General features: G+C 69.7%; 116 protein-coding genes, 6 tRNA genes and 3 pseudogenes (1 of these 125 only partly in view). 56 read left to right on the top strand and 69 right to left on the bottom strand.

Annotated features, from left to right (window positions below; all coding sequences use genetic code 11):
• The 3 genes in view from F3H10_RS02560 to arcS are tightly spaced (at most 52 nt apart) and all read left to right on the top strand, a layout consistent with a single transcriptional unit that may run on beyond the window.
• A protein-coding gene (locus tag F3H10_RS02560) for a ribonuclease J (protein ID WP_149783284.1) crosses the window boundary here: on the top strand, positions 1 to 224 show its end. It extends 1,129 nt beyond the left edge of the window; the window shows 224 of its 1,353 coding nt (coding positions 1,130-1,353); its start codon lies beyond the left edge, outside the window; it ends in the stop codon at positions 222 to 224.
• The gene (gene idsA3 / locus F3H10_RS02555; RefSeq protein ID WP_149783283.1) at positions 221 to 1,267 is read left to right on the top strand and encodes a geranylfarnesyl diphosphate synthase; all 1,047 of its coding nucleotides are present in this window, start codon (positions 221 to 223) and stop codon (positions 1,265 to 1,267) included. Before F3H10_RS02560 ends, idsA3 begins: the two co-directional genes overlap by 4 nt.
• A 52-nt stretch (positions 1,268 to 1,319) precedes the next feature.
• Positions 1,320 to 3,143 carry an archaeosine synthase subunit alpha gene (arcS, locus tag F3H10_RS02550; protein WP_149783282.1) on the top strand — a complete coding sequence of 608 codons (1,824 nt, stop codon included), beginning with the start codon at positions 1,320 to 1,322 and terminating at the stop codon, positions 3,141 to 3,143.
• Between the two features lie 33 nt (positions 3,144 to 3,176).
• Here the strand turns inward: arcS and F3H10_RS02545 are convergent, their stop codons facing one another.
• The 4 genes from F3H10_RS02545 to mch are packed head-to-tail and all read right to left on the bottom strand — an operon-like array spanning position 3,177 to position 6,282.
• Complete coding sequence (locus tag F3H10_RS02545; protein WP_223174173.1) at positions 3,177 to 3,554, bottom strand: nuclear transport factor 2 family protein; 378 nt, start codon at positions 3,552 to 3,554, stop codon at positions 3,177 to 3,179.
• Entirely contained in the window at positions 3,551 to 4,756 is a 1,206-nt protein-coding gene (locus tag F3H10_RS02540; RefSeq protein ID WP_149783281.1) for a potassium channel family protein, read from the bottom strand. Before F3H10_RS02540 ends, F3H10_RS02545 begins: the two co-directional genes overlap by 4 nt.
• Positions 4,757 to 4,798: 42 nt before the next feature.
• Positions 4,799 to 5,344 (bottom strand): hypothetical protein, encoded by a 546-nt coding sequence (locus F3H10_RS02535; protein ID WP_149783280.1) that lies wholly within the window; start codon positions 5,342 to 5,344, stop codon positions 4,799 to 4,801.
• Positions 5,344 to 6,282: a methenyltetrahydromethanopterin cyclohydrolase gene (mch, locus tag F3H10_RS02530; protein ID WP_149783279.1), complete on the bottom strand. Its 939-nt coding sequence runs from the start codon at positions 6,280 to 6,282 to the stop codon at positions 5,344 to 5,346. The genes F3H10_RS02535 and mch overlap by 1 nt, the downstream gene beginning before the upstream one ends.
• Positions 6,283 to 6,482: 200 nt before the next feature.
• Between mch and F3H10_RS02525 the strand changes: the two genes are divergently transcribed.
• Complete coding sequence (locus F3H10_RS02525) at positions 6,483 to 7,589, top strand: hypothetical protein (protein WP_149783278.1); 1,107 nt, start codon at positions 6,483 to 6,485, stop codon at positions 7,587 to 7,589.
• Between the two features lie 27 nt (positions 7,590 to 7,616).
• Here F3H10_RS02525 and F3H10_RS02520 read toward each other — a convergent pair whose 3' ends face one another.
• Positions 7,617 to 8,015: a hypothetical protein gene (locus F3H10_RS02520; RefSeq protein WP_149783277.1), complete on the bottom strand. Its 399-nt coding sequence runs from the start codon at positions 8,013 to 8,015 to the stop codon at positions 7,617 to 7,619.
• Positions 8,016 to 8,079: 64 nt separating this feature from the next.
• Entirely contained in the window at positions 8,080 to 9,318 is a 1,239-nt protein-coding gene (locus F3H10_RS02515; protein WP_149783276.1) for an aminotransferase-like domain-containing protein, read from the bottom strand.
• Between the two features lie 94 nt (positions 9,319 to 9,412).
• On the opposite strand from F3H10_RS02515, the gene F3H10_RS02510 reads away from it, so the two are divergent.
• Entirely contained in the window at positions 9,413 to 10,255 is an 843-nt protein-coding gene (locus F3H10_RS02510) for a translation initiation factor eIF-2B (protein ID WP_149783275.1), read from the top strand.
• On the opposite strand, the gene F3H10_RS02505 is transcribed toward F3H10_RS02510, so the two are convergent.
• Together F3H10_RS02505 and F3H10_RS02500 are read right to left on the bottom strand one after the other, a co-directional pair.
• The gene (locus F3H10_RS02505; RefSeq protein WP_149783274.1) at positions 10,245 to 10,937 is read right to left on the bottom strand and encodes an alpha/beta hydrolase; all 693 of its coding nucleotides are present in this window, start codon (positions 10,935 to 10,937) and stop codon (positions 10,245 to 10,247) included. The two genes, F3H10_RS02510 and F3H10_RS02505, sit on opposite strands and share 11 nt — an antisense overlap.
• A 16-nt stretch (positions 10,938 to 10,953) precedes the next feature.
• Entirely contained in the window at positions 10,954 to 11,916 is a 963-nt protein-coding gene (locus tag F3H10_RS02500) for a VOC family protein (protein WP_149783273.1), read from the bottom strand.
• Positions 11,917 to 12,106: 190 nt separating this feature from the next.
• Between F3H10_RS02500 and F3H10_RS02495 the strand changes: the two genes are divergently transcribed.
• Complete coding sequence (locus tag F3H10_RS02495) at positions 12,107 to 13,069, top strand: DUF7260 family protein (protein ID WP_149783272.1); 963 nt, start codon at positions 12,107 to 12,109, stop codon at positions 13,067 to 13,069.
• Between the two features lie 43 nt (positions 13,070 to 13,112).
• Here F3H10_RS02495 and F3H10_RS02490 read toward each other — a convergent pair whose 3' ends face one another.
• The 6 genes from F3H10_RS02490 to F3H10_RS02465 all read right to left on the bottom strand — a co-directional run bounded on the left by F3H10_RS02490 (position 13,113) and on the right by F3H10_RS02465 (position 20,405).
• Complete coding sequence (locus F3H10_RS02490) at positions 13,113 to 14,207, bottom strand: putative sulfate/molybdate transporter (RefSeq protein WP_149783271.1); 1,095 nt, start codon at positions 14,205 to 14,207, stop codon at positions 13,113 to 13,115.
• 128 nt (positions 14,208 to 14,335) lie between these two features.
• Entirely contained in the window at positions 14,336 to 14,749 is a 414-nt protein-coding gene (locus tag F3H10_RS02485) for a DUF7124 domain-containing protein (RefSeq protein WP_149783431.1), read from the bottom strand.
• Between the two features lie 106 nt (positions 14,750 to 14,855).
• On the bottom strand, positions 14,856 to 16,733 hold the full coding sequence (locus tag F3H10_RS02480) for a CocE/NonD family hydrolase (RefSeq protein ID WP_149783270.1): 1,878 nt from the start codon (positions 16,731 to 16,733) through the stop codon (positions 14,856 to 14,858).
• 41 nt (positions 16,734 to 16,774) lie between these two features.
• Positions 16,775 to 18,253 carry a CoA-acylating methylmalonate-semialdehyde dehydrogenase gene (locus F3H10_RS02475; RefSeq protein WP_149783269.1) on the bottom strand — a complete coding sequence of 493 codons (1,479 nt, stop codon included), beginning with the start codon at positions 18,251 to 18,253 and terminating at the stop codon, positions 16,775 to 16,777.
• 130 nt (positions 18,254 to 18,383) lie between these two features.
• Positions 18,384 to 19,019 carry a hypothetical protein gene (locus F3H10_RS02470; protein ID WP_149783268.1) on the bottom strand — a complete coding sequence of 212 codons (636 nt, stop codon included), beginning with the start codon at positions 19,017 to 19,019 and terminating at the stop codon, positions 18,384 to 18,386.
• A gap of 72 nt (positions 19,020 to 19,091) precedes the next feature.
• Complete coding sequence (locus F3H10_RS02465) at positions 19,092 to 20,405, bottom strand: cbb3-type cytochrome c oxidase subunit I (protein WP_223174172.1); 1,314 nt, start codon at positions 20,403 to 20,405, stop codon at positions 19,092 to 19,094.
• A 667-nt stretch (positions 20,406 to 21,072) separates the two neighbouring features.
• Here F3H10_RS02465 and F3H10_RS02455 point away from each other — a divergent pair.
• From F3H10_RS02455 to F3H10_RS02415, 9 genes and pseudogenes are all read left to right on the top strand, one after another.
• Positions 21,073 to 21,555: a metal-dependent transcriptional regulator gene (locus F3H10_RS02455; RefSeq protein ID WP_149783266.1), complete on the top strand. Its 483-nt coding sequence runs from the start codon at positions 21,073 to 21,075 to the stop codon at positions 21,553 to 21,555.
• A gap of 170 nt (positions 21,556 to 21,725) precedes the next feature.
• Complete coding sequence (gene nirK / locus F3H10_RS02450; RefSeq protein ID WP_149783265.1) at positions 21,726 to 22,829, top strand: copper-containing nitrite reductase; 1,104 nt, start codon at positions 21,726 to 21,728, stop codon at positions 22,827 to 22,829.
• Between the two features lie 202 nt (positions 22,830 to 23,031).
• The gene (locus F3H10_RS02445; protein WP_149783264.1) at positions 23,032 to 23,412 is read left to right on the top strand and encodes a cupin domain-containing protein; all 381 of its coding nucleotides are present in this window, start codon (positions 23,032 to 23,034) and stop codon (positions 23,410 to 23,412) included.
• On the top strand, positions 23,409 to 23,714 hold the full coding sequence (locus tag F3H10_RS02440) for a cupin domain-containing protein (RefSeq protein ID WP_149783263.1): 306 nt from the start codon (positions 23,409 to 23,411) through the stop codon (positions 23,712 to 23,714). Before F3H10_RS02445 ends, F3H10_RS02440 begins: the two co-directional genes overlap by 4 nt.
• A 227-nt stretch (positions 23,715 to 23,941) precedes the next feature.
• Positions 23,942 to 24,790 carry a bile acid:sodium symporter family protein gene (locus tag F3H10_RS02435; protein ID WP_149783262.1) on the top strand — a complete coding sequence of 283 codons (849 nt, stop codon included), beginning with the start codon at positions 23,942 to 23,944 and terminating at the stop codon, positions 24,788 to 24,790.
• Positions 24,791 to 25,229: 439 nt separating this feature from the next.
• Positions 25,230 to 25,505 (top strand): annotated as a pseudogene (locus tag F3H10_RS02430) (ubiquitin-like small modifier protein 1); the annotation flags it as partial.
• Between the two features lie 39 nt (positions 25,506 to 25,544).
• Positions 25,545 to 25,904, top strand: a pseudogene (locus F3H10_RS02425) (hypothetical protein); the annotation flags it as partial.
• Between the two features lie 5 nt (positions 25,905 to 25,909).
• Positions 25,910 to 26,302 (top strand): hypothetical protein, encoded by a 393-nt coding sequence (locus tag F3H10_RS02420; protein ID WP_394349701.1) that lies wholly within the window; start codon positions 25,910 to 25,912, stop codon positions 26,300 to 26,302.
• Positions 26,303 to 26,406: 104 nt separating this feature from the next.
• Positions 26,407 to 27,135, top strand: coding sequence for a fumarylacetoacetate hydrolase family protein (locus F3H10_RS02415; RefSeq protein ID WP_149783260.1), 729 nt, complete (start codon positions 26,407 to 26,409; stop codon positions 27,133 to 27,135).
• Positions 27,136 to 27,156: 21 nt separating this feature from the next.
• Here the strand turns inward: F3H10_RS02415 and F3H10_RS02410 are convergent, their stop codons facing one another.
• From F3H10_RS02410 to F3H10_RS02380, 7 genes are all read right to left on the bottom strand, one after another.
• Positions 27,157 to 28,347 (bottom strand): DUF418 domain-containing protein, encoded by a 1,191-nt coding sequence (locus F3H10_RS02410; protein ID WP_149783259.1) that lies wholly within the window; start codon positions 28,345 to 28,347, stop codon positions 27,157 to 27,159.
• A 73-nt stretch (positions 28,348 to 28,420) separates the two neighbouring features.
• Entirely contained in the window at positions 28,421 to 29,485 is a 1,065-nt protein-coding gene (locus tag F3H10_RS02405; RefSeq protein WP_149783258.1) for a Gfo/Idh/MocA family protein, read from the bottom strand.
• 104 nt (positions 29,486 to 29,589) lie between these two features.
• Entirely contained in the window at positions 29,590 to 31,293 is a 1,704-nt protein-coding gene (locus F3H10_RS02400) for a thiamine pyrophosphate-binding protein (protein WP_149783257.1), read from the bottom strand.
• A gap of 95 nt (positions 31,294 to 31,388) precedes the next feature.
• The gene (locus F3H10_RS02395; RefSeq protein WP_149783256.1) at positions 31,389 to 33,254 is read right to left on the bottom strand and encodes a DEAD/DEAH box helicase; all 1,866 of its coding nucleotides are present in this window, start codon (positions 33,252 to 33,254) and stop codon (positions 31,389 to 31,391) included.
• Between the two features lie 91 nt (positions 33,255 to 33,345).
• Positions 33,346 to 34,014 (bottom strand): TVP38/TMEM64 family protein, encoded by a 669-nt coding sequence (locus F3H10_RS02390; RefSeq protein WP_149783255.1) that lies wholly within the window; start codon positions 34,012 to 34,014, stop codon positions 33,346 to 33,348.
• Between the two features lie 81 nt (positions 34,015 to 34,095).
• The gene (locus F3H10_RS02385) at positions 34,096 to 34,638 is read right to left on the bottom strand and encodes a hypothetical protein (RefSeq protein WP_149783254.1); all 543 of its coding nucleotides are present in this window, start codon (positions 34,636 to 34,638) and stop codon (positions 34,096 to 34,098) included.
• Positions 34,639 to 34,694: 56 nt separating this feature from the next.
• The gene (locus F3H10_RS02380) at positions 34,695 to 35,516 is read right to left on the bottom strand and encodes an NAD(+)/NADH kinase (RefSeq protein WP_149783253.1); all 822 of its coding nucleotides are present in this window, start codon (positions 35,514 to 35,516) and stop codon (positions 34,695 to 34,697) included.
• 120 nt (positions 35,517 to 35,636) lie between these two features.
• Here F3H10_RS02380 and F3H10_RS02375 point away from each other — a divergent pair, with 120 nt between their 5' ends.
• Positions 35,637 to 37,043, top strand: a complete 1,407-nt coding sequence (locus F3H10_RS02375; RefSeq protein ID WP_149783252.1) for a KaiC domain-containing protein — start codon at positions 35,637 to 35,639, stop codon at positions 37,041 to 37,043.
• A 56-nt stretch (positions 37,044 to 37,099) separates the two neighbouring features.
• Here the strand turns inward: F3H10_RS02375 and F3H10_RS02370 are convergent.
• Positions 37,100 to 37,170 (bottom strand) — tRNA-Gly (locus F3H10_RS02370).
• Positions 37,171 to 37,292: 122 nt separating this feature from the next.
• Between F3H10_RS02370 and F3H10_RS02365 the strand changes: the two genes are divergently transcribed.
• On the top strand, positions 37,293 to 38,696 hold the full coding sequence (locus F3H10_RS02365) for a M28 family metallopeptidase (protein WP_149783251.1): 1,404 nt from the start codon (positions 37,293 to 37,295) through the stop codon (positions 38,694 to 38,696).
• Positions 38,697 to 38,739: 43 nt separating this feature from the next.
• Here the strand turns inward: F3H10_RS02365 and F3H10_RS02360 are convergent, their stop codons facing one another.
• Positions 38,740 to 39,732, bottom strand: coding sequence for an NAD+ synthase (locus F3H10_RS02360; RefSeq protein WP_149783250.1), 993 nt, complete (start codon positions 39,730 to 39,732; stop codon positions 38,740 to 38,742).
• Between the two features lie 302 nt (positions 39,733 to 40,034).
• On the opposite strand from F3H10_RS02360, the gene F3H10_RS02355 reads away from it, so the two are divergent.
• Entirely contained in the window at positions 40,035 to 40,604 is a 570-nt protein-coding gene (locus F3H10_RS02355) for an Rrf2 family transcriptional regulator (RefSeq protein WP_149783249.1), read from the top strand.
• Here F3H10_RS02355 and truA read toward each other — a convergent pair.
• Positions 40,601 to 41,476, bottom strand: coding sequence for a tRNA pseudouridine(38-40) synthase TruA (truA, locus tag F3H10_RS02350; RefSeq protein WP_149783430.1), 876 nt, complete (start codon positions 41,474 to 41,476; stop codon positions 40,601 to 40,603). The two genes, F3H10_RS02355 and truA, sit on opposite strands and share 4 nt — an antisense overlap.
• Entirely contained in the window at positions 41,476 to 41,913 is a 438-nt protein-coding gene (locus tag F3H10_RS02345) for a universal stress protein (RefSeq protein WP_149783248.1), read from the bottom strand. Before F3H10_RS02345 ends, truA begins: the two co-directional genes overlap by 1 nt.
• Positions 41,914 to 41,993: 80 nt before the next feature.
• Here F3H10_RS02345 and F3H10_RS02340 point away from each other — a divergent pair, with 80 nt between their 5' ends.
• Positions 41,994 to 42,560, top strand: a complete 567-nt coding sequence (locus tag F3H10_RS02340) for a peptidylprolyl isomerase (protein WP_149783247.1) — start codon at positions 41,994 to 41,996, stop codon at positions 42,558 to 42,560.
• Positions 42,561 to 43,040: 480 nt separating this feature from the next.
• On the opposite strand, the gene F3H10_RS02335 is transcribed toward F3H10_RS02340, so the two are convergent.
• Positions 43,041 to 43,490, bottom strand: coding sequence for a universal stress protein (locus tag F3H10_RS02335; RefSeq protein ID WP_149783246.1), 450 nt, complete (start codon positions 43,488 to 43,490; stop codon positions 43,041 to 43,043).
• Positions 43,491 to 43,615: 125 nt separating this feature from the next.
• On the opposite strand from F3H10_RS02335, the gene F3H10_RS02330 reads away from it, so the two are divergent.
• The gene (locus F3H10_RS02330) at positions 43,616 to 45,232 is read left to right on the top strand and encodes an amidohydrolase (protein ID WP_149783245.1); all 1,617 of its coding nucleotides are present in this window, start codon (positions 43,616 to 43,618) and stop codon (positions 45,230 to 45,232) included.
• A gap of 17 nt (positions 45,233 to 45,249) precedes the next feature.
• Here the strand turns inward: F3H10_RS02330 and trpG are convergent, their stop codons facing one another.
• The 6 genes from trpG to F3H10_RS02300 form a co-directional block, all read right to left on the bottom strand.
• Complete coding sequence (gene trpG / locus F3H10_RS02325) at positions 45,250 to 45,885, bottom strand: anthranilate synthase component II (RefSeq protein ID WP_149783244.1); 636 nt, start codon at positions 45,883 to 45,885, stop codon at positions 45,250 to 45,252.
• Complete coding sequence (trpE, locus tag F3H10_RS02320; RefSeq protein WP_149783243.1) at positions 45,882 to 47,582, bottom strand: anthranilate synthase component I; 1,701 nt, start codon at positions 47,580 to 47,582, stop codon at positions 45,882 to 45,884. The genes trpG and trpE overlap by 4 nt, the downstream gene beginning before the upstream one ends.
• Complete coding sequence (locus tag F3H10_RS02315; RefSeq protein ID WP_149783242.1) at positions 47,579 to 48,223, bottom strand: phosphoribosylanthranilate isomerase; 645 nt, start codon at positions 48,221 to 48,223, stop codon at positions 47,579 to 47,581. The genes trpE and F3H10_RS02315 overlap by 4 nt, the downstream gene beginning before the upstream one ends.
• A complete protein-coding gene (gene trpD, locus F3H10_RS02310; protein WP_149783241.1) occupies positions 48,223 to 49,305 on the bottom strand; it encodes an anthranilate phosphoribosyltransferase in 1,083 nt (360 codons plus the stop codon). The genes F3H10_RS02315 and trpD overlap by 1 nt, the downstream gene beginning before the upstream one ends.
• A gap of 156 nt (positions 49,306 to 49,461) precedes the next feature.
• The gene (locus F3H10_RS02305) at positions 49,462 to 50,112 is read right to left on the bottom strand and encodes a universal stress protein (RefSeq protein WP_149783240.1); all 651 of its coding nucleotides are present in this window, start codon (positions 50,110 to 50,112) and stop codon (positions 49,462 to 49,464) included.
• A gap of 96 nt (positions 50,113 to 50,208) precedes the next feature.
• A complete protein-coding gene (locus F3H10_RS02300) occupies positions 50,209 to 51,492 on the bottom strand; it encodes a tRNA pseudouridine(54/55) synthase Pus10 (protein WP_149783239.1) in 1,284 nt (427 codons plus the stop codon).
• Between the two features lie 124 nt (positions 51,493 to 51,616).
• On the opposite strand from F3H10_RS02300, the gene F3H10_RS02295 reads away from it, so the two are divergent.
• Complete coding sequence (locus tag F3H10_RS02295; protein WP_149783238.1) at positions 51,617 to 51,997, top strand: DUF5830 family protein; 381 nt, start codon at positions 51,617 to 51,619, stop codon at positions 51,995 to 51,997.
• 37 nt (positions 51,998 to 52,034) lie between these two features.
• Here the strand turns inward: F3H10_RS02295 and F3H10_RS02290 are convergent, their stop codons facing one another.
• Positions 52,035 to 53,303, bottom strand: coding sequence for a DUF7115 domain-containing protein (locus F3H10_RS02290; RefSeq protein WP_149783237.1), 1,269 nt, complete (start codon positions 53,301 to 53,303; stop codon positions 52,035 to 52,037).
• A gap of 157 nt (positions 53,304 to 53,460) precedes the next feature.
• Here F3H10_RS02290 and F3H10_RS02285 point away from each other — a divergent pair.
• Positions 53,461 to 53,614 (top strand) — tRNA-Met (locus F3H10_RS02285).
• Between the two features lie 94 nt (positions 53,615 to 53,708).
• A complete protein-coding gene (locus F3H10_RS02280; RefSeq protein ID WP_188127847.1) occupies positions 53,709 to 54,689 on the top strand; it encodes an NAD-dependent epimerase/dehydratase family protein in 981 nt (326 codons plus the stop codon).
• A gap of 60 nt (positions 54,690 to 54,749) precedes the next feature.
• Here the strand turns inward: F3H10_RS02280 and F3H10_RS02275 are convergent, their stop codons facing one another.
• From F3H10_RS02275 to F3H10_RS02255, 5 genes are all read right to left on the bottom strand, one after another.
• Positions 54,750 to 55,244, bottom strand: a complete 495-nt coding sequence (locus tag F3H10_RS02275) for a metal-dependent hydrolase (RefSeq protein ID WP_149783236.1) — start codon at positions 55,242 to 55,244, stop codon at positions 54,750 to 54,752.
• A gap of 21 nt (positions 55,245 to 55,265) precedes the next feature.
• On the bottom strand, positions 55,266 to 56,450 hold the full coding sequence (gene glmU / locus F3H10_RS02270; protein WP_149783235.1) for a bifunctional sugar-1-phosphate nucleotidylyltransferase/acetyltransferase: 1,185 nt from the start codon (positions 56,448 to 56,450) through the stop codon (positions 55,266 to 55,268).
• 174 nt (positions 56,451 to 56,624) lie between these two features.
• On the bottom strand, positions 56,625 to 57,989 hold the full coding sequence (gene glmM, locus F3H10_RS02265; RefSeq protein WP_149783234.1) for a phosphoglucosamine mutase: 1,365 nt from the start codon (positions 57,987 to 57,989) through the stop codon (positions 56,625 to 56,627).
• A gap of 82 nt (positions 57,990 to 58,071) precedes the next feature.
• Positions 58,072 to 58,401 carry a 4Fe-4S dicluster domain-containing protein gene (locus F3H10_RS02260; protein WP_149783233.1) on the bottom strand — a complete coding sequence of 110 codons (330 nt, stop codon included), beginning with the start codon at positions 58,399 to 58,401 and terminating at the stop codon, positions 58,072 to 58,074.
• Between the two features lie 81 nt (positions 58,402 to 58,482).
• On the bottom strand, positions 58,483 to 60,255 hold the full coding sequence (locus F3H10_RS02255) for a glutamate--tRNA ligase (protein ID WP_149783232.1): 1,773 nt from the start codon (positions 60,253 to 60,255) through the stop codon (positions 58,483 to 58,485).
• 386 nt (positions 60,256 to 60,641) lie between these two features.
• Between F3H10_RS02255 and F3H10_RS02250 the strand changes: the two genes are divergently transcribed.
• Entirely contained in the window at positions 60,642 to 60,872 is a 231-nt protein-coding gene (locus F3H10_RS02250) for a hypothetical protein (RefSeq protein WP_149783231.1), read from the top strand.
• 2 nt (positions 60,873 to 60,874) lie between these two features.
• Here F3H10_RS02250 and surE read toward each other — a convergent pair whose 3' ends face one another.
• A complete protein-coding gene (gene surE / locus F3H10_RS02245; RefSeq protein ID WP_149783230.1) occupies positions 60,875 to 61,846 on the bottom strand; it encodes a 5'/3'-nucleotidase SurE in 972 nt (323 codons plus the stop codon).
• Between the two features lie 186 nt (positions 61,847 to 62,032).
• Positions 62,033 to 63,094, bottom strand: coding sequence for a glutamine-hydrolyzing carbamoyl-phosphate synthase small subunit (carA, locus tag F3H10_RS02240; protein ID WP_149783229.1), 1,062 nt, complete (start codon positions 63,092 to 63,094; stop codon positions 62,033 to 62,035).
• A gap of 158 nt (positions 63,095 to 63,252) precedes the next feature.
• Here carA and F3H10_RS02235 point away from each other — a divergent pair, with 158 nt between their 5' ends.
• Both F3H10_RS02235 and F3H10_RS02230 read left to right on the top strand, forming a co-directional pair.
• On the top strand, positions 63,253 to 63,684 hold the full coding sequence (locus F3H10_RS02235) for a pyridoxamine 5'-phosphate oxidase family protein (RefSeq protein WP_149783228.1): 432 nt from the start codon (positions 63,253 to 63,255) through the stop codon (positions 63,682 to 63,684).
• Between the two features lie 201 nt (positions 63,685 to 63,885).
• Positions 63,886 to 64,299, top strand: coding sequence for an Lrp/AsnC family transcriptional regulator (locus tag F3H10_RS02230; RefSeq protein ID WP_142986383.1), 414 nt, complete (start codon positions 63,886 to 63,888; stop codon positions 64,297 to 64,299).
• Positions 64,300 to 64,345: 46 nt separating this feature from the next.
• On the opposite strand, the gene udk is transcribed toward F3H10_RS02230, so the two are convergent.
• On the bottom strand, positions 64,346 to 65,044 hold the full coding sequence (gene udk, locus F3H10_RS02225) for a uridine kinase (protein WP_142986384.1): 699 nt from the start codon (positions 65,042 to 65,044) through the stop codon (positions 64,346 to 64,348).
• A 155-nt stretch (positions 65,045 to 65,199) separates the two neighbouring features.
• Between udk and F3H10_RS02220 the strand changes: the two genes are divergently transcribed.
• The 3 genes from F3H10_RS02220 to F3H10_RS02210 all read left to right on the top strand — a co-directional run bounded on the left by F3H10_RS02220 (position 65,200) and on the right by F3H10_RS02210 (position 66,588).
• Positions 65,200 to 65,817: a CBS domain-containing protein gene (locus F3H10_RS02220; RefSeq protein ID WP_149783227.1), complete on the top strand. Its 618-nt coding sequence runs from the start codon at positions 65,200 to 65,202 to the stop codon at positions 65,815 to 65,817.
• A gap of 86 nt (positions 65,818 to 65,903) precedes the next feature.
• Positions 65,904 to 66,440, top strand: coding sequence for a GNAT family N-acetyltransferase (locus F3H10_RS02215; protein ID WP_149783226.1), 537 nt, complete (start codon positions 65,904 to 65,906; stop codon positions 66,438 to 66,440).
• Between the two features lie 74 nt (positions 66,441 to 66,514).
• Positions 66,515 to 66,588: transfer RNA gene (locus F3H10_RS02210), tRNA-Thr, on the top strand.
• A 24-nt stretch (positions 66,589 to 66,612) separates the two neighbouring features.
• On the opposite strand, the gene F3H10_RS02205 is transcribed toward F3H10_RS02210, so the two are convergent.
• Complete coding sequence (locus F3H10_RS02205) at positions 66,613 to 66,969, bottom strand: hypothetical protein (protein WP_149783225.1); 357 nt, start codon at positions 66,967 to 66,969, stop codon at positions 66,613 to 66,615.
• The gene (locus tag F3H10_RS02200) at positions 66,966 to 68,009 is read right to left on the bottom strand and encodes an Mrp/NBP35 family ATP-binding protein (protein ID WP_149783224.1); all 1,044 of its coding nucleotides are present in this window, start codon (positions 68,007 to 68,009) and stop codon (positions 66,966 to 66,968) included. The genes F3H10_RS02205 and F3H10_RS02200 overlap by 4 nt, the downstream gene beginning before the upstream one ends.
• Before the next feature lie 94 nt (positions 68,010 to 68,103).
• Between F3H10_RS02200 and F3H10_RS02195 the strand changes: the two genes are divergently transcribed.
• The gene (locus F3H10_RS02195; RefSeq protein WP_188127846.1) at positions 68,104 to 68,871 is read left to right on the top strand and encodes a response regulator; all 768 of its coding nucleotides are present in this window, start codon (positions 68,104 to 68,106) and stop codon (positions 68,869 to 68,871) included.
• A 42-nt stretch (positions 68,872 to 68,913) separates the two neighbouring features.
• Here the strand turns inward: F3H10_RS02195 and F3H10_RS02190 are convergent, their stop codons facing one another.
• Positions 68,914 to 69,723, bottom strand: coding sequence for an isopentenyl phosphate kinase (locus F3H10_RS02190; protein ID WP_149783222.1), 810 nt, complete (start codon positions 69,721 to 69,723; stop codon positions 68,914 to 68,916).
• Positions 69,720 to 70,736 carry a mevalonate kinase gene (mvk, locus tag F3H10_RS02185; RefSeq protein WP_149783221.1) on the bottom strand — a complete coding sequence of 339 codons (1,017 nt, stop codon included), beginning with the start codon at positions 70,734 to 70,736 and terminating at the stop codon, positions 69,720 to 69,722. Before mvk ends, F3H10_RS02190 begins: the two co-directional genes overlap by 4 nt.
• Before the next feature lie 128 nt (positions 70,737 to 70,864).
• On the opposite strand from mvk, the gene F3H10_RS02180 reads away from it, so the two are divergent.
• Positions 70,865 to 71,428: a mechanosensitive ion channel domain-containing protein gene (locus F3H10_RS02180; RefSeq protein WP_149783220.1), complete on the top strand. Its 564-nt coding sequence runs from the start codon at positions 70,865 to 70,867 to the stop codon at positions 71,426 to 71,428.
• A gap of 73 nt (positions 71,429 to 71,501) precedes the next feature.
• Here the strand turns inward: F3H10_RS02180 and rpsB are convergent, their stop codons facing one another.
• From rpsB to F3H10_RS02115, 13 genes are all read right to left on the bottom strand, one after another.
• Complete coding sequence (rpsB, locus tag F3H10_RS02175) at positions 71,502 to 72,350, bottom strand: 30S ribosomal protein S2 (protein WP_149783219.1); 849 nt, start codon at positions 72,348 to 72,350, stop codon at positions 71,502 to 71,504.
• Between the two features lie 15 nt (positions 72,351 to 72,365).
• Positions 72,366 to 73,568 carry a phosphopyruvate hydratase gene (gene eno / locus F3H10_RS02170; RefSeq protein ID WP_149783218.1) on the bottom strand — a complete coding sequence of 401 codons (1,203 nt, stop codon included), beginning with the start codon at positions 73,566 to 73,568 and terminating at the stop codon, positions 72,366 to 72,368.
• Positions 73,565 to 73,747, bottom strand: coding sequence for a DNA-directed RNA polymerase subunit K (locus F3H10_RS02165; RefSeq protein WP_066417411.1), 183 nt, complete (start codon positions 73,745 to 73,747; stop codon positions 73,565 to 73,567). The genes eno and F3H10_RS02165 overlap by 4 nt, the downstream gene beginning before the upstream one ends.
• A gap of 3 nt (positions 73,748 to 73,750) precedes the next feature.
• Positions 73,751 to 73,945, bottom strand: coding sequence for a DNA-directed RNA polymerase subunit N (locus F3H10_RS02160; protein WP_149783217.1), 195 nt, complete (start codon positions 73,943 to 73,945; stop codon positions 73,751 to 73,753).
• Positions 73,946 to 73,957: 12 nt separating this feature from the next.
• A complete protein-coding gene (locus tag F3H10_RS02155) occupies positions 73,958 to 74,356 on the bottom strand; it encodes a 30S ribosomal protein S9 (protein WP_149783216.1) in 399 nt (132 codons plus the stop codon).
• Positions 74,350 to 74,799 carry a 50S ribosomal protein L13 gene (locus F3H10_RS02150; protein ID WP_142986396.1) on the bottom strand — a complete coding sequence of 150 codons (450 nt, stop codon included), beginning with the start codon at positions 74,797 to 74,799 and terminating at the stop codon, positions 74,350 to 74,352. Before F3H10_RS02150 ends, F3H10_RS02155 begins: the two co-directional genes overlap by 7 nt.
• Positions 74,796 to 75,149 carry a 50S ribosomal protein L18e gene (locus F3H10_RS02145; RefSeq protein ID WP_149783215.1) on the bottom strand — a complete coding sequence of 118 codons (354 nt, stop codon included), beginning with the start codon at positions 75,147 to 75,149 and terminating at the stop codon, positions 74,796 to 74,798. The genes F3H10_RS02150 and F3H10_RS02145 overlap by 4 nt, the downstream gene beginning before the upstream one ends.
• A 38-nt stretch (positions 75,150 to 75,187) precedes the next feature.
• Positions 75,188 to 75,272 (bottom strand) — tRNA-Leu (locus F3H10_RS02140).
• A 136-nt stretch (positions 75,273 to 75,408) separates the two neighbouring features.
• Positions 75,409 to 76,161, bottom strand: a complete 753-nt coding sequence (locus F3H10_RS02135; RefSeq protein ID WP_149783214.1) for a DNA-directed RNA polymerase subunit D — start codon at positions 76,159 to 76,161, stop codon at positions 75,409 to 75,411.
• Position 76,162: 1 nt separating this feature from the next.
• On the bottom strand, positions 76,163 to 76,552 hold the full coding sequence (locus tag F3H10_RS02130) for a 30S ribosomal protein S11 (RefSeq protein ID WP_142986399.1): 390 nt from the start codon (positions 76,550 to 76,552) through the stop codon (positions 76,163 to 76,165).
• 4 nt (positions 76,553 to 76,556) lie between these two features.
• Positions 76,557 to 77,084 (bottom strand): 30S ribosomal protein S4, encoded by a 528-nt coding sequence (locus F3H10_RS02125; RefSeq protein ID WP_149783213.1) that lies wholly within the window; start codon positions 77,082 to 77,084, stop codon positions 76,557 to 76,559.
• Positions 77,081 to 77,602, bottom strand: a complete 522-nt coding sequence (locus tag F3H10_RS02120) for a 30S ribosomal protein S13 (RefSeq protein ID WP_149783212.1) — start codon at positions 77,600 to 77,602, stop codon at positions 77,081 to 77,083. Before F3H10_RS02120 ends, F3H10_RS02125 begins: the two co-directional genes overlap by 4 nt.
• Positions 77,603 to 77,659: 57 nt before the next feature.
• Positions 77,660 to 77,745 (bottom strand) — tRNA-Ser (locus F3H10_RS02115).
• Positions 77,746 to 77,945: 200 nt separating this feature from the next.
• Here F3H10_RS02115 and F3H10_RS02110 point away from each other — a divergent pair.
• From F3H10_RS02110 to F3H10_RS16520, 10 genes and pseudogenes are all read left to right on the top strand, one after another.
• Positions 77,946 to 78,986 (top strand): zinc-binding dehydrogenase, encoded by a 1,041-nt coding sequence (locus tag F3H10_RS02110; RefSeq protein ID WP_149783211.1) that lies wholly within the window; start codon positions 77,946 to 77,948, stop codon positions 78,984 to 78,986.
• Positions 78,976 to 79,305, top strand: a complete 330-nt coding sequence (locus F3H10_RS02105) for a hypothetical protein (RefSeq protein WP_149783210.1) — start codon at positions 78,976 to 78,978, stop codon at positions 79,303 to 79,305. The genes F3H10_RS02110 and F3H10_RS02105 overlap by 11 nt, the downstream gene beginning before the upstream one ends.
• An 80-nt stretch (positions 79,306 to 79,385) precedes the next feature.
• The gene (cmk, locus tag F3H10_RS02100; protein WP_149783209.1) at positions 79,386 to 79,964 is read left to right on the top strand and encodes a (d)CMP kinase; all 579 of its coding nucleotides are present in this window, start codon (positions 79,386 to 79,388) and stop codon (positions 79,962 to 79,964) included.
• 40 nt (positions 79,965 to 80,004) lie between these two features.
• Positions 80,005 to 81,036 carry an RNA-guided pseudouridylation complex pseudouridine synthase subunit Cbf5 gene (locus F3H10_RS02095; RefSeq protein WP_149783208.1) on the top strand — a complete coding sequence of 344 codons (1,032 nt, stop codon included), beginning with the start codon at positions 80,005 to 80,007 and terminating at the stop codon, positions 81,034 to 81,036.
• A 22-nt stretch (positions 81,037 to 81,058) separates the two neighbouring features.
• Complete coding sequence (locus tag F3H10_RS02090; protein WP_149783207.1) at positions 81,059 to 82,210, top strand: succinylglutamate desuccinylase/aspartoacylase family protein; 1,152 nt, start codon at positions 81,059 to 81,061, stop codon at positions 82,208 to 82,210.
• 46 nt (positions 82,211 to 82,256) lie between these two features.
• A tRNA-Pro gene (locus F3H10_RS02085) sits at positions 82,257 to 82,327 on the top strand.
• A 303-nt stretch (positions 82,328 to 82,630) separates the two neighbouring features.
• Positions 82,631 to 82,678: a hypothetical protein gene (locus F3H10_RS16595; protein WP_425545173.1), complete on the top strand. Its 48-nt coding sequence runs from the start codon at positions 82,631 to 82,633 to the stop codon at positions 82,676 to 82,678.
• Between the two features lie 88 nt (positions 82,679 to 82,766).
• Positions 82,767 to 82,916 (top strand): hypothetical protein, encoded by a 150-nt coding sequence (locus F3H10_RS15910; protein WP_188127845.1) that lies wholly within the window; start codon positions 82,767 to 82,769, stop codon positions 82,914 to 82,916.
• On the top strand, positions 82,913 to 83,305 hold the full coding sequence (locus tag F3H10_RS02075) for a type II toxin-antitoxin system VapC family toxin (RefSeq protein WP_149783206.1): 393 nt from the start codon (positions 82,913 to 82,915) through the stop codon (positions 83,303 to 83,305). The genes F3H10_RS15910 and F3H10_RS02075 overlap by 4 nt, the downstream gene beginning before the upstream one ends.
• 56 nt (positions 83,306 to 83,361) lie before the next feature.
• Positions 83,362 to 83,559 (top strand): annotated as a pseudogene (locus F3H10_RS16520) (DUF7386 family protein); the annotation flags it as partial.
• Positions 83,560 to 83,565: 6 nt separating this feature from the next.
• Here the strand turns inward: F3H10_RS16520 and F3H10_RS02065 are convergent.
• Positions 83,566 to 84,057: a type IV pilin gene (locus tag F3H10_RS02065; protein WP_149783205.1), complete on the bottom strand. Its 492-nt coding sequence runs from the start codon at positions 84,055 to 84,057 to the stop codon at positions 83,566 to 83,568.
• A 306-nt stretch (positions 84,058 to 84,363) separates the two neighbouring features.
• On the opposite strand from F3H10_RS02065, the gene F3H10_RS02060 reads away from it, so the two are divergent.
• Positions 84,364 to 85,410, top strand: coding sequence for an AI-2E family transporter (locus F3H10_RS02060; RefSeq protein ID WP_149783204.1), 1,047 nt, complete (start codon positions 84,364 to 84,366; stop codon positions 85,408 to 85,410).
• 42 nt (positions 85,411 to 85,452) lie between these two features.
• On the opposite strand, the gene F3H10_RS02055 is transcribed toward F3H10_RS02060, so the two are convergent.
• Complete coding sequence (locus F3H10_RS02055; protein ID WP_149783203.1) at positions 85,453 to 86,862, bottom strand: NAD(P)/FAD-dependent oxidoreductase; 1,410 nt, start codon at positions 86,860 to 86,862, stop codon at positions 85,453 to 85,455.
• Positions 86,863 to 87,060: 198 nt separating this feature from the next.
• On the opposite strand from F3H10_RS02055, the gene F3H10_RS02050 reads away from it, so the two are divergent.
• Together F3H10_RS02050 and radB are read left to right on the top strand one after the other, a co-directional pair.
• Positions 87,061 to 88,416, top strand: coding sequence for a sodium-dependent transporter (locus tag F3H10_RS02050; RefSeq protein ID WP_149783202.1), 1,356 nt, complete (start codon positions 87,061 to 87,063; stop codon positions 88,414 to 88,416).
• A gap of 80 nt (positions 88,417 to 88,496) precedes the next feature.
• Positions 88,497 to 89,207, top strand: coding sequence for a DNA repair and recombination protein RadB (gene radB, locus F3H10_RS02045; RefSeq protein ID WP_149783201.1), 711 nt, complete (start codon positions 88,497 to 88,499; stop codon positions 89,205 to 89,207).
• Positions 89,208 to 89,291: 84 nt separating this feature from the next.
• On the opposite strand, the gene F3H10_RS02040 is transcribed toward radB, so the two are convergent.
• Positions 89,292 to 90,431, bottom strand: a complete 1,140-nt coding sequence (locus F3H10_RS02040; RefSeq protein WP_149783200.1) for a CBS domain-containing protein — start codon at positions 90,429 to 90,431, stop codon at positions 89,292 to 89,294.
• Positions 90,432 to 90,574: 143 nt separating this feature from the next.
• Here F3H10_RS02040 and F3H10_RS02035 point away from each other — a divergent pair, with 143 nt between their 5' ends.
• Positions 90,575 to 91,249: an HAD family hydrolase gene (locus F3H10_RS02035; RefSeq protein ID WP_149783199.1), complete on the top strand. Its 675-nt coding sequence runs from the start codon at positions 90,575 to 90,577 to the stop codon at positions 91,247 to 91,249.
• A gap of 76 nt (positions 91,250 to 91,325) precedes the next feature.
• Positions 91,326 to 92,096, top strand: a complete 771-nt coding sequence (locus tag F3H10_RS02030) for an aldo/keto reductase (protein ID WP_149783198.1) — start codon at positions 91,326 to 91,328, stop codon at positions 92,094 to 92,096.
• An 87-nt stretch (positions 92,097 to 92,183) separates the two neighbouring features.
• Here the strand turns inward: F3H10_RS02030 and F3H10_RS02025 are convergent, their stop codons facing one another.
• Complete coding sequence (locus F3H10_RS02025; protein ID WP_149783197.1) at positions 92,184 to 92,519, bottom strand: AN1-type zinc finger domain-containing protein; 336 nt, start codon at positions 92,517 to 92,519, stop codon at positions 92,184 to 92,186.
• 235 nt (positions 92,520 to 92,754) lie between these two features.
• Between F3H10_RS02025 and F3H10_RS02020 the strand changes: the two genes are divergently transcribed.
• A complete protein-coding gene (locus F3H10_RS02020; RefSeq protein ID WP_149783196.1) occupies positions 92,755 to 93,648 on the top strand; it encodes a tetrahydrofolate dehydrogenase/cyclohydrolase catalytic domain-containing protein in 894 nt (297 codons plus the stop codon).
• Between the two features lie 233 nt (positions 93,649 to 93,881).
• Here F3H10_RS02020 and F3H10_RS02015 read toward each other — a convergent pair whose 3' ends face one another.
• Positions 93,882 to 95,288: a bifunctional metallophosphatase/5'-nucleotidase gene (locus tag F3H10_RS02015; RefSeq protein WP_149783195.1), complete on the bottom strand. Its 1,407-nt coding sequence runs from the start codon at positions 95,286 to 95,288 to the stop codon at positions 93,882 to 93,884.
• Between the two features lie 303 nt (positions 95,289 to 95,591).
• Between F3H10_RS02015 and rpl7ae the strand changes: the two genes are divergently transcribed.
• From rpl7ae to ndk, 4 genes are read left to right on the top strand one after another with little or no spacing between them, the layout of a single operon-like run.
• On the top strand, positions 95,592 to 95,954 hold the full coding sequence (gene rpl7ae, locus F3H10_RS02010) for a 50S ribosomal protein L7Ae (protein WP_149783194.1): 363 nt from the start codon (positions 95,592 to 95,594) through the stop codon (positions 95,952 to 95,954).
• Positions 95,955 to 95,960: 6 nt separating this feature from the next.
• Complete coding sequence (locus F3H10_RS02005; protein WP_112077388.1) at positions 95,961 to 96,185, top strand: 30S ribosomal protein S28e; 225 nt, start codon at positions 95,961 to 95,963, stop codon at positions 96,183 to 96,185.
• Between the two features lie 3 nt (positions 96,186 to 96,188).
• Complete coding sequence (locus F3H10_RS02000; protein WP_066417355.1) at positions 96,189 to 96,377, top strand: 50S ribosomal protein L24e; 189 nt, start codon at positions 96,189 to 96,191, stop codon at positions 96,375 to 96,377.
• Positions 96,378 to 96,857 carry a nucleoside-diphosphate kinase gene (gene ndk, locus F3H10_RS01995; RefSeq protein ID WP_149783193.1) on the top strand — a complete coding sequence of 160 codons (480 nt, stop codon included), beginning with the start codon at positions 96,378 to 96,380 and terminating at the stop codon, positions 96,855 to 96,857.
• A gap of 316 nt (positions 96,858 to 97,173) precedes the next feature.
• Here the strand turns inward: ndk and F3H10_RS01990 are convergent, their stop codons facing one another.
• The 5 genes from F3H10_RS01990 to F3H10_RS16425 all read right to left on the bottom strand — a co-directional run bounded on the left by F3H10_RS01990 (position 97,174) and on the right by F3H10_RS16425 (position 103,327).
• Positions 97,174 to 98,391, bottom strand: a complete 1,218-nt coding sequence (locus tag F3H10_RS01990) for an outer membrane protein assembly factor BamB family protein (RefSeq protein ID WP_149783192.1) — start codon at positions 98,389 to 98,391, stop codon at positions 97,174 to 97,176.
• 123 nt (positions 98,392 to 98,514) lie between these two features.
• Entirely contained in the window at positions 98,515 to 101,001 is a 2,487-nt protein-coding gene (locus F3H10_RS01985) for a DUF2309 domain-containing protein (protein ID WP_149783191.1), read from the bottom strand.
• Positions 100,991 to 102,475, bottom strand: a complete 1,485-nt coding sequence (locus F3H10_RS01980) for a proton-conducting transporter transmembrane domain-containing protein (RefSeq protein WP_149783190.1) — start codon at positions 102,473 to 102,475, stop codon at positions 100,991 to 100,993. The genes F3H10_RS01985 and F3H10_RS01980 overlap by 11 nt, the downstream gene beginning before the upstream one ends.
• A gap of 190 nt (positions 102,476 to 102,665) precedes the next feature.
• Positions 102,666 to 103,151, bottom strand: coding sequence for an Lrp/AsnC family transcriptional regulator (locus tag F3H10_RS01975; RefSeq protein ID WP_149783189.1), 486 nt, complete (start codon positions 103,149 to 103,151; stop codon positions 102,666 to 102,668).
• Positions 103,152 to 103,201: 50 nt separating this feature from the next.
• On the bottom strand, positions 103,202 to 103,327 hold the full coding sequence (locus F3H10_RS16425) for a hypothetical protein (protein WP_262488548.1): 126 nt from the start codon (positions 103,325 to 103,327) through the stop codon (positions 103,202 to 103,204).
• Between F3H10_RS16425 and F3H10_RS01970 the strand changes: the two genes are divergently transcribed.
• From F3H10_RS01970 to F3H10_RS01960, 3 genes are all read left to right on the top strand, one after another.
• Positions 103,326 to 103,988, top strand: coding sequence for an AAA family ATPase (locus tag F3H10_RS01970; RefSeq protein ID WP_394349699.1), 663 nt, complete (start codon positions 103,326 to 103,328; stop codon positions 103,986 to 103,988). The genes F3H10_RS16425 and F3H10_RS01970 overlap by 2 nt on opposite strands.
• Before the next feature lie 160 nt (positions 103,989 to 104,148).
• Complete coding sequence (eif1A, locus tag F3H10_RS01965) at positions 104,149 to 104,433, top strand: translation initiation factor eIF-1A (RefSeq protein WP_066417331.1); 285 nt, start codon at positions 104,149 to 104,151, stop codon at positions 104,431 to 104,433.
• Positions 104,434 to 104,558: 125 nt separating this feature from the next.
• Positions 104,559 to 106,403, top strand: a complete 1,845-nt coding sequence (locus F3H10_RS01960; protein WP_149783187.1) for an SLC13 family permease — start codon at positions 104,559 to 104,561, stop codon at positions 106,401 to 106,403.
• Between the two features lie 23 nt (positions 106,404 to 106,426).
• Here the strand turns inward: F3H10_RS01960 and F3H10_RS01955 are convergent, their stop codons facing one another.
• Positions 106,427 to 107,035, bottom strand: a complete 609-nt coding sequence (locus F3H10_RS01955) for a hypothetical protein (protein WP_149783186.1) — start codon at positions 107,033 to 107,035, stop codon at positions 106,427 to 106,429.
• Positions 107,036 to 107,124: 89 nt separating this feature from the next.
• On the opposite strand from F3H10_RS01955, the gene F3H10_RS01950 reads away from it, so the two are divergent.
• Positions 107,125 to 107,580 (top strand): DUF5814 domain-containing protein, encoded by a 456-nt coding sequence (locus tag F3H10_RS01950; protein ID WP_149783185.1) that lies wholly within the window; start codon positions 107,125 to 107,127, stop codon positions 107,578 to 107,580.
• Positions 107,581 to 107,730: 150 nt separating this feature from the next.
• Positions 107,731 to 108,570, top strand: a complete 840-nt coding sequence (locus F3H10_RS01945; protein WP_223174180.1) for a COX15/CtaA family protein — start codon at positions 107,731 to 107,733, stop codon at positions 108,568 to 108,570.
• Positions 108,571 to 108,960 lie beyond the last annotated feature (390 nt).

The following is a 108,960-nucleotide window of genomic DNA, read 5'->3' as shown; positions in this document are numbered from 1 at the left end:
TGCAGGGCGCTCGCATCTTCGACGACATCCACGTCTCCGGCCACCTCCGCGAGGAGGGCCACTACGAGATGCTCGACACGCTCCAGCCGCAGAACGTCATTCCCGGCCACCAGGACCTCAAGGGTCGCTCGCCGTACGTCGACCTCGCGAAGTCGCAGGGGTACAAGCTCGGTCGTGACCTCCACGTCACGCAGAACGGCAACACCGTCCAGATAGTCGAATGACGACCGAGACGACGGAGGCGCGGGTGCTCGACGCCATCCGCGAGCGGCGCGATCTGGTCAACGCCGCTATCGACGAGGAGTTACCCGTACAGCGCCCGGAACGGCTCTACGAGGCGTCCCGATACATCCTCGAGGCGGGCGGCAAGCGGCTCCGACCGACGGTCACGACGCTGGCGGCGGAAGCCGTCGCCGGGATCGCGCCGATGAGCGCCGACTTCCGGGAGTTCGACGCGCTCTCCGGCGAGCCCGTCGACGTCATGCGCGCGGCCGTCGCGATCGAGGTGATCCAGTCGTTCACGCTGATCCACGACGACATCATGGACGAGGACGACCTCCGGCGCGGCGTGCCGGCCGTCCACGAGAAGTACGACGTGTCGACGGCGATCCTCGCCGGCGACACGCTGTACTCGAAGGCGTTCGAGATCATGAGCGAGACCGGGGCCGACCCGGCCGACGGCCTCGAGGCGATGCGGCTTCTCGCGTCGACCTGTACGGAGATCTGCGAGGGGCAGGCCCTCGACGTCGCCTTCGAGTCCCGCGACGACATCCTTCCCGAGGAGTACCTCGAGATGGTCGAGTTGAAGACCGCCGTGTTGTACGGGGCCGCGGCCTCGACGGCGGCGGTCCTGCTCGGCGCCGACGACGAGATCGCGGACGCCCTGTATCAGTACGGGATCGACTCCGGTCGGGCCTTCCAGATCCAGGACGACGTGCTCGATCTCACCGTCCCCTCCGAGGAACTGGGCAAACAGCGCGGTTCGGACCTCGTCGAGGGCAAGGAGACGCTGATCACGCTTCACGCCCGCCAGGAGGGCGTGGACGTCGACGGGCTCGTCGACGCCGAGACGCCCGCCGAGGTGACGGAGGCGGAGGTCGACGAGGCGGTGGCCGTCCTCGAGGCGGCCGGCTCGATCGAGTACGCGCGCGAGACCGCGGCGGACCTCACCGCCCGCTCGAAGGAACACCTCCAAGTGCTGCCCGAGAGCGACTCGCGGGCGCTCCTCCGTGACCTCGCGGACTACCTCATCACGCGCGGGTACTGACCGGTCGGACGCGGAACACAAGAGAGTTGAGCGTCCCCCGGCGAGGGGACGTATGACCGACCACTTCGAGGTCCACGACCGCGACGGCGCGGCCCGGATCGGGGAGCTCCGGCTCGCCGACCCGGTGACCACGCCGGCGCTCGCGGACCCCTTCCTCGTCGACGCGGGAAGCCTCTGGACCGCCGACCGCGAGGTGCCCGAGGGCGACGAGGCGTCGCTCACCGTGTTGCCGCACCGATCGTTTCCGGCGGGGACCCGCGATGAGGTGCGCGAGTCGTTCCGGGTGGATCACCCCGCGATCGACGCGCCGACCGCCGCGGTCGTCGACGGCGAGGCCCCCCGTGACGTGGGTGCTGACGCCTACGTCCTCGCCGACGCCGCGGGGTTCGTCGGCCACGGCGAGGCGTTCCGCGACGCGGTCCTGTCGGCGAAGTCGGCGCTGCCGGCCGACACCGCGCTCCTCCTCTCCGGCGTCGCCACGCCGCTGAACGTCGCCCTCCTCGCGTACGCCGGCGTCGACCTCGTCGACGCCTCGCTCGCGCGAACGAAGGGGACGCAGGGGAGGTACCTCACCGCCGACGCCGAGCACTTCCTCGAGGACCTCGAGGAGCTCCCCTGTGCCTGTCCGGCCTGTGCGACTCCCCGCGAGGAGTTCACCCGCGCCGACTGCGCCGAGCACAACGTGAACGCGCTGGAGGCCGAACTCCGCCGCGTCCGCGAGCGGATCCGGGCGGGTCGTCTGCGGGACTACATCGAGGGACAGGCGCGTCACGAGCAGTGGCTCACCGCCGCGTTCCGCGAGTTCGACGACCAGTGGGGCTACCTCGAGGAGCGGACCCCGCTGATGCGCGACGCCGAGGTGACGGCCGCGACCGCCGAGACGCTCGACCGCGTCGAGATCCGGCGGTTCGCGGACCGCGTGACGAGCCGCTACCGGAACCGCTTTTCCGACCAGCCGCTGGTGTTGGTGCCCTGTTCGGCGACGAAGCCGTACAGCGACTCCCAGAGCCACCGGCAGTTCCACGACGCGGTGAAGTGGCGCGGCCACACAGTCTCGATGACCTCGCCGATCGGGGTCGTCCCGCAGGAGCTGGAGACGACCTACCCCGCCCAGCACTACGACTCCGTCGTCACCGGCGACTGGAGCGAGGACGAGATCGGCTTCGTCGCCGAGGTGCTCCGCCGGTATCTGACGCGCAACGACTACTCCAGGGTCGTCGCGCACGTCCCGGAACACGGCTACCGCGAGGTCTGCGAGCGCGTCGAGGCCGACCCCGGGATCGACGTCGACTTCGAGTACACCTGCGTCGACCACCCCACGACCGACGAGTCGCTCGGGGAGCTGAACGCCGCGCTCTCCGGCGAGCCCGCCTACAGCAAGCGCGAGCGCGAGCACAACACGGTCCGGGCGATCGCCGACTACCTGATCGGCGACGGCGCGGGCGACGACCTGTTCGGCGGCTCCGGGAGCGGCGCGACCGACGGAGGTGGCGACGCGATCCGGACCACGGGCCGCTATCCCAAGCTCCAGGTGTGGGGCGACGACCCGGACGCCGGCCGCGAGGGCGAGCCGGGCGCACAGCTCGCGACCATGGTCCCACAGTACGGCACGCTCTCGTTCACGCTCGAAGGGGCGCGGCGATGGGTCGAGAGCGACGCTCCCACCAAACGAGTCGAGATCGACGGGTTCGTCCCACACGGCTCCGTGCTCGCGCCGGGCGTCGTCGACGCCGACGACGGGATCCGCGTCGGCGACGAGGTCGTCATCGAGGGACCGAGGGCGTTCGCGGTCGGCCGCGCGGAGATGTCCGGACCGGAGATGGTCGAGTCGACCCGCGGCGTCGCCAGCGAGGTGCGCCACGTCGACGAGAAGTAGGGGACTGCTCCGCGGCCGAGGAGAGGTTCCGCGCTATCCGTCCGTCCGGGCGTACGTCCGCAACTCGGTCAGTCGACCCTCCTCGACGGTGAAGACGTCGACGAACGCGAACAGCTCGTCGCCGTCGGCGTCGAGGAGTCTCCCCTGGACCGCCACGCCGGTGGACCCGGCGGGCTCCGGCGGGTCGTCGCCCGCGCCGGGATCCGACTCGTACACCGCGTCGACGACGTGTTCGGTGTCGGTCATCGGCCGCTCGTCGCGCATGAACGCGACGAACCGCTCGCGTCCCTCGAGGGTTCGGTCCGGACGTTCGTGGACGAACGCCGGATCGAGGAGGTCGGCGAGCCGGCCGTAGTCGCCGGCGTCCATCGCCCCGTAGTAGGCACGGGCGGGCCGGGTCGCCCGGGTCACGACGCGAGTTCCGCGAACTCCGCGGCGGAGGTCCGCGTCCCCTTCGAGATGATCACGTCGCCGGCGCGGACGGTGGTGTCGAGGTCCGGTCCGACGAGCCACCCCTCCTCCGGGCGGCGGATCGCGAGCACGCTCGTGGCGATCTCGGTCGCGGGGACGCCGGAGGCGACCCGCGTTCCCGCGAGGTCGCTTCCCCGGCCGACTCGGGTTCGCGTGATGATCTCGTCGGACTCCTTGACGGCCATCTCGACGACGGGGTGGACGCCGATGTCGCGGATCACGCCCTCGGTGATCTCGAGGGCGGCGTCCGAGATCTCCTCGGTCGCGACCCCGAGGTGGATGAGCCCCCGGAGCGAAACCGGGTCCTCGGCCGCCTTCGCCGCCCGGAGCGTCCACGCCTCGAACCGCGACTGGAGCGCGTCGACCTCGATCTCGAGGTTGCTCACCTCCTCGGCGAGCTCCTCGTTGTCGAAAAGCACGGAGCCGTACGCCAGGTCGACGGCGAGTTCCGAGAGGTTCTTCATCAACACGATCGAGTCGACCGCGCGCTCGAGGTCGTCGATCGCGGGCTCGACGGGCTCGTCCGCCTCGAACGGCTCGCCGGTCAGGATCGGGTACGCCTCCGCGACCCCGGTCTCGGGGCCGCGGAGCAGCGTCACGTCGCCGCCGTTCAGCCGGGTCCTCGGGCCGGGGTTGAGTATCCAGTCGTCGTCCCGGCGGATCGCGATGACCCGAACGCCCGTCTTCGACTCCAGGTCGATGTCCTTCAGCGTGCGGCCGTCGTAGGGGGAGTCACCGGCGACGGTGCCGCGGACGAGCGTCTCGACGCCCTCGGTGAGCGCGCCGCGCATCGCGTCCGGGAGCCCGATCTCCTCGAGCACGATCTTCGCGATGTCGCCGGCGGCATCGGATACCTTGTCGGCGGCGCCGACGACGCCGAGCACGGGGGCGAGCGTCTCCGCCTCGTTGGGGTTTCGCGCCGCGAGCATGAGGCTCATCCGGGCGCGCATCTGGAGGACGTCCATCCGGTGTTCGAGCTCGACGACCTCGCGTGCGACCGAGGGGCTCGCGTGGAGCACCGCGGAGTACGACAGGTCGATGAGGAGCTCCGCCGTGTCCTTCATCTCCACGAGGAGGTCCTTCACGCTCGCGGGCTCGTACGACACCGTCTCCGGTGGCCTCCGCCCGTGGAATCGTCCCATATCGAATTGTCTCCGGCTCCGGGCAAAAGGCTTGTCACGGGGTCACGCGTCCGCGAGGGCGTCGCCCGCGACGTACCCGCGTTCGCCGTCGCCGTCGGCGGACCTCGAACGACCGTCGTCGACCGGAGCGGCCAGATCGACGAGGACGAGCCACCGGAGGAGCCGGTCCGCCCGGTCGCGCCAGGACCGCTCCCAGTCCGCGTCCCGCGCGCGGTCGTGGCGGGGGACGGAGTCGCGGGTGGCGTCGAAGAGCGCGTCCGCGGTCACCGGCTCCGCCGGCGACGCCGCTCGCAACGACGAGAGCGCCTCGGGAACGTGGAGGACGCCCTCGCGGAGCCCCTCGCGGACGCGTTCGGGGGTCGGCTCCGCGTCGGTTCGGACGAACCCCCGATCCGTCTCCCGGACGAGCCCGAGCGTCCGGAGGAACGCGAGCCAGTCGTTCGCGCGCTGGCGGTTCGGGAGGTCACACCGATCCCGCAGGCGGGCACAGCAGTCGTCGGTGCTCCCCGGCACGAGCGGGACCGCCCGCTGGAACTCGGTCAGCGCCGCGAGCTCCGCCGGCGGTTCGGGGACCGGCTTGAGCCGCATCAGCGGTAGCCGAACGACTCCGCGAGCAGCTCCTCGTCGGTCTCGCCGACCGTGTAGACGGGCCCGTCGACCACGTCGACGGTGACCTGTGCGGGCGCGAACACGCTCTCGGGGACCTCGTAGAAGTCCCAGCCGGCGTCCTCGAACACCTCGACGAACGGCGTCCCGTAGTCGTCGCGGACGGTGGAGACGATCTCGTCGAATCGGTCGTCGTCGCGCGCGACCTGGAGGTGGACCTCCCCGCCGTACGCCAACGCGTCGTTCGTCCGGCCCATCGCGAGGTCCTCGTCGCGGGTGACGGGCGCGATCGGCGCGCTCCCGGAGGCGTGGAGCACGTCGGTCGGCTCGTAGCCGATCTCGAGCAGGCGGAAGACCGCGAGCTCTGCCGCGCGCGCGGCGGTCGAGACCGACCCCGCCGTGGACCCGGTGGCGTACGTCGGGAGGAAGACGCCCTCGGGGTCGACCTCGGCGAGGTCGGCGACGTGCTCGGCGACCTCCTCGTCGGGCAGCGACGTGGACTCGATCGCGAGCGTAGCGAACTCCGAGGAGTCGTAGTAGCCGACGCGCTCGAACTCCGTCTCCTGTCCGACGAGCGCGCGCGCGGGCCCGGAGCCGAGCCCCTCGAAGCCGCTCTCGAACGCCAGCTCCCAACCGGCCTTCTGGGAGCACAACAGCGCGACCGCGGGGTGGTCCGTCGACAGCTCGACGTATCCGCGTGGTGCGCCGGCGACCTCGCCCATGCGCGTGTTCACGCTCGCCAGTCCGGCCGTCTGGATCTCGGTCAACAACAGGCCGGCCTCGACCCCGCCGTTGGCCTCGACGCCGAAGTCCACGACGGTCGCCCCGTTCTCCAACTCGTAGCCCGCCACGTCGAGCTCGCCCGCGAAGTCGAGCGCCTCGTCGACGAGCTCGATCGCGGTCCGGTTGATGCTCTCCATACGCCCCCTTTCGCGTCCCCACCTAAGGGGCTTGCCGGTCGCGGCCGCGGGATCGGGGCGGGTCACCCCGGGATCCGCGCCGACGGGTCCACGACGGGAATCGTTCGTATATCCCATACACGTGATGGCATTAATTTATAGTCTATAGAAAATAATAATCCAGTTATTATTTTATTCTCGAAATTAATGACGTGTCCCGTATGTCGGACCGATCCGATCCTGCGCACGACGGGGAGAACGACTCGACTGACGGCCGTCGCTTCACGCCCGACCGGCGGACGCTGCTCGGGTCCGCCGTCGCGGGAAGCGCGCTTCTCGGCGGCATCGGCGTCACCGGGGTGGCGGGACAGGGCAACGGCAAGGGGAGGGGAAAGGGTAACGAGGACGGCAACGACGGTTCGGGCGGGTTCCCGCCCGACGGGATCACCGAATACGGGCGGGCCGTGAACCTCGGGGACGGCCGAGTGCGAACGTTCACCAGCGAGACGCCGTCCGGCGAACCGAAGTATCACGGCGTCGAGTTCGACCGCGACGCGTTCGACGGCCTGCCGAAAGCGGAGGACCTCGCGGACGCCGACAACCGGGCGGAGACGGACAAGTACCGGGAGGACGGCCAGGCGGCGACCGTCCACTTCAAGGAATCGCTCCAGTTCTTCGTGCCGTTCCCGGACGCGGCGGAGACGCCGTTCACCTTCCTCGGACTCAACTGGAACCCGGGCGGCCACTTCGGCGGCAAGGGCGCGTGGTTGAAACCCCACTTCGACGTCCACTTCCACATGCTCGAGCCGGCGACGGTCGACGCCATCGAGGGACCGGGACTCCCGCCGTACGACACCGGCAACGACGAGTACACGTCGGAGGATGGATCGAATTCCGATCCTTGGGATCCGGATCCGGACGGCGAGGTTACCGAGACGAACTTCGATTTCGATCAACTCCCGGAGGGGTACGAACGCCCCCCGGCTCCCGTCGCCGACCAGCGGTACATCCGTGATATGGGCGAACACACCGCGCCGTCTGACGCTCCCGAACTCCCGGACGGCCCCGACGACGTGGGCGATCCCGATCGGTTCAGCAACACGCTCATCCAGGGGTTCGTCGGCGACGAGGAGGGGTCGCGGCTGGCGTTCGTCGAACCGATGGTCACTCTCGAGTTCCTCGAGGGCTTCGACGGAACCGAGAAGTACGACGTCCCGCAGCCGGGAGCGTACCCACACGACCTCCGACATCCACACGGCTACAGCGTTCGGGACCTCCCGTCCAAGGACGCGATCGCCGTCGTCCTCGAGGACTTCGAGGAGGTCTGACGTACCGGAAGGGAGCCCCGGGTTCCGTCACCGGAAGCCGCCGGGGCCGCCCGGCCCCGTCGGTCCCGACGGCCGCGTGCTCGGGTCGATCGTCACGAACTCGCTTTCGGGGCGCGGATCGATCTCTTTCCCCTCCTCGTAACGAACGAACGAGAGGTAGAAGGGTTCTCCGCAGCCGTCGGCGTCCTCGTCGCTATCGTCGTTCTCACCTCCGTTCTCGTGCGGATCCCAGACGACGCTGTCGCTCTCGCCGCAGACGAACCGAACGCCGTCGGCCGCGTCGTCCTCGAACGGCTCGTCGGGGGCGGCGTACGTCCAGCCCTCGAAGGGGTACGGCCGCACCGCCTTGTCCGCGAGGTAGCCCTCGCGTTCGATCTCGACGATCGTCTCACAGCGCGGACAGTGGTAGGTGACGGGGTAGCCCATACGACGGGTACGGCCGGAGGCGATAAACACCCGTCGGCGACGGGGCGGGGCGGAACGGAGCGTGTCAGTCGTCGGACGCCTCGACCGCCGGCAGCTCCGCGCGCGTCGCCCTCGCGAGCGCCGCGACCCCCTCGTCGATCTCCTCGGGGGTGACGTAACTGAAGGAGAGCCGGGCGTGTCGGCTCCCGCGGTGGTCGTGGAAGAAGTAGGACCCGGGGAGGTAGGTCACGCCCTCGTCGGCCGCCGTCTCGAGCAGCTCCTCGGCGTCGATCCCCTCGGGGAACTCGACCCAGACGAAGAAGCCGCCCTCGGGCTCGCTCCAGTCCACCTCGGCGGGCATCCGCTCCTCGAGCGCGTCGAGCATGCGGTCCCGTCGCTCCCGGTAGCCCGCGCGCAGGTCGTCGAGGTCGGCCTCGAAGTCGGTCGCCTCGCAGTAGCGGGCGATGAGCCCGAGCGTGAACACGTTCTCGCCGCCCGCGTTGATCCGGTCGAGTTCCCGGACGATCGCCTCGTCCGCGACGACCCATCCGGTCCGGATCCCGGGCGCGATCGTCTTCGAGAACGTGTCGACGCGAACGACGCGGCCGTCCGTATCGAGCGACTTGATCGGCTCCGGCGTGGTGCCGTCGTATCGGAGCTGCCCGTACGGGTCGTCCTCGACGATCAGGAAGTCGTACGTCTCCGCCAGCTCGAGGAGCCGCTTCCGGCGGTCGACCGACAGCGTCACGCCGGTCGGGTTCTGGAAGTCGGGGACCGTGTACAGGAACTTCGGAAGCGCGTCGCCGGCCTCCTCGCGGGCCGCGAGGTCCGCGGCGAACGCCTCGACGTCGAGGCCGTCCTCGTCCATGGTGTACCCCTCGATGTCGACGCCGTAGTTGCGGAACAGCCGCAGCGCGCCCATGTAGCTCGGCGCCTCGACGGCGATGGTGTCGTCGGGATCGAGGAAGGTCTGTGCGACCGTGTCGAGCGCGTGCGTCGCGCCGTTCGTCACGTGGACCTCCGCCTCGGTACACTCGATCCCGCGGGCGCGGGTCCGTTCGACCACGGTCTCCGTGATCGCGTCGGCGTAGTCGCCGCCGGCGTACTGGAGCGCGTCCTCGTGGTCGGCCTCCAGCAGCGCGTCGACCGCCTCGTTGATCTTCCCGTTCGGTAACGCGTCGGGATACGGGAACCCGAACGCGAGCGACACCGCGTCCGGGGCCGTGATCGCTCGCCACGTTCCGTAGGTGGCACCGTCCATCGTTTCTCGGACGGGGTCGGCGAAGAGTCGCTCGTACCCGTCGGATCCGTCGCTCTCGCTCATCTCGTGTACCACACGTTCGCTCACCGATATAAGCCTGCTGGCGGGGGAACGAAACCCCGCAACCCCTTTTAACGGGGGCGTCGACTCTCCGGACATGATCGACGAGACGGTCGCCGAGATCCGGGCGATGCGGACCCACAGCACCTCCGCGGTGGCCGTGAAGGCGACGGAGTCGCTCGCGGAACTGCTCGACCGCGAGTACGTCACCGTCGACGAGTTCGAGCGCGACCTCGAACACAACGCGGGCGTGTTGCGCCGGTCGAACCCCTCACACGCCGCGCTCCACAACGCGATGCGCGAGGTCGAGCGGTCGATCGTCGGCGAGCCGACTACGGTCGAGGGGGCCAAACAGCTCCTCGAGGACGTGATCGGCCGCGTCGTCGCGGACGTCGAGACCTCGAAGGCGGCCGCCGCGGCCAACGCCGCCGAGCGGATCGTCGACGGCGACACCCTGCTGGTCCACGACTACTCCACGACCGTCCTCGAGTCCATCGAGACCGCCGCCAGCGAGGGAGCCCACCTGACGGTGTACGTGACCGAGGCGCGCCCGCGAACGCTCGGCCGGAAGACCGCGCGCGCGCTCGCCGGGATGGACCGCGTCGACACGCGGATGGTCGTCGACGGCGCGATGGGGTACGCGCTCCGCGACTGCGACCGCGTGCTGCTCGGGATCACGTGCATCACCGGCGGCACCTACTACAACCGCGTCGGTACCTTCCCGCTCGTCGTGACCGCCCGCGAGCTCGGGGTCCCCGTCACCGCGGTCGGCTCCGGCGCGAAGACGATAGAGGAGTTCCGCTTCGAGAACGAGTTCCGCGACGCCGTGGAGGTGATGCGCGAGCCGGTCGAGGGCGTGACGATCGAGAACCCGAGCTACGACGCGACTCCCGTCGGGATGATCGACACCGTGATCACCGACGACGGCGTCAGGGAGTGAGCGCGTCGAGCCGGTCGCCGATCCGCCCGATCGTCCCCGCCGAGAGCCCGTGACCCGACCCGGGATCGATCCGGACCTCGACGGCCGCGCCGCCCGCCTCGAGGACCCGGCCGGTCTCGCGCACCCGCGCGGACGGGACGTACGGGTCCGACTCACTCGACTCGAGCGAGACGGGAGTCCCGGAGAGCGGGGTGGTGGAGTCGCCGTCGCCGTCGACGTCGACGCCCGCGACCCGCCTCCTTTCGAGACGCTCGCCCGGGAGCGCCGCCGAGGCGACGACGGCCCCGCCGAACCGCCGCGGGCGACGACGCAGGAACTCCGCGAGGACGCACCCGCCCTGTGAGACCCCGACGAGGAGCGTTCGCTCCGGGGGGATCCCCACGTCGCCCGCGGCCGCGACCGCGCCGGCGACGCAGTCGACCGCCGAGGACAACGCGGGCTCGTTGGCCGGGAGCGGCGCGTCGTGTCCCGCCGGGAACCAGTTCGACCGCCGCGCCGCGGGCGCGAGGAGCGTGGCGCCCGGGCGGTAGAACTCGTCGGCCAGCCGGACGATCCCCTCCGCGGTGCCACCGCGCCCGTGGAGGAGGACGACCGCGACCTCGGCGGCCGCGGCGGGCGCGCCGCCGACGACGAGTCGAGCGTCGGCGTGTGGTCCCTCGACCCCCGACAGCGTTCGGGTCATTCCGACGGCGTCCGGGTCATGGCCGGTTGGGCGGATCGATCCGCGGTAGCTGACGCTCGATCAGTTCCCGGTCGCCCGCGAACCGGTCCGGGAGATACAGGTCGGTCGCGTGGTCGTCCGCATCGGAGTCGGCCAGTCCCGGCTCCTGCGGACCGTCCGGGGTCGGTTCCTCCGTGGCGAGCTCCACGAGGAGCCCGCCGGGTCCGCGGACGTACAGCGAGTGGAAGAAGTGCCGGTCCTTCACCCGGGAGACCTCGTACCCCCGCTCGCGGAACAGGTCGTGCCAGCCGAGAAGCGCCTCGCGGCCCGGGACCCGCACCGCGACGTGATGGAGCGTTCCGGGACCCTCACGGAGGTAGGGCGCGTCCCGCGTGAGGAGGTCGACGGCGGTCGCCCGATCGCCCGGCGCGCGGTACCGGATCCGGTCCCCGGTCTCGGCCTCGTACTCGAACCCGAGCGTCTCGAGGACGCTCGCGGCACCGTACGGGTCCGTCGGCGTCGCGGTCGCGCCGTACAGTCCCCGGATCGCCGCCGATTCGGGGACCGACCCCCCGGTCCACGGCTCGGAGGGGTCGTCGGTCGCGACGAGTTCGATCGCGGTCCCGGCGGGATCGGATAGGATGAATCCGCGGTCGCCGAACCGCTCGTCGGGGCGGATCCGCTCGACGTCGACTCCGCGGTCGGTCAGCCGATCGTGCCAGTACTCGAGCGAGTCGCGCGGGACGGCAAACGAGACCGACTCGTATCCCGGCTTTCCGGATCGCCCCGGAGCGCCCTCCGGGTCGGGGAAGACTGTGAGGACCGACCCGGGACGGCCGGACCCGGTGCCGAAGTAGAGGTGGTGCTGGAGGAGGTCCTCGTAGTTCACCGTCGTCCGGAGCAGCCGGAGCCCGAGCGTCCCCGCGTAGAAGTCGACGCTCGTCTGAGCGTCACCGACGATCCCGGTGGCGTGATGGATGCCCGGCGTCTGCGTGGTCACGCCCGACGGTTCGGCTCGGAGGATCAAATCGCTGTCGCCCGAGTTCGTATCGGTGGACCGAACCGGCGTCGCCCGAGTTCGGCCCACGAACGGGCCGTACTCGAGCCGTTCGGTTCCCGAACCCCGATCCGATGTTCACGGCGTGACACCTGCCAAAACGGTTTTGAATGTGCGATGTGTTAACGAAATTATGAGCGTGAATCGGGGCGGCGACGTCGCCTTCCGGATCCCGAGCGAGCCCGCCCTGGAACCCGAGTGTACGAGCCTCTCGTGTGAGCTGTCGGCGGCGGCGACCGAACCCGGCGTCGTCACCGCCGTCGCGATCGCGGGGCTGCTCGCGCTCGTCACGTTCGCGTACGTCCGCGACGCAGAGACGGTCTGCCGTCGCGAGCGCCGACGCGTCACGGACGAACACGACGCGTTCGAGGAGTTCGCCGACCGCGTCGCGGCGCTCGATCCGTGCCCGACCGAGACGACTGAGCCGTCCGCGGCCGCCCCGAGCCAGTTGGTCGGCACGCGTCGGAACGGCGGCGGGCGCGCGGTCGGCGACGTCCGCCTCAGGCGCGTCCTCGACACGTACCGCGACACCGTGATGTCGTTACCTCACTACAGCGAGGAGTACGACGAGACCGTCGCGGAGAGCCTCGCGGCGGAGTTGGGACCGGACACGACCGTGTCGCTGGCGTCGAACGGGACGCTCTCGCCGGCGTTACAGTCCGCACTCGTCGACCGGAGTCGGCGGGCGGCGGCCGCGAGACGGTCGCTCGCCGACGCCATCGACGTCGAACTCGACGCGCTCGCCGACGCCGAGGAGAGCCTCTCTGGGATCGATCGCCGACGGAGCCGATTGAACCAGCATCTCGACGGGATCCCACACGGGAGGCGGGCCGACGCCTCGATCGACGTCTGGGAGCGGCTCGACGACCTCGAGTCGGAGTGCGACGCCGTCGCGGCCGACCGCCAGTCGACGCTTCGGGACCCGCCGATGTCCCCGGAGCGGGTCGCCGGCGACTGCGAGACCGGGTTCTACGAGTACCTCTACGCGCCGATGGACGGACCGAACCACCCGGTGTTGGCGTCCGTCGCGACCGTCGTCGACCGGATCCGGGAGGACCGTGACCGCGTCGCACGCCGGATCGCGGACGGCGTCTGAGCGGTCGCCACGGCCGGGCGATCGACTCGCGATCGGGACCGATTCACCGTCCCGTTCGCTCCCACGCGAGGTCGACCGCGACCCCGACGAGGAACGCGAGCCCGAGGTTCGTGGCCAGCGCGAGGACGCCGATTCCCACCGACAGCGGGAGGTTCGAGGACTCCTCGACGGCGCGTCCGAGCGAAACCGCGACCACCGCGAGGACCGCGCCGACCATCGAGAGCGGGAACGCCGCGAGCAGCGCCGGCGTCGCGACGAGCGCGGCCCCGAAGTAACCGACGCCGATCAGGACGTTCGCCCCGCCGGTCCGCGCGCCGAAGGCGTGTTTTCCCGCGACGCCGTCACAGCCGTGACACATCGGGATCCCGCCCATCGGCACGGCGAACAGGTTCGTCACGCCCATGCTCGTCGAGAGATCGTCCGCGGGCACGTCGGCGTCGAACCGGTCGGCGAATAACAGCGAGGTCGCCAGCGCGGCGTTGCCGACCGTCATCGCCAACTGGGCGAACGCGCCCTCCGCGACGTTCCACCCGATCGCGGACGCGAGGTCCGGGACCGGCGGCGTCCCCGGAAGCGTCGGTGTCGGCACCCCCGCCGTCCACGCCGCCACCGCGACGCAGGCCGCCACGACGGCGAGTCCGCCCGCCTCTCGGCGGCCGACGGCGATGGCCGCTCCCGCGATCGCGAGTCCCGCGGCCCCGAAAAGCGGGTCCTCAAGCCCGAGCCGGATCCCCGTCTCGAGGAGGATGAGTCCGACCGCGAACTGGACGCCGCGGACGACCGGGTCGCCGATCCAGCGGCCGACGGCCGCGAGGGTCCCGGAGAGCCCGATCGCGAGCAGGACGACGGCCAACACGATCCCGGCGAGCGCCAGTTCGGCGTAGGTGAGCGCCCCGGCGATGGCCAGGGCCGCGAGCGCCTTCATCGGCTCCACCGAGACGGGGAGCCCGTAGGCGACCCCCCAGACGACCTGGAAGACGCTGAAGGCGACGAGCACGTGCGGGAGCGACACGTCCGTCAACAGCGCCAGCGCAACGACGAGCGGGATCACCGTAATCGAATCCCCTATCGCCCCGGTGAGCTCTCCGCGGTCGAACTCGAGCCGCGATCGATCGGACGTTCCGCCGAAATAGCCCATTCGTCCCGAGGAAATCGGTAGACGGACTTGAGGGTTGTCGGTAACCGTCTCGCGGCACGTTCGAGATCGAAGTAACCGGATCGGATTACTTCGGCGGCCATCGAGGGCCGATCAGTGAAGCCGGCCGATCAGTGAAGTCGGTCGAGCACCGCCCGGCGGAGACGCGTGAGGATCCCCGCGTCGGCCTCGCGGTCGGGCGGGTCGGGGTTGCCGAGTTCCCACCCGGCCCTCTCGGCCGCCTCCCGCGCCGTGCGGAACTCCCAGCCGACGGTGTCCGCCAGCCGGCGGTCCTCCCCGGAGGTGCCGACGAACACGTGCCGCGGGGTGTCCGTCGACTCCCGGACGTCGGCCAACGTCCCCCACTTGTCCCAGTCGCGCAGCGCGTAGTCGTTCTCGAGGTCGTGGCGGTCACAGAACGCGTCGACCGCGCTCGTGTCGTTGGCGACGACCCCCACGTGCGCGCTCCAGCGACGCGCGTCCGCGAACGCGGCCGCCGGGTCGGCGAGCGATCGGGCGGCTCCGAGCGTGAAGACGAGCGTCATCTCCCCGGCCGGGTCGTCGTCGCTCTCGGCGTCGTCCGAGTCGCTCTCGGCGTCGCGGTCGACGTCGCTCTCGCGTCGGTCGTCGCCGCCGTCGGAAGTCATGCGTTCATGTGGGTCGGACCGGCAGTTCCACGTGCGTCGGGTGATCGGCCCCGTGGTGGATCGTGTTCGTCGCGGTCCGGTACTCGCGGTCGCCGTAGAGGTCGCCGCCCGTGTTGTGGTTGACGTCGTACCGCGGGTAGTTCGACGACGAGACGTCGAGGCGGATCCGGTGGCCCGGTTTGAACACGTTCGCCGTCGGATACAGCTCCAGTTCGAACTCGTACACCTCGTCGGACTCGAGGAGGTCCGGCTCGGTCCGGTAGTTCCGGTAGCGACCCCGGCAGATCGAGTCGGTGAGGTTGAGCGCGAACCCGGAGGGGAACTCCTCGCTCGCCGGGTACTCGTCTATCAGCTTCGCGGTGAAGTCGGTGTCCGGGGCGTCGGTCGAGCCGTAGAGGCGGACGCGGATCGGCCCAGCGACCTCGACGGGTTCCTCAAGCGGCGGCGTCCGGAAGACGAGCACGTCGTTCCGCTCCTCCAGCGGGCCGTAGGGCGGATCGGCTCCGAACGTCTCCGGGCGCGTCCGCTGGTCGTAGCCGCCGCGACCCGTGATGCTCACCGTCGGTCTCTCGGAAAGCGGGAGGTCCTCGATCCGCTCCTCGCGGGGCTCGAAGGTGTAGTACGACGAGCAGTTCCCGCCGAGGGTCGGCACCGGGTCCCGCGGGTCGAACTCGTAGGTCGTCGACGCGCCGACGGCCTCGGGCGGATCGGTCGCGAGCGTGCCGTCGCCGTGCGCGTAGTAGGCCGTGAACGACGTGTCGGGCAGCGGCCAGTCGATCCCCGCCTTCCACTCCCCGCCGTGGCGGAGCTTCCCGTCCCCGGTCGCGGAGCCGTCGCCGGACCCCATCCGGAAGTACTGGACTCGCGGCTCGTCCCACGTCTCCCGGTCCTTGAGGTAGTGGTCGAAGAAGCGGAGCTTCGTTTCGAGGTAGTCCCGTTTCATCGCGTCGCCGAACGCGGTCTCCCCGGAGTACGGTTTGGTCCAGGTGGACTGGCCGCCGTGGGTCCACGCGCCCATGAGCAGGAAGTGGTCGCTCGCCTTCCGGTCCGAGAGCGCCTCGAAGTTGTCGCAAGTCGCCTTCGCGTAGGAGTCGTACCACGACCCGGCGTAGACGGTCGGCACGTCGGCGCTCTCGTCGTAGTGCGCCTCGAAGTTGACGCTCGGGTCCGTCCAGAACTCGTCGTCGCCGGGCGTCCGCGCGAAGTCGAAGACGTACTCCTCGTAGTTCGGGAGGTGTGAGAGCGGCGACTGGCCGGGGAGCACTGGCTCGTTCGCGAGCATGTCGCGCGTGTCGACGTCGGCGATCCGTCGACGCAGGTCCTCGTCCTCGAGGACGCGCTTCGCGAACCCGCCGCCGATCGTCAGCGACCACGTGAGCCACCGCAGTTCGAAGGCCCCGTGGTGACGCAGCGTCGCCTTCCACGCGTTCGCCGCCCCCTGGTTGACGAACATCGCCGCCAGCCCCCGCGGCCGCTGCGTCGCCAGCGCGTTCTGGACCCACGCCATGTAGGAGGTGCCCATCGTCCCGACCTGCCCGTCACAGTACGGCCGGTCGGCCAGCCACTCGACCGTGTCCGCGCCGTCCTCCGCCTCGTTGACGAGGAGGTAGAACTCGCCGTCGCTCGCGTACCGGCCGCGGACGTCCTGGAGCGCGACGACGTAGCCGCGCTCGGCGTACCAGTTTCCGGCCTGCTCGACGCGCTCGCGGGCGCGCTTGTCGTAGGGGGTGCGGACGAGCAGCGCCGGCTTCGGCTCGTCGATCGGCTCGCCGGTCTCCGGGTCGGCCGGCCGATACACGTCGGTCGCGAGTGCGACGCCGTCGCGGGTCTCCACCGTCGCGTCGTGGCGCACCGCCACTCCGTATTCGGGCGTTGATACCATACGTCACGCTTTCGGACGAGGGTGTTGAACCTTGCCCCGGCTCAGGCGTCCGGCCACCGCTCGATGTAGACCGTCTCGTCGGTGTAGAATCGGATCATGTCGTCGCCCTGCGCGTGGAGGTCGCCGAAGAAGGAGTCCTTGCGGCCCCCGAAGTGGAAGAAGGCCATCGGCGCGGCGGTCCCGGCGTTCACGCCGAGGTTCCCGACGTCCGCCTCGTGGCGGACCTTCCGCGCGTCGGCCCCGCTCGCGGTGAAGAGGCTCGCCGCGTTGCCGAAGTCGCTCCGGTTCACCACGTCGATCGCCTCCTCGAGGTCCGCGACCGACAGCAGGCCGAGGACGGGACCGAATATCTCCTCGCGAGCGACGGTCATCCCGGGGTCGATCCCGCCGAACACGGTCGGCCCGAGGAAGTTGCCCGCCTCGTGGCCGTCGACCTCGACGTCGCGGCCGTCGAGGAGGAGCTCCGCCCCCTCCTCGATCCCGGTCGCGATCAGCTCGCGGACCCGTTCCTCGTGTTCGGGCGTGATCAGCGCGCCGATGTCGGTTCCCTCGTCGAGGCCGTACCCGACCGTTCGCGACCGCGCCTCCGCGAGGACGCGGTCGACGAACTCGTCGTAGACGCCCTCCTCGACGACGACCACGTCGTTCGCGAGACAGCGCTCGCCGCCGCAGGCGTACGCGGACGACACCGTCTTGCGCGCGGCGAACTCGAGGTCGGCCGACTCGGTGACGATCACGTGGTTCTTCGCGCCGCCCTGCGCCTGGACGCGCTTCCCGTTCTCGGCGGCGCGCGCGTAGACGTGTCTCGCGACGGGGGTGCTGCCGACGAACGACGCGCCCTCGACCCCGTCGTGGTCGAGGATCGCGTTCACCGTGTCGGCGCTCCCGTGGACGAGCTGGACGACGCCGTCGGGGAAGCCGGCCTCGTCGATCAGCTCGAAGAGCCGCTGGGCGACGACGGGGTCCCGCTCGCTGGGTTTGAGGACGAACGCGTTCCCCGTCGCGACCGCGTACGGGAGGAACCACAGGGGGATCATCCCGGGGAAGTTGAACGGCGTGATCGCCGCGAAGACGCCGAGCGGCTTGCGGACCGCGGTCTCGTCGATCTCCGGCGCGGCGTTCGGCAGGTGGCCCGCCTGGGTCATCGAGGGGATCCCGCAGGCGACCTCGACGTTCTCGATGCCGCGTCGGAGCTCGCCCCGCGCCTCCGCGAGCGTCTTGCCGTGTTCGCGGACCAGCACCTCGGCGAGGTCGTCCTGGTGCTCCTCGAGGAGCCGCTTGAGCTCGAAGAGCGGCTGGATGCGCGCTTCGACCGGCGTGCTCGACCAGTCGTCGAACGCCGCCCGTCCGGCCCGGACCGCCGCGTCGACGTCGTCGTCGGAGCTGAAGCCGACGCGCGTGAGCGTCTCGCCGGTCCCCGGGTCGACGACGTCCTGCCCGTCGTCGCCGGTCGGCGTTCGCCAGGTCCCGTCGACGTAGTTCCGTACGTCCTCCCACGGTGGCGTGGTATCGAGTGACATCCGTCGTCCGCGGTTCTCCCTCCAGGGTGATCAACCTTCGCGTGACGGAAGCGATCGGGCACGGGAACGCGATCCCCGTCCGCGAAACGTGACTCCGTCCGCGAACGACGACGCGGGTGACCCGGAGAGTTCAGAACGGGGCGTCGGTCGATCCACGACTCGGGGCCTCGTTCTCCATCGACCGTTCCATGGGGTTCGAGCCGATCTCGCTCCCTCCCTCGGGAACGGCGGTCACGTCTCCGGTCTCGAGATACGTCCGCTCGAGCTCAGCGAGCTGCTCGTTGATCGCCTCGCTCTGATGGTGCATGGACGCCGCACGGACGCGGACGAGGTCGTACTCGTGTCGGTCCGAGAGCCCGTTCCACGCCCGGAACGACCCGATCGTCAGCGTGTGGGTCTGCGGACAGAACGGGGTCGTCGGCGTGAACTCCGCGCGGAGCACGCGGTCGGCGTCCACCGCTTCGACGGCGTCGGTGTCAGCGTCGGCGGCGTCGCCACGTTCGACGGCGTAGCGGTAGCCGGCGCCCGTGTGGCGGGTGTCGAGGTTCAGCCGGGCGAGGTTGTAGTTGAACGTCATGTCGTACACCTTCCGGTCCTCGAAGCAGTCGCGAGTGAGGCGGTGAAACGCGACGTGGTCCTCCCCGGTGAGCAGGTCGTGAGGCTCGAGGAACTCGCCCGGTCTCGGGACGTGGTCCGACACGAACTCGTCGTATCCGTCGAACAGATCGCCGTCGTCGGAGCCGAACGGAGACGGAAAGCTGGGCATACGCGTCCGTTCGAGATCGGGAAGGGTACTCCTGTTCCCGTACATGTTCGATCCCGCGCGTCTCGACTCGTCCTACTCCTCGACCGCCCCATCGGGACCGCGCGCTCGACGCGGCGAGAACGCCCCCAGGACGATCCGGTCGATCGGGTGGGGGCTGTGACGGACCAACACGAGGACCACGTTGGACACGAACGCCACGACGCCGACGCCCACCAGCAGGCCGCCGAGGAGCACCGGGACTCCGGCGACCGACGACAGGTTCGCGCCCACGATCAGCGCGCTTCCGCCCCCGAGGAGCAGCCCGTCGATCGCGGCGATCCGGTCGTCGTAGAGGTCGTCGATCATCGGGACGTCCTCCAATCCCAACAGATCGCTGTACCGGTTGACCCAGACGACGAAGGGGATGACGTGATAGAGCGTCCCTACGACGACGAACCCGATCGCTCCCAACAACATCAGGTGGCCGGCGTTCGCCCCCCCGAGCAGATGCTCACGCGTCAACGGGTCGGACGTCCATGCGGGCGCTGAGACGGCGACCCACAGCGCGAGTGCCCCCACCGCCACGACGTATCGCGTGTGCATCGGAGTCCGTTCGACCCGCATCTCGTACAGTTTGCGTGCCAGAACGAGACAGATCGCCGACGCGGCGAGCAGGACCAACAGGCCGCCGACCCGCGCGGCGGGAGCGTTGGCCGCGAGCCGACCGGCGGCGAGGACGACCACGCCGACGGGATGTGCGACCTCCTCGACGGCCCGAAGCCGGTGGTCGATCCCGTGTAGTTCCGTCTGCGTGAACATCGTTCCGAGCTGATACAGCGCCCCGTACACCGTCGTGAGAACGGCACCGAAGACCGCGAGGGTCGCGTGGGCGCCCACTACCCCGGACCGACCGACGCCGACCCGCGAGAACGTCGGAACCGTGAAGTCGATCGCGAGGAGGACGCCGAGAACGGTCAACGCGAGGAAGAAGCCGAGCGCGCCGAGGAAGTGGCGTTCGGTGACGTCGTACTCATCGACCGTGCCGAGCGTTCGGACGATGTTGTACGCGAAGACCCAGAAGCCGACGAGCATGAGCGCCGCGAACGGGATCAGCCACGTCGTCTCGACCAGGAGAAACGCGACGACGAACCCGGAGAGACCGGCGACGACCAGCCCCAACTGTACGTTCGCGAGACGCCGCGAGTGGAGGGTCACGCCCGACCAGACGGGCACGAACTGCGTCATCGCCCCCATGATCGTGAGACAGATCCACCCGGCCAACAGGAGATGGACGTGAGCGAGCCGTCCCAGCCCCGGCACGACGTTCAGGTGTAAGCCGATCCCGACTCCGATCCCCGCGACCAGAAAGACGAGTCCGACGAGGAAGTGACGTAACGGGACCGTCATGGGGGGCTGTCGGTCCGTCTCGATGGTACCCGGGATGGCTCCCATGGGATCGGGTACGGTCTCCGGACACCTGACGATACCACCGAAGATGTTCCCCTTCTCCCTCCCCTTCCCCCGGCCGTGGCCGTCCTGCCCGGACGGAGACGAACGCCGCGTCGACCCGTGTGGAGACGATGACGGACCCGATCCGACGGGATGTGACGCCCCGTCCCGAACACGTTCGCGGATAGGGACTCCCGGGTCGCCGACCGATCACGGTCGATGAGCGACTGCCGTCTCTGTGGCCTTCCGACTTCGAACCCACCCGTCACGGCGGCCGACGTCGACGGCGAGTTCTGCTGTCGCGGCTGCCTGGAGGTGACCCGTCGCCTCGACGACGCGGACGTCGCGGATGCCGTCGAGACGGGATGTACTGTACGACCTGTGAGTCGTTCCTCGCCCTACACGGCGACGATCGGGCGGGGATCCGCGCCGTGGAAGCGAACTACGGCACGGAGACCGCCCGAGTCGTCTACGACCCGGAGGAGATCGAACGGAAGGAACTCCCGGAAGCCCTCTCCGGCTACGGGTACACCCTCGGGTTTCGAGACGGGACGCCGACCGACGACGACGGGCGAGAACATGTTCGGACGGACGCTCATGCCCGGAGCGTGTCGAACGTACGGCAATGGCCATCGACCACTCGCGGGCGGACGTCTGCGGCTGCGTGCGGCCGACCGCCTGCGTCGATCGGAACGAGGGACTGTATCTCGTCGTCGTCGGACGGGTCGGCTCCGGTCGCGATGAGCGGGTTCGGACCGGAGAGGTGAGCGATCGTCTCGACGTCGCGCCGTCGAGCGTGACGGAGATGTTCGAGCGGCTCGCTGCCGACGGACTCCTCCGATACGAGAAGCGGGAAGGCGTCGTCCTCACCGATCGAGGGCGGGAAGTCGCGTTGGAACTGGAAGCGCGCCAGTGTGCCGTCCGAACGTTCTTTCGCCGTCGAACGGGGTTCGACATGCCCCTCGAGGCGGGCTACCGGATCGGATACGTCCTTCCGGACGAGGCGATCGAGCGCCTGCGAGTGCTCGTAGACGGGACGTCGAACGCGTGCTCCGTGACGCCACCGAACGGGGCCGAACGGTGTCCGTTCGCGGAACTCGAGTGTTGAATCCCGCCGGGGCCGTTCCCGAACGGTTCCGACCGGTTTCCGTCGTATCGGATCGATTTGAGTACTTAACCTCCCTCATATGAGGGTAGAGCGGCGTTTTCGCCCCGATATTAGGGAACAGTATATATCATATATGTCATCAGGGCACCTCGGAGGAGGTAGGGAAGATCATGTCACGAGACCTCAGCAGACGGAAGATGGTTGCGGCACTCGGGATCGGTGCGGTCGGCGCGGTCGCCGGCTGTATCGGCGCACCGGTGAACGCGGAGACCCCGCCGCCGGAGGCCGTTACCGAGCAGGTCGCGGCCGAACCCGAACTGGACCCCGCACGCGACGTCGACGTCGACCGGATAGCGGCCGACCCGACGGATGTCCCCGAACCGGTCGACTGGGACGAACCGCGGGAACACGACGTCACCCTCCGAACGAAGGAGCTCGTCGCGGAGATCGAACCCGGCGTCACGTTCAAATACATGACGTTCGAGGGACAGGTCCCCGGACCGATGATCCGGGTTCGCCGGGGCGACACCGTGAACCTCCGGTTCGAGGTGCCCGCCGAGGACAACAGCGACATCCACAACGTTGACTTCCACGCCGTGTACGGACCCGGCGGCGGGGCCGTCGACACGACGCTCGTCCCCGGCGACGACGCGGCGGAGCTCAGCTTCCGCGCGGAGTACCCCGGCCTGTTCACCTATCACTGCGCGGTGCCCGCGATGGACCACCACGTCAGCGCCGGGATGTTCGGCGCGATCCTCGTCGAGCCCGAGGAGGGACTGCCGGCGGTGGACCGCGAGATCTACCTCGGCCAGCACGAACTGTACACCACGGGCGACCTCGGCGAGAAGGGTCACCACGCCTTCGACCAGGGCGCGATGGTGGACGAGGACCCGACGTACGTCGTCTTCAACGGCGAACACCACGGCTTCACCGACGACCGGCTCGGGCCGATAGGCGCCGAGGTGGGCGAGACCGTCCGCGTGTTCTTCGTCAACGGCGGGCCGAACCAGTCCAGCTCGTGGCACCCGATCGGCAACGTCTGGTCGCGACTGTACCGCGACGGCGACCTCGTCTCGTCACCGGCCCGGTACGTCGAGACCACGCCGGTCGCGCCGGGCACGGCGACGGTCGGCGAGATGGACCTCGTGGTCCCGGGTCCGATCAAGGTCGTGGACCACGCGCTCTCGCGGGCGGGACGCCGGGGTGCGCTCGCGGTGGTCGACGTCGAGGGCGAGCCGAACCCGGACGTGTACGACCCGAGTTCCGGTGAGTGAACGCCGACGGTTCCGGTTCGTCGATCGGGCCGATCCGACGGGAACGTGTTCGGCTCAACCCTATTGTGCCTCCTCGCTACAGATCGAAACACATGGATTTTGGTCAGCCTAAACCAGAGCGAACGATCGAATCGTCAGTCGTCGTCACGCGACTCGCCGTCCGATCGAACTGTCGTGACACCCGTCGAACGGGTGGGTCAATATGACCGCCATCGACCTCGAGGCGGAACGGACGTACGACGACGAGAAGTTCTCGGCGGTCGAGGCGTTCCGGAGCGACCGGATGAAGGTCGTCTGCGGCTACTTCGAACCGGGACAGTTCATCCCGGTTCACGCCCCGTCCAGTGACGTGGTGATCGACGTTCGTTCCGGTACCGGACTCGTCCGCGACGGCGATGAGGAACGCCGCGTCGAACCGGGAGACGTCGTGACCGTCGAGGCGGATACCGATCGCGGTGTCAAGGCCGACGACGATTCGCGGCTCGAGGCGCTGCTCGTCACCGCACCGCCGCCGACCGACGCCGAGCACGAACCGGTCCGCCGGGGACTTCGAACCGACGAGTTCGATCCCACCGATCCATGACGACGATACACGCCCTCGACGAGCTGGACGGACGGCCCCACGCCAACGTCTTCCCCGACGCGGAACCGAAGACGATCAGACTCACACTCGATGCGGGTGACGAAGTGGCATCTCACTCGCATCCCGACCGCGAGATCGTCTTCTATCTCGTCGAGGGAAGGATCGAGTTGGAACTCGGCGACGAGACACACGAGCTGTCGGCGGGTGACGTGGCCCGCTTCGACGGCGACCGGGATATCGCCCCCCGTGCCGTCGAGGAGAGCACCGCCCTGGTCGTCCTGGCGTCCCGGTCCGACGAGTAGCCGGAGGCCGGCGAGCGGACGGCCTTTGTCCCTCTCGGTAGCGCCCTCAAGGCGCTCGACGACGACGGTGATCCGGACGAGCGACTTCGGGATCCGACGATCTTCTGTTCGGAAGATAGGACGTCCCAGCAGCCGTGTGCGAACGCGTAGTTCATCGATGGAAAGGCGGTGACGATCGACAGACGGGCCACTTTTCTCTCCGAATCACGAAGCGATTTCACTGACGAATGGGACCGATAACGCCCACCGCAGTCATCGATCTCGTCACGGTCGTCTTCGTGCTCGCGACGATGTTCTCCATGGGGCTGGCGCTGACGACCGCCGAGGTCCTCGAAGCGATCGGGCGACGTCGGCTGATGGCGAAATCGCTGTTGGTGAACCTCATACTCGTCCCGCTGCTGGCGTTCGCGTTCGTCCTCGCGGTTCCGATGGAGACCGGTCACGTCATCGGTCTCCTGTTGATCGCCATGGCACCGGGAGCGCCCTTCGGGCCGAAACTGGCCGAGATCTCGAAAAGTGACGTCGCGTTCGCGAGCGGTCTGATGGCCGTTCTGGGCGTCGTCTCCGTCGCGACGATACCGATCACGGTGGCCCTTCTCATGCCCGGCGACGTCGCCGCCGACCCGCTCGGGATCGCCCGGATCGTCGTCGTGACGCAGTTGGTCCCCCTGATCGGTGGGCTCGGCGTCAGGGCACGCTATCAGCCCGTTGCGACACGCCTCCATCCACCGATCCAGCGCCTCTCGACGTACCTGCTCGTTCTCCTGGTCGTCCTCTTGACGGTCCTCTATGCCGGCGAAATGCGCCAGTTGGTCGGTACCGGGACGCTATTTATTTCGGTCGTCGTCGTCGTCGGTTCGTTACTACTGGGGTACGCCCTCGGTGGCCCCGAGAAGTCCACGCGGGAAGTCCTCGCGACGACGACCGCCGCGCGAAACGTGGCCATCGCGTTGCTCATCGCCACGACGAGTTTCCGCGATCCGGGCGTTCTCACGATCACCGTCGCGTTCGGACTCGTCAGTCTCGTCGTTTCGGGGCCGGTCGCGAGTCTATGGGGTCGGCCTGACGAAGCGTGACACGCCACGGCGGAGTACTCTCCGTCGAACGGCCTCGCGTGCTCCGAGCGAGGGTGTGAACGGACAAACGGTTTCGTCCGCAGAACGACCGTGATGGTCGCACTCGTCGGTACGGGAAGGCACATCGTCAGTACGGGACGGCCCGTTCCGACGTCCGAGAAGGGACGGACTCACCTTCTACACGACGGGGGCGTGGATCACGGGTTGTTTATAGCCGTCAACGAGTTACCTCGTGTGTGGTGGCCGTGACGACGTGTTACCCCCACTGAGCCCCTTGTGACGACGGGTTTCCACCGAGCCACCACTCCGATCGTCGAGAGCCGCGCGCACGACCGCACCGAGCGAGGCGGCCGCCACACGTCGAGCGACGTCTCGACCGCATCCGACAGTACCACCGGTGACGCCCGTTTTTAAGCCGCCGCGGCCCGACCGGACCGACATGGAACTGGAGTTGCGGTTCTTCGCGACGTTTCGGGAGGCCGCCGGGGGAAAGACCGTCGTCCGCGAGTTCGCGGACGGCTCCGACGTCGGTGACGTGCTTCGCGCCCTGGAGGACGAGTACGACGGGATGGACGGCCGACTGATCGTCGACGGCGGCCTCGCCCCCCAGATCAACGTCCTGAAGAACGGACGAGAGGTGTTACACCTCCAGGGGCTCGACACCGACCTCGCCGACGGCGACCGGCTCTCCGTCTTCCCGCCCGTCGCCGGCGGGACGACCGACGCGGACGCCGCCGGCGACTCGGGGGGCGGTGACGCCGACGGCAACGGTGACGGCGACAACGACGACGCCGCGGACGGCGAGGAACCGCCGACCGAACCGTCCGCCGAGCCGGGGTGGGTCCGCCGGGAGGTCGCGTACCGGGGGATATCCCGGCGGCTCGCGGCCCACTATCTCACGAACCTCGGCGGCGATCTCGTCGGCACCGACGACCCCGCGGCGGCGACGCGCGTCGACGGCGAGGGCTGGCGGGCGACGCTGGCCGCGGCGACGGTGACCGCGGCGGCGTCGATCACGCTCACCGAGGTGACGGTGTCGTTCGCGGGCGAGGAGTCGGTCCTCGAGGAGCTCCTCCCGAAGTTCGAACGGAAGGCGATGCGCGCGGGCGGCTGATGGCTATGGAATCGACGGGAAACGGCGGCGAGGACCATCCGATCGACGGGACCGCGCTCCTGAAGACCGCGGCGCTCGCGAGCGTTCCCGCCGACCGGCTCCCGGCGCTGCTGGCGCGCGTCCAAACCGATCTCGGACCACGGATCGACGAGTACCGGCGCCGATACGAGCGGATCGAGGCCGCGCCCGACCGGGAGACGTTCCTCGTCGAGCCCGACCACTGGGAGGACGTCGGCGCGCGGCTCGACCTCGCCGACCGCGAGCGCGACGCGGTCGCCCGCGCCCACGAGACCGCGGTCGAGCGGTGGGGGGCGACGACCGACCGACGCGCGGAGTTCGAGACCGCCCTCGAGATCCGGTCGGCGGTCGTGATCGGGGTCGACGGGATCGAGGAGTGACGCGGGGGGAGCCGAGTCGGCGACGGCGTCCACGACGCCGACGACCGCCCCGAACCACGGACCGCACCGACGGACCTTTCTCGCCCGACCGAGGACGGATCCGCATGCGACTCGCCCGTCTGTCCACGCCCGAGGGACCGGTCGCCGGTCGGTACGAGGACGGAACCGTTCACGCCGATGACGGCCGGTACGAGGTCGGCCGCGACGGCCGACTCCTCCCGCCGTGTGAGCCCGAAGCGCTCTACTGCGTCGGCCGGAACTACGCGGAGACGCTCGAGCAGATGGAGTACGAGCGGCCCGAGGAGCCCGACTTCTTCATCAAGCCGCCCGCGAGCCTCCTCGGGCACGGCCGGACGGTCCGCCACCCCGAGTGGACCGACGAGCTGACCTACGCCGGCGAGCTCGTCGCCGTGATCGACGAGCGCTGTCCCGACCTCGAACCCGAGGACGTGCCGGACGTGGTCCGCGGGTACACGGTCATGAACGACCTCGACGCGCTCGACCAGCAGGGGCGGACCGCGCGGAAGGCGTTCGACGGCTCCGCGCCGCTCGGCCCCTGGATCGAGACCGACGTCGACCCCACGGGCATGGAGATGTCGACGACGGTCGGCGGGGAGCGCCGCCAAGAGGCGAACACGGACCTCATGCTGTTCGACCCGTACGAGGTCGTCTCGTACCTCTCCAGGCGGTTCACCCTCCGCCCGGGCGACTGCGTCGCGTTCGGGAGCCCCGCGAACCCCGGACTCGTCGAGCCGGGCGAGCGCGTGGAGATAACCTACGAGGGCGTCGGGACGCTCTCGAACCGGGTCGTGGCCGGGTCGAACTCGGAGTAGGGGCGTAGGATCCCGACCGCCTCACATCGGCTGGCGCTCGCCGTAGGTGAGCGTCCGCCAGAGCCACTCGACGGGGCCGAACCGGTACCGGCGGAGCCACAACACGGAGAGGACCACCTGTATCGCCCAGAAGGCGACCACCATCCCCAGCGCCTCGATCCGGCTCACCGACCCGAAGAGCCCGAGCCCGTGCCCGTAGAAGACCGTGGTCGCGACCACGGTCTGGAGGAGGTAGTTGGTGAACGCGGTCCGGCCGACCGCCGCGAACGCCCGGGTCGCGGGCCCGTTCGGCCGCCACCGTACGTAGAGGGTGACGGCCCCGACGTAGCCGCCGGCGACGAGGAGGCTGCCGACGTAGTTGAACTGCCGCCAGAACAGCGCCGCGCCCGCGCCCCAGTCGTTGGCCTCGATGTACCAGACGCCCGCGAGGACGACGGCGACGCCGACGAGTCCGAGGCCGACGAGCCGACGGTAGAACGCCGAGGAGCGCTCGCCGGTCAACACGCCCCACTTGTAGAGCGCCATCCCGAGCAGGACGGTCCCGCCGACCCGCCAGAACGTCCCGCCGAGGAAGCCGAGGGTCTGGCGCTCGAAGGCGGTGGGGACGCGGTGGTCGAGCTGTTCGATCCAGCCGCTCCGATACGTCTCGACCTCGGCGCGGAGGACCGACTCGGCGGGCGCCCACTGGCCCGCTATCGCCTCGCCCCCGACGGTGAGGCCCGCGAACACCTCCAGTAGGGGCGTGACGAGCAGGAAGACGGTCGCCAGCCCGGCGAGCGCCCGCGGCTCCCACTCGTACGCGAAGACGAGCGCCAGCCCGCAGAAGCCGTAGGCGACGAGGACGTCCCCGTACCAGAGCAGGTACGCGTGCGCCAGCCCGATGGCGATCAGCCAGGCGGTCCGGCGGTAGTGAAGCGGCATGGCGGGCTGGTCCTTCCGCTCCTTGCTCTCGATGAAGAGGACGATCCCCGCCCCGAACAGCGCCGAGAAGAGGGTGATGAACTTCTGTTCGGCGAGGACGTGCCCGACGAGCCACGCCCAGTAGTTCGCTCCGGTGAAGTCGCCGAAGACCGTGGGGTTGAGGAGCGTCGTCTCGGGCATCGAGAACACCCGAACGTTGATCACGAGGATGCCGAGGACGGCCACCCCGCGGAGCGCGTCGAGGCTGACGATGCGTTCGGAGGGCGGGGTCGGTTCGGGCGAGTCGCTCACGATACGCGGGTCCACGGACTACAGCGACGAATAGGTTCGTGATCCGGTCGACGGTCGACCTCCGCCCCTCCTCTCAGTCCAACTGGACCGCGCGGCCGGACTCCGAGGACCGGTAGATCGCGTCGATCACGCGCTGGACGGCCAGCCCCTCCTCGACCGTGTTGATCGCGGGCGGTTCGCCCGCCGCGACGGCCTCGAGGAAGACGTCCTGTTCGACCCCGTGGCTGTTGTCGTCGCGGGTCTCCACCTCGGTGTCCGTGAGGTGGTGTCCGCCGCCGACGCTCGCCTCGTGAAGGGTGAGCTCGTCGCGGCCGCGGTCGAACGTCGCGCCCGCCTCGCTGCCCCGGACGATGAACTCGTCGGTCGGCGGCCGGTTCGTCGCCCACGCGACCTCCAGGGAGACGGTGCTGCCGTCGGCCCCGCGGATGAACGCCGAGGCGGAGTCGTCGACGTCGAAGCCCTCGGGCCCCGCGTCCTCCCCCCAGCTGTCGATGTACGCGTAGTCCTCGCGGCCGCCGAACTCCGAGCGTGCCTCGCCGGTGACCTCGACGATCTCGGGGTGATCGAGGAAGTACAGCGCCAGGTCGATCGCGTGAACGCCGATGTCGATGAGCGACCCGCCGCCCGCGACGCCCTTCGAGGTGAACCAGGAGCCGCGGCCCGGGATCCCCCGGCGACGGACGTAGTTCGCCTCGACGTGTTTCGTCTCGCCGAAGCGGCCCTCGTCCTGGTAGTGTTTGATGACCCGGACGGGATGCCGGAAGCGGTTGTTGAACCCGACCATACAGAACCCCTCCGCGTCGGCCGCCGCGTCGGCGATCCGCTCGGCGCTCTCGAGGGTGTGTGCGAGCGGCTTCTCCAGAAGCACGTCGAGACCCGCCTCCAACGCCTCCGTCGCGTACTCCTCGTGGAACCGGTTCGGCGTGGTGATCAGGACGGCCTCGCAGTCGTCGTAGAGGTCCGCCGCCGCCTCGTAGGCGTGGACGTCGAACTCCTCGTGGAAGCGACGGCGGGCATCGGCGTCGATGTCCATGCCGCCGACGAGGTTCGCGTCCCGGTCGAGGAACTGTCTCGCGTGGTGGGTACCGATGCCGCCGAGGCCGACGATCCCGACGGCGACGTCGTTGGCGCTGGTCATGTCTCGAGATTCACAACGGGTGTTGTTAAGATTCACGTTCCGACCGAAACGTGAGGGACGCCGCCGCTCGACGGATCGCCTCGCCGCTCGCGCGTTTCGCGGGCCTATCGCTCCCGAGTCATCCACTCGCTGGCCTGCGGCTCGTCCGGATCGGTGACGACCTCGACGAGCGCCGGCCCGTCGTGTGCGCGCGCGTCGTCGACGGCGTCGCCGACGGCGTCGAGGTCGCTCACGCGCTCGGCCCGCACGCCCATCCCGGCGGCGATGGACACGATGTCGAGCCCGGTGTCGACCCAGCCGTACGCCTGCGCGGGGAAGTCGTAGGTCCGTTCGGCCTCCTCGCTGATGATCGCGTAGTCGTCGTTGTTCAACGCGACCACGGTGACGTCGACGTCCTCGGACGCCAGCGTGTGAAGCTCGTGAACACACATCATGAGCCCGCCGTCGCCGGTCAACGCGACCACGTCGTCGTCGGGGTTCGCGAGCTTCGCGCCGATCGCCGACGGAAGCCCCGTTCCCATCGTCGCCCACGACCCGGGATTGACGTACGATTCCGGGCCGGCCGCCGGGAAAGAGACGAGCGTCCACAGCCGGAATCCGCCCGCGTCGGCGGCCACGACCGTTTCTTCGGGCAGCACGTCGTGGACCGCCCGAAGCACCTCGACGGAGCTAAGCGGGGTGTCCGGGTCGCGTGCGGCCGCGATCGCGTCGAACCGCTCGCGGTCGGCCTCGCGGACCGAGGCCGCGCGAGCAGCGCCGGGGCCGTCGTCGGGGCCGTCAGCTCCGGATCCGCGGGTGTCGTCATCGAGCCGGTCGGCGAGGGCGCCGAGGAACCGGTCCGCGTCGGCGACGACGCCGAGGTCCGCCTCGTAACCGAACCCGATGTCGTCGCCGTCGAGCGTGACGTGGACGAGCGTCTCGGGCATCGACACCGACCACTTGGCGGTCGAGACGGCGTCGAGGTCCGAGCCGACGACCAGTCCGGCGTCCGCCTCGGCGAGCAGCTCGCGGAGCTCCGTGCTCGCGCCGCCACAGAGCACCCCCGACGAGAGCGGATGCGTCTCCGGGAGGACGCCCTTCCCCTTGTAGGTCGTGACGACCGGCGCGTCGAGCGCCTCCGCGACCGCTCGTAGGTGATCGGTCGCCCCGGCGCGGCGAACGCCCCCGCCCGCGATCACGACCGGCGCGTCGGCGTCGCGGAGGCGATCCGCGGCCGCCTCGACCGACGACGCGGACGGCTCCGGCGGTTCCGCGGGGTCGTCCTCCGGCGGCGTCGCCTGCGGCGTCCGGCTCGCGAGGACGTCCTTGGGGATCCCGACCCGGACCGGCCCCTGCGGGGCCTCGCGGGCGACGCGGATCGCGTCGGCGACGGCCGCGACCGCGCCCGCCGGCGACTCGACGAGGACGTTCTCCTTCACCACCGTGTCGTACGTCTCCGGGGGCGTCTCGTGGATCCCGTCGCCGCCGCGCACGTCGCGTTCGGTCTCGACCGCGAGGTGGAGCAGCGGGACGTTGTCGTTGAGCGCGTTCTTCAGCCCGTTCATCGCGTTCATGTCGCCCGGGCCGGGGACGACCACGGTCGCGGCCATCGTCCCGGGCTCGCTCGTCTCCGCGTACCCCCACGCCTGGTGGGTGACCGCGGTCTCGTGTCGCGCCACGACGAACCGCGCGTCCCGGTCGGCGAACGCCCGGTTGAGCGGGAGCGTCTGCTTGCCGGGGATGCCGAAGGCCGTGTCGATCCCGCGGTCGAGCAGGCAGTCCACGACCGCCTCGCCCACCGTCCTCGTCGAACCATCTGTCGAGTCCATACGACGACGTCGACCGACCGGGAATTGAAAGCTTCGCTGTGGGGCGCGTTACGTCATCCCGATCGAGTGGCGCGTCACTCCGCCGTCTCGGTGCGTCATTCCGCCACGTTCGTCTCGCGCACCCGGACGCCCTTGCGCGCGAGGTGGCGCATCTGCCGCTGGGCGAACTCCTCCTCGCTCGTCCCGCGGGTCGCGAGCACGTACACGAGCGCCGATCCCGCCGGACGCATCGTCCGGCCGGCGCGCTGGGAGCCCTGGCGACGGCTCCCGCCGAGGCCGCTCGCGACGATCGCGAGCTCCGCGTTCGGCAGGTCTATCCCCTCGTCGCCGACCCGCGAGACGACGAGCGTGTCGAGGTCGCCGTCCTCATCGCGGAACCGCCGGAACAGCTCCGCGCGCTCGCGGTGTGGCGTCTCCCCGCTGATGAAGGGGACCTCGATCGCGTCGGCGATCGCCTCGCCGTGGTCGAGGTACTCGATGAACACGAGCGCCTTCTTCCCGCGGTGGGCCGCGAGCAGGTAGCGGACCTCATCGACCTTGGCCGGGTTCTCGGCGGCGAGCCGGCGGCGCTCCCGGCCGTCGGCGCTGGCGTACTCGTTTCGCGCCAGCTCCTCGCGCCACGGGACGTACCGGATCTCGACTTCCGGCTCCTGGACGAACCCGGCCTCGAAGAGCGCGTCCCAGTCGGCTCCGATCGGCTGGCCGATCAGGGTGTAGATCTCCTCCTCGCTTCCCGTCTCGCGGACCGGCGTCGCCGAGAGCCCGAGCCGGTGTTTGCTCTGGAGCTCGGCGGTGCGGGAGTACACCGGAGCGCTGACGTGGTGCGCCTCGTCGAAACAGATCAGCCCCCACTCGCGGGAGTCGAACAGGCTTCGGTGCCGGTCCATCCCCGCGATCTGGTAGGTCGCGATCGTGACCGGCCGGATCTCCTTTTCCCCGCCGTGGTACAGCCCCACGTCGGCGGGGTCGACCGTGGAGTGGGCGAGGAGTTCATCGCGCCACTGGCCCGCGAGTTCGCGCGAGGGGACTAAGATCAGCGTCTCGCCGCCGACGGCCGCCATCGTCGCGATGGCGGCGACGGTCTTGCCCGATCCCGGCGGCCCGACGTACACCCCCGAGCGGGACTCGAGGAAGGTCTCGACCCACGTCTCCTGGTAGTCCCGGAGCTCCGTCGTGAGCTCGATGTCCACGGGGTCGCCCGTCTCGAGGTCCCGGTCGTCCTCGACGGGGTAGCCCGCGTCGTACAGCGCGCGTTTGACGCTCGCGACGGCGTCCTCGTTCACCCACGCCTCCGTCTCGGAGATCGGCGCGCGGAGTTGGCCGTCCTCGAGGTGGCTCTCGGCGACGTTGCCCATCAGGCTCTCGTTCGCGGCCGCGAGGACGACGTAGCCGTCCTCGTGGGTGTACAGCCGGAAGCGGTGCGCGCGCCGCCACTGGTCGCGGATCCACTCCTCGAGGTGCTCGGCGCGTCGGGGGAGGACGGACCGCAGGCTCGCTATCAGCCCGTCGGCGTCCTCGAAGGGCGCGGCCCACACGTCCTCCTGGCGGATCCGGTAGAGGTAGCCCCGCGTGCCGGGGTCGGTTCCCGTGGTGTCGACGAGGTACGCGAACTGCGAGAGCCGCGCACGGGTGAACTGCGTCGGTCGGTCGACGACGATCTCCCGGCGACTCGGGAAGACGACCACGCGCTCGCGGGACGCCAACGCGCCCCAGTCGCTCGGGTAGAAGACGACGGGGTCGCTCTCGACGTCGAGCCGGTCCACGTCACCGCGCTCGACGAGGTCGGCGAGCGCGTCGCGGGCGGCGGCCTGCGTCGTCCCCAGCCGACGGGCCACCTCGCTGGCGGTCGCGACGGGACGCTTCTCGGCCTCGAGCGCCTCGTGAAACCGGGCGAGCGGGAGGTCCGTCACGGCGTCGGCCTCCTCGTCGCCGGCGGCGGGGTCGCCGGTGTCGTCGGTCATCGTGGTCGGTTCGGCCGCGACGCGGAAATGGGTAGCGTCCGCGATCGATCGAAGCGAAGACCGGTCACGGACCGCCCTCGACGTCTCGGAGTCACGGACCGCCATCCCGGTCCGCCGATCCGCTTTGGATCGCTCGATACAACGGTCCCGCGAGCAGGAGCGTGCCCGCGAGGCCGAACGCGATGAGCAGGCCGGGGTCGGCGACCCCCGGGCCCTCGCTCGCGAGTCGGTCAGCGGAGACGCCGACCGCGACGCCGGCGACCACCCACGGAAACTCGCCGATCGCGGTCCCGGCGAGGAACGCCCGAGGACCGACGTTCGACACGCCGGCGGCCACCGAAACCGCGTCGGCGGGCACGGGCAGGAACCGGGTCCCGGCGACCGCCCGGAGGGCGCCCGCGTCGTCGACGAGCCGTCCGCCGGCCGACGAGACGCGCTCGACGGCTCGGGAACCGTTCACGAGACGGACGCGGCCGGCCCGAGCGAGCCAGTAGGGCGGGACCGCCGTCGCCGTGAGCAGAACCGCGCCGACCGGGACGCCGGCCCAGCCGTACCCGAACCCGGCGACGACCGCGATCAGGGTCGTGGGCCACGCGAGAAACGGTCGGACCGCCGCCAGCGCGACGAGCGCGACCCCGAACCGGAGCGGGTCGGCCGCGAGCCACCCGAGGGTCGCGAGCGCCGCCGCCGGCGACGCGGTCCACGCGAGGACGACCGCGACCGCGACGACGGCGCCGCCGAGGACGTTCCGACGGTTCACGGCAGGGAGACGGGTGGCGGTGGTAAACGCCTTGTGGGACCGAACGCCGGATGCGGTCACGCGACCGTCCCGGCCGCGCCGTCACCCCTCGAAGTCGGCCTCGTCGACGAAGGCCTCGCGGAACTCCGCGGAGAGGTTCCGCCGCTGCCACGCCCGGACCTCCGTCTCGTCGAGCCGGCTCGCCCACAGCGTGAGCAGGCTCGCACAGAGCGCGATCCCCGGAACGACGAGGGCGGCCGCGTCGGCGAGGAGGTCGGGGCGGAAGAGGAAGAACCCGAGCCGCTCGCGAAGCGCCCCCCACGCCGGTCCGAAGGCGATCCAACGGGCCGCGAACGGGACGGCCGCCACCGTCGCGATCGGGTACGCGAGCACGTCCGTCACCGGGCCGCCCTTCCCGCGCACGAACGCGACGGCGTAGACGGCCCAGCAGGCCATCGACGCGAAGACGGACGCGACCCGCCGAGGGGCCGCCGGCCCGCCGTGGTCGAGCGCGCCGAACCCGAAGAACAGCGCGGCGGAACCGACGTAGCCGACGAGACACGCGAGCACCCCGAACGCGAGGACGAGCGCGTGATCGCGAGGGGACTGATCGACGAACGGTTCGAGCCCGAGCGGGAGGTTCATCGATCGCGGGTCGGGTCGGTAACGGGTTGAACGTTGCGCGTCAGCCGTCACCCCGCTCAGGACAGCTTCTTCAGCGCCTCGAAGAAGTCGGACTCCGGGCCCGCGATCCGCATCGGCGGCGTGGTCCGCTCGACGGTCACCTCGATCGGCCCGGGAAACTCCCGGGCGTTCCGCCCGTCGCTGACGACGACCGCGCCGTCGGGGTCCGACACCGAGACCGCGACCGTCGCGTCGACGTCGACCACGAGCGGCGGCATTCCCTCCTCGGGAGCCATCTCGTTGACGATCAGGCCGTCCACGTCGGGGTGGACGAGCGGCCCCCGCTCGGAGAGGTTGTACGCGGTGGAGCCGGTGGGCGTCGCCACGAGGACGCCGTCGGCGTGGCCGCTCGCGTACCGCGAGCCGTCGACGCGAAGCTCGTAGTCGACGCCGCCGTCGGGACCGCGTCGAGCGCCCTGGACGACCACCTCGTTGGCCGCGGGGACGGACTCCCAGCCGTCGGCTCGAGCGGCGAGTCTCGGGACTTCGCGGACGGCCATCGCGCCGTCGCGGAACCCCTCGACCGCCGTGAGAACCGCCTCCTCGGCGGCCCCGGGCGGGACGGCGTTGAGGAACCCGACCTCCCCGAGGTTGACCCCGAGGATCGGCGCGTCGCCGGCGTTGCGCGCGACGAACAGGAACGTCCCGTCCCCGCCGACCGCGACCGCCAGATCGCAGTCCGCGAGCGCGTCGACGGGCCGTCCCTCGACGTCGAGGTCGATCGCGGTCTCCTCGTCGATCCAGACCGTCGCCCCGGCGTCCCGAACGGCGTCGCGTATCCCGGCGGCGACCGACGCGGCCTCCGGGTTTCCCTTCCGCGCCACGATCCCGACTTCCATGTCCGCGGGTTTCGCCCCGCCGAGTAAAAGCGTGTGGACCTCGTCGCGGCCGCCGGAAAGTTTCAAGCCGGCGGCCCTCCTTCCCCGGTACATGGCGATCCCGAACGGACGCCCCGAACCATGAGCGAGGAGGATGACTGGTTCGAGCGAGCGCTACGGGAGCTCGACGAGGGATCCGAGGAGAGCGACGCCGCCGAGTCGGACGAAACCGACGAACCCGGGGCCGCCGACGAGTCCGATTCCGACGACGGGGACGAGAGCGACGACGAGCGCGACCGCGACGACGGAGGAGAGATCGAGTCCGACGGGTCCGAGCCGACCGTCGACGGCGAGACGCGCGGAGACGACGAAGCCGACCGCGGAGACGACGAAGCCGACCGCGGAGACGACGAAGCCGACCGCGGAAGCGAAGGCGGCGTCGATCCGGGACCTCCGGAGAGCGTCGAGGGGAGCGATGAGGCCGCCGGACGAAAGGAGAGCGCCGACCCGTTCGGCGGCTATCGAAGCGAACGCGACGACGACGGACCTGCCGGGAACGACGGAGACGACGACGCCTTCGGCGGTGGCGGCGGTGGTGGCGGTGGAGGGTCCTTCGGCGACGACGACCCGTTCGGCGGAGGCGGTGGCGGCGGTGGCGGGGGATCCTTTGGCGAGGATGACCCGTTCGGCGGCGGTGGAGGGTCCTTCGGCGAGGATGACCCGTTCGGCGGAGGCGGTGGCGGTGGTGGCTCCTTCGGCGAGGGGGGCCCCTTCGGCGGAGGCGGCGACGGCGACGCCGCGGACGGGCCGACCGGGTTCGACGAGACGGCCGCCGAGGAGTTCGACTCCGACATCGATCGGACGGACATCGGGATCGCTGGGCTCGACGAGATGATCCTCGGAGGCGTGCCGAGTCGGTCGCTCCTGACGGTCATCGGCGGACCGGGGACCGGCAAGACCACGTTCTCCTTACAGTTCCTCAACGAGGCGCTCGAGTCGGACGAGCGGGGAGTGTACATCACGCTCGAGCAGAGCCGGGAGTCGATCCTCTCGACCGCCGAGGAGAAGGGCTGGCCGTTCCACGAGTACGCCGAGGAGGGACGGCTGGCCGTCGTCTCGCTCGATCCCATCGAGATGGCGAACTCGCTGGCGTCGATCCGCAACGACCTCACTCGACTCATCGCGGACTTCGGCGCGGACCGGCTCGTGCTCGACTCCGTCTCGCTGCTCGAGATGATGTACGACCATCCCGCCAAGCGGCGCTCCGAGGTGTTCGGGTTCACCCGCCTGCTGAAGGAGGCCGGCGTGACGACGCTTCTCACCTCGGAGGCGAGCGACGAGACGCCGTACGCCTCGCGGTACGGGCTCGTCGAGTACCTGACCGACGGGGTGTTCGTCCTCCAGTACGTTCGCGGATCGGACTTCCGGGAGACGCGTCTCGCCGTCGAGATCCAGAAGATCCGCGACGCGAACCACTCCCGGGAGACGAAGCCATACGAGATCACGAACGCCGGGATCTCCGTCTACCGACAGGCGAACATCTTCTGAGGCGAACACACCGGACGGTGTATACCCACGGCTCGCAGTATTGCTCGCCGCAAGTATGCACCGTCCGGGAATTGAACCCGGGCTATTAGCTTGGGAAGCTAATGTCCTACCACTGGACCAACGGTGCTCGTGAGCAACTACCTGACCTTCCCACTTGAACGTAGCGTTTCACGGGCCGTCGGTCGAGCGTTCTCGACCGCCCGCCACCGGTTCCCACAGGATTAACCCCGACGCCGGGAACGGGCCCGCATGAACGACGCAGACGGAGCGGACCCGGACGCGATCGAGCGAGTGAGAGAGAGGTACGCCGACCTCGCGCCCGCGCTCGCACGAACGTGGGCGGCCGAGGAGCCGTGGCGATTCGTCACCGATCTCACCGCGATCGGGAGTCGGATGGCCGGCAGCGACGGGGAGCGACGGGCGGCCGAACTCGTCGCCGACGCGTTCGACCGCGCCGGGCTCCGCGAGGTCCGGACGGACCCTTTCGAGCTGACCGCGTGGGAGCGCGGCGGGGCCGACCTCCGGGTCGGCGTCCCCGGCCGGGACGGCACCGAGCGGACCCGCGAGTTCGAGGCGCTAGCGCTGCCGTACTCGCCGTCGGAGACGGTCGAGGGCGAGCTGGTCGACGTGGGGTACGGGACGCCGGAGGAGATCAACGACGCGGACGTGGCGGGACGGGTCGCGGTCGCCTCGACGACGACCCCGTCGGACTCGCGGTTCGTCCACCGAATGGAGACGTTCGGTCACGCGGTCGAGGCCGGCGCGGCCGGGTTCGTCTTCGTCAACCACCTCGAGGGCCAACTCCCCCCGACGGGCTCGCTCACGTTCGGCGAGCCGGCGGCGGCCCCCGCGGCGGGCGTCTCGGCGGAGACCGGCGACTGGCTCCGCGAGTACGCCGCGAACGCGGACGGACCGGTCGCGAGCGTCGAACTCGCCGTCGAGGCGTCGTTCCGCTCCGCGGAGTCGCGAAACGTGATCGGGCGGGTCGGGCCGGACACGGACGAGCGGCTCCTCCTCTTAGCCCACTACGACGGCCACGACATCGCGGAGGCGGCGCTCGACAACGGCTGCGGGATCGCCACGGTCGTGACCGCCGCGGGGATCCTCTCGGAGGCGGAGCTTCCGGTCGGCGTCGACGTCGTCGCGGTCGCCTGTGAGGAGGTCGGACTGCTCGGTGCCGAGCGGCTGGCGGAGACGATCGACCTCGACGCCGTCCGCGGCGTGATCAACGTCGACGGCGCGGGGCGGTTCCGCGACCTCAAGGCGCTGACGCACACCTCCGAGACGGCCCGATCGGTCGCGTCGGCGGTGTCGGCGGCGACCCGCCAGCCGATCGAGATCGACCCCGACCCGCACCCGTTCTCCGACCAGTGGCCGTTCGTCCGTCGGGGGATCCCCGCGCTCCAACTCCACAGCGACTCCGGCGAGCGCGGGCGCGGGTGGGGCCACACCCACGCGGACACGCGCGACAAGGTGGACGACCGGAACGTGCGCGAACACGCGATGCTGACGGCACTGCTCGTCGCCGAGTTCGCGGCGGGAGAGCGCGATCCAGAGCGGATCGACCCGGACGCGCTCGCCGACGCGTTCCGGGAGACGGACTTCGAGACGGGAATGCGTGCGGCCGACCTGTGGCCGACGGAGTGGGAGTAGCGAAACGGGTCGGGGGACGCGGGTCGTGGTGCGACGAAGCGCGTCACGCCGATCGCCGATCGGTCGGCATCGGCGGCGTGTGCCGCTTGTGTTCGGTCGTCCGATGGCGCTCGAGGAGATCGTCGACGACCTCCCGGTCGAGACCGAGCCGCGAGGCGATCGCGTCGGTCGCGATCCCCTCGTCGATCGCGAGCCGGAGCACGGGGTCGACGACGTCGTAGTCGGCTCCGAGGTCGTCTGCGTCGCGCTGTCCGGCGAGCGCTCCGGCGGTCGGCGGCTTCTCGAGGACGAACCTCGGAACGTCGAGTTCCGCGGCGAGCGCCCGGACCTCGGTCTTGTAGAGGTGTCCGATGGGGAGCAGGTCGACCGCTCCGTCGCCGTGTTTCGTCACGTAGCCGAGCAGTCGCTCGCTCCGGTTGGTCGTCCCACAGACGAGTCGGTCGGTCGCGTTGGCGGCGAGGTACGCCAGCGTCATGCGCAGGCGTGCGGTCGCGTTCCCCACGAGCGTGGGCTCGTCGTGGAGGCCGAAGCGGTCGGGCGCGACGCTCCCGAACTGGGCGAGGAGCGGCTGGAGGTGGACCGTGTCGTGTTCGATCCCCAGCGCCTCGGCGAGCCCTTCGGCGTCCCGCGCGTGGTGGGCACCGACCTTGTTACACGGGAGGATCAGTCCGTAGACGCGGTCGGAACCGAGCGCCTCGACCGCTATCGCGGCCGTGACCGTCGAGTCGAGCCCGCCGCTCAGGTTGACCACGACTCCGTCGGCCCCCGCCGACGAGACCGTCTCGCGGACGAACGAGACGGCTCGTTCCAGCTCCGCTCCCGGATCGATGGCATCGACATCGACGTCGTCGGCACCGACGTCATCGGGGTCGGCGATATCGGCGGATCCAGTGGTGCCGGCGTGGTCCGTCGGTGCGTCCCCGTTCCCGGGAGCCGAGTCCGGATCGCGATCGGACTCGACGCGGGTGGACGTGTACGGCCCGCCGCCGTCGTTCGCCGCCCCCGTCCCCGGGTCGGTACGCGTGGAGGTGTCCATGGCGGTTCGCCGTCCCGAACGGAGACGTAAATACGCTCCGTGGGTATCGTTTAAGGTCGTTTCTCCACGGAGCGTGGAAATCCGATCCCCAAACACCCCCGCGATCGGTCGGTCGATCACGCGTCGGGGCGTTCCCGGCGGATGTCGATGGAAATCACCCGACTGAGCGGGGAAAACCACACGTTCGTTCCTTCCGATCACACACGCTGATCGTAAAGAATAATCTCGCATCAGAAAGAGATACAAGTATATTAGGTATTTATAACCGAACGTTTATACAAGAATATCGGTTCCAAGCACATATGTCCGCAATACAGCTGAGCTCGAGTCAGAAACGGATCCTCACGTCGCTCGTGAACCTCGTCGACGACGAGGACGGCGTCGTCTGTGGGCGGAAGATCGCCGAGGACATCGACCGGAACCCCGGAACCGTTCGCAACCGGATGCGGAGCCTCCGCTCGCTCCAGTTGGTCGAGGGCGTCCCCGGCCCGGACGGGGGGTACACGCCGACTCGCGACGCCTACGAGACCCTCGATCTGGACCGGATGGAGGACGCCGAGCCGGTCCCCGTCGTCCACGACGGGTCGCCGGTCGACGGCGTCACCGTCCGCGAGATCGAACTCTCGAGCGTCAACAATCCGGAGCTGTGCCGCGCGGAGGTCGTGTTGTGCGGATCGGCTCGTCCCCTCGAGCGGGGCGATCGCGTGACCGTCGGGCCGACGCCGGCCTCGGGGCTCCGCGTGTCCGGCGTCGTCGACGCCGCCGACGTCGACGGAGACACGCTCATGGTTCGCGTCGAATCGATGGAGACGGTCGCCGACCCGACGGAGGCGACCGTCGGCTCGATGGGGGGACGGTCCGCGAGCGACTAGTCCTCGAACGCCTCGTCGTCGGTTCCCCCGATCCGGTTCCGGATCGCGCCGGTCGCCGCGGCGACGCGGCGGGCGTCTCGGTGGCGCTCGCCGAACGCGACGACCGCGCTCGTCGCGGCCTCCTCGTCGGTTTCGAAGCCGACGCCGTCGTACTCGACGTCCCACAACACGAGCGGCTCCGCCGGCGCGGGACCGACGCCGCACTCGCCGGGAACCGGATCGTCGGCGAGCAGCCGGTCGACGAGGTCCGGACTCGCGGTCCCCCGGCCGACGGCCTCAACCGTCCCGACGAGCCGGCGGACGAGCGCCCGGGGGAACCCGCCGGCGGTCGCCTCGATGACGAGGAAGTCGCCCTCGCGGATCGCGCTCGCACGGAGCTCTCGAACCGTTCCCGCGTCGTCGCTGGTGAGGTTGTGGAAGTCGTGCTCGCCCGAGAGCCGCGCGAGCGTCTCGTGAACCGCGTCGTCGTCCGTCGCGCGTTCGGCCTCGAACCCGCCCGATCCAGTCGGCGGCGCGTACAGGAAGTACCGATACGTCCGGCGGACCGCGTCGTGGGTGGCGTGAAAGTCGGGATCGACGTCGGCGGCCGCCCACACCCGGATCGATCCGGGGAGCCGTCCGTTGAACGCCCGCGGAGTGAGCCACTCGGGAGCCTCGAACGCGACGGTCTGTGCCACCGCGGAGACGCCGGCGTCCGTCCGGCCGGCCGCGGCGTACCCCGGCGGCGTCGCGTGGGTCGGACCGTCGCCGCGCGCGACGAGTCCGTGTCTCGAGAGCGCGGCGAGCAGCGTCCCCTCGACCGTTTCGGCGTGCGGCTGGCGCTGAAACCCGGCATACCCGCGGCCGTCGTACGCGACGCGGAACGCCCGGATCACGCCTCGCCGTCGGCCATCGGGACCGTGACGACCGGCACCGGCGACGTGCGTACGACCTTCTCCGTGACGCTCCCGAGGAGGACGCGCTGGAGCCCCGTCCGCGTGTGGGTCGGCATCACCAGGATGTCGGCGCCGGTGTCCTCGATGGCGTTCTCGATCACTCGGAGGGGGTCGCCGTGGATCACGCTCCCGACGGCGTGGATCCCGGCGGCCGTCAGCTCCTCGGTCACCGTCTCGACGCGCCGCTCGGCGCCGGCCTCGACGCGCTCGGCGAACGCACCGGCACGCGGGCCGGCGAGCGTGTGTTCGAGCGTGTCGACCGCGCTCACGACGTGGACCGTCGCGCCGTAGCGCTCGGCGAGGCTCCGGGCGTGCGGGACCGCGTCGTTCGCGGCGCTCCCCGGCGCGACCGGCAGGAGGATGTCGTCGTACATGATCGGAGATGGACTCGCCGGGCGCAAAACGCTACCGGCGGATGGGTAGCGTTTTCCGGCGGGCGGCCCTCTCGCGAGGCATGGCACGAGACGTCCACGATCCGGACAACCCGCAGGTGACGCTTCACACCAACCACGGCGACGTCGTCGTCGAGCTGTTCGCCGACCGCGCGCCGCGGACGGTCGAGAACTTCCTCGGACTGGCCCGTCACGACCCCGCCGCGGACGCCGACCCCGCCCGCGACACCAACACGTGGAAGGACCCCGAGAGCGGCGAGGTCCGCGGCGACTCCCTGTACGAGGGCAACGTCTTCCACCGCGTCATCGACGACTTCATGATCCAGGGCGGCGACCCGCTCGAATCCGGTCGCGGCGGCCCCGGCTACCAGTTCGACGACGAGTTCCACGACGAGTTGACCCACGACGGCCCCGGAATCCTCTCGATGGCCAACTCCGGGCCGAACACCAACGGCTCGCAGTTCTTCATCACGCTCGACGCCACCCCGCACCTCGACGGCAAACACGCCGTCTTCGGCCAGGTGATCGACGGAATGGACGTCGTCGAGGAGATCGGCTCGGTTCCCACCGGCCGCAACGACGATCCGCGCGACACGGTCTCGATCGACCGCGTCACGGTCGAGGAGTAACGACCGCGAAACGCCGTCGACATCGTCAGTCGATATCTCGTTCCGACTTGGTCGCGGTCATACAGATGAAGTAACGACCAATTGCGGTGGCGTCGCCGGCGGCTCTGCCGCCGGCTTCAAGCGAGAGCTTCGCTCTCGCCCTGCGCCTCCGAGCGCCCGACAGGGCGCGAGGAGCCCGCGAGGGACGCCGCGAACGCTTGAAAAGCGCGAGCGGCAGCGAGGGCGACGGCGGCCGAAGTACGCACCGCAGCGAGTGAGCGAAGCGAACGAGCGAGGAGCACAACGAGGCCTCCGAGTCCTCGCGACTGGGGCTTTGAAAACGGTCACCGCGCCAGCAACGATCCTCTTCTCCTCACCTCGATCATCAATGAAACAACCGTACTAGTAGCACTCTTCATCGGCCAGTCGTTTCGAACGAAAACGTGCCGGAAAATATGATCGTAACGGAGCCGACCACGGCGCCGTGGTCGCGCCCCTCGCTCACTCCGAGACGGTCGTCTTCACGATGCTCACCGGCGCGGACGACTGCCGGGAGACGCGTTCCGTGACCGAGCCGAGCATCCGCCGGTACTCGCCCGATCGCGTCTTCGAGCCCATCACGGTGAGGTCGATGTCCTCCCGGTCGATGTACCGGAGGATCGATTCGTCCGGCTTCCCGTACACGAGTTCGGTCACGACCTCGACGCCCGCGCTCTCCGCGCGCTCGGCGACCGCCTCAAGCGCCTCGCGGCCGTTCTCCTCGAGCGTCTCCTCGGCTCCCTCCGATCCGTCCACGAACTCGTCGCCCGAGTAGGCGTTGACGACGTCGCTGTCGACGACGTAGAGCACGTGGAGGGTCGCGTCGTATCGATCGGCCGCGTCGATGGCGTGGTCGGTCGCGCGGTCGACGCCCTCCGTGCCGTCCGTCGGGAACAGTATCCGGTCGTACATACGCGAGGGTTCGTCCGACGACCGAATAAAACGTGTGCCCGGTTCCCGGATCGGGAGACCGTCGGCCGGAGATCCGATCGAGTCCGCCCCAAACGGTTAATCCCTCCCGCGCGGGAGGAGGTTCCATGAGCGAAGCCGCGGACCGGGTCTTCCTGAACGGGGAGGTCCACACGCTAGCCGAGCCCGACGAGACCCACGAGGCCGTCGCCGTCCGAGACGAGGAGGTCGTGCGGCTCGGCCGGACGTACGACGTCGAGTTCCTCGCCGGCGTCGACACCGACGTCGTCGACCTCGGGGGGCGGGTCCTCCTGCCGGGCTTCATCGACGCGCACACGCACCTGACGACCGTCGGGCGGTCGCTCGTCAACGCTGACCTCTCCGCTGCCGATTCGCCGAAGGAGGCGGTCGGACTGTTGACGGAACGGGCCGAGGAGGTCGAGAGAGCGGACGGAGACGCGGACGAAGTCGACGCTGCCGCCGCCACCGCCGACGCCGACCCCACCTCCGAGTGGGTGATCGGCTACGGCTACGACGAGTCGACGTGGACGGAGGACCGGTACCTGACGCGGGGCGACCTCGACCGCGTCTCGACCGACCGCCCGGTGGTCGCCTTCCGCGAGGACCTCCACGTCGCCGCGGTCAACGCGGTCGTCCTCGATCGGTTCGCCGACGCGCTCGAGGCGGCTCCCGACCGGACGGTCCCGACCGACGACGCGGGCGATCCGACCGGCGTCCTGCTCGAGGCCGCGATCGACCCGATCCGCGAGGCGGTCGAGCCGGGAGTGGCGGGGACCCGTGCGGCCGTCGAGGCGGGCCTCGAGCTGTGTGCCGAGCGGGGGATCACGGGCTTTCACGACATGGTCCGGGACTCACACGCCCCGCGGGTCTACCGCGACCTCGACGCGGCCGGCGAGCTGACCGCGCGCGTCCGGATCAACTACTGGACCGACCATTTGGACGCGCTTCGGGAGGTCGGGCTGGCGACGAACGCCGGCTCCGCGTTCGTCGAGACGGGCGCGATCAAGTCGTTCACCGACGGGAGCTTCGGCGGGCGGACCGCCAAACTCTCCGAGCCGTACGCCGACGATCCCGACGAGACCGGACAGTGGGTGATCGACCCGGACGAGCTACGCGAGTGGGTGCGCGAGGCCACCGAAGCGGGATTCCAGTTCACGGCACACGCCATCGGCGACGAGGCGATCCGGGCGACTCTCGACGCCTACGAGGGGGTAGCAGCGGGCGATCCGGGCGCGGACCGCCACCGGATCGAACACGTCGAACTCGCCGACGACGAGGCGATCGAGCGGCTCGCCGACACCGGCGTCGTCGCGAGCGTCCAGCCGAACTTCCTGAAGTGGGCGGGGGCGGACGGGCTCTACGAGGCGCGTCTCGGCGAGGAGCGCACCGCCGAGACCAACCGCTACCGGGAGATGCTCGATTCGGGCGTTCGGCTCGCGTTCGGCTCCGACGGGATGCCGATGGGGCCGCTCCTCGGCGTCCACCACGCCGTCAACGCCCCCGCGGAGGGCCAGCGGCTCTCCGTGACCGAGGCGCTTCGCGCGTACACCCGTGGAGCGGCGTACGCCGGCTTCGACGAGGACCGGCTGGGAACCGTCGAACGCGGCAAGCGCGCCGACTTCGTCGTTCTGGAGGAGTCGCCGTGGGAGAACCCGGAATCGATCCGCGACGTCGACGTGGCGATGACGGTCGTCGACGGCGAGGTCGTTCACGACGCGCGCTGAAAGCGGACAGAAAACGGTTACGCGACCGACTCGAGGAAGTTCCGGATCACGTCGTGGCCGACCGCGGTGAGGACGCTCTCGGGGTGGAACTGGACCGCCTCGATCGGGTGCTCGCGGTGCCGGATCCCCATCACGATCGGCTCGCCGTCGTGGTCGGTCGTCGCGGTGACCGCGAAGGAGTCGGGCACCTCGGTGGCGACGAGCGAGTGATACCGCCCCGCCCGAAAGCCCTGCTCGAGCCCGGCGAACACGCCCTCGCCGTCGTGGTCGACCGGGAACGCCTTGCCGTGGACCGGCTCCGGCGCGTGTCCGATCGCGCCCCCGTACTCGTGGACGGCCGCCTCCAGCCCGAGACACACCCCGAGGGTGGGAACGTCGGGGGACAGCTCCCGGAGCACCGACGCGGAGACGCCCACGTCCCGCTCGTTCCTCGGGTGCCCCGGCCCGGGGCTTATCAGCACGGCGTCGGGCTCCTCGGCCTCGACCGCCGACAGCGACGCAGTGTTCTTCAACACGGCGATGTCGACGCCGTCGGTCTCACCCTCATTGCCCTCGTCCTCGCCGCCACCGCCGTCACCGATCGACAGCTCCGAGACGTACTCGACGAGGTTGTAGGTGAACGAGTCGAAGTTGTCGACGACGACGACCTTCATCTCCCGATCCCCTCGAGTGCGGGTTCGTCCTCGCGGACCCGGTCGATCGCGGCGAGGACGCCCTCCATCTTGCGCTCGGTCTCCTCGTACTCCGCGGTCGGGTCGGAGTCAGCGACGAGGCCCGCGCCGGCGCGGACCGTGATCTCGTCGATGCCGCCGTCCTCGGCGTCGCCCTCGCCGTCGGTGTCGCCCTCGCCGTCGACTCCGCCGACCCCCTCGCGCAGCGTCGCCGTCCGGATCACGATCGCGAAGTCGGCGTCGCCGGTCCACGAGTAGTAGCCGACGCCGCCGCCGTACGCCTCCCGCGGGGTCGTCTCGAGGTCGTCGATGATCTCCATCGCGCGCACCTTCGGCGCGCCGGTGAGCGTCCCCGCAGGGAACGCCGCCCGCGTCGCGTCGAACGGGTCGCAGCCGGCCGCGAGCGTCCCCGTCACCGTCGACTCGATGTGCTGGACGTGGCTGTACTTCAACACGTTCATGAACTCCTCGACGCGGACGGACCCCGGCTCCGACACCCGGCGAACGTCGTTGCGTGCGAGGTCGACGAGCATCGTGTGTTCGGCGCGCTCCTTCCCGTCAGCGAGCATCTCGCCGGCCAGCCGACGGTCCTCGACCGGACTCGTTCCGCGGGGACAGGTACCGGCGATCGGGTTCGACACCACCCGGTCGTCCTTCACCGAGACGAGCGTCTCCGGGCTCGCGCCGACCACCGTTCGGTCGTCGTGACGGAGGACGTACATGTACGGCGAGGGGTTCACGTCCCGGAGCGCCGCGTACAGCCCGAGCGGGTCGACGTCGCCCCGGAGCCGTCGGCTCCGGGAGATCACGCCCTGATAGATGTCGCCGTCGAGCACGTGTCGCTTGGCGGTTCGAACCGCCTCCTCGTACTCCTCCTGCGGGTCCGCCTCCTCCTCCCGTACGCGGACGCCGCCGGGGTCCGGCGGGTCGGCGTCGGCGAGTTCGGCCGCGACGCGATCGGCCTCCTCGGCGAGCGCGTCGTAGACGTCTCCGGGGTCGTCGTCGACGTCGACGATCGGCGTGAACACCAACTCGACGGTCCCCTCCTTCTCGTCGAAGACGACCGTCCGGGTCGTGAGCAGGAACTCGGCGTCGGGGAACTCGGTCTCGGGCCGTTCGATCCCGACCTCCTCCAACCAGAGGTCGTAGACCGCCTCGTACGCGAGGAAGCCGACGAAGCCGCCCGAGAGGATCTGCCGGTCCGTCTCGGGGAAGCCACGACGGTTCACGTCGGGGAAGGCCGCACGGATCCGGTCGACGACGTCGCCGGCGTCGTCGGCGTCGTCGGCGTCGCCGGCAACGTCGTCGCCGTCGGCGTCGAGGCCGCCGACGAACTTCGCGGCGGACCCGAGCCGCGTCACGCGGGTCTCCTCCGGATGAACGGAGACGACCGCCTCCGGGTCGTAGCCGACGAACGAGTAGCGGGCGTGTCTGTCGGCCTTTCCGCCCGCGGTGAACGCGCCGTCGGGGTCGCTGGAGGCCACCTTCTCGCCGGACTCGAGGAGGAACCCGTAGGGTTCGTCGCCGACGAGCGTGGCGTACGCCGAAAGCGGGGTCGTCTCGGGGTCGAGCGACGCGGCCGCGCGGACGACGACCGGCCGCTCCGCGTCAGCGACCAGCTCGACGAACTCGGCCCTCGAGCGGTCGAGCGCGGTCGTCGGAACGTCGTTTCGGGTCATGCGATCTCCATCTCGCGGCCCGCGTTGGCGACGAAGCGGGCGACCGCGTTGTGGTCCTTCCGTCCCTCGATCCGTTCGACGCCGGAGGCGACGTCGACCGCGAAGGGGTCCGCGACCCGCACCGCCTCGGCGACGTTCTCCGCGGTGAGTCCCCCGGCCAGCACGACCGGGACGGTCAGTCGGTCCGCCAGTTCGCCGGTCGCGGCCCAGTCGTGGGTCTCGCCGGTGCCGCCGGCCCCGGACTCGCGCGTCGAGTCGACGACGAGCGCGTCGGCGACGCCGTCGAACTCCTCGGCTCGGGCCGGGTCCTCGGCGTCGACCGCGAGAAGCACCTTCCGTTCGGTCTCCGCGCGAATGAAGCGGAGCTCGTCGGGCGTCCACTCCCCGTGGAGCTGGAGGGCGTCGGGGCCGATGGTCCGGACGAGCTCGACGGCGCGCTCGGCCGAACTCGGCATCGTGACGAGCGTCGCCGTGACGAACGGCGGCACCTCGGCGAGCAGGTCGGCCGCGCGCGCCGGGTCGACCTCGCGGGGGGTGTCGACGGGCACCTCGCTTATCACGCCGACCGCGTCCGCGCCCGCCTCGACGGCCGCGCGGAGGTCCGCGCCGTCGGTGAACCCGCACACCTTCACCCGCGCCATCACTCGCCCTCCGACCCGGAGCCCGCCGTGGAGCCCGACCCCGCCGCCACGCGCGATCCGGCCGTCGCCGGCTCCTCGGTCGGCTCGTCACAGAGCGCCGCGAGCTTGTCGGCGGCCGCCCCGGAGTCGATCGCCTCCGCGGCGCGCTCGACGCCGTCCGACAGCGAGTCGGCCTCGCCGGCGAGGTAGACGGCCGCGCCCGCGTTCGCGAGGATCAGGTCGCGCTTCGCGCCCGTCACCGAGCCGTCGACGATCCCGCGGAGGTCCGCCGCGTTCTCCTCGGGCGTCCCGCCGGCGACCGCCTCGATCGGCGCTCGCTCCACGCCGAGGTCCTCCGGCGTGATCGTGAACTCGCGGACCGCCTCGCTGTCGACCTCGGCGGCGGTCGTCTCGTCGTGGATCCCGATCTCGTCCATCCCCGCGCCGTGGACGACGAGGGCGCGCTCGACGGGCATGTGCGCGAGCGCGCGGGCGATCGGCCCGACGAGGTCCGGGTCGTAGACGCCGAGCAACTGGGCGTCCGCCCCGGCGGGGTTCGTCAGCGGACCGAGAACGTTGAAGATCGTCCGCATCCCGAGCTCCTTGCGCGGGCCGATGACGGCCTTCATCGCGGGGTGGAAGACGGGCGCGAGCATGAACCCGATCCCGTCGGCCTCGATGGCGGACTCGACTGCGGCGGGCTCGGCCTCGACGTCCGCGCCGGCGACCTCGAGCACGTCCGCGCTGCCGGAGGAGGAGGAGACCGAGTAGTTGCCGTGTTTGGCGATGGGGACGCCCGCGCCCGCGGCGACGATCGCCGAGGTCGTCGAGACGTTGATCGTGTCGTAGTCGTCGCCGCCGGTCCCGCAGGTGTCGACCAGCGGCGCGCGGTCGGGCTCGATCGTCCGGGCCGCGTCGCGCATCCCCTGCGCGAAGCCCGCGATCTCCGCCTCGGTCTCGCCTTTCGCGCGCAACGCGGCGAGGAGCGCCCCGATCTGCGCCTCGGTCATCTCCTCGAAGACGAGCCGCGCGGCCTCTCGCGCCTCCTCGAGCGACAGGTCCTCCCCGTTCGTCACGCGTTCGACCGTGTGTTGAATGTCCATGATGATCACCGATGTATGAGTCCGTGTTGTGATGTACAAGTATGTACACTAAGTTAACGCTGTCGCCCCGGAGGTACGCGGCCGTTCTCGAGAACGTGGCGGGCGCTGTCGGGGCCTGGCGGATCGAAGGAAACCGAAACCGGAAGGACCGCCGAGCTACTCGAGCGGCTCCGCACCCGCCGCCTCGACGACGACGACGGGAACCGCCGCGTCGTCGACGACCGTGTCCGTCGTGGAGCCGAACACGAACCGGCCGACGGTCCCCGTGGTCGGCGCGCCGACGACGACGAGGTCGTAGTAGGGCGACTGCTCGGTTATCGCCCCGGCGGCCGACTCGCCCTCGAGGAGCCACCGATCGACGCGGTCGAACTCGCCCAGACGGTCGCACGCGGCGTCGAGCAGTCGGTCGCCGGTCGCCTCGTACGACCCGCTTCCGCCTTCCGCGTCGGATCCGGTCGTTTCGGGGGAGGTCGCCTCCCCGCCGTTCTCGTCGATCGCCGCGTCCGACGGCGTCACGTGGAACAGTTCGATCCACGCGTCGGTCGCCTCGGCGACGTGTCTCGCGACGTCGACGGTCGCTCCCGAGTGGGGGCCGCCCGCGACCGCGACGAGGATCGAGGAGGTCCGCTCCGGTCCCGCCGCGCGTTCGGCCCCGTTGAGCGTCGCTCGCGCGGCGGAGGCGACCGACGCGGCCGCCTCCTCGACGGCCGCCTCGAGCGACGGGCCGGTCCGGACGGATCGGCCCTCCGTCGGCCGGTCGGCCGGCGTCTCCCCGCCGCCCGCGTCGTCGGCGTCGCTCCCGTACATACCCTATGCGTCAGACGTGCGCATGATAAATCCCGTTGGTCCGACGCGTTTCGTCGGATGCTCGGGGTGGCTCTCGCGGACGGCTACTCCGGAAGACTACTCCCGGAAGAACGCCTCGTCCTCGAACGGCTCCGCTTCGCCCTCGACGGCGACCACGTCGAGCGCGGTGACCTCGGCGTCGACGCCGAGGAGGCCGGCGAGACTCGGCTCCGTCCGCCCCTCGTCGCCGGAGATCAGCTCCTTGATGTAGAGCCCGCCCGCGCCGTGTATCTCGACGGTGGCGTGCCGTGAGTCCTCGAACTCGGCGGTCGTCTCGTACACGTCGCGCTCGCGGGTCAGGCTCGCGCGCCGGTGGTCGACGCGGTTGGGTGTGTACTGCTCGACCGTCGCCCCCTCCAGTTCGTCGACCGCGGCCGCCAGATCGTCGGCGTCGACGTCCGCCCCGAAGGTCACCTCGGCGCGGTAGCGCTTCGAGGCGTCGTGCTCCTTGACCCGCTCGACCATGTCGTAGGTCGCGAGCCGGAGCCCCTCGACCTCGACCGCGCCGTCGGCGAAGGCGTTGATGTCGGCCTCGAGCCGGTCGGTGTCGACCCGGCGGCGGCGCGGCTCCGCGACCTCGATCACGAACGGCCGGCCGGTGCCGAGCATGAGCGCGTCCACGTCCTCGCGGCCCGCGCCGTGGAACGTCGCCTCGGTGCCGTCCATCACGTCCTCGACGATCGGCGCGGTGTACTCCTCGACGCTGTCGTCGTAGAGGTACCCCGACCCGCCGCAGTGGTCACACGGGTCCGCCCCCTGTCGTCCCGACCCCTTACACTCCCGGCAGGGCCACTCGGTCTGGGGGACGTCCCGCTCCAGCTTCCGGTAGCGCCCGTAGACGAACGCGGAGTTCACCTTCGCGTCGATAGCGTCCTCGGCGAGGTCGATCGTGAACTGGACGTCCGGGCGGTCGAAGGAGACCTCGGCCCCCGTGAGTCGGCCGAACCGCTTGCCGACCTCGCGGTTGAACTCGGATTTGAAGGGCTCGCCGGCGTCCGCCTCCAACCCGGCCTCCTCGCGTAGCAGCGCCTCGTTCTCCTCGATCAGCGGCGGCGGCCGCGTTCCGACGTTGTACGTGGAGAACTCGGTTCCCTCGACCGCCTCGGCGGCGCGCTCGGCCCACGCGTCGAACTCGTCACACCGGCCCTCACACACCCAGCAGTCCGCGGTCGCGACCGGCTCGTGGTCGTCGTCCTCGCGCAGCGCGAGCGAGACCCGCAGCGCCGACCCGCGCTCGGCGTTCGACAGCCCGAAGCTCCGGTCGGCGACGGGCCGACCGAGACAGGCGTCACACACCGGCCCCGTCGCGGTCGCGCGCGCGGCGACTTCCAGTACGTCCATACCGGAGGAAGCCGGCCGCGGGGTAACTGTCTTGCCCTTGGGCTCCGCTCTTACCCCCTCTCGAGCGATTCCGGCTCCGCCCGCTCCCGACCGACTTATGTCCGTCACGGCCGTCGCCTCGGGCGTGAGCGAGCCGGCGACGCGCGCTGAGAAGGTGGAGCTCGCCGTCGAGCTCCTCGCGCACCTCGAACGCGAGGAGCTCGCGCTCCCCGAGGCGATGGACCGGATCGAGACGGTGACGACGAACCCCGCTCTCACCCGCGAGATCCTCGACACGGCGGAGAAACGCGGCGTGATCGAGCGCGAGAACGCCCGTCTGCGGATCCGGCGAGGCGGAACCTACGTCGAGTACGACAGCCAGGTGGTCACCCGCGAGGGCGAGTTCGAGTGTAAACGCTGCGGCGCGGGTATCACGACCGGACACTTCGTCCGCTTCGAGGCCGGCGAACTCGGGCCGTTCGGCTCCTCGTGTATTCGGAAGGTCACCGGTCGGGACGCCGAGTGAGACGGGATGACGGGGAAGAGAGACGCCGACCGATCCGTTATCGTCCCTGCCGAAGCTCCTCGATGAGCCGCTCGATGAGCTCGGACTGTCGCTCGATCTTCGCCGACTGCGCCTCGACGGTCCGGCGGAGCGCCGCGACCTCGGCGGCGAGGTCGTCGTCCTCGACGCCGGCGCTCTCGAAGGGCGACCCCTCGAAGCCGTCCGGTCCCGCCGGATCTCCCGAGTCCGCCGGGGTCGACGAGGCCGCCGCGTTCCCCGTCCCGTCGGGACCCGTGCCGTTCGCGTCCGCCGAATCCCCGCCGAACTCGTCGGCGAGGGGGTCGTTCCCGACGGCCGATCCGGCGTCAGTCACGTCGGTCGCGCCGGCGCTTTCGATCGTTCCGTCGGCCTCGTCGTGGCGACCGGCGGAGCCGGTACCGCCGCGGTCGAAGTCGGTCCCCGTCGAGACGCCGGCCTCGGTCGAGCCGTCGGCCTCCGTCTCCGCGGTCGGTTCGGAGACCGCTGCCGGATCGGGGTCCGGGTCGGTCTCGAACGGGGACTCCATCTCGGTCGCCGCCTCAGCGTCGGCCGCGGGCGACGCCGAGAGCGGGTCGGGACCCTCGCCGAAGTCGGTCGTCCCCGTCGTCCCCTCCGGCGCGTCGTCGGCGGCGGCGTCGTCGTCCGCGTCGTTCGCGACGGCCACGCGGAGCTCCTCGAGGCTCTCGACCCCGTGGAACGCACACACCGCGTCGACGAGGCTCTCCTTGACGGCTCGGGCCGACTCGTTGGGGGCCTTGAACCGCTCCGATCGCCCGTCGTGTGCGAGCACGACCGCGGTCGCGACGGTTCCCTCCTCGAAGTCGAGGTCGGTCAGGTCGGCGTAGGGGAACTCCTCGAACTCCTCGTCCCAGACGGCCGAGCCGACGTGTTTCACGAGTCGGCTGTCGGTGACGACGAGGGTGAGCTCGGAGAAGCGGAACGTCCGCGCGACCGACTCGCCGGGGTCGGTCACGCCGCGGGCCGAGAGCACCCCGGCGAGGACGGGGTGGACCACGTCGTCGAGGCGTTTCGACGGAACCGTGAGCGTCTCCTCGCCGTCGAGGCCGTAGCCGAAGACGACCTTCGACTTCCGCCGGCCGGTCGAGACGGCGATCCGCTCGGCGTCGTGCGGGTACTCCTCGACGGTCTCGTCGGAGAGCAGGCCGTCGGCGCGGTACACGAGCGTTCGCGTGGGCGTGACCGCGAGGAGGTCGTCCCCCCCGAGCGGGACCCGCGCGACGACCTCCTCGTCGCCGGCGGCCCCCGACAGTAGTTCCGGAAGGCTCATACGCCGAACGTCCGGGGCGTCGGGCATAAATCCGCGGGGTCCGTTTCTCGGTCGTGGATCCGGTCGACGACGACGCCCGCGCGATCGCGTGCGGACCCCTCACAGACCCCCGACGGATGGGAAGCTTAAAGAGTGTCATCGCGATACGTGAGAGTGAGGCCGGGTGGCTTAGCTGGACATAGCGCCGCACTCATAGGGTTCGGAGATTCGGTGCGGTGACGCCTTGGAAGCGTCCGCGTCCTTCCCGTGGCTCCGCCGAGCCTCGGACCTGGGACATGCGGAGATCGTGGGTTCGGAGCCCACCCCGGCCATACATCCTTTCGTCGACGGGATCCACCGACAGTCCCCGAGTCGCGATTCTGCCGGGACCGGTACATCCAACCGGCGTCGGACGCCGATCAGGCCGTGACTACCTTCGACACCGGCGCGGGAACCGAGACGGTACTGGTGACCGGCGGCACGGGCTTCATCGGGTCACACCTCGCCCGTCGGCTGGTCGACGACGGCCACGAGGTCGTCGCCTTCGACGCCGCGCCCGACGCCACGCTCCTCGAACGGCTCGGCGTCGCGGGGACGGTCGAGATCCGGCGCGGCGACGTGACGGACCTCGCCGCGCTCGCTCGGACGGTCCGCGAGCAGGGAGTCACTCGGGTGGTCCATCTGGCCGCGCTCCTCAGCGAGGACGTCAGAACCGACGAGCTCGCGGCCACGCGGGTGAACGCGCTCGGCGCGAACCACGTGCTCGAGGCCGCTCGGCTCCTCCCGGACCGGATCGATCGCGTCGTGGTGGCGTCGAGCGAGACGGTGTACGGCCCCGGATCGGCGTACGACGGCCCAGTCCCCGAGGACGCGCTGTTGTCCCCCGACTCGCCGTACGCCGCCGCGAAGCGCCACGCCGAGTGTCTCTCACGACGCTACCGGGAGGACCACGGCGTCCCCGCGGTCGCACTCCGACCGACCGGCGTCTTCGGGCCGTTCAGACGGAGCTTCACGGCGTTTTCGGACCTCTTCGAGCGGCCGGCGGTCTGCGAGCCCGTTCGCGTCGAGGGCGGCGGAACCGCCGTGAGCTGGCTCTCGGTGCGGGACGCCGCCGACGCGTTTCGGCGCGCCGCGCTGGCGCCCGCGAGCGACCTCGAACGCGGCGTCTACAACGTCCGCGGCGAGGTCGCGACCGTCGCGGAGGCCGCGGAGACGGTCCGGGGCGTCATCCCGGACGCGGAGGTGGCCGTGACCGACGACGCCGACCACGACTGGTCCGCCCAGCGACTCGCGCTCGAGCGGACCCGATCCGATCTCGGCTACGAGGTCGAGTACGGCCTCGAGGAACTCACGCGCGAGTACGTCGACGCGGTTCGGCGCGACGCCGGGCTGGATCCCGTCGACTGAGCCCGAGGGATCGCGGCCGATCCACTGCCACGTCCGGCCCTCTCACCCGCCTCACCCGTCTCACCCGCCGACGGCCGCCCCGGCCAACACCGAGAGACCCGCGACCGCGCCGCCGAGCACGAGGAGCGCGTAGTTCGCGACCGGGTTCGCCGCCTTCACGACATCGAGGGTGTAGTGGTCGTCCCTGAGGGGCGCGTACGGCCGGATCCCCATCGGCGTGATCGCGTCGGCGAGGAGGTGTGAGACGATCGTCCCCGCGCCGAGTACGAACCCGACCGCGGCGAGTCCGAGCGTCGCGACCGGACCGCCCTCGATCCCCATCGTGCCGCCGACGAGGCCGAACGCGAGCCCGACCGCGAGCGCGAACCAGACGGTGTGGGTGATCCCGCGGTGTTTCACGAACGGGACCTGCGTGTCGAGGTCGGGAACCATCGCCGTCCAGGCGACGACCGCCGCGGCTCCCGCCGCGAGCTCGAGACCGGCGATCGCGGCGAGGCCGAACCCGACCGGCGAGTACGCGGCGAGCGCGGCACCGACGTGGCCCTTCCTGTACACGGCTCCTCCGTCACCTCGCTCTCAGCGGTCCCGAAGGACCGTCTCGCCGGGCGCGACCGTCGCGCCCGCGGAGAGGACGATCCCGACGTTGATCGTACAGTTGATCCCGGTGCGGACCCCGTCGCCACAGACGATCCCGAACTTCCGGCGGCCCGTGCTGACGCGGTCGCCCTTCACCGTTATGTCGACCGGCTCGCCGTCGTGTCTGAGGTTCGCGACGGTCGTGCCCGCGCCGAGGTTGACGTCCTCGCCGAGCACGCTGTCGCCGAGATACGTGAGGTGCGGCACGGCCGAGTCGGCCATCACGACGCTGTTCTTCACCTCGACGCCGTGACCGACCCGGGTATCTGGGCCGAGGTACGTCGCCCCGCGGACGTACGCGTTGGGGCCGACGTGGCTGCCGGCCCCGACGAAGGCCGGCCCCTCGATCACGACGCCGGGCTCGATCGTCGCGCCCGGCTCGACGACGACCTCGCCGCGGATCTCCGCGTCGTCGCTGACGTCGCCGGCGACCTCGCGGTCGAGCTCCGCGAGCTTCCACTCGTTGGCCGCGAGAAGCTCCCACGGCCGACCCACGTCCAGCCAGCGGTCGAAGGGGACGGAGCGCACGTCGCCCGTCTCACACGCGCGCTGGAGCACGTCGGTGAGCTCCAGTTCCCCGCGCTCGCTCTCGTCGACGTCGAGCCACGCGAGCGCCTCGGCCGGAAAGACGTACGCGCCCGTGTTCACGAGGTTCGAGGGCGGGTCCGCGGGCTTCTCGACGACGCCCTCGACCCGGCCGTCCGCGACGCGCAACACCCCGTACGACGAGGGATTCTCGACGCGGTAGGAGCCGACCGCGGCGTCCTCGTCGTACAGTTCCGAGAGCGACTCGCGGTCGTAGAGGGCGTCCCCGTTCAACACGACGAACGGCTCCTCCCGGAGCTCGTCCCGGGCGGTGCGGACGGCGTCCGCGGTCCCGCGCCGTTCGGTCTGTGTGGCGGTCTCGACGGGAACCGGCCAGTCGCGTTCGTCGAGGGCGGTCCGGACCTCGTCGGCCTCGTAGCCGACGACGACGACGATCCGGCTCGCGCCCGCGTCGATCGCGTCCTCGAGACAGCGGACGACGAGCGACTTGCCGGCGACCGGCAGCATCGGTTTCGGCGTGTTCGCCGTCAGCGGGCGCATCCGAGTCCCCTCGCCGGCCGCGAGTACGACGGTTTGCATATACCCGCACGTCGCCGGACTCCGGGAAAGGTATTGCGACGCTACGTCACTCGGGCGGCGTCGTCGGCTCCCGGTTATCCGCCGGCTACTCCGCGTCCGCCCTCCCCTCGTTCAGTCCGTCGTCTCCTCGCTCGGCCGGCATCTCCTCGCTCGGCCCGTATCTCCTCGCTCGGCTCACCCTCCGCCCGCCTCGTCGAGCGCGCGCTCGACGATCCCGCTCGCGCGGTCGAGCAGCCGGTCCGCGGCGTCGGCCTCGCGCGCCTCCGCCGTGATCCGGATCAGCGGCTCCGTCCCGGAGGCCCGCAGGAGGAACCATCCCTCGTCGGTGTCGACGCGAACGCCGTCGAGCGTGGAGGCGTCGGCGAACTCGTCGGTCACGCGCTCCTCGATCAGTTCCATCGCGGCGGCCTTGTGGTCGGTCTCGACCGAGCGCCGCCGGATCGGGTAGCGGTCTATCGCCGAGACACGCTCCGAGAGCGGGGTCGACGCGGCGAGCGCGGCGAGTCTGACCGCCGCGAGCGGCCCGTCCGGACACAGCGTCTCCTCGGGAAAGATCCACGCGCCGGAGGGCTCGCCGCCGAAGGCGACGCCCTCCTCCGCGGCGCGTTCGGCCACGTACACGTCGCCGACGCGCGTGTAGACGAGTTCGGCACCGACCGCGGCGAGCGCGTCGGCGGCCGCGAGGCTCGTGTCCACCGGCGCGGCGACGCGGTCACCCTCGGCGGCCGCCGCCCGGCCGAAGACGGCGAGGAGCAGGTCGCCGGGAACGAACTCGCCCTCGTCCGTGACCGCCATCATGCGGTCGGCGTCGCCGTCGTGGGCGATCCCGAGGTCGACGTCGACCGCCCCGACGGTGGCGGCGAGCGTCGTACAGTTCTCGGCGGTCGGCTCGCTCGGGCGGGCGGGAAACCGGCCGTCGGGCGTCGCGTTGAGCGTCTCGACGGCTGCGCCCAACCTGTGGAGCGCGTCGGCGGTCACCCCGCCCATCCCGTTGCCCACGTCGACGACGACGGAGAGGTCGGCGAGGGGACCGGAACCGGAGACCCCGGCCGTCCCCGTCGCCGCGCGCTCGCCCGCTGCCACCAGCGCGTCGCGGTGGCGGTCCGTCGCGCCGTCCCAGCGCTCGTACTCGCCCTGTCCCTTCCAGTCCGCGAGGTCGAACGCCTCCTCGCGGATCCGCTCCTCGATGACGTCCTGCCGGGACGGCGGATACGCCTGACCCGAGGGAGTCCACAGCTTGAGCCCGTTGTCGGGGGCCGGGTTGTGCGAGGCGGTCACGACCACCCCGGCGTCCGCGTCCCGCGTTCCGATGGCTCGCGCGACCGTCGGGGTCGCCGCGCGGCCGGCGTCGACCACGTCCGCGCCGGTCTCGCGGAGTCCGGCGACCAACGCGTCACGGAGCGTCTCGCCCGTCCGCCTGGCGTCGCGACCCACCACCACTCGGTCCGTTTCGGTGCCGACCGCACGCCCCACGTCGAGCGCGACGGAGGCGGTGACGGCCTCGCCGACCCGCCCGCGGATCCCGCTGGTTCCGAACATACGCACCACTCCCGGCCGGGCGCCTTGTAACCTCCGGGGACGGAGCGGCGTCGCGGGCGGAGAAGCGTGAAACGCGCGGGCCTCAGATCCGGTTCTCGCGGCCGGGATCGACGTCGATGGCGTCGACCGGGCAGACGTCGACACACAGCATACAGTCGATACACTGGTCCTCGTCGGTCGGGTTCGCCTTCCGGTCGGACTCCGGATGGCCGGGCGTGTCGACCCAGTCGAAGACGTCCACGGGACAGTCCTCCAGACACGCGCCGTCGGCCAGACAGATGTCGAAGTCGACGGCGACGTGGGTCCCGCGGATCCCGAGTTTCTCGGGCGGCTCGACCGGCCCCCACACGTCCACGCCGTGCTCCTCGCCGGTCCGCTCCGCGTTCCGCTCGAAGTTCGGATCGATGCCCATCTTGCCGTGGCTTTCGCGCGTCGACAGTTAAACACCGCGACGCGGATCGGCGGACGTCCCGTTCCGGTCGGAGGCGCCCGCTCAGGGATGCGCGTAGTACGCCACGAGGTCCTCCTCGCCGGTCGGCCCGTCCGGCTCGTCGGTCCCCTCGGGATCGAAGGAGTCCAGCCGGGCGAAGCCGATCCGCTCGAACTGGACCACGTCGTCGACGGCGGCGTCCGCGATCTCCGGTTCGGCGTACCCGCGCACGTCGCCGTCGACGGTGCGGAGGAGCGTCTCGAGCGACTCCGCCGCGGGGACCCAGTGGACCACGTCGACGTCGCCGTCCCGGACCACGTCGATGTCGGCGTCGACGTAGAGGAGTTCCTCCTCGGCGCGGCGCACGCAGCCGTACCCCTTGAGCCAGACGCGCTCGCCGGCCGGCGGGAGGTCCGAGGTCTCGAGACGGACCCGGCCGGCCGGGATCGTCCGGTCGCCGCGGTCGGGGTGGTCGGGGTGTCGCGCGGGGCGGCCGGCGGCCGGCGCGGGCGCGTCGCCGTCGACGACCGGTAGCTCGACGGCCGGGTCGTCCGCGCGGTCGCGCACGAGGAAGAACCGGTCGGCCCCGTCGTCGACGAGGTCGCGGTTGTTCGCGTACACCGAGGACATCGCGAGGTCCACGTCGGAGGTCGACATCCCGAGTGCGGTCATCGACTCGACGAGCGCCTCGCCGCGGATCCCGCGTCGGCGGACCGACCGGATCGTCGGCGCGCGCGGGTCGTCCCACCCCGTCAGATCGCCCGCCTCGATGAGCTCCTTGATCGTCGACGTCGAGAGGCTCACGTCGTACTCGTCGAGCTGGACGTGTCCCCAGTGGAGGACTTCGGGGTACTCCCAGTCGAAGTAGTCGTAGACGAACCGCTGGCGCTTCGCGGAGTCCTGGAGGTCGATGCCGCGGATGATGTGGGTGACCCCGGTGAGGTGGTCGTCGACGCCCGACTGGAAGTCGAGCATGGGCCAACAGCGGTACTCTGCCGCCGCCTCGCGGGGGTGTGGCGTGTCGATCATCCGGAACGCGACCCAGTCGCGCAGCGCCGGGTTCTTGTGGTCGATGTCGGTCCGCACGCGGAGGACCATCTCGCCGGAGTCGTACTCACCGTCGACCATCGCCTCGAACTCCTCGCGGACGGTCTCCGCGTCCTTCCCGCGGTGTGGACAGGGCTCGCCGTCGTTCTTCAGCTCCGAGAACGCCTCGCCGGAACACGAGCAGGTGTAGGCCCCGCCGCGGTCGATCAGCTCGCGGGCGTGCTCGTAGTAGGTCTCGAGGCGGTCGGACGCCCGCAGGACGCGATCGGCCTCGAAGCCGAGGTACTCGATGTCCTCGAGGATCGCGTCGTAGGCGTCGAGGTCTGGCCGTTTCGTCTCGGGGTCGGTGTCGTCGAACCGGCAGATGAACTCGCCGTCGTAGCGCTCCTTGTACGTCCCGATCACCGCGGGCATCCGGGCGTGCCCGATGTGCCAGGGGCCGTTGGGGTTCGGCGCGGCGCGCATCACGACCGCGCCCGCCTCGGCGTTCGGCAGGTCGGGGAGGACGCGGTCGTCCTCCTCGTCGTCGGCCTCGAGCTCCGCGAGCCGTTCGGGCGCGAGCGTCTCGAGCCGGTCGCGCCGCTCCGTCTCGTCCATCCGGCCGACCTCGGCCACGATCGGCGCGATCACGCCCGGGATCTCGTCGCCGTGGGGGCGGAACTCGGGGTTCTCGCCCATCAGCGGGCCCATGATCGCGCCCACGTCGGGGTCGCTGCCGTGTTTGAGCGCGTTGAAGAGCGCGGCCGCCTCGCCGGCCGCCTCGACCCGCTCGCGGAGTTCGTCGTCCATACCGTCGGGTTGTGGGGGTCGACTCAAAAACGCCGCGAAACCGTCGGCGTCACGGCGGGAGACGCGGATCGCGTCGGCGAGAGGCCGGCGACCCGCCCGCTCCCGTCCCGCCGTCGGGGCCGCGGGTAGGGGCGTCGACACGTCGGAGACGCGCGGGGATAAACCGTCGAGACCGTTCACGCCGTCGAGACGGGCTGACGGGCGTGAACGGTCGCGAGATTTATATATTAACCATCGACTACCGGCCGGATCCGCCAGGGTCGTCGACCGTCGATCGACCGGCGGCCGACCGCGTTCGGTCAGCGGGATTATATCGGCCCGGGACGTGGAACGGGTATGGAGACGCGAGGGTTCGGATCGGGGCGCACACGCCCCGGGGGGACGGGATGGTAGAGCCGATGTCGCGGGAGGAACGCGACGCCGGCAATCGGAAGGTGAAGATCGGGTTCCTGTTGCTGGTGGCCGTCTCGCCGCCGCTCATCGCCATGATCGGGGACCCGACGCCGACCCAGCTCGCGATCGCCGCGGTCGGCGGGCTCCTCCTCGGGCTGCTCGTCGTCTGGTATCTGAGCCGGCTGGCCGCGGAGTTCACCGACAGCTCCCGACGGCTCCGGTAGGCCTACTCGCCGGCGGCCTCGAGCGTTCCGTCGTCGATCTCGAGCGTTTCGCCCGCGACGTCGAACGTCTCGCCGACCCGGTCGCCCGCGACCGACCGCGACGAGGACAGCGGCGAGACGCTCACCTCGCCCTCGACCGTCGCGCGCCGGTCGGAGCCCGGGTCGTCGGCCACGTCGCCCCGGAGGAACTCCCGCCAGAAGCGGTCGCGCAGTTCCATTCCCATCTCGCCGCGCCGCTCGTCGAATCCGGAGGCGTCACCGCCGGGGTCGCCGTCGCCGGCGGTCCCGCTCGCGTCGCCGCCGCCGGTCCCGTTTTCACCCGTGCTCCCTTCGTCCGCCGCGTCACCTCCCGCCGCGTCCGTTCCGGGATGGAACTCGATCACGTCGAAGCCGCGGGCGGGTTCGGTCACCCGGTAGGTCGGGTCGGCGGCGGCCTCGTCGTCCGCGGCGGGGACGTTGACGTTGAGCACGTCCGCGCCGAAGGGAAGCCGCCCCTCGTCGTCGACGCGGGTGACGAGGTCGCGTGCGACCCGGCCCGCGAGCGCGAAGTCGTCGTGAGTGACCGTCGGCGGGATCGGGAGATTACCGCGGTCGTACAGCGAGACCGCGATCGCGGGCGTCCCGAGGAACGCCGCCTCCATCGCCGCGCCGACGGTCCCCGACTGTCCGAGGACGTGCGCGCCGATGTTCGGGCCGTGATTACAGCCGGAGACGACGACTTCGGGCTCCAACTCGAGCGCGACTTCCGCGACGGCGACGCAGTCGGCGGGCGTCCCCTCGACCGCGTAGCCGAGGTCGCGCTCGGTGTACTCGACGGTGGTCTCCCACCACGACCGGTTCCCGCCCACGCCCGACTGGTTCGTCGCCGGCGCGACGACGGTCACGTCGTACTCCGCGGAGAGCGCCTCCAAGAGCGCCCGGATCCCGGCCGCATCGATCCCGTCGTCGTTGGTGAGGAGGACCTCGCGTGTCATGGGGATCCCTGGGAGGCCACGGGTGAAAACGCCGCCGGAAGCGGCCGAACGGAGCGACGGTACGTACTACGGACGAGCGGAGCGTCGGTGGAGGACTGGTACTCCAACGGTGGGGTGGATGCGGGGTCGGATCTCGGCGGGTCGAGTCCGGTCGATCGAGTCGGAAAGACGGGGTCGAGACCGTGATCAGTCGGCGGCGACCGGCTGGCGCGACTCCGCCAGCTCCAGCACCTCGTCGAAGAAGCCGAGCGAGTCGTGCGGGCCGGGGTTGGCCTCCGGGTGGTACTGGCGGGTGATGACGTCGAGTTCCGCGCTGTCGAGTCCCTCGACGGTGTCGTCGTTGACGTTCACCTGTGTCACCTCGAGCGGGCCGGTGTCGGCGACGGTGTAGCCGTGGTTCTGGGTGGTCATCACGACCTTGTCCGTCCGGAGGTCCTTGACCGGCTGGTTGACGCCCCGGTGGCCGAAGGACATCTTCTCGGTCGAGCCGCCGAGCGCGCTCGTGATCACCTGCTGGCCGAGGCAGATGCCGGCCATCGGCAGGTCACCCGCGTAGGCGTCGACGACCTCCTGGGCCGCGACGAAGTTCTCCGGGTCACCCGGGCCGTTCGAGACGAACAGCACGTCGGGCTCGACCGCCGCCACGTCCTCGGGGGTCGCGTCGTACGGGAGGACGTGGACGTCCGCGCCGCGCTCGGTGAGCGAGGAGATGATAGACCCCTTCGCGCCGCAGTCGAGCAGCGCGATGGTCGCCTCGTCGCCGCCCTCGTGGACGGTCGGTTCCGAGACCGAGACGCCCGCGCCGATGTCGACGTGCGCGCTCATCGGCTCGCAGGCCTCCATCTCCTCGATCGCGTCCTCGGGGGTCGCGTCCTCGCCGGCGGCGATCCCGCAGGCCATCGCGCCCTCCTCGCGGACGGTGGTGACGATCTCGCGGGTGTCGAGGTGGTCGATCGCCGGGACGCCCTCGCTCTCGAGCCACTCGGCGACGTCGTCGGTCATCTCCCGGGCGATCGCCGCGCGGGGCTGGACGGAGTCGGACTCGAATCGCTCCGCTCGGACGCCGTAGTTCCCGATCAGGGGGTACGAGAAGGTCAGCACTTGCTCGGCGTAGGAGGGGTCGGTCAGCGATTCCTCGTAGCCGGTGTACGCGGTCGTGAACACGAGTTCACCACGGGTCCGCCCCGGCGCACGGGTGCGCGCTTCGAGCACGCGTCCGTCGGCCAGCGCGATGTAGGCGTCCGACATTACGAGATACGTACGGAGGAACCGTATTAAATGCGTCGTTCGAAGGCGAGCTACGAAATTCGTAACGGGATCCGGTGGCATCGAGAAGTCGAGGGTGATCCACAAACCCATCATGGATCTACGCTATCTGTTTTGTACTCCGAACCGTTTCGTTGCGTATGGACCACGTCGAGTACGTGTACACCGGCGGAATGACCGAATCCGAGATCGAGGACCGTTTGCGGGCAGGGGAGCACGGTGTTCTCGGCTTAGCGAACGACAGCGACGCGTATGCGATCCCACTGAGCTATCACTACGACGGCGATCGGTTCCTCCTCCGAGTGAGCGAACCCGACGACGAAAGCGAAAAGGAACGATTCCTCGAGACGACCGAGACTGCCACGTTCGTGTGCTATGAGGCATCGACGCGCGAGTCGTGGAGTATTCACATCCGTGGACCGGTCCAGAAGTGGAAGACGGACGTCGATGAGACGACGGTCAACGAATGGTTTCAGCCGTTTCGGCTGTTCGATGAAGCCGTCGAGAGCGTTGAATTCTCCCTGTATGACCTCCGAATGCAGACCGTTATCGGTCGAAAAACGGTCGACTAGTCGGCCGAAAAGACACGGTTGACCGGACTGACCGTACGCGATCCCCTGTACTGACCCCCGTTCGAGTCGGAACGCGTCTCATGGTGGAGTCTCGCCGGAGTCGACTACGAACATCGCATTCGCGACACCATCTCGTTGTGGAGTTCGAAGGACCGTTACGATCTTCGCAAGCGGTAAGTCGTCGCCACCCCTTCCCGCCGTATGGACGACCTCGACCGCCGGATCCTCTCGATCCTGCGACGGGACGCGCGAACTCCCTACACCGAGATCGCCGACCGGGTCGGCACCTCCGAGGGGACGGTCCGCAACCGCGTCGACCGACTGACCGAGGAGGGGGTCATCGAGCGGTTCACGGTGACCACCCGGACCGGCAACGTGAAGGCGATGATCGAGATCTCCGTGGAGATGAACGTCGACACCGCGGCCGTCGGCGAGCGCATGGTGGAATGGGAGGAGGTCGACTTCGTCTGGCAGGTCTCCGGCGAGGACGACATCGTCCTCGTCGTCGACGCGGTCGACACCCGGGCCGTCAACGAACTCATCACGCAGGCGCGCGAGCTGGACGACGTCAAGTCGACGAAGACCCGGCTGATCCTCGACGAACGGCTCGGTTGATCGGGACGAGCGCGGTCGCGGTGAGCCCGCGAGCCGCCCGCCCGTCTCACTCGTCGGCGTCGAGATCGGGCGACCGCTTCTCGGCGAGTTCGCGCTCCAGGCTCCCGCGCTCCCAGTTACGCATCGCGTTCCCCTCGATCTCGGCGTGGAGCTTCTCCTCGATCAGGTTGACCGCCACGCTGTTCGCCCCCTCCGGGATGATCAGGTCGGCGTGGCCCTTCGTCGGCTCGATGAACCGCTCGTGCATCGGCTTCACGGTCGAGAGGTACTGGTCGATGACGCCCTCCAGGTCGCGGCCGCGCTCGAGCACGTCGCGTCTGATCCGCCGGAGGATCCGCACGTCGGCGTCCGTCTCGACGTAGAGCCGGAGGTCCATCATCCCGTTTATCGCCTCGTCGTGGAGCGCGAGGATCCCCTCGAGCACGATGACGTCGGTCGGCTCGACGGTGGTCCGCTCGTCCTTCCGGTTGTGGACCTCGAAGTCGTACTGGGGCATCTCGACGGGCTGGCCCTCCAACAGGGTCTCGAGGTGGTCGCGGAGGAGTTCCCACTCGAAGGCGGACGGGTGGTCGTAGTTGACCTCCTGGCGCTCCTCGAAGGAGAGTTCCGAGCGGTCCTCGTAGTAGTTGTCGAGCGGGATCCGCGTGACGTCGTCGCCGAGGTTCTGCGTGACGAGCCGGGAGACCGTCGTCTTCCCCGCGCCGGTCCCCCCCGCGATCCCGATCACGAACGAGGGTATGGTCATGTCCGCGTTCCGACGCGGGGGCGTTTCAAGCCTCCCTTTCCGCTCGCCGTTTTCGGGGTTCTCCCGGCGTCATCCGCCGAACCGCGTTCTACGCCCGGAGGCGTCATAACGGTATCGGGGGCAGCTTTTAGCCGTTCGCCGTCCGATCCGCGAGTATGCGCATAGATACCACGGTTCGCGACGTGATGCACCGGGAGTTCCTCGGGGTCAGCGAGTCGGACCCGCTCGCGGACGCGGCCGCGCTGTTGGTCGAGGAGGGAACCGACTGTCTGGTCGTCCTCCGCGGCGGGGAGGCCGTCGGTCGACTCACCGCCCGGGACGCGCTCGCGGCCGTCCTCGAGGACGACGTCGACGACGCGACCGTGGGCTCGGTGATGCGTCCGAGGCTCCCGACGGTCGCGCCCGACGACGGGCTCCGGGCGGTCGAGGAGCGACTGATCGCGGAGGGAGTCGACCGCGTCGTCGTCGCCACCGACGGGGAGGCGGTCGGGGTCGTCACCGCGCGCGACTCGCTCGCCGCGGGCGCGACGCGGGAGGAGGAGCCCTCCGAGGAGCCGGCGGTCGTCGCAGACACCCGGAACGGGACGCCCCTCGAGACGACTCGATCGGGGGCCGCCGACGCGGCGCGCGGGTCCGAACGGGCCCGGACCGCGTCCTCGACGGACGCCGCGGGTGCTCCGACGCAGGGCGTCTGCGAGGTGTGCGGGGCGCTCGCACCGGAGCTCGCGGACGCGAACGGACAGGCGATCTGTCCGAACTGTCGGGAGGTCTGAGTCGCCTCGGAGGACCCCCGGCACCGACGAACGTGCCGAGTCGATCGACCGGCAGGCTCAACCGCCACGCGGCGCTATCACGTACCGTGTCGAACCCCGAGACGCCGCGAGTCGTCGCGGCGACCGTCGACGACGTCGACGCCGTCACGGACCAGTGGGTGACGCTCGCCCGCGACCAGCGTCGACACGGCTCGACGCTGCTCGCGTCGGCGAACCGGGCCGCGGTCAGGAACTGGGTCGCCCGGAGCGTCGTCACCGGTGAACTGCTCGTGGCACGGGAGGGGAACGGATCCGACGAGCGGCCCGACGAGGAGGCGATCGTCGGCTTCGTGGCGTTCTCGATCGAGCGCGACGGATACGAGCGCGACGGTACGCGCGGGACGGTCAGCAACCTCTTCGTGTCGCCGGAGCGACGGAACGAGGGGATCGGAGCGGCGCTTCTCGCGGCGGCGGAGCGCGAGCTCGCGGCGGCGGGCGCGGACGCGGTCGCGTTGGAGGCGCTCGCGGACAACGAACGGGCGCGGTCGTTCTACGCGGACCACGGATACGACCTCCATCGAGTCGAGCTCCGAAAGGAGGTCGGCGAGGAGTCGGAGGGGCCCGACGGGAGCGGTGGGGAGTGAGGCGACGACGACCGGGACGAGACGTTCGCCGAAAGCGACACGCACTCATACCAGCGCCGAGAACGTCCGGCCGCGCCAGGGGAGCATGGGCGGTTCATGCACTCGACTTGTAATCGAGACTTCCGGGGTTCAAATCCCTGCCCTGGCTTTCGGCTTTCTCCCACGGCTTCGGCTACCGTTCGATCCCGCCCCGTTCTTTGATCCGCATGATGTGGCGGACGTTGAGATAGATCTCCTCGGGCGAGGTCGACTCGGCCGAGTCGTATAGGTCCGACACCCGGTACAGCACCGCCGAGAGCTGTTTGCTCTCGGAGCTGTCGCCCCGCACGTCCTCGGCGACCTCGCGAAGGAACTCCCGAACCTCGGCGTCGGGCGGGAACTCCTCGGCGGCCGCGTCCGTCGCCGACTCCGGCACGACCGGGTCGACGCCGGCGGCCGCGAGCGGGTCCGCAGGGTCCCCGCCGGAGTCGGCGGACTCGTCGCCGAGACCCCGTCCCTCCTCGCCGCTCGGATCGTCCTCGCCGGTCATCGTCCCTCGCCGGCCTCGCGACGGCGCACGACGCCGGCGTTGTTCGCGACGTTCTCGACGATCACCCGGAACGCGTCCGCGGTGTCGCCCTCCCCGAGCACGACCGGCGCGCCGTCGTCGCCGCCGGTCCGTACGGCCGGATCGAGGGGGATCCCGCCGAGGAACGGCAGGTCGTGGTCGGCCGCCAGCGCCTTTCCGCCGCCGGAACCGAATATCTCGTGGAACCCGCCGCAGTCCGGACACTTGAATCCCGCCATGTTCTCCGCGATCCCGAGCACGTTCGTGTCGTGTTTGCCGAACATCCGGAGGCCCTTCACCGCGTCGTCGAGCGCCACGTCCTGTGGCGTGGTGACTATCACCGCTCCCGTCAGCGGCAGCGTCTGGAGGATCGTGAGCTGGGTGTCGCCCGTCCCCGGCGGGAGGTCCATCACGAGGTAGTCGAGTTCGCCCCACTCGACGTCCTCGACGAGCTGGGTGATGATCTTGTGGACCATCGGCCCGCGCCAGATCACGGGGTCGTCCTCGCCGGTGAGGAAGTCCATGCTCATGAGCTTCACGCCGTACCGCTCGGGCGGGACGATCGTCTCGCCGTCCGTCTGTGGGCGTTCCTCGGCGGCGACCATCCGCGGCACGTTCGGGCCGTACACGTCGGCATCGAAGAGGCCGACGCGCGCGCCGAGCTCGGAGAGCCCCGCCGCGAGGTTCACCGCGACCGTCGACTTCCCGACGCCCCCCTTCCCGGAGGCGACCGCGATCACGTTCTCGACGCCGGGCAACACCTGCTCGGCCGTCGAGAGGTCGTCGGGGATCGACGCCGACAACTCCACGTCGAGACCGGTGTCCGCGAGCGCGGCCCGCACGCCGTCGGCGATCGTCGACTCGTGCGGCGAGAACGGGGCACCGAGCGCCAACGAGACGTGAACCGTCCCGGCCTCCTCCTCGAGGTCGATCCCGTTCACCAGTCCCAGCGAGACCACGTCGTCCCCGAGGTCGGGGTCTTCGACCTCCCGCAGCCGCTCCCTGACGTCCGCTTCGTTCATGTCCGAGAGGAGGGCAGTGGCGCGAATAAGGGTTCGGTACGGCGATCGGATCGGTCCCCGAAGCGTTTATGCCATGACGAGATACCGTTCCGGTATGCACGACGGCTCGGAGTCGAGCGCGCCGATCCGACTCCTCCACGTCGAGGACGACGCCGCCTTCGCCGACCTCACGGCGACGTATCTCGACCGGCTCGCGCCGGCCGTCGACCACGAACCCGTCGCCACGATCGACGAGGCCCGAGGACGGTACCGCGAGGCGTCCTTCGACGCCGTCGTCTGTGATTACGACCTCCCCGATGGCACGGGGATCGACTTCCTCGAGCGGGTCCGCGAGGACGACACGGAGATCCCGTTCGTGCTGTTCACCGGCAAGGGGTCGGAGGAGGTCGCGAGCGAGGCGATCTCCGCGGGCGTCACCGACTACCTCCAGAAGCGCGGCGGCGGCGACCAGTTCGAGGTGCTCGTCAACCGACTCCGGAACGCGGTCGACAGACACCGGCTCATGCGACAGGTCGAACGGAGCATCGCCGCCCTGGAGGCGGCAAACGAGCCGATCGGGATCCTCGGTGCCGACGGGCGGTACCTGTTCGCCAACGAGGCGTACGCCTCGGTGTACGGCCGGTCCTCCGAGGAGGTCGTCGGCCGCCACTGGGAGCAGTTCTATCCCGACGACCAGATCGAGCGGTTCACGGAGGAGATCCTCCCGATCGTGACCGAGGAGGGACACTGGACCGGCGAGGCGACCGTCCGCGACGAGGACGATCGGCTGATCCGCGAACGACTCGTCCTGACGCACACGACCGACGGCGGACACGTGTGTATCATCCGCGGGGCGGAGCCGATCTCGGAGTCGGGAGACTGAAAGGAGTCGGGAGACTGAAAGGAGCCGGGAGACCGAGGGGAGTCAGTCGATCCGCGTTCCCGGCGCGTCCCCGCGGAGGAACGCCTCCAACCCGTCCGGACCGAAGACCGACGCCGGCGCGTCGAGCGCGAGCAACTCTTCCACCTTCGCCGCCATGCCGCCGGAGACGTCGGTCGCGTCGCTCGCGCCGAGGGCCTCGGCGACCGACTCGAGGGAATCGATCGAGGGGATCACCGACCCCTCGGCGTCGAGGACGCCGGGGACCGTCGAGCAGACGCCGACCCGATCGGCTTCGAGCCCCGCGGCGAGTTCGACGACGAGTTCGTCGCCGGAGACGACCGTCACCCCCTCGCCGGCGGTGGCGACTCCGTCGCCGTGGAGGACCGGGACGAACCCCTCCCCGAGCAGCGTCGCCGTCGAGGAGAGCGGCAGATCGAGGTCGCCGCCGGTTCCCTCGGGGCGCGCCGAAAGCGAGAGCGGGTGAACCGGAACCGCGGGTACGCCCCGGTCGTGAAGCGACGAGAGGACGGCCCGGTTGAGCCGCACCATCGCGTCGTGAACGTCCATGACCGCGTCGGCGTCGTGGGTTCCCTCCGTCGTCGAGACCCCGTGTTCGCTGGCGTGGTGGTGTCCGAAGCTCCCGCCGCCGTGGACGACGACGAGCCGGTCGACCGAACCGTGGTCCAGGGCGGCCGCGACCGCGTCGGTGGCGGCCGCGAGCGCCGCGTCGTCGACCGTCTCGGGCCGGTCCTTCTCGGTGATCACGCTCCCGCCGAGTTTGAGCACGACGGGCGGGTCGGCGGCGGGGGCGGACGACCCGTCGCCGTCCGAGCCGCGATCGTCGGCGGTCACGGCTCCACCACTCGGACGCCCTCGGTCGCCAGCTCGGCGCGGAACGCCTCCTCACACCCCTGCGTGTACGAGAGCGCGGTCGGCGTCTCGGCGTCGGGGTCGAGCGCGACGATACAGCCGCCGCCGCCGGCCCCGGTGAGCTTGGCTCCGTGTGCCCCGGCGTCCCGCGCGGCCCACACCATCGCGTCGAGCGAGCGCGCCGAGACGCCGAGCGCGGCCAACAGGCCGTGGTTGAAGTCCATCAGATCCCCTAGTTCCTCGAGCAGCTCGCGGGAGGGGTCGGCCTCGGGGACCGCCTCCGCCAACAGCTCCTCGCCGTCGCGGACGATGTCGCCGATCGCTCGAACCGTGTCGGCGGCGAATCGGTACTCCTCGCGCAGCTCGCGGACCCCGGCGACGAGCTCGCCGGTGTCGCCCGCGCCGCCGTCGAACCCGATCACGAACGGGAGGTTCGGGGCGTCGATCGGCTCGCAGTCGTCGCCCTCGACCCGTACCGCACCGCCCATCGTCGAGCAGAACGTGTCCGCCCGGGAGGCCTGCCCGTCCTGGACCTCGAACTCGGCGCGGTAGGCGCGGTCGGCCAGCTCCGCGCGGTCGAGCGGCTCGCCAAGCGCGCGCGTCGCGGCGTCGATCCCCGCGACGACGACCGCGGCCGACGATCCCAGGCCCGCACCCAGCGGGATCTCGCTTTCGACGGTGATGTCGAAGCCGGCGTCGGGCGTGTCGGCCGCGGAACGCGCCTGCCGGACCGCGGCGTCGACGTAGCCCATCGCTGCCTCGACGAGCGGCGCGGGCGCGTCGATATCGGGACGATCGCCGGTCCCGCCGGTGTATTCGACGGTGAACCCGTCGAGCGAGAGGTCCTCGGCGGTGACCCGGACGTGGTCGTCCTCGCGCGGTTCGGCGGTCACCCGAGCCCGGCGCTCTATCGCCGCCGGAACGGCGGGCTCGCCGTAGACGACGGCGTGTTCGCCGAAGAGGTACACCTTCCCCGGCGCTTCACAGACGGTCATACGACCCACCTCTCCCCGCGGGTTTACAGGTATTGCGTTTGGCGGGTCGTCGAACCGGGACGCCGTGGAGACGCCGACGAGTCGGCCGTTCCCGTACCTTTTCACCGTCGGCCGTCCTCGTGCGCCCCATGACGCCGATACCGTCGCTTCTCGCCGGGTCGCTCGCCGACTTCCTCGACGGCGTGTTCGCCGCGATCCCCCGGGCGCTGTCCGGGTTCGTCTTCCTCGGACTGGCGTACGTCACCGTCAGGGTCGTCCTCGCGCTGGTTCGGACCTCGATCGGGCGACTGTACGTCGACGACCGCGAACTCGTCGGCGACCTCCTCGTCACCGTGATCGCGGTGTTCCTGTGGTTCGGCGTCGCGCTCACGTTCCTCAAGATCGTCGGCATGGGCGATATCGCGGCGAGTCTCGGCACCGCCGTCGGGTTCATCGCGCTCGGCGTCTCCTACGCCCTCTCGGAGATGATCGAGGACACCGTGGCCGGGATCTACCTGCTGAAGGACCCGGACTTCAACCCCGGCTACCGCGTGGAGGCGAAGGGCGTGACCGGCACCGTCGCCGCCATCGAACTCCGAAAGACCCGGATCGACACGGACGGCGGCGACCGGATCGTGATGGCCAACCGGGAGATCGAGTCGCGGTGGACCCACGACGTGCCGGACGCCGGGGTCGGTTCCGGAAACGACTGAACGGCGGAGGCGTCACTCGGCGGGATCGGGCGGCGGACGAAAAGGCGAGTCGAACTCGAATCGAACGGCCGGCTTACAGCTCGTCCTCGAAGTCCTCGAGGGCGAAGACGGTGTCCGCGCCGCGGCGGTCGAGCGTCTCGTTGGCGAGCAGCCAGTAGACGACCGACAGCGCGCGTCGACCCTTGTTGTTCGTCGGGATGACGAGGTCGACGTTCGACAGCTGGTTGTTCGAGTCACACATCGCGATCACGGGGATGCCGACGGTGATGGCCTCCTTGACGGCCTGCGCGTCGCCGATCGGGTCGGTCACCACGACGACGTCCGGCTCGATGTAGCCGGCGTAATCGGGGTTCGTGAGCGTCCCGGGGATGAACCGGCCGGTCCGCGCGCGAGCGCCGACCGCGTCGGCGAACTTCTGGGCCGGGAACCGGCCGTACTGGCGCGAGGAGGTGACCAGGATCTGCTCGGGGTCGTAGTTCGCGAGGAAGTCGGCCGCCGTGCGGATCCGGCCGTCCGTCTCGCTCACGTCGAGCACGTAGAGCCCGTCGTCGCGGACGCGGTGGATGAACCGCTCCATGTCGGCCGTCTTCTGTTGGGTCCCGATGTGGACCCCGGCGGAGAGGTAGTCCTCGACGGGGATGAGCAGGTCGACGTCGTCGTCGGGCATGACGTCGTCGTCGAACGGCGTGGCCTCCTCGTCGGCCTCGTCGCCCTCGACCGCCACGTCGTCCGCGGCGGCAGCTTCCTCGGCGGCCGCCTCGGCGTCGGCTTCGGTCTCAGTCTCGGCGTCGGCGGAGGCCTCCTCGGCACCCGCGTCTGCGGTCGATTCCTCGGTCGTGTCGGCCTCCTCCTCGACGTCCGCGTCGACCGCCTCGGTCTCGGCGTCCTCGTCGAGTTCGACCGCGTCGTTGTCTTCACTCATGCGTGTGGGTGTCCGTCATACCGCGTCGTCCGCGATGCGGACCAGTTCGTTCAGCTTGGCGGTTCGCTCGCCGCCGACCGTGCCCGTCTTGATGTAGGCGGCGTCGGTCGCCACGGCGAGGTGTGCGATGGTCGTGTCCTCGGTCTCGCCCGAGCGGTGGGAGATGACGCTCTCCATTCCGTTCCGGGTCGCGAGCTCGACCGCGTCGAACGCGTCCGAGAGCGTCCCGATCTGGTTCGGCTTGATCAGGATGCTGTTTCCGGCGCCGACGTCGATCCCCTCGCGGAGCCGGTCGACGTTGGTGACGAACAGGTCGTCGCCGCAGATCAGCGTCCGGTCGCCGACCCGGTCGGTCAGCTCCGCGAACGCCTCGTAGTCGTTCTCGTCGAGGGGGTCCTCGACGTACGCGAGGTCGTACTCCTCGACGAGGCCCGCGACGTACTCGATCTGTTCGTCCGTCGACTTGGTCTCCTCGCCGTAGACGTACGCCTCTCGGTCGTCGTCGTACAGCTCGGCCGCGGCCATGTCGAGCCCGAAGCGGATCTCGAAGCCGACCTCCGCCTCGACCGTCTCGACGGCCTCCGCGACGACCTCGAACGCCTCGGCGTCCGAGATCGGCGGGGCCCACGCTCCCTCGTCGCCCTTCGCCGCCGGGACGCCGTGCTCGTCGAGCACGTCCGCGACCGCCGCGTGGACCGCGGCGTTCGCGAAGACGGCCTCGGAGACGCTCGGCGCGCCGACCGGCGCGGCGAGGAACTCCTGGATGTGCGTCGCCTCCTTGGCGTGTTCCCCGCCGCCGACGACGTTGCCGAGCGGGACGGGGAAGTTCTCGCCGCGGAACGCGCCGCCGAGGTGCTGGTACAGCGGCGCGCCGAGCACGTCCGCGCCGGCCTTCGCCGCCGCCATCGAGATCGCGACCGCGCTGTTCGCGCCGATCGCGGAGAAGTCGTCGGTGCCGTCCGCCGCGCGCAACGCGGCGTCGACCGACCGCTGGTCGCCCGCGAAGAGCCCCTCGAGACGGGGAACCGCACGCTCCCTCGCCTTCGCGATCGACTCCTCGGCGGGGAGCTCGATCGCTTCGAACTCGCCGGTCGACGCGCCGCTCGGCGCGGCCGCGCGGCCGAAGCCACCGGACTCGGTGAGCACGTCCGCCTCGACCGTCGGGTTGCCCCGGGAGTCGAGGATTCGGCGCAGCGACACGTTCGTGATCCGGGTCACGCGTCGGCCTCCCTCCGGACCGTGAACGGGAGCGCGCCCGCGTCGTACTCCTCCGCGGCGACGAGGATCGGCTCCGTCTGGTCCGTCTCGATGAGCACGGGTGCCCCGTAGGACACCTGTAGGGCGCGAGCCCCGAGGATCCGTGCCTTCTCGTACCGATTGTATCTCTGTGTTGACATGGGTTACTGGTACGGCGAGACGACGTCGACGAGGTCGCGGTGGCTGACCAGCATGCGCCGACAGCAGTGTCGGTTCACGCCGAGGTCGTCGAGCACCTCGCCGGGGTCCTCCTCGCCCTCGCGAGCGCGCTCCTTGAACTCCTCCCAGTGTTCACCCACGACGTTGCCGCACGTGAAACACCGGACGGGGATCATCATGACTGGATCACCTCAGCGGTAGGACTTCTGGTAGCGGGCACGCGCGCCGGGTCCGCCCCACTTCTTGGGTTCGGACTGGCGCACGTCGTTGACCAGCAGCGTGCGGTCGAAGCTCATGTACGCGTCGCGCAGCTCGGCGTCGCCGAGGTGCTGGACGAGCCCGCGGGCGATGGCGGTCCGCGTCGCGTCCGCCTGGCCGCTGAACCCGCCGCCCGTCACGTCGACGTCGATGTCGACGCCGTCGCGCAGCTCCTCGCCGGCGATGCGGAACGGTTCCAGCATCTTGAGGCGCGCCTGCTGTGGTTCGACCAGCTCGACGGGCTGGGAGTTGATTCGAACGCGGCCCTCGCCGTCGCGCACCGTGGCGCGGGCGACGGCCGTCTTCTTCTTACCGGAGGTGTTCGTTACCATGTGACGTTAGCTCCCAAGGACTCGGAGACGTCCCCGAGCGTGGTGAACTTGATGTTCGAGAGTCGGTCCAGTGACGTGCCGTCGAGGACGACCGCCTCGGCGTCCTCGTCGCGCTCGTAGGGGTTGCCCACGTAGACGCGAACGTTCGAGAGGGCCTCGCGGCCGTCCTCGCTCTTGTACGGCAACATCCCGCGGATGGCCCGCTTGAAGATGCGGTCCGGACGCTTGGGGTAGTACGGCCCGCTGTCCGAGCCGAGGTTCGCGCGGGTGTGGTAGGTGTCCATCGTCGCCTCCTCGTTGCCCGTGATCACCGCGTGCTCCGCGTTGACCACGGCCACCGTCTCCCCGTCGAGGACGCGCTGGGCGACCTTCGAGGAGACCCGGCCCAGGATGCAGTCCCGGGCGTCGACGACCACGTCGGCGTCGACCTTCGCGAGGCTCATCGGATCACCCGGACGTTCCCGCCCTCGGGGTTCTCCTCGACGAACCGTTCGAGCGACACCGCCTCGCCGGCCTGGTCGATCTTCGTCCGGGCGGTGCCCGAGAAGTCGACGGCGGCGACGGTGACGTTCTTTTCGAGGACGCCGCTGCCCAGCACCTTGCCGGGAACGACGACCGTCTCGTCTTCGTTTGCGTACCGTTCGATGCGACCCAGATTGACCTCGGCGTGGGTACGCCGTGGCCTCTCCAGTCGGTCGGCGACGTCCTGCCACACGTTGGCACCGGAGTCACGCGAGACCGACTTCAGATCGGCGATGAGGTTCTGTAAGTTCGGATTCGTCTTGCTACTCATAGCTGTCCCTCCCTGTGGGGGGTTCCTGAAAAGCGGAGTGCAGGGAGCAGGATTTGAACCTGCGGACCTCTACAGGACAGCGCCCTGAACGCTGCGCCGTTGGCCTGACTTGGCTATCCCTGCGTGCACTCCTGGGTAATCCGGCTCCCTTCAAACCACTTTCGGTCCCGCCGTTCGGGACCGCGCCGTCGTCAGCGACGGCGTCGACGCTCGCGAACGGGGCGAGCGTCGTATGGGTGGTTCGGGGAGTCGACATTCCTTAGACCGCGACCTTCGTTCGAAGTTCGTCCGCGCGCTCCTCGATGGAGTCGATCGCGCGGAGCAGCAGTTCCTCGACCGTGAACGAGCCGTCCGTCTCGATGTGGAAGACGAACGCGCCGGGGACGTCCTCGACGCGCACCTCCTTTCCGGGGTACCGCTCCGAGAGGTCGTTGCCGAACTCGTCGGTGGCGACGACCTCGCCCTCCGGCGTCTCGATGACGCCGCGGAGGATGCGCGGCTCCTCGTCGTCGAACTCGCCGCGGTCGCCCTCGACCGAGACGCGCTGGAGGTGTCGGTAGCCGACGGAGACGCCGCCCTGGTGTTTGGCGTGCTCCTTGCCGGCCTCGAGGACCGCGTCGGCCTCGAACTCCAGCCGCTGTCCCTCCTTCAGTTCGACGATCGGCACGTTCTCGTCGGCGGGCTCGACCATCGCCTCCGCGGACTCGATGTCCCCGGAGTAGGCGGTCGCCGGCCCCTCGACGTCGAGCGCGAGCGTGACGGTGTCGCCGATCTCGAACTCGTCGAGCGGCGTCGTCAGCGGAACGAGCCCCAATCGCAGCCCGATCATCTCGTCGAACATCACGGAGGAGTTCTCGACGAACCGCACCGTGTCGATCGAGAACGTCGGGACGTCGGCGATCATCGCGCGGCGAATGCCGTTCGCGAACGCCGGCGTGAGCCCGCGGATCAGCACCCGCGCGCTGCGATCGTCCCGTTCGACGTACTCCACGTCGAAGTCGGCTTCCGTCATGTCAGACTCGCTTGTTCTTTGGCGCCTTCGTCCCGTCGTGCGGGATGGGCGTGACGTCCTCGATGCGCCCGATCTCGACGCCGGCACGCGACAGCGCGCGGATCGTCGCCTGCGCGCCGGGGCCGGTCGACTTGTTGAGGTTGCCGCCGGGACCGCGCACGCGGACGTGGACGCCCTCCAAGCCGGCCTCCTTGACCCGCTCGGCGACGACCTCGGCCATCTGCATGGCGGCGTACGGCGACGCCTCGTCTCGGTTCTGCTTCACCACGGTGCCGCCGGACGACTTGGCGATCGTCTCGGCGCCCGTCTCGTCGGTGACCGTGATGAGCGTGTTGTTGAACGACGCGTACACGTGGGCGATGCCCCACTTTCCGTCCTCGGATTGGCTCATGTGTTTACTCCTGTGACTCCGCGCGCTCGGGGTGTAGGTCGTCCGCGAGCGGACTCGTCTCGTCGAAGGCGATGGCGCCCTCGTCGCTCACGTCCACCTTCACCGAGGGTCGCGTCACGCGCGCCCCGTCGACGGTGACGTGGCCGTGAACGATGAACTGGCGGGCCTGCTTCGTCGAGGAGGCGAACCCCTGTCGGTACGCCACCGTCTGTAGGCGGCGCTCGAGGAGGTCCGTCACGTCGAGCGACAGGACCGTCGAGATGTCGTCGTTGTCGCCGAGCACGCCGATGCGGCGCAGTCGCGCGACGAACTCCGAGCCCGCCTCCTGGGCGGCCTCGACGTCACCCTGGGCCTCGCCGAGGAGGCGTCGGGCCTCCCGGCGCATGCGGCGCAGTTCCGACTGCGCCCGCCAGAGCTCCTCCTTGTTCTTCAGGCCGTACCGCGAGAGGAGATCCGACTCCTCGGCGATCCGCTCGCCCTGGTACGGGTGGTTCGGCGTCTCGTACCCCTTGGTGTTCTTGCCGGTGCTCATTCCTCGTCACCCGCTTCTTCCTCGGCCATCTCCTCGCGGATCTCCTCGACGTTGACGCCGATGGTCCCCTCGGTCCGGCCCGTGGACTTCGTCCGCTGGCCGCGGACCTTCTGGCCGCGCTTGTGTCGGACGCCTTTGTACGATTCGATCTGCTTCATCCGGTTGATGTCGTGACGCCGCTTCTCGTTGACGTCGGAGCCGACGAGGTGTGTCGTCTCCCCGGTGAAGAAGTCGCTCTGTCGGTTGGTCATCCATGACGGGACGTGGTCCTCGAGGTTCTCGGCGACGTCGACCACCGCCTCGATGTCTTCCTCGTCGAGAAGCCCGAACGTGGACGTTCGGTCCACGCCGGCCTCCTCGGCGACCAGCCGCGCCATGCGCGTGCCGATGCCGTTGAGTTCAGATAGGCTTCGCTCGACCGTCTTCGTCCCGTCGAGGTCCGCGCCCCCGATCCGAACGAAGTACTGGAGGTCTTCCTCCTCCTCCGGCGAGTCGTCCTGTGATTCTTCCGTGCTCATGTGTTGATCGCAGTGAGCCCTACCGGCGCGATCCCGGCGGTGCTCGGTCGTTTCGAGCGTTGCGGCGGGGATTCGAACCCCGGAGGCAGTGACGCCACAGAGTTAGCAACCCTGCGCCTTGGGCCAGGCTTGGCTACCGCAACTCGCGTCGTATCGTCGCCCTCGCGGACTCGGGGCCCGGCACCCCTGCAGTTCGTGCGTCCTGATCAACCGCGCTTCACTACTTAAACATCACGAAAGCCCCGGGACGTGGCTCCCGTTGGCACGGGAGATCCTGCTGAGGAGACCCGCCGCCGACGCCGATTGGCATACCGTTTAGTGGTCCGCCGCGATGGATGTCCCCATGAAGGCCGTCCAGTTCGACGCCCACGGCGACCGCGACGTGATCGAGTACGGCGAGTTCCCGGACCCCGAACCCGACCGCGGGGAGGTGCTCGTCGACGTCAAGGCCGGCGCGTTGAATCACCTCGACGTCTGGACCCGCCGCGGGCTGCCCGGCGTCGACCTCGACATGCCACATATCCCCGGAAGCGACGCCGCTGGCGTCGTCGAGGCGGTCGGCGAGGGCGTGACGCGCTTCGAGCCCGGCGACCGCGTCGCGGTGAGCGCGGGGGTCGCCTGCGGGGAGTGCGAGTTCTGTCGGGACGGCGAGGAGTCGCTCTGCGTCTCCTTTCACATCTTGGGCGAGCACGTCCGCGGCGTCCACGCCGAGAAGGCCGCGGTGCCCGCCGACAACCTCGTGCCCGTTCCCGACGGCGTCGATTGGGCGGTCGCCGGCTCCGCGTCGCTCGTCTTCCAGACCGCGTGGCGCATGCTCCACACGCGCGCGGACGTCGAGGCGGGCGAGAAGGTGCTCGTGCTCGGTGCCTCCGGGGGCGTCGGCCACGCCGCGGTCCAGATCGCCGACCACGCCGGCTGTGAGGTGTTCGCGACCGCCTCGAGCGAGGCGAAACTCGCACACGCCGAGGACTGCGGAGCAGACCACGTCGTCGACTACGAGGCGAACGACTTCGCCGAGGAGGTCGCCGAACTGACCGGGAAACGCGGCGTCGACGTCGTCGTCGACCACGTCGGCGAGGCGACCTACCCCGACTCGCTGAAGTCGCTGGCGAAGGGCGGACGGCTCGTCACCTGCGGGGCGACGACCGGGCCGAACCCGGACGCGGGGCTGAACCGGATCTTCTGGAACCAGCTCTCCGTGCTCGGCTCGACGATGGCGACGCCGGGGGAGGTCGACGACGTCCTCGAACTGGTCTGGGACGGCACCTTCGAGCCGCGGGTCCGCGAGACGCTCCCGATGAGCGAGGCCACGCGCGCCCACGAGATGATCGAGAACCGTGAGGGCTTTGGCAAAGTGGTCCTGAAACCGGACAGTGAGTTCTGAGACCGACGCGGACGGCGGGTACGTCCACACCCCGGCCGACGGCGACGCGGAACCCGCGGAATCCGCCGAATCCACGGAACCCGCAGACCCCGCGGAACCCGCGGATCCGGCCGCCGACGGCTTCGGCCGGAAGGGATGGGCGCTGACCGCCGTGTTGTTCACCTGCGTCCTCGTCATCCCCGGGATCATCTACGCGTACCCGTACGCCGCCGGGGCGTTCGGGTTCACGTTCTTCGCGACGTACCTCGCGCTCCCGCTCGTCCCCGCGGTCCTGCTCGGGCTCGTCGCGGTCTGGTCGATGACGGCCGCGACGGAGTGACACGCGAGGAACTACCACGCTGCGTCGCGGTCCCGAACGCGAACGACAATCGTTTTGAACGGCCCTGCCGGAGGGGAGATATGTTGATCACCGTCTCCGGCCCGCCGGGGAGCGGGAAGAGCACGAACGCCGCGGGTCTCGCCGAGGCGCTCGGGCTCGACCACGTCTCCGGCGGCGACATCTTCCGGGAGATGGCCGCCGACCGCGGCATGACCCCCGTCGAGTTCAACGAGCACGCCGAGGACGACGGCGACATCGACCGCGACCTCGACCGCCGGCTCCGCGAGATCGCGACGACTCGCGACGCGGTCGTGCTCGAGTCGCGGCTGGCCGGCTGGCTCGCCGGCGAGCACGCCGACCTGCGGTTCTGGTTCGACGCCCCCGTCGCGGTCCGCGCCGAGCGGATCGCCGACCGGGAGGACAAGCCCGTCTCGCAGGCCCGCGAGGAGACGCTCCGCCGCGAGGCCTCCGAGCGGAAGCGGTACCTGGAGTACTACGACGTCGACATCGATGACCTCTCGATCTACGACGCCGCCTACAACACCGCCCGGTGGGGACCCGACCGGTTCCTCGACGCGCTCGTCGCCACGGTCGAGGCCTACGACCCCGACGACGACGAGGGGAAGGTCCCGATCGAGGGCGTCTCCTACGACTTCTAAAACGCCGCCGAACCCGGAACCAGCACACACGGAGACCCATATGACCGACGACATCGACGACGCCGACCCCGGATCCGGAACCGACGACGCCGATCTCGGAGCCGACGAAGGCGGTCCCGGATCCGCCGACCCGCTTCGCGCCCCGCCCGGCGAGCGGTCGGTCCCCGAACTGCTCCGGTTCGGCGTCGTCAACGTCGACAAGCCCGCCGGACCCTCCTCCCACCAGCTCTCCGCGTGGGTCCGCGACGCGATCAACGACACGCTCGAGGTCGTCGACCCCGACGGGCCGCGGATCGACGGCGTCGCCCACGCAGGGACGCTCGACCCCAAGGTGACCGGCTGCCTCCCGACGCTCACCGGCACCGCGACCCGGATGGCACAGGTGTTCCTCGAGGGCGAAAAGGAGTACGTCTCCGTGCTGGAGCTTCACGGTCCCGCGCCCGCCGACTTCCGGGAGGTCGCCGCGGGATTCGAGGCGGAGATCTACCAGAAGCCGCCCCGAAAGAGCGCGGTCACTCGCCGGCTGCGGACCCGGACGATCCACGACCTCGACGTGCTCGAACTCGAGGAGCGTCGCGCCCTGCTCCGGATCGGCTGTGAGTCGGGGACGTACGTCCGCAAGCTGTGTCACGACCTCGGCCTCGCCGCCGGCGTCGGCGCGCACATGGGCCACCTCCGCCGGACCGCCACGGACCCCTTCGACGACGCGGACCTCCACACGCTCGAAGACCTCACGGACGCGCTCGCGTGGGCGGAGGAGGACGACGACGACCTCCTCCGTGAAGTGGTCCGCCCCGCCGAGGAGGCGCTGGTACACCTCCCGTCGGTGACGGTCGCGCCCTCCGCCGCGCGCAACGTCGCCACCGGGGCCCCCGTCTACGCGCCCGGCGTGATCGACAGCGACCTGGACGCGGCCGATGCCGCGGATACGGCGAACCGTGCGGACCAAACGGAACCCCCGCTCGTCGCCTGTCACGTGCCGAACGGGACGGCGGTCTGTCTCGGCCGGTTCGTCGGCGACCCGGACGCCGAGTCGGGAACGGTCGTCGCGCTCGAACGCGTTCTTTTATGAGCGAGCGGGCGGGGATCCGCCCATGGAAACCGACCGACGCCGACTCGAACTCGGTACCGCGAGCGCCGCCCCCGGAACCGTCGATCGCGGGTGGTTCGACGTCGCCGACCTCCCGACCGGAACGCCGGAGCGACTCCCCGTCGTCGTCGCCAACGGGGGCGACCCGGGACCGACCCTCTGGCTGACCGGCGGCGTCCACGGCGACGAGGCCACCGGGATCGCCGTCGTCCTCGAGACGATGGACGCGCTCGCCGACGACCCGGAGGCGCTGGCGTCGCTCGCCGGCGCGGTCGTCGCCGTCCCGGTCGTCTCGCCCGCGAGTCTCCGCCGGAACGCCCGGCACACCTACTACGACGACGAGGACCCGAACCGTCACTTCCCCGACGCCGACGCGGAGTCGACACGCCCGCCGAAGCTCCAGGAGCGGATCGACGCGCGCCTCTACGAGGCGGTCGTCGGCGAGGCCGACGCGGGTTCAGGTCCCGTCGCCGCGGACGCCCTGATCGACTGTCACACCGCGGGCGTTGACAGCGAGCCGTTCGCGATCCGCGACCGGGTCTTATACGGCGACCGCCGGAGCGATTCGGAGGCGGAGGCGCTCGCGGCCGAGCTCGAGTCCGTCGTCGACGCCTTCGGCTTCCCGACGCTCACGGAGTACCCGGCCGCGGAGTACGTCGAGGAGGACCTCCAGCGCTCGCTCGCGGGAGCCGTCCTCAACGAGGCAGGCATCCCCGCGTTCACCGCCGAACTCGGCTCGCACTCCGTCGTCGACGACCGCCTCGTCGCGGGCGGCGTCGCCGGCGCGTTCGCGGTCGCGGTCGAGCGCGGCCTGCTCGCTCCCGACGACGTCCCCGGGGGCGTCGGCGAGCCCGCGGAGCACGTCGACGACGTGCCCGTCGACTACCCGGTTCGACGGTATCACGGCCCGACGACTGACGTCTCGGGGCTCGTTCGCCATCGCGTCGACGCGGGCGAGTCGTTCGCCGAGGGGGACGTCCTCGCCGATGTCGTCTCCGCGACGGGCGAACAGCAGGAAACGATCCGAGCCGACCACGACGGGTACGCCATCTCGCGACGTGAAGGGCTGGCCGTCTACGAGGGCGACCCGATCGCGAGCCTGGCGGTGCGCGACGACGGCGACCTCGTCGTCCCCCGCGACGACGGCGACGACTGAAACGAAGTCCTTAATTACGGGACGGTCGTTCCTCCGAGTGCGACCCGGGACCGTGGGGTAGTGGTATCCTCTGCGGATGGGGTCCGTAGGACCTGAGTTCGACTCTCAGCGGTCCCATACGAAATAAACTGTTTCTCGTCCGAAGAGCCCCTGCTGGCCGTACACGGGAGCTTGTTCGAAATACTGCGGAGATCGTTCGTCAAACGGGACTCGTCACGGACGGAGGCACCGATCAATTCGGATACAGTGCCGATCGTTCCGGAGAGGCGGCCGTGATCTTCACGTCCCACAGAGTTCTCGACGCGGTGACGACCGTCTTCGCGGCTCGAGCGGTCGGTTCTCACGCGGAGGCGAACCCGGTCGTTCGTGAGTTGCTCGAGATGAACTCGATCCAGCGACGATACAGCGTTCAACACCGATATGATTGGGTTGCGGTACAGAACGCGAGTAGAAAGCCGGTGGCGATAGATTCTTTTCTGGACGAGCGGGCCGGCCTACTCATTTCACTTTCAGTCTCGTGGTGGGGTTTATTGGTCCCGGTCCAATCGGTTACGGTATGTCGAGTACGGAGTGGCGGCCAACCGATGACGAAGACGGTCCGAACGAAAACTTGGGCTTCGGTGACGCACTCGCGGAACTCGCGGTCGAGGACGCTCCAGACATCGATCCCGTCGACGCCGTTCGTGAGTCGCGCGAAGACGTATGAAGCTCTTCGTCGATTCGAATATTTTCATCGCGATCGTCACCGACGACACGGATCGATCCGATATCGCCCGAAATCTACTTAACAGCGATCACGAGTTTTACTCGTCGATCTACAACGTGATGGAGGTACGGAACGTCCTCGCGACGAAGTACCATCTCAAGCGGGATCGAATCGAGGAGGTCGAACGGACGATCCGGACCTATGCCGATCCAGTCTCTCACAGTTCCGTACTGATTCAGAAGGCAGACGAGATTCAAGAAGAGACGTATACGACGGCGATGGACGCGATCATGCTCGCGGCGGCGGACCATATCGGTGGCACACTCGTGACCTTTGACACGGAGCTTCATCGACACGGTGCGAAGCCTCCCGAAGATATCTCGTTCTAATTACTCGGTCGTGAGATGAGCGTGTTAGTTTCCGCTCACTCACTGGCTACCAACAGAGCGAGATCGTGGCGAGCGGCCCCGACGACGACCCGCCGATGAGCGTCGTTATCGATGCTGCGCTCGCACATCTTATTCAGTCCGAGGAGAAAATTCGGGACACCCGTGACGAGTTGGGTCCCACGACGATCCAGCGATTTAATACGGACGTACTCGGATTGCGGTACAGAACGCGAGTAGAAAGCCGCTGGCGTTAGAAAAGATTAGGGGGCGAAGGTAGTGATGGAGACATCAGTTCCGCTTAGCTTAATCTCCTCATCACTAACGTCGTACGTCCTCTCGAAGAGTATCGATTCACTAGGTTCGTGAATCAGTCGAACACGTGCTTCATTAACCTTGGTACTGCTACCTCCGAAATCGGCATCGACAGTATCACCGACAGAGATCGATGTATCAAGCATACCACTTGCTTGATTACTCGAATCGACGTCATCAATAACTACTCGTACATCCCCTGATGGAACAGTGTCTCCACCAACGTGTTCTATTGTGATTGTACCATTCCCGGCACCGTCACTACTTAGTGAGACATCCAACTGAGTCGACGGCTGACTGTCTCCGAGCGAATCCCCCAGACCGAGTACGAACGTCCCGATGACGGCCGCCAGGATCACCGTAATGGCGACCATGAGGATGACACCGATAACGGGGCTCACCGCGCGGTCGTCCGTGTTGAACAGGTTGTGTGGTTTCATTGTCTGAATCCAGCGGTTCCCCGATGCGGGACGTCGAACCCCCTCGATCCCCCGACCGGATGCTGGTTAGTTGAAGGGAGGCGGACCTTCCATAAGTACTTGCTGCCATAAATATCAACGTTGAAAATTAGTTGTCGATGAGAAATGATTGGACGATCGAGGTATTCTCGGCGGAGTTCGTGGACGATCCGTGGGGTGGCGGCTGCGCAGCCAGACGTGCCGACACACCGCACGGATTTATACGGTCTCACGTTCCTCACGGACACACCGGATGCCCGAACGAACCCGCCGACGCCACCCATCGAGATGAGCGACGGCACAGCGTCCCGGCCGTCACCGCTGAACGGGCTGTCGGTTCTGGCGCTCGCCAGCGCCGTCTTCGCCGCCGTCCTCATCGCCACGTACCTCCAGTACGTGCTGCTCGCGGTCGTCATCGCGTACGTGCTCGCGCCCCTCCAACACCGCGCGGAGGAACACGTGCGGCCGGACGTGGCCGCGGTCTCGGTGATCGCGGGGGCGACCCTCGTGGTGTTCGTCCCGCTCGCGTACGTCCTCACGGTCGCGCTCCGACAGGGACTCGCACTTCTCTCCGCCCTCCGACGCGGGGAATTACGGAACTTCGTGGTCGACGAGATCGAGATATTCGGATACGTCGTCGACATCGACGTCCTCTACGTGACCTACCAGGAACCGATCAACACCGCGATACAGCGGCTCGCGAGCTGGGGACTCGGGCTGCTCCGCGGGATCCCGGACCTGACGGTGGGGCTGTCCGTGACGCTTTTCGTCCTGTTCACGCTGTTGCGCGACGGCGATCGACTCTTCGCGTGGGCGCTCACCGTCGCGCCGGTCTCCGAGCGCGTCCAGCGCGACCTGATCGCGGAACTCGACGACCTGATGTGGGCGTCGGTCGTCGGGAACGTCATCGTCGCGGGGATCCAGGCGCTGCTTCTCGGCGTCGGGCTGTTCTTACTCGGCGTTCCCGGCGTCACGTTCCTCACCGTGGCCGCGTTCGTCCTCACGCTGCTCCCGCTCGTGGGCTCCTTCGGCGTCTGGGTCCCGCTGTCGCTGTATCTGCTCGTGCGCGGTCGGACCACCGCGGCGGTCGTCCTCTTCGTCTTCGGCGTCCTCGTCAGCCTCTCGGACACGTACCTCCGTCCCGCCGTGATCAACCGGGCCGGCGCGATCAACGTGGCGATCATCGTCGTGGGGATCTTCGGCGGGATCGTCCTCTTCGGCGGGGTCGGCCTCTTCGTCGGGCCGGTCGCGCTCGGCGGGGCGAAGGTGGTCCTCGACCTGTACGCGCGCGAGCGGGAGGCGGGGGCGACGGCGGTCGACCGGCGGACCGAGTGAGGATCGACGGCGGCCCGCGGGCCGCGACTCGGCGGACGGCCCTCAGTAGACGTACTCGTCCTCGGCGATCGTCACGTAGTCGCGTCTCGTCTTCCGCTTGTTCCACTTGTAGCCGAGGATGAGCTTCAGCGACTCCCACCCCGACCGGTACGGCTGGGAGAGCAGTCCGCCGCTCGCCTCCGCCGCCAGCATCGCGTCCGCCGCGCCGATGATCCGGTCCCAGTCTGCCGGCTCGTAGTCGGCGACCATGTCCGCCATCGTGACGTTCCGGACGACCTCGTCGCCGATGGCCTCCTTCCAGCGTCGGTTGTACGGGGCCAGATCGCCGGCGGCGGCGAGTTCGCCCGCGATCGCGCCGGTTCGGACGGCGACGTGGTCGCCGCCCTCGTGGAACGCCGAGGTGGTCCCCATCGCACCGCCGGCCACGGCGATGCCCGCCTCGGTCGGCGAGTCGATCGGGCGGGTCGAGGAGATCGGGTACGTCTCCGTCCCGCCGCGTTTGCCCGCGTCCTCGACGAGCGGGAAGTCCTCCTCGACGTCGTACTCGTCGCCGTACTGCCACTCCAGCAGCCGGCGGACGTACTCCGCGCCGCCCGGGATCGACTCGTCGTCCGCCGAGAGCAGCTCGTAGGCGTCGGCGTCGAAGTCGTCGACGTCCATCCCGATGGGCATCGTGAGCCCGATCCGACAGACGCGGTCCCGGTTCGGGAAGATCCACGGGTACGCGGTCTCGCCGGGCATCACGCCCCACCAGAAGACGATGGCGTCGTTCACCTCCTCGTACACCGCCTCGGGCACCCGCCGGTACTCCTGGTAGGCGATGTGGTTCGCCTCCGGCGGCGCGAGCCGGTCGGACCCGCCCTGCCCGGCCGGGAGGTACTCGTCGAGCACGCGGTTCGTCACCGTCCGCTGCGGGCCGTCCGCGAGCACGACGAAGTCGGCCCCGATCTCGTCGCCGTCGGCCAACCGGAGGACGTGACGGGGGTCGTTCCCGTCGGCGCCGGCTTCGCCGGACGCCGGCCCCTCGTCGAGGTCGGTGTCGACGCCGCGGACCGAGACGCCGGCCCGGTACTCCGCCCCGGCGTCCTCGGCGCGCTCGCGGAGCCAGTCGTCGAATCGGGCGCGGTGGAAGGTGTACCCGAACCCGTCATAGGAGGACTCGATGCCCGTGTCGTACAGGGTCGCGGCCGTGGAGGGCCCGCGGAACTCCGCCCGGTCGAGTTCCCGTTGGACGACGCCGTCGGCGAACTCGTCGGGATGGATCCCCATGATGTCGACCCAGTAGTTCAAGATCCCGGCGGCGTCGGTGGAGTCGGGTCCGAGCCCCTCGCGATCGGCTCGCGGTACTCCCTTCTCCAACACGAGGGCGTCCGCGCCGCCGCTCGCGGCCGCGTGCGCCGCGGACGAACCGGCAGGCCCCCCGCCAACGATCGCGACGTCTACGCGTTCCATACCCTGTGAGGTCGACCTCACGGCTTTAAATTCACGGTCGCCGACGGGACCCGATCGGCGTCCTTCCGTTCGGACGTTGCCGTGGTCACGCCGGGGCGCCGAGAACCGATCGAAAACGATCGTTCATCCAGTTTTACCGGCGGATCTCGGCGTCGGAAAGACACCCTTTTGGTTCCCAACCGGGTCCGTCCGACAACGATGGCACGCGAGACGTGGGCGACACGAATGGGATTCATCCTGGCGGCGGTCGGGAGCGCGGTGGGGCTCGGGAACATCTGGCGGTTCCCCTTCATCACCGGACAGGAGGGCGGCGGGGCGTTCCTGCTCCTCTACCTGCTCTTCGTCGCGCTGATCGGTTTCCCGGCGATCCTCGTCGAGTTCGTGATCGGCCGGTACACCAACCTCAACCCCGTCGGCGCGATACGCGAACTCGGGAGCGGAGCGTGGAACTACCTCGGCTGGCTGTTCGTCGTCACCGGCTTCGTCACCCTCTCGTACTACAGCGTCGTCGCCGGCTGGTTCCTCCGGTACACCCTCATCGGGGTCACCGACGGGTACGCGCTCGCTGGGGCCGAGGAGGCGAACGCGCTGTACGGCTCGGTCACCACCGGACTCGACTCCCTCCTGTTCCACGCCGTGTTCATGGCGCTCGTCATCGGGATCATCGCCGCCGGCGTACGGCGGGGCATCGAGGTCGCGGTGAAGGTGATGGTGCCGGCGATCATCGTGCTGCTCGTCGGGCTCGCGGCGTACGCGTTCACGCTGGATGCCTCGGGAGCGGCGTACGCGTACTACCTCACGCCGGACTTCGGCTACCTCGCCGCGAACTGGACGAGCATCCTGCCGGCCGCCGCCGGACAGGCCTTCTTCACGCTCTCGCTCGGGATGGGCGTGATGATCACCTACGCCTCCTACCTCGGCGAGGACCGGAACCTCGCGGCGGACGCGGGCATCATCGCCGCGCTCGACACGCTCATCGCCGTGATCGTCGGCTTCGTCGTCTTCCCGTTCCTCTTCGCGGCCGGGATCGAGCCCGGCGGCCCCGGTCCCAGCGCGATCTTCGTGAGCCTCACGTCGGCGTTCTCCGGGATCCCCGGCGGTCGAATCATCGGGGTCGTGTTCTTCGCGATGGTCGGGATCGCGGCGCTCTCCTCGGCTATCAGCATCCTCGAAGTGCTCGTCTCGTACCTGATAGACGAGTTCGACGTCGCCCGCGTTCCCGCGTCGGCCGGGATCGGCGTTGCCGTCTTCCTGCTCGGCGTCCCGGTGACGATCGACCTGATCTTCCTCGGGTTGTACGACAATCTGGCCGGCGGGGTCCTGCTCGTGTTAGGCTCGCTGCTGCTCGCGCTGTTCGTCGGCTGGGTGATCCCCGACGTCGCCCGCAACGAACTCGAGAAGGGGATCGGCAGCCTCGGCGGACTCGGGACCGCCTGGGTCTGGATCATCCGGATCCCGATCGCGATCGTCGTCCTCGTCTCGCTGTATCTGGGGGTCGTCGACTACGCCGACTTCCTGACCGGCGGTTTCGCCGAGTGGCTGGCGGCGCGGTGAGGCGAGAGCGGCTGCTGCGGTGAGTCGACCCGTCTCGCCGTACCGACTCCTTAAAGGCGAACGGGCCTGAACGTCCGCTAGTGAGCGATCCGATCCCGACCGGCTGTGAGCCGGTCGACGACCTGCTCGGCGGCGGGTTCGAACGCGGGGTCGTCACGCAGGTGTACGGCCCGCCCGCCGCGGGCAAGACCAACCTCGCGCTCGCCGCGGCCATCGAGGTCGCGGCCGCCGGCGACCGGTCGCTTTTCATCGACACCGAGGGGCTCTCGATCGACCGGTTCGAACAGATGGCGAGCGCCCGCGTCGACCGCCCGGAGGTCGACGAGGACGTCGAGGAGCTGGCCTCGCGGCTGGTGATCACGGAGGCGTACGACTTCGAGGGCCAGCGCGAGGCCGTCCGCGACGCCGAGGAACTCGCCGGGGAGGTGGAGCTGATCGTGTTGGACTCCGCGACCGGCTTCTACCGGCTCGAGCGCGCCGACGACGTCGAGGGCGGTCAGTCGCTTCGGAAGGTCGCGAAGCAGGTGACACACCTCCTCTCGCTGGCGCGGCGACACGACGTCGCGGTGGTGATCACGAACCAGGTGTTCACCGACCCCGAGAGCGACCGCGACCGCGCGCTCGGCGGCAACACCCTCAACCACTGGACCGGCGCGATCCTCCGCGTCGACCGCTTCCGCGGCGGGAACCGCCGTGCGACCCTGGAGAAACACCGCTCGAAACCCGCCGGCGACTCCGCGACGTTCCGGATCGTCGAGGACGGGTTGGTGGCCGGCGCGAACGGCGAGTAGGGACGGAGGAACTCGGGCGACGACGGGAGACGAACGAAAAAGCGAGCGTGCCGGAACGTCGGGTCGACGCGGTCTCGAGAACGCTTAGAGCTCGCCGAGCTTCCGGAGCAGCTGGCCGCGGTACTCCTCGTCGGCGTTGACGCCCTTGATCTCGAGGACGTTCCGCTCCAGCTTGTCGAGCGCCACGTGGAAGGCGTGTTCGGCTCCGTACCCTTCCCCGGAACCGCCGACCTGTCCCTGGTCCGTCCGGAGGCGGATCTGACACTGGATGAGTGGGGTGCCACGGAGCTTCTCCTTGTGCTGGTGGAGCCGAACGTGCGCGTGCATCACCTGCATCTGGGCGTACTTGTCCGCGACGCTCTCGATCGACTCGACGACGTGTTCACGCGAGGTCCGGTCGAGCAGATCGACGTTGGTGATCTGGACGTCGAGCGAGTCCTCCTCGGTGAACGTGAGCGCGCGCAACACGTCGGTCTTGGTGACGATTCCCGCGACCGCGTCGACGTCCTCGGGGGTGACGACCAGCCCCGAGACGTCGTTGTCGAACATGCGGGAGACCGCCTCCTTCGCGGTCTCGTCGGCGGTCGCGGTCACGACCGGACTCGACATGATGTCGTAGACGGGGAGATCGAGCATCCGGTCGATGTCGCCGGCGCGGTCGCCGCTTCCCTGCCGTTCCTGGTCGCGGACGACGAACTCGACGATGTCGTTCGTGGTGACGACGCCGGCGAGCATCCCGTCGTCGTCGAGCACCGGGAGCCTGGAGATGCCGTTCTCTCGGAGCCGGTTTATCGCTCGCCCGACGCTGTCCTTCTCGTTGATGCCGATCACGTCGGTCGTGACGATCTGATCGACCGTGATCGCGTCGAGGCTCTCCAAGACGGCCTCGAGGATCTGGTCGACGGTCACGATGCCGTAGAGCTTCTCGCCCTCGTAGACGGGCGCGATCTTCACGTCGCCCTCGACGAGGAGGCGGGCGGTCTCGCGGACGTCCTCCGTCCGCTTCACCGAGGGGGCGGGCTTGACGACGGCGGAGACCTTCGTGTCGTCCTCCATCCGCGAGCGCAGCAGCTGTTTCTCGCCGACGACTCCCGCGTACTCGCCGTCCTCGGTGACGACTATCCCCTTCGGGTTCTCACGCTCGAAGATGGATCGGACCTTGGCGAGCCGCTCGTCGGCGTCGACCTCGACGTACTCCGGCACTGCGATATCAGCGATGTTCATGGTCCAACCGGAACGTTGGACGCGCCGGGTATTGAAAGTACAGGGGTCATCGCGACGGGTGGGAGCCCGACAGAACCACGGAGCTCGGACCCGCCGAACGCCCCACTGAAAGGTTTTTGCCCGTTACTCCCCGAGAACGCGACGTGTACGACGCCGTCGTTCTCGATCACGACGGGGTGATCGTCGGCCGGACACCGTTCGACACCCTCCGGGAGGCCGCCTGGGAGGCGTTCGAGCGGCTGGGCGTGGCCGACCCCGACCTCGCGCACGTCGACGACGTCGCGGTCGGCGTCGACCCCGCGACGCTCTCCGACATCTGTGAGCGCTACGGGATCGACCCGGCCGAGTTCTGGCGCGTCCGCGACGAGACCGCGTCCGACGCACAGGTCGCCGCCTCGCGGGCCGGCCGAAAGACGCCCTACGAGGACGTCGACGCGCTCTTGCACCTCGACGCCGCGCTCGGGATCGTCTCCTCGAACCAGCAGGCGACCGTCGACGACCTCCTCGCGCACTTCGGGCTCTCGGACAGATTCGACGTCGTCTACGGCCGCGAGCCCTCGATCGCCAGCCTCTCGCGGAAGAAGCCCTCCCCGTACTACCTCGAGCGGGCGCTCGCCGACCTCGACGCGTCGACCGCGCTGTTCGTCGGCGACAACGAGTCGGACGTGATCGCGGCCGACAACGCCGGGATCGACTCGGCGTTCATTCGTCGCCCCCATCGCCGCACCTTCGAACTCTCCGCGCAGCCGACCTACGAGATCGACGACCTCCACGACCTCGTGAGCCTCTGCGGTCGGTCCCCGATCGACTCGCCGTGACCGGACGTCGCGACGTCGTCCCCGTCGTCGAAGCCGTGACTCCGACGTTTATGGATCGGCGGCCGTGAGTCGGGACATGGACCCGAACCTCCCGCCGGTGGGACTGGGAACGATGGGCATCGAGGAGCCCGAACCGATCGCGACCGCGCTCGAGGTCGGCTACCGCCACCTCGACACCGCCCGTATCTACGGCAACGAGGCCGTCGTCGGCGAGGGGCTCGCCGCGAGCGACGTCGAGCGCGCGGACGTCACGGTCGCGACGAAGCTCTGGATCGACGCGCTCGCCGGCGACGACGTGGGGCCAACCGCCCGCGAGAGCGCCGAACTCCTCGGCGTCGACCGGATCGATCTCCTGTACGTCCACCGGCCCCGCGGCGCGTACGACCCGGAGGCGACGCTTCCCGCGCTGGATCGGCTCGTCGATGCCGGAGTCGTCGGCGCGGTCGGCGTCTCGAACTTCGAGGTCGACGACCTCGACCGCGCCCGCGAGGTCCTCGACGCGCCGATCGCCGCCCACCAGACCGAGCTTCACCCGCTGTATCACCGGCCCGAACTCCTCGAACACGCCCGCGAGCACGGCTATCCCGTGGTCGCGTACTCGCCGCTCGCGGGCGGGAAGGCCGGCGAGGTCGACGCCGTCGTCGAAGTCGCGGAGAACCACGGAACGACGCCCGAGGCGGTCGCGATCGCGTGGGCGACCGCGAAGGAGCCGGTGGTGACGATCCCGAAGGCATCGACGGAGCGGCACCTCCGGGCGAACCTCGCGGCCGCCGAGATCGAACTCGATCCCGAGGAGATCGCCGCGATCGACGCCGTCGACCGCGAGGAGGAGCTGTATCCGGAGTGAGGCCGCAGACGGATCCGACGACTGGTGGAGAGTCGGACGCGGTCAATGTCGAACGCACTGTCGAGACCGAGTCAGCAGCGTAGGATCCTACAGGACACCGCCGAGAAAGCCCAGCGCGAGGTAACCGAGGCCGAGTACAGCGAGGAGGGTAACGAGGACGAGGAGAATCGTGTTTGGCCAGAGCTCAGACTGGCTGTTTTGGTTTGCTGATTCACGGCCCTCGCTTAGAGGTTGTTCACTTTCGTCCTCGTACCAAGGGATCTCTCCACCTTCGGCTCGAATCGCCTCCCGCTGGGCTTTCTCCACGGCGAGGCCGATACACTCGTGAGACTCGGGTAGTCGATGACTGACGCAATATGTCTCTCCGCAGCGAGAACAGGTGTAGGACATCGAATCAGTCTCCCCACACACCTCGCAGTTCATGGGTGCCCGTGATAGCGCTGCGTCATAACTCTATGGCGAGAAGCAGGTCCGTTTCGCCGGACCGATGAGTTGCCTCATACGCTCATACCGTTGTCTGTCCGAGAGATCGGCGGCAGGCGGATCCGACGAGCGAGCGGCAGAACAGATCCGCGTTCGTGTATACTTCACCACTACTACTCGACTTGATCGACACGATCCCGGGCAGCTTTTACGCCTCCCGGTACCCCGTTCGGGTATGACCGAGGTCATCGACGGCGAGGCGGTGGCGGCCGACGTTCGATCCGACGTGGCCGGCTGCGTGGAGACGCTCGCGGACGCGGGCGTGACCCCCGGGCTGGCGACCGTGCTGATGAGCGACGACCCCGCCAGCGAGACGTACGTCTCGATGAAACAGCGTGACTGCGAGGAGGTCGGCATCGAGGGGATCCACGTCGACGTCGACGCCGACGCCCCCGCCGCGGAGCTGTTCGGGACCATCGACGACCTCAACGCCCGCGGGGACGTCCACGGGATCCTGGTCCAACTCCCCGTGCCCGACCACGTCGAGAAGCGCGAGGTGCTCCGGCGGATCGACCCCGAGAAGGACGTGGACGGCTTCCACCCCGAGAACGTCGGCCGGCTCGTCGCGGGCGACGCCCGTTACAAGCCCTGTACGCCCCACGGCGTCCAGAAGCTGCTCGCCGCTTACGACGTCGAGACCGAGGGGGCCGACGCGGTCGTCGTCGGCCGCTCCGACATCGTGGGCAAGCCGATGGCGAACCTCCTGATCCAGAAGGCCCCACAGGGCAACGCCACCACGACGGTCTGTCACTCCCGTACCGAGGACCTGGAGGGGAGACTCGCCGCGGCAGACATCGTGATCGCCGCCGCGGGGATTCCGGAGTTCGTCGACGGCTCGATGCTGAAGGAGGGCGCGACCGTGATCGACGTGGGGATCAATCGCGTCGAGAGGGACACGGAGAAGGGGTACGAACTGGTCGGCGACGTCGACTACGAGTCGGCGAGGGAGGTCGCCGGCGCGATCACGCCCGTCCCCGGCGGCGTCGGGCCGATGACCCGCGCGATGCTCCTGTACAACACCGTGAAGGCGGCGAGCCGCCAGCACGACGTGGCGATCGATCTGGAGTAGGATTCGGGGCGTCACGGCTGCCCCTCCGCGTCCCATCGCAATCGAACCGCACAGCCCCGCACTACCCCGCACTGCCCCGCACCTCACGCCTCCCCAGCCTCGGCGGCAGAGCCGCCGGCTGTCAGAGGGACCTTCGGTCCCTCCCTACTCGCACCCCGTGGGTGCTCGGAGGCGCGCGCCACCGCACTCACGGATCAGTATCGATCGACTTCAGTGTCGATCGCCGTCGTTCCTCACCGGCTCCCGTCGGCCGCGGCCCGGTTCCGGATCTCGATCCGTCCCTCGATCTCGGGGTCGATCCCGCGCTCGCGGGCGAAGTCGGCGAGCACCTCGTACTGGATGTCGGCCTCGCCGATCCGGTGGCGCTCCTCGAGCGTCGGGTACTCGTGATCGGAGTGGAGCAGGTACTCGGAGGTGGCGACGGTGTACCGGGCATCGGGATCGATCGGCTCGCCGCCGACGGTCACCTCCACGATCTCCTCGCTTTCGGCGTCCCAGACGACCCGGGCGTTCGAGACGTGGCCGTGCCACCAGTCGTCCTCGCCGAAGTCGACGTCGGGCGCGGCCATCTCCCGGAGGACGCCCCGAAGCTCCTCGCCGCCCACGTCGGTGAGCACGACCGGCTCCTCGAAGGGGATGAGGCTGATGAGGTCGGCCTTCGTCACGTCGCCCGCCCAGGGGTCGCCCTGCCGGAGCCCGCCCGCGTTCGAGAGCCCCACGTCGGCGTCGTGCGCCCAGCGGAACGCGTCGGCGACGAAGTTGCCGACGCGGCACTCCCCGCCGTGGACGACCGCGCCGGTCCGCTCGATCGGGTCCGCGACGCGGTCGACGACCTCGCCGAGGTCGGCCGCGCCCATCCGCTCGGCGAGCGCGCTCTCGAGGCCCGCGTGCGGGGCGGCCCCGTCCGGCTCGTGGAGCGTCGCCGTGGCCCGGTCGTCGGGATCGGCCGGGTCGCCGAGGTCGACCTCGGCGACGGCCTCGCCGTTCACGCCCGGCCGGACGAGAAGGGTCCCGTCGACGCGCTCGTTCCGCCGGCTGTGGACGTGGCCCCCCAGCACCGCGTCCACGTCGAGCTCGCGGGCGAGGTCGTCGTCGCCGCCGCCGAGATGCGAGAGGACGACTCGGTGGTCGACCCCGGGCCCCTCTCGTTCCAGGTCGTCGAGCGCCTCCCGGGCGGCCGCGACCGGGTCGTCGAACGAGAGCGGCGCGGCCATCGGGTTCAGCGAGTCGGTCGCGGGGTCGGTGACCCCCACGAACCCCACGGTCGCGCCGTCGACCGCGCGGGTCGTCCACGGGACGACGCCCTCCCGCCGGCCGAAGGGGTCGCCGTCCTCGTCTCGGACGTTCGCGGAGACGAACTCGACGGGCGCGTCGTCGACGAGCCCGCGGAGGGCGTCGGGACCGTAGTCGAACTCGTGGTTGCCGAAGGTGTCGAGGAGGGTGTCGGTGGCGGCGTAGAAGTCGATCGTCTGGCGACCCTTCGCGACCAGCGAGAGGACGCCCGGCGCGGTGGTGTCGCCGGTGGCGACGACCGCGGCGTCGGGGCCGTCGAGGTGGCGAATGCGGCCGGCCAGCCGGGCCGCGCGCTCGGGGACGTCGAAGACGTTCTCGATGTCGGAGTAGTGGAGGAGACGAGCCATGCGTGGGCGACCCTCGGGCGGGCGCGAACAAAAACGATCGCAAGCGAAACGATCGCAAGCGGATCGCATCGCGAGCGGGTCGCGGGCGACCGGGGCGGCCGAAGCGGCCGGAGCGGCCGGAGCGATCCGGTGGATCCCCCCGTCACGCCCTCGCACGCCGCCCGAGCGCTTTGAAAGCGCTTTTATGCTGTCCAAGAGTATCCCGGAGTACACCCTCTGTGGGGTCGATGATGTGCCGTTCCGATAGGGACCGACCACGGGACGGACACGCGAGCCCACACGGAGGACATAGGTGAACAACACATGCCAGTTTACGTAGACTACGACACCCCGGCCGACCTCGCCGAGCGATCGCTCGAGGCGTTCGAGGTCGCCCGAGACACCGGTACCGTAAAGAAGGGAACGAACGAGACCACCAAGTCCGTCGAGCGCGGCAACGCGAAGCTCGTCCTCGTCGCCGAGGACGTCTCGCCCGAGGAGATCGTGATGCACCTCCCCGAGCTCGCCGAGGAGAAGGGGATCCCGGTCGTCTTCGTCGACACCCAGGACGAGGTCGGCCACGCCGCGGGCCTCGAGGTCGGCTCCGCCGCCGCCGCGGTCGTCGAGGCCGGCGACGCCGCCGCCGACATCGAGGACATCGGCGAGAAGGTCGCGGAGCTCCGATAACCACCCATGAGCGCAGAAGAGGGACCCGGCGATTCGACCACCGCCGAGGTGATCGAGGTCGTCGGCAAGACCGGGATGCACGGCGAGGCCATGCAGGTCAAGTGCCGCATCCAGGAGGGATCGAACCAGGGACGGATCATCACGCGAAACGTCCTGGGTCCCGTCCGACTGGGCGACGTGCTCCAGTTGCGCGAGACCCAGCGCGATGCCGACGCCATCGGAGGACGATAACCCATGGTCGAGACACGCACCTGTGATTACACCGGCGAGGAGATCGAGCCCGGCACGGGCACGATGTTCGTGAAGACGAACGGACAGATCCTCCACTTCGTCGACTCGAAGGCGGAGAAGAACTACTTCCTCGGCCGCGAGGCGCGCGACCTCGAGTGGACCGAGGAAGGCCGCAACGAGGGAGGCGAGTAGATGAGCCACCACGACGAGCGCACCTTCGTGATGGTCAAACCCGACGGCGTCCAGCGCGGACTCATCGGCGAGATCGTCTCCCGATTCGAGGAGCGCGGACTGAAGCTCGTCGGCGGCAAGTTCATGCGGATCGACGAGGACCTCGCCCACGAACACTACGGCGAACACGAGGACAAGCCCTTCTTCGACGGCCTCGTCGAGTTCATCACCTCCGGCCCCGTCTTCGCGATGGTGTGGGAGGGCGCGGACGCGACCCGGCAGGTCCGCGCGATGGTCGGCGAGACCGACCCCGCCGAGTCCGCCCCCGGTACGATCCGCGGCGACTTCGGGCTCGACCTCGGTCACAACGTGATCCACGCGTCGGACCACGAGGACGAGGGCGCGAACGAACGCGAGATCGACCTGTTCTTCGACGACGACGAGCTCGTCGAGTACGCCCTCGACACCGCCGCGTGGGTGTACGAGGACGAGGACCACTGAGGCCGACGACCCCGATCTCGAAGTCCCGGAACATTCGACTCCCCGGAATTCGACGCCCTCCTGACGGCCGACCTCACCGGTTCTCCCGTCGGAGCACCCCGACGACGACCGCATAGCGGCCGCTTCGTTGACACACCTCGTTTCCGGTGAAAACGGACCGACATCCCGCTTCAGTCACTCGATTCTCCGATCCAAGTCTGGTATAAATGGACTCCCCGTGGACGCCACGGCTCACCGAACGTCGGCACGCGATATCCGCCGGGTGTCGGCATGTGTGATCCGCCGGGTGTCGGCACGCGTGGCTCGTCGAGTGCCGCTACGTCGACAGCGCCCGAACGACGCCGTCCTGGTCGACGACGAGGACCTCGTCGGTCCCGTCGTCGTCCGCGTCGGCGAACCGGGGGCCCGCGTACACGACCGTCTCCGGAACGCTCCCGCGGGTGACCACCTCGCCGTTGCGAGTCAGTCCGAGCACCTCGCCCTCACGGTTCACCGCGACCGACTCCGGCGTGTCGTCGCCGGTCACCTCTCCGACGGCCGGCGCGTTCACTCGCGTCTGCCCGCCGTACTGCTGTTTCCAGACGACCTCGCCGTCGAGTAAGTTGACCGCCCAGATGCTTCCGACGCCGCCGACGAGGACCTGTCCGCCGTCGACGCCGCCCACGGCGACGGGCCGGTCCTGAAGCGGGACCTCGTACCGCGAGGAGCCGTCGGCGACCTCCAGCGCCTCGAGGTTCCCGTTCGACCCGCCGAGCGTCAGAACGGGACCGCGGCGCGTCTCCGCGATGTTCCAGCCGACCGTCGTCACCGTCGGCGTCGTCCTCCAGCGTTCCTCGCCCGACCCGTCGAGGAGGTGGACGGTTCCGGGGTCCGTCCCCGCCGTTGACACCGCGACGCCGCCGGGTATCGCGCCGTCATACCCGTCGGGGTCGGGATCGGGGGCGACGACGAGCGGTCGACGCTCGACCCGACCGCCCACCGACGCCTCGAACGCCGGGTCGCCGGCGGCGTCGACCGCGAGAACGGACCCGTCAGTCGCGGCCGCGACCACGAGGTTCGTGCCGTCGCCGGCCGGATCGCCGATCGCCGGGACGACGCCGCCGGGGCCGTCGAGGTCGACGGCGAACCGCTCGTGGCCGTCCTCGGCGTTCAACACGACCAGCCGCCCCGGCGCGGTCGTCAACGCGACCACCGGGTCGCCGGCGAGCGTGCCGGTCGCGAGGCGGCTCACGCCGACCGGATCGTCGGTGTCCCCCGATATCCGCGTCGTCCACGCCCGGCCCGCGCCCGGGGTCACCGCGCGGACGGCGCGGTCGCCGTCCTCGACGGTCGGCTGGACGACTCTCGTCTCCCCGTCGACGTCGACGGTCGCGGCTCCGGTGCCGTCGTCGCCCGCGGCGGGTTCCGACTCCCAGACGACCGTCGCTTCGGCGTTCGCGTCGTCGAGGCCGACGAACGCGAACGTGGCGACGCCGACGCCGGTCGCACCGCCGGCGAACAGGATCAGGATCGCGAACAGGACTCGCCGGTCCATTATCCGTGGTTCGGCCGGCGGCGACATACGGCTGTCGGAAGCGACCGGCAGCGCCCGGACGGAGCCGTCTTCCGACCTCGTGCCGGACGCGGCGTTCGCACGGCGCCGGCGACGGAGCCCCGATCAGTCGTCCGCGACCGTGGGGGCGGTCGCCGCCTCCCCACGCGGCCCACCGGACAGGGGCGTCCACTCCAGCGCCTCCTCGTAGTGGAACGCACGGTGGTCCTTCGTCGGGTCGACGACGGTCAACGAGAGCCAGTCGTTGTCGAGCAGTTCGGACAGCTCCTCGTGGTCGCCTAACACGTCCGTGACGCGCTCGACCGGTGCGTGGACGACCGTGGAGAGCCGAAGCGGCTGGTGGTAGGGTTCGTCGTCGGCCGCCATCAGCGACTGAAGCGGGAGGCCGGACATCAGGTCCCCCCCGTTGCCCTGATAGACGCCGACGTTGCCGACGGGATTTTGAGTGACCTTCGATCCTCCGCCGTACACGGCGTTGTCGACGGTCGAGAAGTAGTACTGGGCGTTTATCCACTGGGTGACGACCATCGGGCCGGTGAGGATCGCCTCGAGCGCGTCGCCGTCGGGATCCGTCGACCAGTCGTACGAGTGGAGGAACGCGCGCCCGTCGAGATCGAGGTCGCTCGTCAGGTCGCGGGGACCGACCACGAACCCCGCGTTGCCGGCCAGGCCCCACTCGGGACGGGTCTCCGCCCAGTCGGCCGCACGGCGTTCCGTCTCCCTGACGCCCGCCGAACCGTCGGCCCCCATCGAGGCGGTGCGCTCGGCGGCCGCGTGCTCGCGGGCCGTGGCGAGGTCCGTACGCAACCGTTCGAGGTCGTCCGAATGGCTCTCCGGGACGTGCCCGTCGTACAGTTCCACCTCGTCGGTCGTGGTGTTGTGCTGGCCGGCGAGGAAGACGGTGTCCTCGGGAACGTCGAACCCGCGGTCGCGGAGCCCGGCCGTGACCTCCTCGTCGTTACAGACGGCCGCGAGCAGCCGGGCGTTCGGGCCGCCGGGGTTTCCGGCGCAGGCCCCGCAGTCGAGGCTCGAGCCGTAGGGATTGTTGGCGGTCTCGCTGGCGTGGCCGACGAAGACGACGAGGCGTCCGAACGTCTCCCAGCCCATCAGTTCGAAGGCGGTCGCGGCGTACTCGACCTTCTCCTCGCGGGTCAGCCCGACCGGGAGGTCGCCGGCGTTGGCGTGCGGATCGTCGACGTTGGCGTGCGGATCGTCGACGTTGGCGTGCGGATCGTCGGCGTGGGCGCGTGGATCGTCGGCGTCCGCGTGCCGCCGGTCGACGGTCGGCTCACAGAACTCGTCGTCGTCGGGCACCGCGTCGTCGACGCCGTCCAGCAGGTCGAAGACCCGGCCGGGGACGAGCGTGCGGGCCGCGAGCGCCAACGCGTACCCGCTGCCGGCGCTCTCGACGAAACCGAAGGCGGTGGCGGGGTTGGTCTTCACCCTCTCGAGGACCTCGCTCGCGGCCTCACCGAGACCCGACCAGCGGTCGTGGCTCGCCCGTGTTCCCTCGTTCGTGGGCGTCTCGGTGATCCGGTGTTTCGGGTCGAGGATCGGCGGACAGGCGTCGGTCGACACCTCGGCATCGTACCCCCGATACTCGATGGGAACGCCGAAGAAGCCGGCGTAGCCGTGGGTCTCGTACTCCCCGGTCGCCTCGAGGTGCCGACGGATGACCTCCGAACGCGTGTCGATACAGAAGACGAGTTGTGCGTCCGGGCGATCGGCGTCGCCTCCGGCGATCCGGTCGGACTCGGCGAGAGCCTCGCTCTCGGCCGCGACGCGTTCGACGACGTCCCGCCGATACGTCGCCTCCCACGCGCTCAGGAACGCCTCGGAGAGCTCGTCGGTCGTGTCGGGAGCGGTGTCACCGGGATCGGCCGACGGCTCGAGGTCGACGCCGAACGCGTCCAGCAGCGCGAGGCGGACCGCGAGGTACCCCTCGAGCGTGACGGGATACGTCGACTGCCACGCGCCGTCGTCGTCCGCGCGCTGCTTGATGAGGCCGACCCACCCGGGGAGCGCGGCGAACTGTTCCTCGAAGACCGGCACCCACTGGCTCTCGGGATGCGGTTCCAGAACGGACTCGATGGTCTCGATCGGCGACTCCGGCAGGTCGGCGACGACCCCCTCGTCGGGGATCCGGCCGTCGTGTCCGACGACCGACCGGAAGGCGCCGTAGAACCCCTCCTCGCGGTTCGGCATCGGCCACTCCGCTTTCCCCTCGTCGAGGAACGCCGACAGCCACTTCGTCAACACGCGATCGACCCGCTCCGCGTCGGTATCCGAACGCTCCTGACCGTCGTCCGCGTCCATGCGCTCCAGCAGCGTCTCGGGACGACCCTCCAGGCCGCGGTCGGCCAGTTCCGCGTCGAGCACTTCGGGATCGATCCGCCCGCGTTCGAGGGCCGCCCGAAACGTCTCCGGAGTGGGATAGCCGCGGCCGCCCAGGAGGCCCGAAGCCTGGGTGACGGCCTCGCCGAACGGCACGTCCTCGAACCCCGCGAGCGGGTTGGCCGTCACGAACGAGTGGATCGGCCAGACCGACCCCACGGTCGTCGCCGCCTTCTCGACGGCGCGTTCAGTACTCATTGTACTCCTCCGTGGCGGTCAACACGGTGTCGGAAGCCGGTTGGCTCGCGTTCAACAGCGCGACGTAGAGGCGCTGGCTGTCCTCGTGTATCCCGGTCTCCACCGCGACGTAGACCGCGAGGAAGGCGACGGCGACGAACGCGTGGACGACGCTCAACTCGGTCGGGGCCGCGACGACCGGGAGCCCGGAGAGGACGTGCGAGACGGCCTCGTAGACGAGCGCGTAGACGGCGATTGCCGGGAAGAAGACCAGCGGAACCGCGACGTAACGTGCCGCCGCCGGAATCGAGACGGTTCCGACGGCGGTGCGCGCCGCGTGGAGCGTGGTGAGGGTGACGAACGACACGAGCAGCACCCCGCTGTCGAGACTCGTACCCTTTCCGGTGAGGATCGCGAACAACGCTCCGCCCGCCAGTCCGGTCGCGAGGACGGCGGCGACCCCCGCGACGTTCGTCGCACGGGGCTCGCTCCTCGCCGGGGCGGTCCGTTCGACCCGCCCGCCGGCGCCCAGGAAGTGGTACGCCTTGTAGAAACCGTGTAACACGAGGTGGGTGACGGCGGCCCCGAAGAATCCGAGGCCGGCCTGCATGATCATGAAGCCCATCTGTCCGACCGTCGAGCAGGCCAGTTCGCTCTTGACGTCCGACTGGACGGTCTTGAGCAGCTTTCCGAGCACGGCGCTCGACGCGCCGACGACGACGATGCCGAGCATGAGGGCGGTATCGACCGTCACCACCGGTGCGAAACGGACCAACAGGACGCCGCCCGCGTTGACGAATCCGGCGTGCATCAGCGCCGAAGCGGGCGTCGGGGCGGTCATCGAGGAGAGCAGCCAGCCGTGGAAGGGGACGAGCGCGGACTGGATCATCGCGGCGAGGACGAGCGCGACGGCGGCGACGAGCCACGCCGCACCGCCGAGCTCGTCGGCGGCCGCGGCGATACCGGAGACCGTCGTCGCGCCGGTCGCCCACCACAGTACCGTTACTGCCACGCCGAGGAGCGCGCTGCTGGCGAGGAAGTACCTCCCGGCGACGGTCGCGGCGGCCCGGGCGTGGCGCCATCCCTCCACGGTGCCGACGAGCCTCGCCATCGCGAGTCCCATCGACAGCCACGCGAGAACGAACAGCGCGACGTGGTCGGCGACCACGACCCCCATCACGGCGACCGTGAAGCCGAACGTGGAGAGGAAGAAGTCCGTCTCGTGGTTGCTACCGGCCATGTAACGGCGGGAGTAACTGTGAACGATACCGCTGAAGAACGTGACGACCACCCACATCAGCGCGGTCAGGCCGTCGATCCTGACCACGCCGGTGACCTCCCACGGAGCATCGAATCGGACTCGGGCGACGAGGACCGCGACGCTCGTGACGAAAAGCGACCACACGAGCCACGTCAGCACGGCGGGGACGGACGACGATCCCGCCGTCGTGTCCGGGAGCGGTCCAACCGTCGGGGTCGAAATGTCTCCTGACATCGTTCGGTCCGGTACGACCCGTCACGGTGATCGAGCCGGTGCTCGAATCCGTTTCCGGTCGTTTCTACTCCAGTGAAAGAACGGAACGTTTGATAAGCTTATCTATATTCACAAATCGTTCGTAAATTGGACATTATAGAACGTTATGGTTTCGGAAGGGGCACGGGTCGTTTCGTCCGGTCCGGCCGGCTCACGCGTCGTCTTCGGCGTAGTCCTCGGTGTCGAACCTGCCGAACGGCGTCGTCTCGTGGGTCCGAACGAGGACCTCGTCGGCGACGGTGAGTCCCATGTCCAAGAGCTCCTGTGCCACGGACGTGATGTCGTCGTCGGTCTCCCCGACGGCAGTCACGAGGAGGTTCTGTTCGCCGGTGACCAGTTCTTGAACCGAGACGACGCCGTCGATCGCCAGAACGTCGGGGATGAGGTCGCCGCGTTCGGGGATCGAGGCGGTACAGTAGAGCAACATGCGGAGCGGATACCCCGACCGTTGGTAGTCCACGTTGGCGCTGTATCCCTTGATCACGCCGTCGGATTCGAGACGGTGGATCCGTTTACGGACGGTGCTGTCCGAGGTACCGGTCCGCTCCGCGATGTCGCCGGACGAGACGTTTCGGGCGTCGTCCTGGAGCGCGTACAGGATCGCTGTGTCCACGTCGTCTATCTCCCTTCCAGCCATACCGACGTATCCGGGAGAGGGACACTTTACTGTTCCAGTCGATCGACCGCTCAGATCACGAGGCCGATCGCCTGATAAGCCAGTCCGACGACGAAGACGGCGATCAACGCGATCGTCGCGACCACGACGACCGGCGAGAGGTGTTCGGTCTCCTGCTCGAAGGTGAGTGCGTCCATGGACGAGCGGTCGCTCGGACGCGGTTTGAAGGCTTCGCTCGGGTCCCGCAGGGACACGACTACCGAGGCGACGCCGACCGAGGGGAAGGTTCATGTGCGTCTCGACGGACCCTTCTCCCGAATGAGTCAGGCCGGACCCGATTCGGGGGATCTCGTCGTCGTCTGCGGGCTGCCGGGCGTCGGAAAGACGACCGTGGCCGAACGGGTGGCCGAGCGCGTCGACGCGCGGGTCCTCCGAACGGACGTGATCCGCAAGGAACTGTTCCCCGAACCGACCTACGCCGAGGAGGAGACGGAGGCCGTGTACGAGGAACTCCTCGAGCGCGCCCGCGGTCGCGTGGCCGACGGGGAGTCGATCGTCCTCGACGCCACGTTCGCGGACGAGCGGTTCCGGACCGCGGCACGGGAGACCGCCGATCGCGTGGCCGATCGGTTCGCGCTCGTGAAAGTCGAGTGCGAGGAGTCCGTCGTCGAGGAGCGGATCCGCCGCCGCGACGGGATAAGCGATGCCGACTTCGACGTCCACCTCCACTTCAAGGAGCTGTTCGATCGGATCGACGCGACCGACTCCGCCCGTGAGGCGGGCGGCGACGTGGTCGTCGTCGACAACTCCGGCGACGAGGCGGAGACGCGCGCCCAGGTGGACGCCGTCTTCGGGTGACTCCTCGTCGGCAGTCGGCCGCCGTCGTCCCCGTGGTCGCTTCGTTCGTGGCATCGATCTTCGTTCGTGGCACCGATCTTCGTTCGTGGCACCGATCGGCGTGGCACGCGCGGGCCCGCGTCTCCCACCACTTATACCGGCGTGCCTCCTACTGGACGGCGTGAGCGAAGAATCCGGGCGTCGGAACCTCCGAATGCCCTCAGATGACGAAGTGTTCGCCGTCGTGACGGAACACCTCGGCGGCAACCACGTCCGCCTCCGGTGTGTGGACGGAAAGGAGCGGCTGGGGCGGATCCCCGGCCGAATGAAGTACCGTACGTGGATCAACGAGGGCGACGTCGTCCTCGCGGAGCCGTGGTCCTGGCAGGACGAGAAGGCCAACGTCGAGTGGCGCTACACCGACGACCAGGCCGACCAGCTCCGCCGTGAAGGCCACATCGAGTAGTACGACGCGCCCGCTTCTCGAAGTCACGCCGCCGGCGTTCGAGCGGTAGCTACGTCCGACGGTCCGAGCGGTAGCCACGCTCGGCGTGACCGAAACGATATACGGCCCCTCCGAGTGGATCGGCCATGGTCCTCGCCGGCGTTCCGACGTCCGCGCTCGTCGTCTTCGCGTTGATCGGCGTCGCGCTGGCGTTGTTCGTCTCGGAGGTCATCCCCAACGACGTCACCGCGATCGGGATCGTCGTCGCGCTCGCGGCCTTGGAGCCCTGGACCGGCGTCGACGCGCGCGGTGCCATCTCGGGGTTCGCGAACACCGCGACGGTCACCATCGTCGCGATGTACATGCTGAGCGCCGGGATCCAGCGGACGGGACTGGTCCAGCGGCTCGGGGTCCACCTCGCCCGGTTCACTCGCGGCAGCGAGACGCGCGCGCTGGCGGCGGCGATCGGGACCACCGGTCCGATCGCGGGCGTCGTCAACAACACGCCGGTCGTCGCGGTGTTCATCCCGATGATCACGGACCTCGCGAGAGAGACCGGCGTCTCGCCCTCGAAGCTCCTCCTGCCGCTGTCGTACGCGGCGATCCTCGGCGGCACGCTGACGCTCATCGGCACCTCGACGAACCTGCTGGCCAGCGAGTTCGCCGCCGCGCTACTCGACCGGGGCCCGATCGGGATGTTCGAGTTCACCGCGCTCGGCGCGGTGGTCCTCGTCGTCGGGCTCGCCTACCTGATGACCGTCGGCCGGTGGCTCACTCCGGCGCGCATCCCGGTCGACGCCGACCTCGTCGAGGAGTTCGAGCTCGAGGACTTCCTCGCCGAGCTCCGCGTCGGTCCGGACTCGGCCGCGGTCGGGCTCCCGATCGCGGCGATGGACGAGCGGACCGACGGAGCCGTGACTCCGCTTCAGGTCCGACGGAACGGCGAGACCTTCCTCGCCGCGGGCAGCGACCAGCGGATCCAGCCGGGCGACGTGGTGGTCCTCAACGGCTCCCGACCGGCGGTGAATCGGTTTCGACGGCGGTTCGGGCTCGACCGGCTCGACCGCGGCGCGGTCACCGAGGAGACGTTCGCCGACGCGGACTCGAGCGACCGGCTCGGCAAGGCCGTGGTCCCCGAGACGTCCCGATTCCTCGGCGAGACCCTCTCGGAATCCCGGCTCGAGGCGTTCCACGGCATGACCGTGCTCGCGATCCGACGGGGATCCGAGCTGGTCCGGACGGACCTCGAGGAGGTTCCCCTGGAGGCGGGCGACCTGCTTCTGGTCCAGACCACGCCCGAGTCGGTCGAGTACTTCGCCGACGGCGACGACCTCCTCGTGATCGGCGAGGACGCCCTCGACCGGCTCGACGAGGAGGACGCGGAGGACATCGCCCCGCTCTCGCCGGAGACGCCCGTCGCCGTCGCGGTCATGGTCGCCGTGGTCGGTCTGGCCGCCCTCGACGTCCTCCCGGTCGTGATCGCCGCGCTCGGCGGGGTGTTCGCGATGGTCGTCACGGGCTGTCTCTCCTCGGCGGACGCCTACGACGCGGTCTCGTGGAACGTCGTCTTCCTCCTGGCGGGCGTGATCCCGCTCGGGCTGGCGATGGAGGCGACGGGCGGGGCCGCGCTCATCGCCGAGGGGCTCGTCGCGACCGGCTCCGTCCTCCCGCTCGTGGCCGTGTTGCTGTTGTTCTACGTCGTCACGGGGCTGCTCGCGAACGTGATCACGCCCGTGGCCACGGTCGTGTTGATGATCCCGATCGCGGTCGACGCGGCGGCGAGGCTCGACGCCAGTGGGTTCACGTTCCTGCTCGCGGTGACCTTCGCGTCCGCGACCTCCTTCATGACGCCGGTGGGCTACCAGACCAACCTGATGGTGTACGGCCCCGGCGGCTACGAGTTCACCGACTTCCTGCGCGTCGGCGGGCCGCTCCAACTCCTGCTCTCGGTCGTGACCACCCTCGGGATCGTCGAGATATGGGGTATCTGAGTCGGTCGGAGGGTCGTGCGGACTCAGGCGAACAGGACGACGATCAGCGCGATGAAGAGCAACTCGCCGCCGACCAGAAGTACCGCTATCACCCAGTCGCGGTACTCGCGGAGCCACTCGGCGGTCGCCGTCAGGGTCGCCGAGACGGACTGCCGGGCGGACGGGTCGGCGTCGGCGGCGTCCGTTGCGGCGGCGTCGCCGCCGGTCTCGCCGCCCTCGACGGTCCGATCGGACGCCCGCCTCACGCGCCATCCGGTCTCGGGATCGAACGTCGCGGGCACGCGAGCGCCCACGAGGTCGTCGAGGTCGAGCGGCGAGACGCCCGCGGACTCGAGGAACGCGAGGAACTCCGTACACTCCTCCAGTGACCCGTGTCTCGGCGCGTCGAACCGCTCGACGTGGGTCGTCTCGCCGTGTGGCGGCCGGGTCTCGACGACGACCTCGTCGCCCGCCATGCGGACCGCGGTCACGACCAGCGCGTCCTCCTCGTCGTTGAGGTACGCCTCCCGGAGCCGGCGTTTGAGGTCCTCGTCGACGCCGGGAGCCGCGGACTCGGCCACCGAGTCCGCCGGCCCGACCGCCGGATCCGCCGTCTCGACCGTCCGGTCCTCCTCGGAGGGCTGCTCGGCCATTCGTCCGTCGTTGGCGTCGTGGGCGCTTAAACGCACGGCAGGGCGACCACGCCCCTTTTGAGCCCGGGCGGTCTACTTCCCCCCAAGCCGTGGCGTTCACCGACAAGATCTACGTGAAGAATCACCGCCAGCTCGCTTCCCAGCTGGAGACGAACCTCCCGAAGGGCGCGTTCGCGGGCGCGACGCTGGACATGCTCTTCACCGGCGACGGGCTCTCGAAGCTCGATTCGACCACCCGCGACCGGATCTTAGATTTCGCCGAGGATTTCCTCGATTGCGACTGCCAGTCGAACCCCTACTGCGGCTGTGCCGAGCGGAAGTTCATCCGGTACGTCCTAGAGCTTCGCGCGCAGGGGCTCGGTCCCGGCGCGATCGTCGACGTGATGACCGACGACTACATGGTGTACGCGTACGCCGGCGACGTGCGGTCGTTCCTCGACGACGCGGTCCGGAAGCTGGAGGCCGTCGAGACGCTCGCCGACGTCGAGGGCAACGAGGAGATGTCCGCGAAGGCGCGGCGCGCTCGCGACCAGCTCTCGGGGTGACTACCGACTCCTTCTCGGGGTGACTACCGACTCCTTCCCAGCCGCTTGGACCGGTCGAACGGTCTAAGTACGCGCGAGCCCGAATCCCGGGCAATGAGTCTTCGGCCCGCGTGGCTGACGTTCCGGCGGTACGCGGCGGCGACGACGGGGATGACGCTGACGCTGTTCGCGCTCGGCGTCTACACCGCGGCGACGGGGTCCGGACTGGCGTGTCAGGCCCAGTGGCCGCTCTGTTCGGACCAGCTCATCCCCGCGCTGACGATCAATCCCGACTTCATCGAGTGGTTCCACCGCGTGTGGGCCATGGTCACCGGCTTCCTGATACTCGGCGTGGCCGGGTGGAGCTGGCTCGGATCGCTCGACCGACGGACCCGGATCGCGGCGACGCTGGCGGTCGTGATCCTCCCGGTCCAGATCGCGGTCGGCGCGATCACGGTCACGATCGGCGGGCTCGTCCCCGGCGGGTACACCGTGTCGACGCACGCCGCCCACCTGATCGTCGCGCTCGGGATATTCACGCTGCTCGGGCTGGCGACGATGTGGGGCGGCGACCGCCCCGGGTCCGCCCGCCTCCTCCGGGTCGCACTCGGCGTCGCGGTCGGCGGGATCCTCGCGAGCGCCGTCTTCTCGCGGGCGGTACCGCTCCTGACGTACTCGCCGGGCGGGCAGGCCGCCTTCTATATCGCCGGCTTGAGCGCTCACCTCGGGCTCGTCGCGACCCTCGTCGTCGCGACCGAGGCGAAGGAGGGGGCGGTGTCCGGGCTCGGGTCCTCGACGGCGCGGACGGTTCGCCGGCTCGCGACCGGGTCGATGGCGGCGCTCGTCGTCACCCTGCTTCTCGGTCGCGACCTGGTGTTGTACACCGCGACGTGGCAGCGGGCGAACCTCGTCGCGCTCGCGCTCGCGCTCGCGCTCGCCGCGGGCGCGGCGTGGGTGCTTCGTGGGGCCGACACCGCGGCCGGTCGGTCGACGCCGGTCGGCGGCGACTAGAACGCGGCGGATCCGTCGAAACCCTCAGCACGGGACCTGTTCTAGATCGCTTGCTTATAGGACGGTTGTTTCGATGGGGATCGAGGTGAGGAGAAGGGAGTCGTTGCTGGCGCGGTGAACACGTCCAAAGCCCCAGCCACGAGGACTCGCGCGGCTCGCTGCGCTCCTCACTCAGTCGCTATCGCTCCTTCACTGCGGTGCTTGCTTCGCCGGGCTTCGTCCTCGTGGCAGCGAGGCGCTCCGCGCCTCTGGCAGCCGGCGGCGGAGCCGCCGGCGACTGCCCCTTTGTGTCCCATCCCGCCCCGCACAGCCCCGCACCTCACACCTCCCCAGCCTCGCCGCTCACGCTTTTCAAGCGTTCGCGGCGTCCCTCGCGGGCTCCTCGCGCCC

The organism is Halorubrum aquaticum (assembly GCF_900113615.1).
GTDB lineage: Archaea > Halobacteriota > Halobacteria > Halobacteriales > Haloferacaceae > Halorubrum > Halorubrum aquaticum.
Note: the sequence above shows the minus strand (reverse complement) of the source record. Positions and strands in the feature narration are given on the sequence as shown.

Bases quoted from the DNA above. Each gene is read 5' to 3' on its own strand.
- idsA3 (WP_149783283.1), top strand. From the start codon at position 221: ATGACGACCGAGACGACGGAGGCGCGGGTGCTCGACGCCATCCGCGAG.
- arcS (WP_149783282.1), top strand. From the start codon at position 1,320: ATGACCGACCACTTCGAGGTCCACGACCGCGACGGCGCGGCCCGGATC.
- F3H10_RS02540 (WP_149783281.1), bottom strand. From the start codon at position 4,756: ATGGGACGATTCCACGGGCGGAGGCCACCGGAGACGGTGTCGTACGAG.
- F3H10_RS02535 (WP_149783280.1), bottom strand. From the start codon at position 5,344: ATGCGGCTCAAGCCGGTCCCCGAACCGCCGGCGGAGCTCGCGGCGCTG.
- mch (WP_149783279.1), bottom strand. From the start codon at position 6,282: ATGGAGAGCATCAACCGGACCGCGATCGAGCTCGTCGACGAGGCGCTC.
- F3H10_RS02525 (WP_149783278.1), top strand. From the start codon at position 6,483: ATGTCGGACCGATCCGATCCTGCGCACGACGGGGAGAACGACTCGACT.
- F3H10_RS02520 (WP_149783277.1), bottom strand. From the start codon at position 8,015: ATGGGCTACCCCGTCACCTACCACTGTCCGCGCTGTGAGACGATCGTC.
- F3H10_RS02515 (WP_149783276.1), bottom strand. From the start codon at position 9,318: ATGAGCGAGAGCGACGGATCCGACGGGTACGAGCGACTCTTCGCCGAC.
- F3H10_RS02510 (WP_149783275.1), top strand. From the start codon at position 9,413: ATGATCGACGAGACGGTCGCCGAGATCCGGGCGATGCGGACCCACAGC.
- F3H10_RS02505 (WP_149783274.1), bottom strand. From the start codon at position 10,937: ATGACCCGAACGCTGTCGGGGGTCGAGGGACCACACGCCGACGCTCGA.
- F3H10_RS02495 (WP_149783272.1), top strand. From the start codon at position 12,107: ATGAGCGTGAATCGGGGCGGCGACGTCGCCTTCCGGATCCCGAGCGAG.
- F3H10_RS02490 (WP_149783271.1), bottom strand. From the start codon at position 14,207: ATGGGCTATTTCGGCGGAACGTCCGATCGATCGCGGCTCGAGTTCGAC.
- F3H10_RS02485 (WP_149783431.1), bottom strand. From the start codon at position 14,749: ATGACGCTCGTCTTCACGCTCGGAGCCGCCCGATCGCTCGCCGACCCG.
- F3H10_RS02480 (WP_149783270.1), bottom strand. From the start codon at position 16,733: ATGGTATCAACGCCCGAATACGGAGTGGCGGTGCGCCACGACGCGACG.
- F3H10_RS02475 (WP_149783269.1), bottom strand. From the start codon at position 18,253: ATGTCACTCGATACCACGCCACCGTGGGAGGACGTACGGAACTACGTC.
- F3H10_RS02470 (WP_149783268.1), bottom strand. From the start codon at position 19,019: ATGCCCAGCTTTCCGTCTCCGTTCGGCTCCGACGACGGCGATCTGTTC.
- F3H10_RS02465 (WP_223174172.1), bottom strand. From the start codon at position 20,405: ATGACGGTCCCGTTACGTCACTTCCTCGTCGGACTCGTCTTTCTGGTC.
- F3H10_RS02455 (WP_149783266.1), top strand. From the start codon at position 21,073: ATGGCCATCGACCACTCGCGGGCGGACGTCTGCGGCTGCGTGCGGCCG.
- nirK (WP_149783265.1), top strand. From the start codon at position 21,726: ATGTCACGAGACCTCAGCAGACGGAAGATGGTTGCGGCACTCGGGATC.
- F3H10_RS02445 (WP_149783264.1), top strand. From the start codon at position 23,032: ATGACCGCCATCGACCTCGAGGCGGAACGGACGTACGACGACGAGAAG.
- F3H10_RS02440 (WP_149783263.1), top strand. From the start codon at position 23,409: ATGACGACGATACACGCCCTCGACGAGCTGGACGGACGGCCCCACGCC.
- F3H10_RS02435 (WP_149783262.1), top strand. From the start codon at position 23,942: ATGGGACCGATAACGCCCACCGCAGTCATCGATCTCGTCACGGTCGTC.
- F3H10_RS02420 (WP_394349701.1), top strand. From the start codon at position 25,910: ATGGAATCGACGGGAAACGGCGGCGAGGACCATCCGATCGACGGGACC.
- F3H10_RS02415 (WP_149783260.1), top strand. From the start codon at position 26,407: ATGCGACTCGCCCGTCTGTCCACGCCCGAGGGACCGGTCGCCGGTCGG.
- F3H10_RS02405 (WP_149783258.1), bottom strand. From the start codon at position 29,485: ATGACCAGCGCCAACGACGTCGCCGTCGGGATCGTCGGCCTCGGCGGC.
- F3H10_RS02400 (WP_149783257.1), bottom strand. From the start codon at position 31,293: ATGGACTCGACAGATGGTTCGACGAGGACGGTGGGCGAGGCGGTCGTG.
- F3H10_RS02395 (WP_149783256.1), bottom strand. From the start codon at position 33,254: ATGACCGACGACACCGGCGACCCCGCCGCCGGCGACGAGGAGGCCGAC.
- F3H10_RS02385 (WP_149783254.1), bottom strand. From the start codon at position 34,638: ATGAACCTCCCGCTCGGGCTCGAACCGTTCGTCGATCAGTCCCCTCGC.
- F3H10_RS02380 (WP_149783253.1), bottom strand. From the start codon at position 35,516: ATGGAAGTCGGGATCGTGGCGCGGAAGGGAAACCCGGAGGCCGCGTCG.
- F3H10_RS02375 (WP_149783252.1), top strand. From the start codon at position 35,637: ATGAGCGAGGAGGATGACTGGTTCGAGCGAGCGCTACGGGAGCTCGAC.
- F3H10_RS02365 (WP_149783251.1), top strand. From the start codon at position 37,293: ATGAACGACGCAGACGGAGCGGACCCGGACGCGATCGAGCGAGTGAGA.
- F3H10_RS02360 (WP_149783250.1), bottom strand. From the start codon at position 39,732: ATGGACACCTCCACGCGTACCGACCCGGGGACGGGGGCGGCGAACGAC.
- F3H10_RS02355 (WP_149783249.1), top strand. From the start codon at position 40,035: ATGTCCGCAATACAGCTGAGCTCGAGTCAGAAACGGATCCTCACGTCG.
- F3H10_RS02345 (WP_149783248.1), bottom strand. From the start codon at position 41,913: ATGTACGACGACATCCTCCTGCCGGTCGCGCCGGGGAGCGCCGCGAAC.
- F3H10_RS02340 (WP_149783247.1), top strand. From the start codon at position 41,994: ATGGCACGAGACGTCCACGATCCGGACAACCCGCAGGTGACGCTTCAC.
- F3H10_RS02335 (WP_149783246.1), bottom strand. From the start codon at position 43,490: ATGTACGACCGGATACTGTTCCCGACGGACGGCACGGAGGGCGTCGAC.
- F3H10_RS02330 (WP_149783245.1), top strand. From the start codon at position 43,616: ATGAGCGAAGCCGCGGACCGGGTCTTCCTGAACGGGGAGGTCCACACG.
- trpG (WP_149783244.1), bottom strand. From the start codon at position 45,885: ATGAAGGTCGTCGTCGTCGACAACTTCGACTCGTTCACCTACAACCTC.
- trpE (WP_149783243.1), bottom strand. From the start codon at position 47,582: ATGACCCGAAACGACGTTCCGACGACCGCGCTCGACCGCTCGAGGGCC.
- F3H10_RS02315 (WP_149783242.1), bottom strand. From the start codon at position 48,223: ATGGCGCGGGTGAAGGTGTGCGGGTTCACCGACGGCGCGGACCTCCGC.
- trpD (WP_149783241.1), bottom strand. From the start codon at position 49,305: ATGGACATTCAACACACGGTCGAACGCGTGACGAACGGGGAGGACCTG.
- F3H10_RS02305 (WP_149783240.1), bottom strand. From the start codon at position 50,112: ATGTACGGGAGCGACGCCGACGACGCGGGCGGCGGGGAGACGCCGGCC.
- F3H10_RS02300 (WP_149783239.1), bottom strand. From the start codon at position 51,492: ATGGACGTACTGGAAGTCGCCGCGCGCGCGACCGCGACGGGGCCGGTG.
- F3H10_RS02290 (WP_149783237.1), bottom strand. From the start codon at position 53,303: ATGAGCCTTCCGGAACTACTGTCGGGGGCCGCCGGCGACGAGGAGGTC.
- glmU (WP_149783235.1), bottom strand. From the start codon at position 56,450: ATGCAAACCGTCGTACTCGCGGCCGGCGAGGGGACTCGGATGCGCCCG.
- glmM (WP_149783234.1), bottom strand. From the start codon at position 57,989: ATGTTCGGAACCAGCGGGATCCGCGGGCGGGTCGGCGAGGCCGTCACC.
- F3H10_RS02260 (WP_149783233.1), bottom strand. From the start codon at position 58,401: ATGGGCATCGATCCGAACTTCGAGCGGAACGCGGAGCGGACCGGCGAG.
- F3H10_RS02255 (WP_149783232.1), bottom strand. From the start codon at position 60,255: ATGGACGACGAACTCCGCGAGCGGGTCGAGGCGGCCGGCGAGGCGGCC.
- F3H10_RS02250 (WP_149783231.1), top strand. From the start codon at position 60,642: ATGGTAGAGCCGATGTCGCGGGAGGAACGCGACGCCGGCAATCGGAAG.
- surE (WP_149783230.1), bottom strand. From the start codon at position 61,846: ATGACACGCGAGGTCCTCCTCACCAACGACGACGGGATCGATGCGGCC.
- carA (WP_149783229.1), bottom strand. From the start codon at position 63,094: ATGTCGGACGCCTACATCGCGCTGGCCGACGGACGCGTGCTCGAAGCG.
- F3H10_RS02235 (WP_149783228.1), top strand. From the start codon at position 63,253: ATGGACCACGTCGAGTACGTGTACACCGGCGGAATGACCGAATCCGAG.
- F3H10_RS02230 (WP_142986383.1), top strand. From the start codon at position 63,886: ATGGACGACCTCGACCGCCGGATCCTCTCGATCCTGCGACGGGACGCG.
- udk (WP_142986384.1), bottom strand. From the start codon at position 65,044: ATGACCATACCCTCGTTCGTGATCGGGATCGCGGGGGGGACCGGCGCG.
- F3H10_RS02220 (WP_149783227.1), top strand. From the start codon at position 65,200: ATGCGCATAGATACCACGGTTCGCGACGTGATGCACCGGGAGTTCCTC.
- F3H10_RS02205 (WP_149783225.1), bottom strand. From the start codon at position 66,969: ATGACCGGCGAGGACGATCCGAGCGGCGAGGAGGGACGGGGTCTCGGC.
- F3H10_RS02200 (WP_149783224.1), bottom strand. From the start codon at position 68,009: ATGAACGAAGCGGACGTCAGGGAGCGGCTGCGGGAGGTCGAAGACCCC.
- F3H10_RS02195 (WP_188127846.1), top strand. From the start codon at position 68,104: ATGCACGACGGCTCGGAGTCGAGCGCGCCGATCCGACTCCTCCACGTC.
- mvk (WP_149783221.1), bottom strand. From the start codon at position 70,736: ATGACCGTCTGTGAAGCGCCGGGGAAGGTGTACCTCTTCGGCGAACAC.
- F3H10_RS02180 (WP_149783220.1), top strand. From the start codon at position 70,865: ATGACGCCGATACCGTCGCTTCTCGCCGGGTCGCTCGCCGACTTCCTC.
- rpsB (WP_149783219.1), bottom strand. From the start codon at position 72,350: ATGAGTGAAGACAACGACGCGGTCGAACTCGACGAGGACGCCGAGACC.
- F3H10_RS02165 (WP_066417411.1), bottom strand. From the start codon at position 73,747: ATGTCAACACAGAGATACAATCGGTACGAGAAGGCACGGATCCTCGGG.
- F3H10_RS02160 (WP_149783217.1), bottom strand. From the start codon at position 73,945: ATGATGATCCCCGTCCGGTGTTTCACGTGCGGCAACGTCGTGGGTGAA.
- F3H10_RS02155 (WP_149783216.1), bottom strand. From the start codon at position 74,356: ATGGTAACGAACACCTCCGGTAAGAAGAAGACGGCCGTCGCCCGCGCC.
- F3H10_RS02150 (WP_142986396.1), bottom strand. From the start codon at position 74,799: ATGAGCCTCGCGAAGGTCGACGCCGACGTGGTCGTCGACGCCCGGGAC.
- F3H10_RS02145 (WP_149783215.1), bottom strand. From the start codon at position 75,149: ATGAGTAGCAAGACGAATCCGAACTTACAGAACCTCATCGCCGATCTG.
- F3H10_RS02135 (WP_149783214.1), bottom strand. From the start codon at position 76,161: ATGACGGAAGCCGACTTCGACGTGGAGTACGTCGAACGGGACGATCGC.
- F3H10_RS02130 (WP_142986399.1), bottom strand. From the start codon at position 76,552: ATGAGCCAATCCGAGGACGGAAAGTGGGGCATCGCCCACGTGTACGCG.
- F3H10_RS02125 (WP_149783213.1), bottom strand. From the start codon at position 77,084: ATGAGCACCGGCAAGAACACCAAGGGGTACGAGACGCCGAACCACCCG.
- F3H10_RS02120 (WP_149783212.1), bottom strand. From the start codon at position 77,602: ATGAGCACGGAAGAATCACAGGACGACTCGCCGGAGGAGGAGGAAGAC.
- F3H10_RS02110 (WP_149783211.1), top strand. From the start codon at position 77,946: ATGAAGGCCGTCCAGTTCGACGCCCACGGCGACCGCGACGTGATCGAG.
- cmk (WP_149783209.1), top strand. From the start codon at position 79,386: ATGTTGATCACCGTCTCCGGCCCGCCGGGGAGCGGGAAGAGCACGAAC.
- F3H10_RS02095 (WP_149783208.1), top strand. From the start codon at position 80,005: ATGACCGACGACATCGACGACGCCGACCCCGGATCCGGAACCGACGAC.
- F3H10_RS02090 (WP_149783207.1), top strand. From the start codon at position 81,059: ATGGAAACCGACCGACGCCGACTCGAACTCGGTACCGCGAGCGCCGCC.
- F3H10_RS15910 (WP_188127845.1), top strand. From the start codon at position 82,767: ATGTCGAGTACGGAGTGGCGGCCAACCGATGACGAAGACGGTCCGAAC.
- F3H10_RS02075 (WP_149783206.1), top strand. From the start codon at position 82,913: ATGAAGCTCTTCGTCGATTCGAATATTTTCATCGCGATCGTCACCGAC.
- F3H10_RS02065 (WP_149783205.1), bottom strand. From the start codon at position 84,057: ATGAAACCACACAACCTGTTCAACACGGACGACCGCGCGGTGAGCCCC.
- F3H10_RS02060 (WP_149783204.1), top strand. From the start codon at position 84,364: ATGAGCGACGGCACAGCGTCCCGGCCGTCACCGCTGAACGGGCTGTCG.
- F3H10_RS02055 (WP_149783203.1), bottom strand. From the start codon at position 86,862: ATGGAACGCGTAGACGTCGCGATCGTTGGCGGGGGGCCTGCCGGTTCG.
- F3H10_RS02050 (WP_149783202.1), top strand. From the start codon at position 87,061: ATGGCACGCGAGACGTGGGCGACACGAATGGGATTCATCCTGGCGGCG.
- F3H10_RS02040 (WP_149783200.1), bottom strand. From the start codon at position 90,431: ATGAACATCGCTGATATCGCAGTGCCGGAGTACGTCGAGGTCGACGCC.
- F3H10_RS02030 (WP_149783198.1), top strand. From the start codon at position 91,326: ATGGACCCGAACCTCCCGCCGGTGGGACTGGGAACGATGGGCATCGAG.
- F3H10_RS02025 (WP_149783197.1), bottom strand. From the start codon at position 92,519: ATGAACTGCGAGGTGTGTGGGGAGACTGATTCGATGTCCTACACCTGT.
- F3H10_RS02020 (WP_149783196.1), top strand. From the start codon at position 92,755: ATGACCGAGGTCATCGACGGCGAGGCGGTGGCGGCCGACGTTCGATCC.
- F3H10_RS02015 (WP_149783195.1), bottom strand. From the start codon at position 95,288: ATGGCTCGTCTCCTCCACTACTCCGACATCGAGAACGTCTTCGACGTC.
- rpl7ae (WP_149783194.1), top strand. From the start codon at position 95,592: ATGCCAGTTTACGTAGACTACGACACCCCGGCCGACCTCGCCGAGCGA.
- F3H10_RS02005 (WP_112077388.1), top strand. From the start codon at position 95,961: ATGAGCGCAGAAGAGGGACCCGGCGATTCGACCACCGCCGAGGTGATC.
- F3H10_RS02000 (WP_066417355.1), top strand. From the start codon at position 96,189: ATGGTCGAGACACGCACCTGTGATTACACCGGCGAGGAGATCGAGCCC.
- ndk (WP_149783193.1), top strand. From the start codon at position 96,378: ATGAGCCACCACGACGAGCGCACCTTCGTGATGGTCAAACCCGACGGC.
- F3H10_RS01990 (WP_149783192.1), bottom strand. From the start codon at position 98,391: ATGGACCGGCGAGTCCTGTTCGCGATCCTGATCCTGTTCGCCGGCGGT.
- F3H10_RS01985 (WP_149783191.1), bottom strand. From the start codon at position 101,001: ATGAGTACTGAACGCGCCGTCGAGAAGGCGGCGACGACCGTGGGGTCG.
- F3H10_RS01980 (WP_149783190.1), bottom strand. From the start codon at position 102,475: ATGTCAGGAGACATTTCGACCCCGACGGTTGGACCGCTCCCGGACACG.
- F3H10_RS01975 (WP_149783189.1), bottom strand. From the start codon at position 103,151: ATGGCTGGAAGGGAGATAGACGACGTGGACACAGCGATCCTGTACGCG.
- F3H10_RS01970 (WP_394349699.1), top strand. From the start codon at position 103,326: ATGGACGAGCGGTCGCTCGGACGCGGTTTGAAGGCTTCGCTCGGGTCC.
- F3H10_RS16425 (WP_262488548.1), bottom strand. From the start codon at position 103,327: ATGGACGCACTCACCTTCGAGCAGGAGACCGAACACCTCTCGCCGGTC.
- F3H10_RS01960 (WP_149783187.1), top strand. From the start codon at position 104,559: ATGGTCCTCGCCGGCGTTCCGACGTCCGCGCTCGTCGTCTTCGCGTTG.
- F3H10_RS01955 (WP_149783186.1), bottom strand. From the start codon at position 107,035: ATGGCCGAGCAGCCCTCCGAGGAGGACCGGACGGTCGAGACGGCGGAT.
- F3H10_RS01945 (WP_223174180.1), top strand. From the start codon at position 107,731: ATGACGCTGACGCTGTTCGCGCTCGGCGTCTACACCGCGGCGACGGGG.